We start from the raw sequence: 95,644 nt of genomic DNA on the forward strand, positions 1-95,644 counted from the left end.
ATCATTAAGAGAATTGAAGAACAACTTGTGTGGATTTTTACTGATTGATTAATCGAAATAATTTTCATTGATTGATTGGTTTAAATTACTCGAAGTTTATTTGAGCGAAATTTAAGTCAGTAATTGATGAGCCAGAATTGGCACCTTGTCTATAAATAAGGTGCAAAATGATTTTAACTGAAGAGTTTGATCATGGCTCAGATTGAACGCTGGCGGCAGGCTTAACACATGCAAGTCGAGCGGGGGAAGGTAGCTTGCTACCGGACCTAGCGGCGGACGGGTGAGTAATGCTTAGGAATCTGCCTATTAGTGGGGGACAACATCTCGAAAGGGATGCTAATACCGCATACGTCCTACGGGAGAAAGCAGGGGATCTTCGGACCTTGCGCTAATAGATGAGCCTAAGTCGGATTAGCTAGTTGGTGGGGTAAAGGCCTACCAAGGCGACGATCTGTAGCGGGTCTGAGAGGATGATCCGCCACACTGGGACTGAGACACGGCCCAGACTCCTACGGGAGGCAGCAGTGGGGAATATTGGACAATGGGCGCAAGCCTGATCCAGCCATGCCGCGTGTGTGAAGAAGGCCTTATGGTTGTAAAGCACTTTAAGCGAGGAGGAGGCTACTTTAGATAATACCTAGAGATAGTGGACGTTACTCGCAGAATAAGCACCGGCTAACTCTGTGCCAGCAGCCGCGGTAATACAGAGGGTGCAAGCGTTAATCGGATTTACTGGGCGTAAAGCGCGCGTAGGCGGCTAATTAAGTCAAATGTGAAATCCCCGAGCTTAACTTGGGAATTGCATTCGATACTGGTTAGCTAGAGTGTGGGAGAGGATGGTAGAATTCCAGGTGTAGCGGTGAAATGCGTAGAGATCTGGAGGAATACCGATGGCGAAGGCAGCCATCTGGCCTAACACTGACGCTGAGGTGCGAAAGCATGGGGAGCAAACAGGATTAGATACCCTGGTAGTCCATGCCGTAAACGATGTCTACTAGCCGTTGGGGCCTTTGAGGCTTTAGTGGCGCAGCTAACGCGATAAGTAGACCGCCTGGGGAGTACGGTCGCAAGACTAAAACTCAAATGAATTGACGGGGGCCCGCACAAGCGGTGGAGCATGTGGTTTAATTCGATGCAACGCGAAGAACCTTACCTGGCCTTGACATAGTAAGAACTTTCCAGAGATGGATTGGTGCCTTCGGGAACTTACATACAGGTGCTGCATGGCTGTCGTCAGCTCGTGTCGTGAGATGTTGGGTTAAGTCCCGCAACGAGCGCAACCCTTTTCCTTATTTGCCAGCGAGTAATGTCGGGAACTTTAAGGATACTGCCAGTGACAAACTGGAGGAAGGCGGGGACGACGTCAAGTCATCATGGCCCTTACGGCCAGGGCTACACACGTGCTACAATGGTCGGTACAAAGGGTTGCTACACAGCGATGTGATGCTAATCTCAAAAAGCCGATCGTAGTCCGGATTGGAGTCTGCAACTCGACTCCATGAAGTCGGAATCGCTAGTAATCGCGGATCAGAATGCCGCGGTGAATACGTTCCCGGGCCTTGTACACACCGCCCGTCACACCATGGGAGTTTGTTGCACCAGAAGTAGCTAGCCTAACTGCAAAGAGGGCGGTTACCACGGTGTGGCCGATGACTGGGGTGAAGTCGTAACAAGGTAGCCGTAGGGGAACCTGCGGCTGGATCACCTCCTTAACGAAAGATTGACGATTGGTAAGAATCCACAACAAGTTGTTCTTCATAGATGTATCTGAGGGTCTGTAGCTCAGTTGGTTAGAGCACACGCTTGATAAGCGTGGGGTCACAAGTTCAAGTCTTGTCAGACCCACCATGACTTTGACTGGTTAAAGTTATAGATAAAAGATACATGACTGATGATGTAAGCTGGGGACTTAGCTTAGTTGGTAGAGCGCCTGCTTTGCACGCAGGAGGTCAGGAGTTCGACTCTCCTAGTCTCCACCAGAACTTAAGATAAGTTCGGATTACAGAAATTAGTAAATAGAGATTTCGGTCTTGGTTTATTAACTTCTGTGATTTAAGTATCACGGTATTAAGCATGACCTGACGAAGGCATGTTTATTCATTAACAGATTGGCAAAATTGAGTCTGAAATAAATTGTTCACTCAAGAGTTTAGATTAAGCAATTAATCTGAATGAATTGAGAACTAGCAAATTAACTGAATCAAGCGTTTTGGTATATGAATTTAGATTGAAGCTGTACAGTGTTTAAATACACAGTACTCTAAACTGAAATGTTGAAGTTACTAACTTGTAGGTAACGTCGACTGTTTGGGGTTGTATAGTCAAGTAATTAAGTGCATGTGGTGGATGCCTTGGCAGTCAGAGGCGATGAAAGACGTGATAGCCTGCGAAAAGCTCCGGGGAGGCGGCAAATATCCTTTGATCCGGAGATGTCTGAATGGGGGAACCCACCTACTTTAAGGTAGGTATTGCAACATGAATACATAGTGTTGCAAGGCGAACGAGGGGAAGTGAAACATCTCAGTACCCTTAGGAAAAGAAATCAATTGAGATTCCCTCAGTAGCGGCGAGCGAACGGGGATCAGCCCATTAAGTTATGTGTGTTTTAGTGGAACGCTCTGGGAAGTGCGAACGTAGAGGGTGATATTCCCGTACACGAAAGGGCACACATAATGATGACGAGTAGGGCGAGGCACGTGAAACCTTGTCTGAATATGGGGGGACCATCCTCCAAGGCTAAATACTCCTGACTGACCGATAGTGAACCAGTACCGTGAGGGAAAGGCGAAAAGAACCCCTGTGAGGGGAGTGAAATAGATCCTGAAACCGCATGCATACAAGCAGTGGGAGCACCTTCGTGGTGTGACTGCGTACCTTTTGTATAATGGGTCAGCGACTTATATTCAGTAGCGAGGTTAACCGTATAGGGGAGCCGTAGAGAAATCGAGTCTTAATAGGGCGTTTAGTTGCTGGGTATAGACCCGAAACCAGGCGATCTATCCATGAGCAGGTTGAAGGTTGGGTAACACTAACTGGAGGACCGAACCCACTGTCGTTGAAAAGCCAGGGGATGACTTGTGGATAGGGGTGAAAGGCTAATCAAGCCTGGTGATAGCTGGTTCTCCCCGAAAGCTATTTAGGTAGCGCCTCGGACGAATACCATAGGGGGTAGAGCACTGTTTCGGCTAGGGGGTCATCCCGACTTACCAAACCGATGCAAACTCCGAATACCTATGAGTACTATCCGGGAGACAGACTGCGGGTGCTAACGTCCGTAGTCAAGAGGAAAACAATCCAGACCGCCAGCTAAGGCCCCAAAATCATAGTTAAGTGGGAAACGATGTGGGAAGGCATAGACAGCTAGGAGGTTGGCTTAGAAGCAGCCACCCTTTAAAGAAAGCGTAATAGCTCACTAGTCGAGTCGGCCTGCGCGGAAGATGTAACGGGGCTAAAACTATGTGCCGAAGCTGCGGATTTGACATTAGTCAAGTGGTAGGGGAGCGTTCTGTAAGCCGATGAAGGTGTATTGAGAAGTATGCTGGAGGTATCAGAAGTGCGAATGCTGACGTGAGTAACGACAAAACGGGTGAAAAACCCGTTCGCCGAAAGACCAAGGGTTCCAGTCCAACGTTAATCGGGGCTGGGTGAGTCGACCCCTAAGGCGAGGCCGAAAGGCGTAGTCGATGGGAAATTGGTTAATATTCCAATACTTCTGTGTAATGCGATGAGAGGACGGAGAAGGTTAAGTCAGCCTGGCGTTGGTTGTCCAGGTGGAAGGATGTAGGTATGTATCTTAGGCAAATCCGGGGTACTCTATACTGAGATCCGATAGCAAGCTGTACTTGTACAGCGAAGTGGCTGATACCATGCTTCCAGGAAAAGTCTCTAAGCTTCAGTTACACAGGAATCGTACCCGAAACCGACACAGGTGGTCAGGTCGAGTAGACCAAGGCGCTTGAGAGAACTCTGCTGAAGGAACTAGGCAAAATGGTACCGTAACTTCGGGAGAAGGTACGCTGTTGTTGGTGATGGAACTTGCTTCCTGAGCTGATGACAGCCGCAGAAACCAGGCCGCTGCAACTGTTTATTAAAAACATAGCACTCTGCAAACACGAAAGTGGACGTATAGGGTGTGATGCCTGCCCGGTGCTGGAAGGTTAATTGATGGGGTTAGCGTAAGCGAAGCTCTTGATCGAAGCCCCAGTAAACGGCGGCCGTAACTATAACGGTCCTAAGGTAGCGAAATTCCTTGTCGGGTAAGTTCCGACCTGCACGAATGGCATAATGATGGCGGCGCTGTCTCCAGCAGAGGCTCAGTGAAATCGAAATCGCTGTGAAGATGCAGTGTACCCGCGGCTAGACGGAAAGACCCCGTGAACCTTTACTGCAGCTTGACACTGAACTTTGACCTTACTTGTGTAGGATAGGTGGGAGGCTTTGAAGTTGGAACGCTAGTTCCAATGGAGCCGTCCTTGAAATACCACCCTGGTAATGTTGAGGTTCTAACTCTGTCCCGTTATCCGGGACGAGGACCGTGTCTGGTGGGTAGTTTGACTGGGGCGGTCTCCTCCTAAAGAGTAACGGAGGAGTACGAAGGTGCGCTCAGCGTGGTCGGAAATCACGCGTAGAGTATAAAGGCAAAAGCGCGCTTAACTGCGAGACCCACAAGTCGAGCAGGTACGAAAGTAGGTCTTAGTGATCCGGTGGTTCTGTATGGAAGGGCCATCGCTCAACGGATAAAAGGTACTCTGGGGATAACAGGCTGATACCGCCCAAGAGTTCATATCGACGGCGGTGTTTGGCACCTCGATGTCGGCTCATCTCATCCTGGGGCTGAAGCAGGTCCCAAGGGTATGGCTGTTCGCCATTTAAAGAGGTACGCGAGCTGGGTTTAGAACGTCGTGAGACAGTTCGGTCCCTATCTACCGTGGGCGCTGGAAATTTGAGAGGATCTGCTCCTAGTACGAGAGGACCAGAGTGGACGAACCTCTGGTGTACCGGTTGTGACGCCAGTCGCATCGCCGGGTAGCTATGTTCGGAAGGGATAACCGCTGAAAGCATCTAAGCGGGAAGCCTACCTCAAGATAAGATTTCCCTAGGAATTTATTCCTCTAAAGAGCCGTTCGAGACTAGGACGTTGATAGGTTGGATGTGGAAGCATAGTGATATGTGAAGCTGACCAATACTAATTGCTCGTGAGGCTTGACTATACAACACCCAAGCAGTTGTATATAAAGCATCAATCGATTCATAAATCTACAAAGCAACTTGATTTAGTTATTCCACTAGATAAAATGAACACAATCAGATTCAATCAGCCCAGTCTGTAAAGATTTGGAAAACGCTTCGGCAGTCAATAAGACCAAAGCAAGTATCCATAAACAGTTGTGCTGGCGACCATAGCAAGAGTGAACCACCTGATCCCTTCCCGAACTCAGAAGTGAAACCTCTTAGCGCTGATGGTAGTGTGGGGTTACCCATGTGAGAGTAAGTCATCGCCAGCTCATTATTCTAAACACCCCAATCTCAAAAGAGGTCGGGGTGTTTTTTTATGGGCGAAGAAATAAAGTGAAAACACATAACTAAAAATCAGATTTATACAGTTACTCTATTTTAGAGATATAGGGTCTTAGTTCAATGTAATAAAAAAACGTTTCATAATATTCCAATCTTTGCTTAATCTATAAATAGTTAAATTTGAGTTTTCATCTATGCTGTTCAAAATTATCGCAGCCCAAGATCTAGATAAAAATCAACGCCATCAAATTGCTGAATTATGTTTTGCTGCTTTTGATGAAGATCCTTGGAGCCAATATGCTTTCATGCAAAAAGCATTTCATGTCGTGGGTATATTAGATGATCAAATTGTTTCACATGCCTTATGGACGGATAGAGTTTTTACTATAAATGGTAGCTCCAATGTAAAAACTGCTTATGTAGAGTATGTGACTACTGATTACACGATGAGAGGTAAGGGGCTTGCATCACAATTACTAAAATATTTAGTTGAAGCATTAACTGATTTGGAATATGAACTTGCTGCATTACAACCAGAAGATGAAGCGTTTTATAAAAAATTAGGTTGGACTACTTGGTGGGGAGATTTGTACATCAAACAAGATACATCTACTTATCTGACTGATGACTATGAAATTATGCTATATCCTTTGAGTATCTCTATGAAAGATCTACTATTGCATCGCTCACAGGGCGATAGTATTTGCGCAGAATGGCGAGAGGGTGAGGTTTGGTAGTTAGAATGGTCTAATAATTTTATTATTTTTTTCTAAGTCTAATTTAGATGTAGCTGTCATTTTTTTATATTACTTAACTTTTTCTACTTTTCTGTTTATTAGACAAGCCTATAATGATTCAGAATCATTCCAAATCTAATAAGGATATAACATGTCTACCGACCAGCAATTTCCAACTCCCAACAATTTAGGTATCGCGGTATATTCCAATAATGCCGAAGCTATTGGTAATACACCTTTAGTACGTATTAACCGTTTGATTAAACCGGGCGCAACCGTATTAGCAAAAGTGGAAAGCCGTAACCCTGCATTTTCTGTGAAATGCCGCATCGGAGCGGCACTTATTGCAGATGCAGAGAAACGTGGTGTATTAAAAGAAGGTATGCACATTGTTGAGCCAACCAGTGGTAATACTGGTATTGCATTGGCGTTTGTTGCTGCGGCAAAAGGATATCCAATAACTTTAACTATGCCTGCAAGTATGAGCCTTGAGCGTAGAAAAGTATTAAAAGCTTTAGGTGCTAATTTGGTATTAACTGAACCCGCAAAAGGAATGAAAGGTGCAGTTGATGAGGCTATACGATTAGCAACTGAACAGCCAGATCTTTATTTCTTGCCACAACAATTTGAAAACCCAGCGAATCCACAAATTCATGTAGACACAACTGGTCCTGAAATTTGGCAAGCTACAGGTGGGCAGGTCGATATTTTAGTTGCGGGCGTTGGTACTGGCGGTACGATTACAGGTATTTCTCGTTACTTTGAACAGGTTCAAAATAAACCTTTGTATTCAGTAGCAGTTGAACCTGCTGAGTCTCCAATTATTACTCAAACCAAAAATGGTGAAAACATTACACCTGCACCACATAAAATTCAGGGAATTGGTGCGAACTTTATTCCAAAGAATCTTGATTTGGACCTTGTGGATGAAGTCTTACCAGTGAGTAGCGAAGAAGCAATTCAATGGGCGAGAAACTGTGCAACCCAAGAAGGTATTTTAGTGGGTATTTCAAGTGGCGCTGCCCTGGCTGCTGCTGCAAAAATTGCAGAACGTCCTGAAAATGCTGGTAAAACTATTGTTGTTATTCTGCCAGACAGTGGGGAGCGTTATTTGTCTTCTGTCTTATTTGAAGGTTTATTTGACGAATAAAATTAATCGCATAAAAAAGCCCATCCATTGATGGGCTTTTATTTAAGCTTATTTATAAGGCACTTTTTAAGTTTTTTTGATGGTGCTTAATAGATCGAGCATATTTTTTCGCTTTGTGGCGGGTCCAGAAGCTTCGCTCATATCCTGTTGGCCCAACATTATAATAGGCCGTGGCTTTGAACCAGCTATCTGCGGTTTGATAGTAATGATTTAAAATATAAGCACCACATTGGATATTTGTAGATTCATCATATAAATTACCAGCACAAGTTTGTTGCCAATAGCTTGGAATAATTTGAGTTAAACCAACAGCCCCAGTCGGAGAGCGGGCATTACTATTATAGTTCGACTCTTGTCTGATAACTGCCGCGAGTAAAAGAGGAGGAACATTATATTTGTCAGCACTTTGAATAATCATTGGAGATAATCGATTGGCTGTACTCGGCGGAACGGAATAAGCTTTTTGTAAGCCTGACGATAACTTATTAGAACGCCAAGAAAATGAGCCACTATTGGGGCCTAAGCTTGTACATCCTGTCATTATGATCATCAAGAAAATTATGAAAAATTTGAGACTAAGGATGTGTAATTGTGATGGTTCAAAACGATTTTGGGTTAAAGATGGGGTAAGCAAAATACAAAACCAATAATGAAGTTTCAAATAAAGTGATGGTATTTAGCCGTACTTATCGGATCAATATTAGTTCTGTTGCTCAGCACATCTAAAAAGTAAGAATTTTGTATAATTGAAATGAAAAAACCCCGACATCCTGTCGAGGTTCCTTCGTATTCAGCTTTATGTAGCTAACTCCTGTCAACTACCGCTTCCTGCGTTCTTATTCTTCTTCAATGAGACATCCTATCTCTCTATGATTCATATATTATGAAATAATACTAAAGCTGAATATCCGCAAATCACCGCAAGTTTTGTAAGTTTTAACTTACAGACGTACTTTTTTAACTTTCTTAAATACAAGGTCAACGAGTTTCTGGGCTACAGGAGCACAAATCAATACACTCGGAAAAGCCAGTATCCATGCAATAATCCAAGCTGATATCCACAATGAAACGAAGTAATGATTTAGTCCTACTACTTTAAAAGTTGAAATACCTGAAACGATAAAAGACATCATTCCCGATAAAATTAAGAGGAATAAAAGTTTCTGTGCTTTCATGGGTTTATAGTCCTTGATAAGCATTCAAGGTTAATGCAAAATTTTCTCCAAATTGTTGAGCAGTTTTAATATCTCCTTCATCAAACCTATCGGCATTACTGCCGTGTTCAGCCTGAGCCATTAAGCCTGACCATGAACCGAGACGGTTAGCTGCTAGAGCATAAGGAATACCTTGATGTTGCTCGGGCATAATTGGGTTGCCGACCCAGAGCATGCCGTGTTGCATACAAAAGGTAAAAAGTGAAATTAGTGTCGATTGTTTATCACCCGCGGGAAGAGAAGAAACGGTAAATCCAGCTGCTAATTTTCCTTTAAAATTCTGCTTTTTCCATAATGGCCCCGTTGCATCCATGAGTTGTTTTAATTTGGAAGATACGCCACCTAAATAAGTAGGAGATCCCCAAATTAAGCCATCATATTGGTTAAGAATTTCTGGGTTCTCGATAAGATCTTCGGCATTGAGTAAATCTACTTCAATATCTTGATGGCTTAAAATACCAGTTTGAATTTGCTGAGCGATAAATTGGGTATGTCCTTGGCGACTATAGTAAATAATAGCAACAGTTTTCATGGATAATTTCCTTTTTATTTAAATTTGAAATAGTTTTGCGGTGAGATATAAACCACAGCCAAAAAAGCTATGATTCAGTAAACTTTTTAGACAGTTCAGAAAAGGGTGCGGGGTTTTTGACGAAGCAAAACCACTACCCATGGCCGGTTGCATAATAAAAAAGGGAATTAGAACAGTGACTACACCAAATATTAGTGCTGAGTAAAACTGAGGATGAATGAGCCAATCTGAGCCGACAATGACAAGAAAGCTCAATGCAAAGATAATCCCAACACTATAATGAGTAATCCAGCCCAATAAATATTCACCCTGAATTTGAGGGCTTTGAGCGATAGATTGATGGATGAGTTTTCCTTGAAATATCCAACCTACCCAGCGTCCGAGAAAGGAAAAATTTAAAGTCGGGATCTTAAATATTTTTAGTATTAACAGCCATATATCCATAATAACTGTTGCACCAACACCAAGACATAAAGCTTGAAAGAATAATGTGGAGGTATTCATTTTTACACCTTGCTTTTATACGTATGAAACGTGATAAATTTATTGTGCAAGTTCAAGTTCACTTTAAGTCAAGAGGATGTTATGGATATTGGTGAAGTTTCTAAGAAGGCAAAAGTCACAACAGCTACGCTACGTTTTTATGAAGAGAAGGGGTTAATTAAGTCAATTGGGAGGCAAGGTTTACGTCGGCAGTATGGTAAGCAGGTACTTGATCAACTGGCACTTATTGCTTTAGGACGTGCTGCGGGATTTTCTTTAAATGAGATCGCTACTATGTTTGGACAAGATGGTAAGCCTGATCTTGATCGTCAGAAACTAAAAAATAAAGCTGAACAACTAGAGCAAATGGCAAAGCGATTACATTTTATTAGTCAAGGATTACAACATGCAGCTGTCTGTCCAGCCGAAAATCATATGGAATGCCCAACCTTTCAGAACTTTTTGAAAGCAGCAATTGCTGGAGAATATCAGCCAACAAAACTTTAATTCGTTATAGTGAAGACATTTAATTTATGTTTGTATTGAGCAGTGGGCTTGTCATATTTTCGCCATAAAGATTTCATCTTTTTGAAGCAAAAACTTCATATAAGCTTGATTAAATTTGCTTAATTTTTTACCAAATGTATAAAATCATGAGCAAAAAAACTTTAGTCGCATTATTATGCTGTGCCAGTTTAGGATTGACGGCATGTAATGATGATAACGATCAAGAACAAACTTCACCTGCAGAAAACGTTACCGAACCAACTTTAATTTCTTTTGCCAAATTGCCTGTAGAAACCTATGCTGCTGGCCCAGACTCTGGTGCATATGTAAAAGGTGCAAATGGAATTTATCCGCCATTTAAAGGCCAGCCTGTACAAGGTTTTTCGGCTGCATTAAAAAATGAAGATGGTAGCTATATGGCAATGGCTGATAATGGTTTTGGTACCCAAGATAATTCTTCTGACTTTTTGCTTCGTATTTATAAATTAAAACCTGATTTTAAAACTAAAGCCAAAGGTACAGGGCAAGTTACTGTACAAAGCTTTATTCAATTGCGTGATCCAAACAAGTTAATTCCTTTTAATATCGTAAATGGTAACACGCCTGAGCGTTTATTAACGGGTGCTGATTTTGACCCAGAGTCAATGCAACGGACTAGCGATGGTACTTACTGGATTGGGGATGAGTTTGGCCCTTATTTACTTCATTTTTCAGCGGATGGTGTGTTATTAGATGCCCCAATTCCTTTACCAAATCCGTTAAATCCGACTCAAGAATTACGTTCACCACAAAATCAGTTTAATAAAGCACAAATTAATTTTGTAGAGCCTTTGGTTCAGCAAAGTGGTGGTTTTGAAGGAATGGCAATTTCACCAGATGGACAGTATCTTTACCCGCTTATAGAAAAGCCAATTAAATCAATTCGGGAAACGGAAAGACAATTACTGATTTCTCAATTCGATATTAAGAAAAAAGCCTATACAGGAAAATATTATTGGTTCCAGCTAGATAGTAAGGCAACCAACATTGGAGATTTCCAACTCTTTAATGATAAAGAAGGCATTATTATTGAGCGTGATGCAACTCAGAATAATTTAGGCGGATATAAAAAATTAATTCGTATTAAATTGAATGAGTCAGGCCAGCTAGTAAGCCGTGAAGATTTAGTCGATTTAATTAAAATTGCTAACCCGAATATGTTGTATGGCACAGCAAGAGCAGGGGATATTGGTACGGGACAAGTTTTTGCTTTCCCGTTTGAAACCATTGAAGATGTGATTATTGAAAATGGCACAACGCTTACAGTACTAAATGACAATAACTTCCCAGGGTCGACTGGGCGTAACGCAAAACTGGCTGATGATAATGAGATTATTCAAATTCGTTTGCCAAAAGCTTTGTTCTAATGCCTATAAATAAATTGTGTTAAGACTACGGCGGATTTTATTCCGCCGTATTTATTCCGAGAATAAAATATTGGATAAACTTTAATCAAATTAATTTCTATATTATTGTTTTCGTATGTTTTATAAACAAGGAAAATGAATGAAATTCATGTTAAAATGATCGGCTTTCATCTTTAGATGTCTCTCCTTCATCTGCTAGCCGAGATTCGCAAGCCATGTCTACCGCTTATACCATGCAAACTGCGCCAAAAGCGCTGTTTGATTACGACAAATATTGGGCGTCGTGTTTTGAACCAGCGCCATTTTTGCCGATGTCACGAGAAGAAATGGACCAACTCGGCTGGGATGCGTGTGACTTTATTTTAGTCTGTGGTGATGCTTATATTGACCACCCATCATTTGTGTCGGGTGTGATTGGGCGTGTACTTGAAGCACAAGGTTTCCGCGTCGGAATTATTGCGCAGCCCGACTGGACCAACGTTGAAAGCTTCCGCGTTTTAGGTAAGCCAACGATTGCTTGGGGTGTAACCGCAGGTAATATGGATTCGATGATTAACCGTTATACGGCAGATCGTAAAATCCGTTCGGATGATGCCTATTCCCCAAATAATGAACCGAACAAACGTCCTGACCGTGCTGCAACAGTATATTGCCAACGTTGTCGTGAAGCTTTCCCAGAGGTACCAGTATTATTAGGTGGGATTGAGGGCAGTTTACGTCGTATCGCGCACTATGATTATTGGTCAGATAAAGTGCGTCGTTCAATTTTAATGGACTCAAAAGCCGATATGCTGATGTATGGTAATGGTGAGCGTGCCATTATTGACGTAATGCACCGTTTGGCTAAAGGCGAAAAAATCCACGAGATTACTGATGTTCGTGGGACAGCATTTATTATTAATAAAAATAACAGAGCATCTAAAGCAAAATTTGTTGAAATTGCCAGTAATGACGTAGATACGATTGGGCGTGTTGATCCAATTATTAACCCTTATGTCATGACTGAAGATATTGATGGCTGTGAGGTTGAGAAAGAAAAAGGTAACTCTTTAGCTCAATATCAAAATTTCCAAAAAGAGATTGTTGCAAATCCGATTGTACGTGAAGGCGATAAACTAGATGACGACACTCAAATTGTTCAACTAAAGCCTGCGCAATCAAAAGCAATTAAACACAAATTACCACCACGAGAGTTAGCGGTCATTCGTTTACCTTCTTTTGAAGAAGTGGCAAATGATCAAGTGCTTTACGCGCATGCAAACCGTATTTTGCACCTTGAAACTAATCCCGGTAATGCCCGTGCATTGGTGCAACGCCATGGTGAACGTGATGTATGGATTAACCCACCTCCAATTCCTCTAACGACTGAGGAAATGGATTATGTGTTTGATTTACCTTATGCACGGTTGCCACATCCTACTTATGGTGATGCTCGTTTTCCTGCATTTGATATGATTAAATTCTCGGTCAACATTATGCGTGGCTGTTTTGGTGGTTGTACGTTCTGTTCAATTACAGAACATGAAGGTCGTATTATTCAAAATCGTTCGGAAGATTCAATCTTACGTGAGATTGAAAAAATCCGTGATACGGCACCAAATTTCACCGGCATTATTTCAGACTTAGGTGGTCCAACAGCAAACATGTACCGTTTGCACTGTAAAGACCCAGAAATTGAGAAGAACTGTCGTAAACCTTCTTGTGTTTATCCGGGCGTTTGTCAAAACTTGCATACCGATCATGCACCATTAGTGCAGCTTTACCGTAAAGCGCGCGCAATTAAAGGTGTGAAGAAGATTCTGATTGGTTCAGGTTTACGTTATGACCTTGCAGTATTGAACCCTGAATATGTCAAAGAGCTGGTGCAACACCACGTGGGTGGTTATTTAAAAATTGCTCCTGAACATACTGAGCAAGGCCCGCTATCTAAGATGATGAAACCGGGTATTGGTACGTATGATCGTTTTAAGCAAATGTTTGACCGTTTCAGTAAAGAAGCAGGAAAAGAGCAATATCTAATTCCTTACTTTATTGCTGCGCATCCGGGTACTTCAGACTATGACATGATGCACCTTGCTATTTGGTTGAAAAAGAATGGTTTCCGTGCCGATCAGGTACAGACTTTCTATCCTTCACCAATGGCAACTGCAACAACGATGTATTATTCGGGTAAAAACCCGCTTGCTAAAGTCGCTCGCTATACTGAAAAAGTTGATATTGTAAAAGGTGAAAAACGTCGTCGTTTGCATAAAGCATTCTTACGTTACCATGATCCAAATAACTGGCCATTACTTCGTGAAGCCTTAAAAGAAATGGGCCGTGCCGATTTAATTGGTAATTCAAAGCAGCATTTAATTCCGACTTATCAGCCAAAAGGTACTGAAGGGGAATATAAATCTGCCCGTAAGAAAAATTCGTCTACAGCAGGTGACTCAGTTAAACGAAATAACCAGCAAACGAATAATCATTCAAATCACAAGCGTCCACAAAAAGGTCAGGTACTTACTCAACATACGGGTTTACCTCCTCGTGAAACAGGTGAGAAGAGACCATTTGGTGGCAAAAGTAAACCAAAATCCAAAGCTCGTGGATAATGATAAAAAAGGCTCTTAAACAGAGCCTTTTTTATTTTTGAAGAGGGGATTTAAATCGTATAGTGAGATTTTTGAGAATTTTTAACCTAAAAAATGTAATCAAAAATGATAAATTCTGAAAATCTGACGAACTGCACTTGATTGTTGCTGACTCTATGATTATAAATAATGTGAGGGTGGCTAAATTTAAGCCAAGCTTGATAACTACAAGTGAAATTACTAAGTGAACCTTTTAAAAAACGGCTATGTCGTTATCAATTAAAACAAAGCGTGATCTAGCAAAATCATTATAAAAAACTTAAAGGATTGGACCCATGTACTATTTAATTACGATCTTATTACTCTTTTTGACTGTCGTGATGGCAGTGAAAAGTCTCTCAAGAAAGCACCAGCAAGACAGTGCTTTAAAGCGTCGCGCTGTGTTAAGTAGTCATGAACAAATGACACTAACCCGCTTACAAACAGTATTGCCTAAATTTACTGTATTAGCTCATGTTTCATTTGATGCCTTATTAACGACTAAATATGCTCATACTCGCCGCAAATATCAGAATATGACGGCTGACTTTGTTGTACTTGATCAAAATTATCAGGTTTTTGTGGTGGTTATGCTTGAGGAAAATGGGCTACGTCGAGCACATCAGCAATATGAGCGCCGTTTATTACAACTTGCAGGGTATCGTGTACTTCGTTATAGCAGTGTGCCTGATTATCATGACTTAAGAAGAGATTTATTAACTCCTGAATCGGAGATGGCAACTTTACCTGCCACACCTCAGTTAGAGAGAATTTCAAATGCTTTCGTGAAGTCTTAAAAGTTATAACTAGATGTTATAGCAATTTAATTTTAGGGCTCATTAAAGAAGATTTGAATAAAATGCTGAAATTAAAATTTCTAAAAACATAAAAAACTGAGCACTATCTTAATCAATATTGCTCAGTTTTTTTATTAATTAAAATCAAAGAGAATTAAGGAAGTACTGCAACGACAGTCATTTCTACCAGTACATCAGGTGCATAAAGTTTAGACTCCACACAAGTACGAGCAGGCGGATGCTCTTTGCTAATCCATGCATCCCATACAGCATTCATAGCCGCATAATCCGTTTCAATATCTTTTAGAAAAATCATGACAGAAAGAATATGACTCTTGTCCGTACCAGCTTCAGCAAGTAATCGATCAATATTGTCTAAAGTTTGTTGCGTCTGCGCCGTAATGTCCACGCTGGTATCATCAGCGAGCTGTCCTGCTAAATGAACCAAATTACCCGAAATCGCCACTTCACAATATCTTGAAGTCACGTGTAAGCGTTTTACCGTCATAAAAATGCTCTAAAGTTTCTTTATGGAATAGTTCGATTTTATGAAGAGTTAGTAGGCAGGTGCAAGCAAGTGCAAAAGAATTTGGGTAGATTATTGTTGTGATTTATAAGAATGGGCAAGCTCCATGTACTTTAAGTGCCCTGTAATATTCGGATTTGGTCGTCGCGCCAATCACAGGACGATATGCCAAAAATAAAGGTTGTTTTTGACATGTTGCAAATACATGGGTAATGAATATGCGCTGATTAGATTACTTCAAACTTTGAGCAAAAGGGAATAGATTTTGTTTAAAAGTTGTTCTTTTGTATAAAAAAACAACACTTACCATAATGACAACTGAAAGTCGTCAGCTTTGGTCTGTAATTGATAAACTCCAATACCAATCAGCCGAAATTGGAAGTTTTCGGGAATATGCATCTCATTTAAAAGTAAGAATAAAACTTGAATCAGGTCTTGTTGAGAATGAATTGGGTTCTTAAAACTTTTACTGTGTTGCAAAGTCTGGAAATTCTTAAGTTTGAGCTTAATATTTACACCACGAGCATTAAGTTGCTTTTTCTCTAAACTTTGCCAGACTTTTTCGGCTAGGCCATGCCAGTAGGGTTGGCACTGGGCTAAAGTAAAGTCACTATCAAATGTGGTTTCTTTTGAAATTTGCTGACGAGCACGTTCAGCTTGAACAGGGCGGTTGTCGATGCCTTGGGCATATAAATAAAGCTGTTGCCCATATTTACCAAAGTGGTGAACCAAAACAGCTTCTTCAATTTTTTGTAAGTCACCCAGCGTATGTAACTCAAGCTGTTGGAGTTTTTCTTGGGTAACTTTACCGACCCCCGGAATTTTCTTTAAGGGCAAGTCCTGAATAAAACTGGCTACTTGAGACGGTTTTATAACAAACAGGCCATTCGGTTTATTCCAGTCGGACGCAACTTTTGCCAAGAATTTATTAGGCGCTACACCAGCCGAAGCTGTTAGTCCTGTTAGCCTGAAAATATCTTCTCGTATATGCATGGCCACTTCGGTCGCACTCGCGATTTGTTTTAAATTTTCAGTAACATCGAGGTAGGCTTCATCTAAAGATAAAGGTTCAATAAGAGTGGTGTATTGTTGAAAGATACTATGAATTTGAGCCGAGATAGCACGATATTTTTCAAAATTAGGTTCAATAATAACAACTTGAGGACATAGTTTTCTTGCTTGGCTCATAGACATAGCAGAGCGTAAACCGAACTCACGAGCAGGGTAAGAAGCTGCCGCAATAACAGCGCGCGGATGATGTGAAGATATAACGACGGGCAGATGCTTTAGATCAGGACGTTCTCGCAATTCGACCGATGCATAAAAGGCATCCATATCGATATGAATGATTTTGCGCATATTATTGTGCTTTCACGATGCCTTGCTGCTGTAAAAATTGGTGCCATTCTTTGACTGAACCCTCATAAACATTTAAGTCTACTGGCTTGGTCATACCTTCAATTTTACCTTGATTACTATGTTGCCAAAAGAGCCATTTTCTTTTGTCTTTAAGCTCAGGTTTTCCTTCGTAATCTCTGACCCACAGAGGTGTATTAGGGAAACTACCTATTAATACAATGTGGTAAAAAGTTTTGGAAATATAAAAGATAGGCTGTTTACCATAATGCTGTTTTAAGCGGTCATGCATGATGCCTATTTCTTTAAGTAGTTGTTCTTTGGTGTGCGCATTAATACAGTTGCCATCATATTCCAAATCAATAACAGGGGGAAGGGCATCGGTCTTGTTGGGCACAGTGGCAATAAAATTTTCAGCTTGTGTTTTACCATCACGGCATAAACGATAAAAATGATAAGCCCCGACATGAAATCCATGTTCGCGTGCTTTTAGCCAGTTTTCTTGAAATTTTGGGTCTTTATAATCACCACCTTCAGTTGCTTTTAAATAAACAAATTGGAATTTTTTTGGGGATATTTTTTTCCAGTTGATATCGTCTTGATGATGAGAAATATCAAAGCCTTGAACAGGGTAATCTTGAGCGATTGCTTTTTGTTGGTAGAACAGACCGAAGTAAGTCAGAACCCCCATAACACAAGCTAAAACAATCCCAATTAGGGTATTGTAGCGTGGTGCAGAAAAGGTTTTTGCCAGCTTGGTCATGCAAAACTCAGTATTGATATGAAGCCCACATCATAGCGTGATTTAAGAAATATAAACCATGCTAAAAATGCAACTGCTTACACAGGTGTATTTTTTGGAATTTGCCAAAAGATAAGCGCAGTAATGACATTAATACACCCTAAACAAATAAGAGTGACATGGAACGCTGTTGTTACATGGGCTGTACCATAGTAATTGGTAAATACATTGATGAGTGTACCTGCTAGCGCAACACCAATACTCATTGAAAGCATCATAATCATTGATAAGAAACTATTCCCACTACTCGCATCTTGCTGAGGCAAATCTTTTAAGGTGAGCGTATTCATTCCTACGAATTGTAATGAGTTTAATGTACCAAATAAGAAGAAGTGTAAAGCTCTAAACCAAGTTGGGGTATCGACAGTCATAATGGCAAAAGACGCAATACATAGTCCCACTAAAGTTGTGTTAATTAACAGAAAGCGACGATAACCCAGTTTCTGAATGATCGGTCTAACAATCGGCTTGGAGAAAAGCGAGCCTAACACTAGCGGAATCATCATTAATCCCGCAATGAATGGCTCAAAACCAAAAGCGACCTGTAGCATGAGTGGTAAAACAAAAGGTAGGGCATTACCACCAAAGCGGGCGAAGAAATTGCCTAAAATACCAATCGCATAAATTTTATTTCTAAAGAGACGGCTACGGAATAATGCATTTTGATGTGTATGTGAATGATAGGCATACCAAAGCGTTGCGATTACTCCCACCACTAACAGTGAAATACTGAACCATTTGGAGTATTCAGGCGAGGCAATATGTTCAATACCTAAAGACCAGCCAATCATTGCAACGACTAAGAGCACAAAACCAATAAGATCAAAGGATTTTACCGTAGGTTCTTTTACATTTGGCATGACTTTTAATGTCATTAATATACCGAGTATACCCATTGGAATATTAATAAGAAAAATCCAGTGCCATGTTGCAACTTCAACGAGCCAGCCCCCGAGTGTGGGACCAGCCAAAGGACCAAGTAAACCTGCCAGACTCATAAGACTCATGGCAGCTAGGAACTGAGTTCGGGGAATAATTTTTAAAAGTGATAAACGACCAACGGGGAGTAATAATGCGCCCCCTACGCCCTGAATGACACGGAAAAATAAAAGTTCATTAAGGCTTTGAGAAAGACCACAACCTAAAGATGCAAGCGTAAAAATAACAATTGCTGATAAAAACGTATTTCTAACACCAAAGCGGTCTGCCAACCATCCACTTAAAGGAATACAGGCCGCCACAGATAAAACATAAGCTACCACCACGCTATGCATACGTAATGGATCTTCATTTAAATGATGTGCCATTGCAGGAATGGCTGTATTTACAATTGTTGTATCTAATGCCTGCATAAAAAAGCCAATGGAAACCAAAAGAACCAATAGGCGATATTCAGGTTGCAAAGCTTGATGAGTCGGCGTGGCATTCATAACATTTGAAAATTAACGTTTTCGCTTAGTGTAAAACAAATTGAAAGTAAAAAGAGTAAGGCAATGTTGAGTACCCCTTTACTAAATCTAATTGCTTTTGAAGACAACGGTGAAAATAGTTAAAACAAAAAAAGCGGAAGAACCGCTTTTTTATTGAGATAAGAGAGTTTACACAACAAATCTTTTTGGCATTTTTAAATTTTTAATGACGTTATAAATTTGATCGATTTCTTCACATACAATTAATTTAGCTCGATGCTGAAGAGGGAGGAAGCCTTCTTGTACAGCATGGTCTAACTGAGCAATTAATGCATTATAAAAACCATTTACGTTATATAAAATCATAGGTTTTTGATGCTGATTGAGTTGACCCCACGTCGCAATTTCCAAAATTTCTTCGAATGTTCCCAAACCACCAGGTAGTGCGATAAAAGCACTCGCACGTTCTGCCATCATGGCTTTACGTTCATGCATGGTTTCGACCACATGCAGTTCGGTCAATCCAGCATGAGCCACTTCATAATCAAGCATAAATTCAGGAATGACACCTACAGCTTCTCCACCATGCGCAAGTACGCTTTCTGCAACTTGTCCCATTAGACCAATGCTGGCACCGCCGTAGACCAAACCAAAACCTTGTTCAGCAATTCCGCTGGCTAATTCAATTGCCTTTTCGCGATAAATCGGGTTATTTCCTACTCGTGAGCCACAATATAATGCAATAAGAGGTTGTGTTGTTTTTACAGATGTTATTGGTGAATCATTTACTGCCATTGTTAATACGCTATTCATTGCTTTATTTTCACCTTATCACGTTCATATTTCTTGTCTACACTAAGCAAAAAATATGACAACTTTATAAGCAGTTTTATAGGAAAGATTCATGTTTTGTATGGGTTTGGTGAATACATATAATGATCAAATAAAAATGATGAATTTATGTTAAATCTTGCCTATACTGAAAATTCGTTTAACAACATATGAACAAATATGGGTAGTGGTTGTAGTCGCTCCGTTTTAATTTCTTGTCCTAAAAAAACATTATTCCCCCTTTGTCTAGGCACGCCTGTTGCGTTGCCCAATAAAGATAAAATCCACCCAGCACAGGAGCAGGATCAATGATCTTTGAATGGATGTCTGATCCGTCTGCTTGGGTAGGCTTAGCTACATTAATTGTTCTTGAAATCGTACTAGGGATCGATAACCTCGTCTTTATTGCTATTTTGGCTGAAAAGTTACCGCCAGAACAACGTACTAAGGCACGTATAGTGGGTTTAATACTCGCTTTGGGAATGCGTCTTATTCTGTTAGCTTCAATTGCTTGGGTTGTGACACTCACCCAACCACTTTTCCATATTTTTGACCATCCATTCTCTGGCCGTGATTTGATCTTGTTATTCGGTGGTGTGTTCTTGTTATTTAAAGGCACCATGGAATTGCATGAGCGCATGGAAGGTAAACAGCTCCATAAAGAAGATAATCCAGTTCATGCTGCGTTCTGGATGGTGATTGTCCAGATTGTAGTGCTTGATGCCGTATTCTCACTAGACAGCGTAATTACTGCTGTAGGTATGGTCAAAGAGCTTTCAATCATGATGGTTGCTGTTGTGATTGCTGTGGGTATTATGCTGTGGGCTTCAAGACCACTCATGGACTTTGTAAATAAGCACCCAACAGTCGTTATTCTGTGTCTTGGCTTCTTAATGATGATTGGTTTCTCGTTGGTGGTGGAAGGTTTTGGTTTCCATATTCCGAAGGGTTACTTATATGCTGCGATTGGTTTCTCGATTTTAGTCGAAATGATCAACCAAACCATGCGTCGCAATCAAGAAAAGCTAGTGACGACTACAGATTTACGTTATCGCACAGCTTCTGCGGTTTTACGTATGTTAGGCAGTAAAAATAGCGGTTCTACTTCAGACGCTCAAACGGCTGATAAAGAAGATGTATTGGCTACTCAAGCTTTTGCCGATGAAGTCTTTGATGAAGAAAATGGTGCTTACCATAGTGTGCTTGTACAAGGCGTACTTGGGTTATCTGAACGTCCAGTAAAGTCGGTGATGACTCCACGACCTGAGCTTGAATGGATTGACTTAGATGATGAACCAGAAGTTTTGAAAGAACGTTTAATGTCGATGACACATTCACGTTTAATTGTTGCTCGTGGTGAACTTGATAATATTGAAGGTATCGCGCTTACGCATAAAGTTCTAAATGGCTTCATTGAAACAGGCGTTGTTGATTTTCAAAAGTACTTACGTGAGCCAGTCATTGTGCATGAAAATGCTCAAGTGCTTATGGTGATGGAACAATTACGTCAGGCTCCTTTGCAAATGGCGATTGTTCTAAATGAATATGGTTCAATTGAAGGTATTGCGACACCAATTGATATTTTAGAAGCAATTGCGGGTGAGTTCCCTGATGAAGATGAACTAGATGCAGCAGCTGAAAGCTTAGAAGATGGTTCGTTAATACTTGAAGGTTCAACCGATATTCGCCATGTATCGCTTTTACTCGGTCGTGATTTGGTAGATGAAAGTGAACAGTACTCTACTTTATCGGGTTATTTGTTATTCCATTTAGGTCGCTTACCTGAAAATGGTGAGACTGTTGAAGCGGATGGTTATCGCTTTGAAGTTGTAACCATGGAAGGCCACAAGATCGAGAAAGTTCATATTGTTTCTATCGAACAAGATGAAACGAAAGATTAAATTGCGTTCCAAATTTAGAAACATCATAAAATAGCTCAACTTTGAGCTATTTTTTATTTGAGAAGTATCGAATGACCCAACAATCTTGTCCATGTGGAAAAGGTAGCTATTCAGAATGTTGTGAGCCTTTACATTTAGGCACAGCAAAAGCACTTACCGCAGAGCAGCTTATGCGTTCACGCTATAGCGCTTTTGCATTGCAACAAATCGATTATATTGTGCAAACGACGGCTTTAGGTCAGCAAGCTGTTCTTGATAAAGAGGGGATTGCCGAATGGAGTAAACAAAATCAATGGCTCGGTTTAGAAGTCATACAGGCCAAAGAAAAATTAGACAAAACTCATGCACAGGTCGAGTTTAAGGCTCATTATCACGATGGAAAAAGTGCTCAAATCCATCATGAAGTTTCACATTTTGTATATCACCAGCAGCAATGGTTTTTCCTTGATCCAACGGTCGATATGCAGGTCACCATGAAACAACCGTGTATCTGTGGTTCAGGAAAAAAATTTAAGCAATGCTGTGCACAATTCCTATAACTTTATCTTAAAATACGCCCACCGTTTGGCCTGAAGGAAAGGGCAATGTTACTCACCGTTATTTATATTATTGCGATTACTGCCGAAGCCATGACTGGTGCATTGTCTGCTGGACGACGGAGTATGGACTGGTTCGGTGTTGTACTGATTGCCTGTGTGACGGCCTTGGGTGGTGGTTCTGTACGTGATGTACTCCTTGGACACTATCCTTTAACGTGGGTAAAACATCCTGAGTATTTAGTTTTAACGTGTTGTGCTGCATTTGTTACTATCGTTATTGCCAAATGGATGCGCCATTTACATAACATTTTCTTGGTACTCGATGCTTTAGGTTTGATTGGATTTACCATTATTGGTTGCCAGATTGCCTTACAAATGGGACATGGCTTTGTCGTGTCGGCTGTAGCAGGCGTTTTAACGGGAGTTTCAGGTGGTATTTTACGTGACATCTTATGTAACGATGTCCCGTTTGTTTTCCGCCGTGAGCTCTATGCAAGTATTTCTTTTGTTGCCGTTATTTGCTATTGGGTCTGTCTAGACTTAGGTTTAAGTCTAGAACTTACTGTTATTTCAACCTTGGTATTTGGTTTTACGCTTCGTTTAATTGCCATTTATTTTGGTTTGGAAATGCCTAAATTTATTTATAAAGATGATGATGCAGAGTCGGCTTCTTCAACCGACGAACATTAATCATGCAGAACTTCATGTGGGCATGATATAACAATTCTATATATGGTCTTGTCCACTTATTCTTTCCAGTAGAGTTGTTCCTATGGATCTGGTTTCACGTATACAAAATCTTCCAATTGGCAAATTTCACTACACGCTTTTATGGGTAGTGGGCTTAGGTTGGATGTTTGATGCGATGGATACCGGTATTATCGCTTTTATTATGACGACCCTTGTTAAAGACTGGTCATTAACGCCAGTTGAAAGTGGCTGGATTGTCAGTATTGGCTTTGTGGGAATGGCCATAGGTGCAGTTTGTTCTGGTGCCTTGGCAGATCGTTTTGGCCGAAAAACTGTATTTGCGATGACTATGGCCATCTATAGTATTGCGACTGCCTTATGTGCTTTTGCTCCAGATCTGAAGTGGCTATTAATTTTTCGTTTCATTGTGGGACTAGGGCTAGGTGGACAGTTACCTGTAGCAGTTACATTGGTCAGTGAATATGTTCCTGCTCATGTTCGTGGACGGTTTATTGTTCTGCTTGAAAGCTTTTGGGGATTAGGCTGGCTAGTCGCAGCACTTATTTCTTATTTTATTATTCCTAAATTTGGCTGGCATATTGCCTTTCTTGTGGGCGGTCTTCCACTTATTTATATTTTAGTGATTTGGAAAAAAGTCCCTGAGTCGATACCGTATTTGATTAACCGTGGTCGTATTGAAGAAGCGCATGCACTTGTACAAAAACTAGAAGCTAAAGCAGGTGTGCAAATTGTTCACCATATTGAAGTCGTGCCTGTGGCGATGCGACAAAAAGTTTCATTTAAACAGCTCTGGAGTGGCCAATTTGCTCGCAGAAGTCTAATGCTCTGGCTGATCTGGTTTGGTATTGTTTATTCCTATTACGGTATCTTCACGTGGTTACCGAGTTTATTGGTGAAACAAGGTTACGACATTGTCAAATCATTTGAATATGTATTGCTTATGATTTTGGCGCAGTTACCGGGCTACTTGGCGGCCGCGTGGTTTGTCGAGCGTTTAGGTCGAAAAATCACACTTGCGGCATTTATCGGTTTTTGTGCTTTGTCGGCATATTTCTTTGGACAAGCCGACACTGTAAATAGCATTATGTTTTGGGGCTGTCTCATGTCATTCTTTAATTTGGGTGCATGGGGAGTGTTATATACCTACACACCAGAACAATATCCAGCCAACATTCGGGCCTTTGGTTCGGGGTGGGCATCGGCAATGGGGCGTATTGGTGGCATTGTCGCGCCAATGGTCGTGACACATATGATGGTCGCCAAAAACGGGTTTAATCACGTTTTTATGATGTTTACTGTTGTTTTACTTGCTGTGGCCTTAGTTATTTTGGTATTAGGTGAAGAGACTCAAGGTAAAAGGTTAGAGTCGATCGGGCTATAGTTTTTGCCTAACTTTATAGCAAGTAACTAAAAATATAGAGAGATAAGACACAATTTGACGCTCAGGTGACAGAGTCCCTCTTGTGTCTGTAACATAGCCCACTTAGCATAATACACACTTAAAATAACGACTGATTTGGAAGATAAGCTGACTATGACCAGCCTTGCGCATCATGCGACAGAAAACCGCTCTGTAGCCGAATTTACTGAACAGGCTTACTTGAATTATGCCATGTACGTCATTATGGACCGTGCATTGCCGCATATCAGTGATGGCTTAAAGCCTGTACAGCGCCGTATTGTCTATGCTATGAGCGAACTAGGCTTAAAAAATAGTGGTAAGCCTAAAAAATCAGCGCGTACAGTGGGTGATGTACTGGGTAAATACCATCCACATGGTGACTCGGCTTGTTATGAAGCCATGGTCTTAATGGCCCAGCCATTTAGCTATCGCTATCCTTTAATTGAAGGTCAGGGGAACTGGGGTTCACCAGATGATCCTAAGTCTTTTGCTGCGATGCGTTATACTGAAGCCAAACTCTCAGCCTATAGTGAATTGTTGCTGAGCGAATTAGGTCAGGGCACCAGCGAATGGCAAGATAACTTTGATGGTTCGTTAAAAGAACCGATCACTTTACCTGCACGTGTACCTAATATTCTTCTCAATGGTACAACTGGTATTGCTGTGGGTATGGCCACCGATATTCCACCGCATAATTTGCGTGAAGTGGTAAAAGGAACGATTGCCTTAATCCGTAATCCACAAACCTCAGATGAAAAATTAGCTGAATATATTCCGGCTCCAGACTTACCAACCAAAGCTGAAATTATTACTCCGCCAGAAGAGTTACTTAAAATCCAGACGACTGGTCGTGGTAGCTACCGCATGAGAGCGGTTTATTCTGTTGAAAAACATGAAATTGTGATTACTGAGCTGCCATATCAAGTATCTGGTTCTAAGGTGATTACTCAAATTGCTGACCAGATGCAGGCTAAAAAGCTGCCATTGGTCGTTGATGTGCGTGATGAGTCGGATCATGAAAACCCGACACGACTCGTGATTGTGCTGCGTTCTAACCGTATTGATGCGGAAGCAGTGATGAGTCACTTATTTGCGACCACCGATTTAGAATCAAGCTATCGTGTCAATTTAAATATGATTGGCGAAGATGGCCGACCTCAAGTTAAATCGATTCGCCGTATTTTACTGGAATGGATTGAGATCCGTAAAAAAACGGTAACTCGTCGTTTGCAGTATCATTTAAACCGTATTGAAAAGCGCCTACATATTTTGGCAGGTCTTTTAATTGCTTATCTCGATATTGATACAGTCATTCGTATTATTCGTGAAGAAGATCAGCCTAAACCAGTGTTGATGGAACACTTCAATATTGATGAGATACAGGCCGAAGCAATTTTAGAGCTTAAATTACGTCATTTGGCAAAACTTGAAGAGATGGAAATCCGTCATGAACAAGATGAGCTTTCGGCGAAAGCTGCCATTATTCGTGAACAACTCGAAAATCCTGAATCTCTAAAAAATCTGATTATTGGTGAACTAAAAGAAGATGCGAAAAAGTTCGGTGATGAGCGCCGTTCTCCAATTGTCGCACGTGCTGAAGCGGTTCAAATTAAAGAACAGGATTTAATGCCAGCCGAAACGGTAACAGTTGTGTTGTCTGAAGCTGGCTGGGTCCGTGCGGCAAAAGGTGCAGATGTTGATGCTGAAAATCTGAACTACCGCGCAGGGGACCAATATTTAAGTCATGCTGTCGGTAAAACCAATCAGCGAGTTTATTTCCTTGATGAAACAGGGCGTAGTTATGCCTTACCGATTAGCAATTTACCTTCAGCCAGAGGCTTGGGGGATCCATTAAGTTCTAAGCTTTCTCCAGCAAGTGGTGTGTCGTTTATTCAGGTTTATTTAGATGATGATGAGTCTGAGTTGATTGCTGCAAGTTCCGCAGGTTACGGTTTTAAAACTCAAACTAAGCAATTAGATACCACTGCGAAAGCCGGTAAGACATTTTTAACGGTACCAGAGAAGTCAAAAGCTCTACCACTCATTTCTGCCCAAAACATGACGCATTTAGCTGTACTGAGCTCGGCAGGGCGTTTGTTAATTTTAGATTTGGCCGAGCTGCCAAATTTAAATAAAGGTAAAGGTAATAAGTTGATACAACTTGAAGCCAAAGAGCAAATTTTATCCATGACAACCCTGAACTTAGATGAAATAATTCAGGTGGTTGCAGGTCAACAACATCTCAAATTAAAAGGTGATGATCTACAAAAATACATGGGTAAACGTGCTTCGAAAGGTCAGCTCTTACCACGTGGATATCAAAAAGCAAATAAACTGTTGATTCAGAGATAAAGCTAGCGTCTGGCAACATAAATACGCTATATATGGCAACAAGTTCAAGCAGTGAACTGAACTTGTTGGTATGGAATAATGATTAAAAGGGCAGCAATTTGGAGTACATAATTTGTACTCCATGCAAAAAATTTGGCAGGGTCAAATTGTCAAAACTTCTGTCTCATAATCTTGTTCGAAAGTGTCATGAATGTGCCAATAAGTTTTAAATATGTTCTGGCACCAAGAAGCTAAAGAATAGCTGGGGCATTGAATAACAGTTATTACTAAGGATTACGAATCGGAGATAATGGCATTATGGAAAAGATTTGGTTTGCAGAATACCAAAAGACAGGGATTCCAGAAACAGTAGCATTGCCTGCAGAAAATACCTCACTTGTTGATATTTTTGAGCGTAATTTCCAAAAATTTGGTTCTCGTGATGCCTTTATCTTTATGGATAAAGCCATGTCATTTAACGAGTTGGAACTTGCAAGCCGTAAGTTCGCGACCTATTTGCAAAACTTGGGGTTAGCAAAAGGTACGCGTGTTGCAGTAATGATGCCAAACGTATTGCAGTACCCGGTAGTGGCATTGGCAGTCTTCCGTGCTGGCTTGATTTTAGTGAATGTTAACCCGCTATACACAGCACGTGAGCTTGAACATCAGTTAAATGACTCAGGTGCTGAAGTTCTCGTCATTATTGAAAACTTTGCGAGTGTTTATCAAAGTATTTTAGGTAAAACTCCAGTCAAGCATGTTGTAGTTGCTTCTGTTGGAGACATGTTAGGTACACTAAAAGGTACTTTAGTGAACTTTGTTTTACGTAAAGTGCGTAAACAAATTCCAGCTTGGAATATTCCTGGCCATGTTAAATTTAATAGCGCATTAAATAAAGAAAACCCAAGCAATTATAAACGCCCGACTTTAACTTTAAGTGATACTGCTGTGCTTCAATATACGGGTGGTACAACAGGCGTTTCAAAAGGTGCTGAGCTGACGCATCGTAATTTGGTTGCTAACCTTTTACAGTGTGACGGTATTTTCCAAAGTAAATTTGGTGCAAATGATGGTGCTAAAGGCGATCGTATCGTTTGTGCATTACCGCTTTACCATATTTTTGCATTCATGGTTTGTGCGATGTACGGCATGTACAAAGGACAGGCAAATATCCTGATTCCGAACCCGCGTGATTTACCAGCCGTGATTAAGGAATTACGTAAATACCAACCTTCTTTCTTCCCAGCAGTAAATACATTGTTTAATGCCTTGGTAAATAATGAAGAGTTCAAACAACTTGACCATAGCAATTTAAAAATGGCAATGGGCGGTGGTATGGCAGTTTTACCTTCTACAGCAGAAGCTTGGAAGAAAATTACTGGCACTACCATTATTGAAGGTTACGGTTTATCAGAAACTTCTCCGGTAGCGACTGCAAACCCTCCAGCTTCTACTGAATTTAGCGGCACGATTGGTATTCCATTACCTTTAACAGAAGTTGCTATTTTAGATGATGACGGTAAAGAATTACCTTTAGGTGAACAAGGTGAAATCTCCATCCGTGGTCCTCAAGTGATGAAAGGCTATTGGAACCGTCCAGATGAGACCGCTAAAGTGATGACACCTGACGGCTTCTTCCGTACTGGTGACATTGGTGTAATGGACAGCCGTGGATATACAAAAATTGTAGACCGTAAAAAAGATATGATTTTGGTTTCAGGCTTTAACGTTTATCCAAGTGAAATTGAAGAAGTTATTGCTAAACATCCAAAAGTGTTGGAAGTTGCTGCAATTGGTGTTCCAGATGAAAAATCAGGTGAAGTACCAAAACTCTTTATTGTGAAAAAAGATCCAAGCTTGACCACAGAAGAAATTTTGAACTTTGCTAAAGAAAACTTAACAGGTTATAAACGTCCTCGTTATGTTGAGTTTATGGATGAATTACCAAAATCAAATGTAGGTAAAATTTTACGTAAAGATCTACGTAAACCTGCTTAATCGTTAGTGATTAAAAAAAGCGCCGTAGGGCGCTTTTTTATTTAGTGGCTTTTCATAAACCAGCGGTCTACATAAGGACGGCCGATTCCAACCATACCCACAAAAACAATCATTGTGCCGAGTTGTAGGCGTAAGTGAGACAAGTCAAGTTGGCCATAACTAAGGTAATTATCTATCAGACAATACACGATAATTACAATGAGCCAATGCCATAAAGGAAGTCTTTTGACACCCACTGCAATAAAAGTGATTGTCAAAATGACAAAGGTACCCAGTGTCGATTGCCAATTGAAATTCGCGCAAATCACACTCAGTAAAAAAGCGACAATGGGTAATACAATTTTGAAGATAAGATCTACCTGAAGCTGGTTCTTCTTTTGCTTTTCTAAGACCTCGAGCAATTCTTTTTGATCAGGTTGTTGCATACATAGCCCTATAAATCAGTGATGACATGCGATTGCATAAAATTTCAGGTAAAAACGATGAGTTATGATAGCATGATCAACAGTATTTTCAGTGATGGATGGCACTATGCACGGCATCAGCAGCATTATCTATATTATTTTAGTGGCATGTTTGCTGCCATACGCATTTACCGTAATTGCAAAATTTAAGGGTGGTTTTCAGCCCTCTGATAATCAGAACCCAAGAGATTTTCTTGCTAATACAAAGGGGATCGCTGCTCGGGCAAATGCAGTACAACAAAACAGTTTTGAAAGTTTACCTTTATTTTTAACAGCTATTCTGATGGCTGAATATATGGTGGTGCCTGAGTACTTTATTTTGAGACTGGGCTGGGCATATATTATTTTGCGCGTGATTTATGGCATTTGTTACTTGAGTAATTGGGCAACTTTACGCTCGATTGTCTGGTTTTTATCATTGTTATGCCCAATATTCTTGTTGATCGTGACAATTAAGTTGACTTGAGTGTCATTCTGTCACCATTCATATCAACTTTCGCGTGTGCGCATTGTATAATCGGCATCATTTTGATGATATCCACGTTATAATCGAGTGGATTTTACATCTGACTTCATAACGAAAGAGTATTGATATGAGTTACAGCAATATCCCAGCAGGTAAAGATGCACCAAATGACATCTATGTCATCATTGAAATTCCTGCAAATGCAGCGCCAATTAAATATGAAATTGACAAAGATTCTGATGCATTGTTTGTAGACCGTTTCATGGGCACAGCAATGTTCTATCCAGCAAACTATGGTTATGTACCAAATACTTTGTCTGAAGATGGCGACCCATTAGACGTACTTGTTGTAACTCCACATCCTGTTGCTGCTGGCTCTGTAATTCGTTGCCGTCCAGTGGGTAAATTAAACATGGAAGATGACGGTGGTATCGACGCGAAATTAATCGCGGTTCCACATGAGAAATTATCTCCACTTTACAAAGACGTGAAGGAATATACAGATCTTCCTCCATTGTTGATTAGCCAAGTTGAGCATTTCTTCAGCCACTATAAAGATTTAGAACCAGGCAAATGGGTAAAAATCAGCGGTTGGGAAGGTGCGGACGTTGCTAAAGCTGAAGTATTGAAAGCAATCGAAGCTGCAAAAAAATAAGTTCTGATTTTATGAGTCTAGTGTGTCTCAATTGATATTCTAGACTCAATAAAAAACCTACCTGTGTTACCAGAGGTAGGTTTTTTTATGCTTGATAGATCTATGAATTAGAATAATTTCACAGGGATATCAAGGAAGATACGCCATTCGTTTGTATCACCGATGTACGCATTAGATTGGTAAGCATCGCTCGCACGGTAGTAAGAGTTACGAATACGAAGGCTTGCATCTTTAGCAAAACCACTTTGAACTGTGTATTTCACTTGGTTAAAGAATTCACGCTCTTGAGCATCGTCAGTTACATTACGAACTTTGATGTCCCAGCCGTATACAAATGCAGTTGTCCAGTTCAAGCCAGGTAATACACCTAATTTACCGAAATCAACGTTGTATTGAATTTGTGCAGATTTCTCGTGGTTACCGATGAAATCAGACATATAAGAGTTTGGTAAATAAATACTTTGGAAACCATCAGCATTTTGACCATAGTCATAACCAACATTACCAGTATTTTGTTGGTAAGCAAGCATCACACTATGTGGACCAGTAGCATAAGTTCCTGAAATTGCCCAAATGTTGTTGGTCTTTTCTTCACCAGCTACACCAGTGTTACCATAATTTGGTGCTACAGCTCCAGTCGCTGAATAAGTATGTGCATTTGCATCAAACTTAGTATGGTAGCCACTAAAGTCATAAGTTAATGAGCTGTCATTTGTTAAAGGCTGTTTAAAGTTCACATTAGCGTAATGACGTTCAAGTGCATTTTTGCTGTCTAAGCCATAGTAAGATGCATTTAAGTTGTCATTAAACTTATATTTACCGCCCCAAACGATTGCACGATCAAGACCTCTGCCAGACGCATCGGCATCGGTATTAATTTGATCAGACATTTGGTCTTTAGTGAATTTACCAGCTACTAATTCAAGGTTCTTGATTTCATGGCTTGTTAATAAAGTACCTGTAAAATATTCAGGAACCATACGGCCAGTGTTACTTGCTAAAACTGGTAAATCGAGTACTTGAGTACCATAACGTACAGTCGTATTTGAGAAACGAGCTTTAACGCTACCGCCACCACGGCCCCAATGATCGTAAGCTGAACCATCATTGTGCTTAGGAATCATTTGGTTACCGGCATTATTATTTTCACCGATTTTAAATGAACCGTCACCAACAACGCCTACACCGAAACCAACAATACCAGGGGTAAAGCCAGATTCAAGATTTACAATTGCCGATTGAGCAAATGAACTAGTATCTTTCGCGCCTTGTTTTTTGTCGCGAGTTAGATAACCTGTACGGAAGAGAATAGAACCGTTCGCATCTTCAACAAATCCTTTTGCCTCACTTTGCTCGCTTGCCTGAGCTGAGGAAATTATTGCCGCAGAAATGAGAACTGCTAATGTAAGTTTTTGTGCATTTAGCATATTTAAAGAACCTCATAAAAACGATAAATCCTGTGCCTTGTTATAGTTCAGGGCCTAGGATTTCCATCAATTGTATAAGTAATCTATAAAAAAGATATATTTTTGTTGATTTTATTTTATATATGCTATGCAGAAATTGATTAATGTGCTACCGGTTATTTAGTAAATTTACTCATAGCCTTTTATACTTAATGTATTGTTTAAAATAAAAAAAGTAATTTATTTTTTAGTTGATTTTTACCATTTATTTTATAGTCAAACTTCAAAAAATACGTGATTCTTGTGTTCATTTTTTATCCTTTTTTGCTGGATATGTTTACTTTTTAACCTTGCTTTGAGTTGATTTTTTCAACGATTTATTTTAAGCCTACTTATAAAGTGTTACTGTATAACATTATTTTTAGAAGTACTGTATATGAACCGATTGTTATAATAAGCCAATAGAATTTAATTGAACTGATCAAATCTAGTGCGATATTTTGCATAAATTCTGTGCAGTACTTTTTTTATTTATATGGGTGCCTAAAAAAGACCCAAAATAGTTCATCGACTTTAACTCAGAAATAAATACAGAAATGAAGTAAGCAAAAATGCTCAATCACAGATCATTTCATCTACCGCCTTCAATAATTTACATACTTTTTATATCTCAACTTTAGATCTAAATAGAAAATTTACGCGTATCAAAGGAATACTTCTTACCTCGGTTACTAATTTCCGATAAGGGGTTTTTCTATGTTGAGTATTTTTAGATTTGTAATAAATCTATTCTATATATTTGTTTTTTATAAATATATTTCTATGAGCGTTAGGCAATATTTTCATTTTAAAAAGAATTTGATTTCAAAACTTATGCAGCCCAGCGATACCAAATATGGACTTGGCACAGCAATTGCTAAAGCTTAAGTAACAAAATTTGTTTAATTCAATTAAATCGTGCGTTCATTGTGGGGGAGATCAAAATGATGAAATTTGCACTTAAAGCAGTAGCAGTCGGCGTACTCACAGCAGGTTCAACCATGGTTATGGCTGAAAGTGCTCCATCTTTCTATGGAATCACGACAACAGGTAGCGTAGCAGCAACCACAGATTATCGTTTCCGTGGTGTTACACAATCTTCAAATAACCCTGCCATTCAAGGTGGTTTTACTTTTTCTCATAAATCAGGTGCTTATTTATCGCTTTGGGGTTCAAGTGTTGATTTTGGTGTAACAGGTAACTCAACTGAAACAGATATCGCTTTGGGTTATACCAATACGTTAAAGTTATCCGATAAGCTTGCGCCAACTTATGATGTAGGTGTGATCCATTATGGTTATATTGGTTCGGGGCATAGTTTTGACCGTAACGGTATTGGTTACGATGGCAAAAATGGATTAGATTTTAATGAAGTTTACGGTAAGTTAACGTTTGCCGATTCTTTATTTAAAGGCGATGCGCTCAGTGTGGGCGTTAACTATTCAAATGACTACTGGGCGAACTCTAAACAGTTCTGGTATTTTAACGTAGGTTATTCGGCACCAATTGCAAACACTGGATTTACTGGACTTGCATCAGTTGGTTATAACAAATTCAAAAATAAAGAGGCTTTAGCCGTAGTTGCGGGCGGCCCTGGTACAGACGACAGCTATATTGATTATAAAGTTGGTGTAAACCGTAACATTTTAGGTATTTTGGCTGAATTAGACGTAGTGGGTACCGATGTGAGTACTTCTGGTATGACTGATGCTCAGAAAAAGCCTTATGACGCTGGCCTAGTATTTAGTTTAACTAAAACTTTCTAAGTTTATGTTGTAAAAAAGCGGGAAAATCAACCCGCTTTTTTATTAGTTTTCTATTTCAGAAAGTAGTTGTTTTAACTGATTAAGCTCAATATTCGTGGCTTTAGACAAAGGCTGACGTGGTGACCCCGCAGAAATACCTTTTAACTGTAAACCTGCTTTAATTGTTTTAGGCAAACCACCAGTTACAATAAAACGTAGGACAGGAAGTTGTTGGTAAAATGACTTCTGAGCTTGCTCTAATTCACCATTTTTGACGTGTTGAATAAGCTGTTGAGGTTGTTGACCTAGCAAGTTTGGTGCTGCTGTACACCAACCGCTTGCTCCCGCACATAAGGCCTCTAAAGCTAGAGGATTACAACCGTTATAAAACGGAAGTTCACCTTTTGATAGTTCATAAATTTTATGCATGCGCTGAATATCGCCGCTGCTTTCTTTTACCATCGTGATATTTGCGATGTTGTTAAACATACGCACAATTAACTCTGGAGACATATCAACGCCACTGGTTGCAGGGTTGTTATACACCATAATCGGTAAACTCGTGGCCTGAGCAATCGCTTGATAATATTCAAAAATCTCTTGATCAGTTAGTTTCCAATAAGATACAGGAATCACCATAAGTGCATCTGCACCATAGCTTTGCGCGATCTGGGCTTTTTTGATGGCTTGATCATTGGTGAGTTCTGAAATTCCAATAATGACAGGCACGCGCTTATTAATGCTTTCAATTGAAGTTTTTGCGACTAAGCACCATTCATCCCATTCAAGATAAGCGCTTTCGCCTGTACTGCCTAAAGGTGCAATTGCATCGCAACCATTTTCAATAAGCAAATTCAGCATTTGTTTTAGAACAGGAAGATTAATGGTGTTGTCATCAGAAAATGGAGTAACAGGGTAGCCAATAATGCCGTTTAGTTTCATGGTCGAAGTCTCTTTTTAAATACAGTCAGAATGGTTTTTCAAAGCTTTACGTGCGTAGTAAGCAAAGTTCACTTTGTTGCGTTTATCGGTAGATACCCAGTCATGTGCTTCTGTTGCTAGACTGTGAGGGATAGGCTGAATTTGCCCGGCAGACATTGCCAGTAGTTGCAGTTGGGCTGCGCGTTCAATTAAAAGAGCCAAGTTACATGCTTCTTCAATGGTTTTTCCTGTGACCAGTTGGCCGTGGTGAGACAACAAAACAGCGCGGTTTTTACCCAGAGCAGAGGAAATCAAAATGCCTTCTTCATTACCCACAGGAACACCTGGCCAATGACCTACAAATGAGCAGTCCTCGTAAAGTGCACAGACGTCCATTTGAGAAATCATGAGTGGAATCTGTAGCATAGATAAAGCAGCTACATGGGTGGGATGTGTGTGAATAATGCAATTCACCTCTGGATGTTCTTTATAAATCCAAGTGTGAAAACGGTTGGCTGAGTTTGCCATTCCTTCTTGATTGATGGGTTCTAGATCTTGATTTACTTCAAGTAAGTTTGAAGCAGTAATTTCATCAAAACCTAATCCGAAACGCTGAGTAATAAAAGTTTCTTTATTTTCACTACGGCAAGTAATTTGTCCCGCTAAACCAGCATCATGACCATGATCAAATAAAATACGACAAGTAAGTGCAAGCTTTTGCCGATCAGTTAAATTTGAGTCGCTAATCCACTTTTGCATGTCTTGCTGTGCATGTTGCATCAGCTCTTGTTTGTTTACAGAAGCAGTCTTCATCTCTTCTCCAGTCCAGTTGACCAAATTAAGTAGGTGAAGGCAGAATAGAAAATAACTGGATGAATCAATACATCCAGTTTCTATAAGTTATATGGTCCAGATGGGGCGAATATGTTAAGACCTTGGCAAGTACATTTTCGTATCGATGAGAGAGAAGAAAAAACAGTTTTTTTAAAGCTTACTAACTTGATTAGCCAAGAAATTTTAAATGGGCGTTTAGTACAGGGAACTATGCTACCGGGGTCTCGTAGCTTGTCAAAAGAACTAGGAATTAATCGGAAAACGGTACAAGCGGCATATGAGGAATTAGAGGCACAAGGATGGCTAGTGACTCGCCCTCGAAAAGGCACATTTGTGGCAGATGTTTTGCCAGAAAAACAGCTTCAAATAGAGTCAGTATCTGAGCTAAAAGTTAATGAGAAGCCAATTATTCAAGAAGTGATTCAACGTCCACATAATGATGGTGTGCCAGATCCGAGGCTTATTCCATACGAATTATTTTCGAGGGCCTATCGGCATGCACTCATTAAAATTACGCAAAATCAGTACATGGGATATGGTGACCCAAGAGGAATGATTGAGTTAAGACAAGCCTTGCAACAAATGCTATCGATGGAACGTTTTATGAATGTTGCCGAAGATGAGATCTGTGTTGTACGTGGAAGCCAGATGGGAATTTTTCTTGCATCGCGCGCGTTACCAAACCGCCAAGGCGTCATTGTCGTTGAAGAGCTGTATTACCCATCTGCTTTTAAGGCATTTCAGTCAAATGGTTTTCAGGTTGTTACTGTCAAATTAGATGGGCAAGGTATTGTTATTGAAGATTTGGAACGGATTTTACAAGAACATTCTGTTGCTGCCATTTATACAACGCCACATCATCAGTACCCTACAACCGTTACCATGCCAATGAGTCGTCGTCTTCAACTCTTAGAGCTTTCAAAAAAATGGGGGTTTTACATTATTGAAGATGACTATGACCATGAATTCCACTATGACAGTCGGCCTATGCCACCCTTAGCGAGCTTACCTCACTCTGAGTTAGTCATTCATGTGGGCTCATTGTCTAAAGTTTTTGCACCTGGTATTCGGTTAGGCTACATCGTGGCAGCTCCACCCATCATTCACTCCATTACTGAAGATGTTTTATTGATTGACCGGCAGGGCAATAATATTACGGAACTCGCTTTAGCGGATTTAATGCAGAGAGGAGAGATCAAACGACACATACGTAAAATGAAAAAGATTTATCAGTTACGTCGCGATCATGCCTTAGCTGAGTTTCAACGAGTTTTTGCTCAAAGTATTCAAATACAACCACCTGCAGGTGGAATGGCTTTGTGGGTGAAATTTCAGAAAACATTTACCCAAGAACAGCTCATAAAGTTAAAAGAACTCAACATTGATACAGAACATAAGTTTAAACAGGAAGAACACCCTAATCGTAGTATTCGCTTTGGTTTTGCAGCTTTATCAGAGAAAGAAATTACGACTTTAATTGAAAACTTAAACAATATTTTTAATAGAAATAAATGAATAGCGGACACATAATCCGCTGTTTTATTTTAAGAATGATTGCCTCGATAGGAGAGAGCTTCTGTAAGGTGAGGACTTTGAATCATCTCACTTTGAGACAAATCGGCAATGGTACGAGCAACCCGTAAAACACGATGATAAGCACGAGCTGATAGATTTAAACGTTGCTGTGCCATTTCAATCATTCGCTGTGAAGTGTCATCTAGGACAGCGAATTGTTCTAATTGTTTTGGTGAAAGCGCTTGATTTAAACAATTCTGCCTTTTTATTTGTTGTTCATAAGCATAAATCACACGTTGTCGCACAGTTGTCGAATCCTCAGCAGGTGTTGGGTCTTGTAGTTCCTGAGCTTTTAATGGCGGTACATCGATATGTAAATCGATGCGGTCAAGTAATGGTCCCGATATACGATTTTGATAGCGCTTAATACTTTCGGGTGAACACTGACAACGACTGTCTTGATTAAATGCGTAACCACATGGGCAGGGGTTCATTGCTGCTATAAGCTGAAAGTTGGCAGGATAGGTAATTTGCCGGGCTGCCCGTGAAATGATAATTTCTTTTGACTCAAGCGGCTGGCGTAAGACTTCTAATACTTTGCGATCAAACTCGGGTAATTCATCTAAAAAGAGAACCCCTAAGTGAGATAAGGTAATTTCACCCGGTTTAGGATGCGAGCCGCCCCCAACTAGTGCAATTGCTGAGGCTGTATGGTGGGGTGCACGAAAAGGGCGCTGTCCAAAAATATGCGGTGTATTTGAAATCGAATAAATACTCGCAACTTCAAGCGTTTCTTGAGTAGAAAGTGGTGGTAAAATTGAAGGAAGACGTGAGGCGAGTAAAGTCTTACCTGTACCCGGTGGTCCTTTAAAGAGCAGGGAGTGCCCTCCAGCAGCTGCAATTTCCAGTGCACGACGTGGACGTAGCTGACCTTTTACATCAGCAAGGTCAAATTTATACGGTATGTCATTTGAGCGGGAAGATGATTGCACCTGAGATAGCTTGGTATTTCCTAAAAAGTGTTCACAAACTTCTTTTAAATGACTAACCGGATAACACTCAAGATTTGGTAAATGACTAATATCTTGACTATTATCTTGGGGTAAAACAATTTTATGCTGGGCTTGTTGGCAGGCCATTGCCAAAGTTAAAGCACCTGAAATAGGTCTTACATGACCATCTAGTGCTAACTCTCCAATAAATTCAAAGTCTTCAGTGCAGTTCTCTGGAAGCTGACCTGAGGCAATTAATATCCCTAATGCAATCGGTAAATCTAAACGTGAACCATCTTTGGGCAAATCTGCGGGAGCAAGATTAATAGTCAGCCGTTTAGTCGGAAACTGAAATCCACTATTAATAATGGCTGAGCGAACCCTGTCCTTACTCTCCCTGACTGCTGCTTCAGCAAGCCCTACGATCGTTAGAGAAGGTAAGCCTTGACTCACATGTACCTCTACTTCAATGAGAGGCGCATGTAAGCCTAAAAGTCCCCGAGTATAAATTTTAGAAAAAGACATCTTCTTGTTCCATTGTGGTGCTTAATTTTTAATCGTTGTAAAGTATAAGTGCGCTACATTGGTGCTTATTTTTTATTCTTTAAAGTTTCTTCTAATAGACTTACTTGTTTTTGTAGCTCTTCTAAACGTTGGTTGGCTAAATGAAGTGCAGTTTTTTGTCTTTCGATTTCTTGTTTAGACACGAGGTCTAATTTCTCGACAGTTTCATTTAATAATGCACGTAAGTTTTTTTCTAAATCTTTTTTAGGCTCGTCAATTTGTTCCAAAATAGCCTGTAATAGAGTTTCTAGCATGAGATATCCAAACTGTTGTATTACCTTATGCTTGCCAGTTTAACACTGCTTGAACCTCGTATATAGGCTTCTTGGCTTTTCCATATTGGATAACGATAAAATGAAATAAAAACAGGACTGCAAATTCATTTTATTTTTAGTAGCTCATCTACATCTTGATAACTAAATAGGTTATAAAGAAAGCTCATGCAAAAGATTCATCTCCTCCAACCTTTGAAATATTGGCATGAAAATTGAACATAAAACCTTACTGGTGAAAAGAAGCCGAAGGAAACAAACATGAAGCTTGTAACTGCAATTGTAAAACCGTTTAAATTAGATGATGTGCGTGAAGCACTCTCTGACATTGGTGTACAAGGGATTACCGTAACTGAAGTTAAAGGTTTTGGTCGTCAAAAAGGGCATACAGAACTTTACCGCGGCGCGGAGTATGTGGTTGATTTCTTACCTAAAGTAAAAATCGAAATTGCGATTAGCGATGAAATGGTCGACGCAGTAATTGAGTCAATTACTCGTGTGGCAAGCACTGGGAAAATCGGCGACGGTAAGATTTTTGTGACTAACCTGGAACAAGTCATCCGTATCCGTACGGGTGAAACAGGACCAGATGCTGTCTAAATTGGCACAAAGCTTGCTGAGCAATAAATAGCTCGCAAATGAGGTTGGGGGACACGAATGAAAAAAATGCTTATGGCGCTGAGTCTAACAGGCGCACTTTTGGGTGGTACTGCCGCTTGGGCAGAAGAGACTGTAACAACACCGACATCTGAGGTTACAGCAACATCAACGTCTGCAGCACCTGCAACAACTGCAGCAACACCAGCAGCCGCAACTCCGGCAGCTCCAGCACCGACACCAAAACTCGATACAGGCGATACATCTTGGATTTTAGTTTCAACAGCTTTAGTACTGTTGATGACGATTCCTGGTTTGGCATTGTTCTACGGCGGTATGGTCCGTAAGAAAAACGTATTAAGTACCATGATGTTCAGCCTTTCTGCTGCAATTTTGGTAAGTTTGCTTTGGGTGATTGCTGGTTATTCACTCGCGTTCTCTGGCACAGGTGCATACTTTGGTGACTTGTCTAAAGCTATGCTCAATGGCGTAGGTTTTAACGCACTAAGTGGAACAATTCCTGAAAGCTTATTTGTTATTTTCCAAATGACTTTTGCCATCATTACTGTCGCAATTTTGAGTGGTTCGATTGCTGACCGTATGAAATATTCAGCTTTCATGGCCTTTATTACAATTTGGGTACTTGTGGTTTATGCGCCAATTACTCACTGGGTCTGGGCAACAGATGGTTGGTTATTTAAAGCAGGCGCATTAGATTTTGCTGGTGGTACAGTTGTACATATCAACTCTGGTGTTGCTGGTTTAGTCGCAGCTTACATGCTTGGTAAACGTATTGGCCTTGGCCGTGAATCTATGGCACCGCATAACTTAACTTTAACTGTAATCGGTGCAAGCTTACTTTGGGTTGGTTGGTTCGGCTTCAATGGTGGTAGTGCCTTAGGCGCTGGTGCTCGTGCAAGTATGGCAATTTTAGTGACTCAAGTTGCTGCCGCTGCTGCTGCCTTCTCTTGGTTAGTTGTAGAACGTATGATTCGTGGTAAAGCTTCTGTATTAGGTGGTGCATCTGGTGCTGTGGCTGGTTTGGTTGTGATTACACCAGCAGCAGGTTTCGTCGGCGTAGGCGGAGCTCTAGTGATGGGCTTAATCGGTGGTGTAGTCTGCTTCTGGGGTATTACAGCACTTAAACGTTTACTCAAAGCGGATGATGCATTAGATGCCTTTGGTTTACATGCAGTAGGTGGTATTGTCGGCGCGATTTTAACTGGCGTGTTCTACAGTGATGAAATCATTAAAGCAGCTAGTGTGACTTTAGCACCAACATTTGCAGGTCAATTGTGGGTACAAGTTGAAGGTGTACTTGCAACTATGGTTTACAGCGGTATTGCAACCTTCATTATTCTTAAAGTAATTGATGTGGTGATTGGTCTGCGTGTTAATGCCGATGATGAACGTATGGGTCTGGATTTAAGCCAACATGGCGAACGTATTGAATAATTCATAATATATTTGCTGTACTAAAAACAGTCTTGGGCTGTGATCAAAGCGATGCTTTGATCTGGCTCAGGGCTGTTTTTTTGTCTCATAGAATGCTGGTTCAGTAAGCGTAGAAATTTTGCTACACTAGGTCAAAGTAATTGACCCTATTAAGTCCGCTATGCATTGTCCATTTTGCAACGCCGCAGATAGTAAAGTCATCGATTCTCGGCTAGCCGCAGAAGGCTGTCAGATTCGTCGACGTCGTGAGTGTGTAGTTTGCGGTGAACGTTTTACCACTTTTGAAAGCTATGAAGTGGTGATGCCCCGTGTGATCAAATCGAATGGAAAGAATGAACCGTTCGATGAAGCCAAGCTACGTCGTTCACTTATGCATGCTTTACAAAAGCGTCCAGTGACACAAGAGCAGATCGAAACGGTTCTGAGTGATATTCAATTGCAGATTCGCCGTTTAGGTGAACGTGATGTTAAGTCTAGAACTATTGGTGAAATTGTCATGCAATCTTTATTTGCACTTGATCATGTTGCCTATGTTCGTTTTGCTTCGGTTTATCAAGACTTTCAGGATGTTGAAGCGTTTCGCCGTCAAATTGAGCAAATGCAACAACGTGAACATTAATCATTTGAGATTTATATGTCTGAGTTGAAACAAGATCAGTACTGGATGCAGCAAGCCATTGAACTTGCCAAACGAGGACTCTATTCGACAAAACCAAATCCAAATGTCGGTTGTGTTATTGTCAAAGACAATCAAGTGATTGGTGAAGGTTTTCATCCGAAAGCTGGTCAACCTCATGCTGAAGTTTTTGCGCTGCGTCAGGCGGGTGAACAAGCACAAGGCGCAACTGCTTATGTGACGCTTGAGCCGTGTGCTCATTATGGACGAACCCCGCCGTGTGCTGAAGCATTGGTTAAAGCACAGGTTAAAAAAGTGGTGGTAGCGTGTCCCGATCCCAATCCGCTTGTTGCAGGTAAAGGTGTTCAGATCTTAAAAAATGCCGGTATTGAAGTAGAAATCGGGATTTGTGAAGATTTGGCAGCTCAACTTAATCAAGGCTTTTTAAAAGCGATGTCTACGGGCATGCCATATGTGCGTTTAAAAGTTGCTTCTAGTTTAGATGGGCGTACTGCAATGGCATCGGGTGAGTCGAAGTGGATTACTGGTTCTGCTGCTCGTCAAGATGTCCAACATTGGCGTGCGATTTCAGGTGCCGTGATTACAGGTATTGATACTGTGATTGCTGATGACTGTCAGCTTAATGTACGGTCACTCCATAATCTTGATATCGAAACAGTTGCGCAGCCAAAACGGGTAATTCTAGATCGAAGAGGGCGTTTACCGCTCACTGCTAAAATTTTAGAAAATCCTGAAACTGTCATGGTGATGGGGCCATATCGTCAGGAACTTGCTGACTTAGGCGTGATACAATTAGAAATTCAGCCTTTAAAAACACTATTACAGGCCTTATCTAAGCAATACCAAATTTATGATGTGCTGGTTGAAGCTGGCGCAACATTGTCTACCGTCTTTTTGCAAGAAGGTTTGGTAGATGAAATGATCAGTTATGTTGCCCCGACTTTATTGGGGCAAAGTGCAAGAGCCATGTTCAACGCAGATTTTGAATATATGGCACAGCAACTTCGTTTTAAACTTCTTGATGTAATACAACTTGATCAAGATATACGCTTAAGGTTAATCCCTACGCAAGAGAAAGTATGAATTCAGAGCCTTCGGTTTACCACAAACGTCGTCATGCAGCCCGCACGACAGACGAATATCTTTTTCATCAGCTTGTACCATACTTGGGTAACAAGCGCCGATTGCTCCACTTGATTTTAGAAGCTCTGGAAATTACAGGGACGCTGAACAGCAAGAAAAAGAATCCTCCGATTTTTGCCGACTTCTTCGCAGGTAGTGGTGTGGTGTCTCGCTTGGCACGTCAAAACGGTTACCGAGTCATTGCAAATGACTGGGAACCTTATAGCCATGCTTTAAATCATGCGATTTTAGCTTGTGTCGATGCACCCGCGTTTAAAGAGCTTGGTGGCTACCAGAAAGCGATTGATTATTTAAACCGTTTACCTGAGGTTAAAGGTTGGGTAACGCATAACCTTTGCCCTCGTAATGATGATGTCTATGATCCATCTCGTGACCGTTTGTTCTTTAAGCGTCGTAATGGTATGCGCATTGATGCGATTCGCCAGCAGATTGCAACATGGCAGGCACAAGGCGCAATTAATGATGTAGAAATGAGTGCCTTGCTTGCGCCATTACTCTATTCGGCAAGTTTTGTGAGTAATACCAGTGGTGTATTTAAAAGCTTCCACCAAGGGTGGGGCGGACGTACACAAACGGCCTTAGAACGAATTGAATCATTGCTGTGGCTCACACCGAGCCGTTTTTGTGAGATTGGTGACCGTAAACGCCCTGCTGCTGAAATGTGGTGTGTAGATGCTCAGCATTTAGCAAACCAGATGAGCGGTTTTGAAGTAGATGTAGCCTATCTTGATCCACCTTATAACCAGCATGCTTATAGTAGTAACTACCATGTTCTAAATGCATTGACGTTATGGGATCAAGTCGATTTACCACCGCCAGATACGAAAGGCTATAAGAGTGGTATTGACCGTGCATGGCGTAAAGAACGTCCAAGTCCTTATAACTCTTCTAAACATGCAAAAGATGCGTATGAAAAATTACTTTCAACCATCAATGCACGTTATATTCTGACCAGTTATTCGACCGATGGTAATATTGAGCCAAAAGACTTACTGATGGCCAATCTGGAGCGTGGAAAAGTCACTTTATTGACTCAAGATGTTCCACGTTATCGCGTAAGTAAACAACGTCAGTCAGAGCGCGCACGTGTGCTTGAGTTTATTGTGATTACAGATACTCATGCCAAACCAGGGCCGCCGTTACGTCAATTGTTAGGCCAGCTTTACCACTTTGCCGAGCTAGGTGGTGTAGATACTTCAGGTAACAGTACGCAGCTCGCACTTTGGTAAGCGCTGCAATTTAAGCAGTGTAAAAGATTTGGAGATTGAGCCATGTTTACAGGCATTATTGAAAGTTTAGGTAAAGTAGAAAGCCTGCAAAGTGTAGGTGGCGATGTGCGTTTACGTATTCAAACCGATTTGGATATGTCGGATGTACATTTAGGTGACTCAATTGCAACCAATGGGATCTGTCTCACCGTTATTGAGTGGGGAGACAACTGGTACGCAGCTGATGTTTCTCGCGAAAGTTTAAACCGTACCACTTTAAGTAACTGGAAAGTGGGTCAACGTGTCAATGTGGAAAAGGCGATGCTGCCAACAACCCGTTTTGGTGGACACATTGTAAGTGGTCATGTTGATGGTGTAGGTGAAATTACCGTAGTCCGTGAAGATGCTCGCTCAATTTATTATGAAGTGACAGCACCTGTAGAACTTGCTAAATACTTAGCAGAGAAAGGTTCTGTGACAGTAGATGGTATTAGTTTAACCATTAATCATTTACGCGGTAATATTTTAAGTTTGAACTTAATTCCGCACACAGCAGAACGTACCAATATTGGAACCTGGCAAGTCGGTAGCAAAGTTAACCTAGAAGTCGATGTATTAGCACGTTATATTGAGCGTTTATTACTGGGTGATAAAGCTGCTGAACAAAAAACCGAGTCAAATATTAGTATGGCTTTCTTAGCTGAAAATGGCTTTTTAAAATAAAGTTTTAAATCGCTAAAATAAAAAACCGGACATATGTTCCGGTTTTTTATTTTTGAAATTAATGTTTGGTCAGAGTAACCGAGTGTGTGCCAACCCATGGTTTATTATGCTGGGTGCGTGTAATTGAAAACTCACCTTTTTCTGACGCTCGTGTGAGTAAAATTGAAAGTGAATTAAAGTCGTTATGACTCATATAAAGTTCTTGTGCTGAAAATGTCCATTGCTCACCCTGATTAAGCTGCTCAAGTTGCATTGAAATCTGATGTGGAATGTCCATTTTTACCCTCATTAATTTTCATAAATACATATGCATTATTCTAATAATTATTTGAACTAAAAGAATATTATGCATGACTATTTTGTGACAATTAAATGTCATTTTTATGACAAGGAACGTTGTATAAACTTTACTTTTCTATTTTTTCATCAGAAAACTTAGAATTTTTTAAAATATATTCAATTTCTTCTTGAGCTGCCGAATTTAGCTTAGCTCGGAAAGCCGTAACAGACTGTTCAATTAAGCTCTCAGCTTCAAGCTCTAAACGAATACGTAAACTTTCAAGCTCAGATAAGATTTGATCATCGGTAATGCTAAGTTTTACGCCAGAAGAGTAGTTCACTGCTGGTGTTTCAGGATTTTTCTGATAACGCGCAGTGTGTTCAGCAACTTCTTGTTCTAAATGACTGCGGAAAGCTTGTAGAGCTTGAGTTTGTTCACTAAATTTACGAACTTCGTCTGCTTGTAATTCAGCAGCATAGGCTGCTTCCATTGCGCGCTTATCTGCAAGAGACTTTTCTAAAGCAAGCTGACGACGAATACGTGCCTGTTCGATTAACTCTGCTTTTAAGTCAGCATAAGCTTGTTCAATGTTTTGCTGTGATTCTAGCTGTGCCTTCTCATCATTGAGTACCCAAAGTTGAATAGGCGTCTGAGGCTCTAATAAATCACAAATACGTGCCAAATCCTGTTGATAGGCATGACGGACAGCTTCAGGCGCATTTAACCATCTTTTTTTAAAATCTTGCCCGACATTTAATGCCACCACAGTTCTCCTTTGCTCAACAGTATCTACATTTTAGCGCGTTATAATTTAAAGGTTCGAGGTTCTATACCTAAACGACGATACATTTTAAATTTTTCTCGGCCAATTTGCTTGGCTGCTTCATTATTTTCAACAATTTCTATAATGTGGCTAAAATGATTCACTTGTTCAAGTGCATGATTGTTAAAATTAAATACCAACCAGCCTTGTTCAGAAGGTTGTTTAGCCGAAATACATACTGCTGCGTCTGCCTGATCAATCCCATGTGCAATGAAACTGGTCGGATCAAAGCTCCACAATTTTTCATCAAGTGTTTGTTGTAACTGTACATCTGGGCAATACCACCAGATATTTGAATGTTTCAGCAAGATCTTTCGACATAAACGGCAAGCACTATCGACTTGCCGTTCTTCACTGGTTTCAAACAGATAAAAGCTAACTTTAGCCATTCGTATTTACACGGTTAGCCAAGAATTGCATAAGTAGTGGTACTGGACGGCCAGTTGCACCTTTTGCTGTACCTGATAACCAAGCTGTTCCTGCTACATCTAGATGAGCCCAACGATAGTCACGAGTAAAACGCTCAAGGAAGCAGGCCGCTGTAATTGCACCACCGTGTGGTCCACCAATGTTAGCGATATCTGCAAAAGGTGAGTCCAAGAGTTCTTGATAATCATCAATCACTGGCATGCGCCATACACGGTCGAATGACTGCTCACCAGCTTGTTGTAGCTCAGTTGCTAAAGCATCGTCAGGAGAGAATAAACCGCTTAACACTTTACCTAATGCCACTACACAAGCACCAGTTAATGTTGCGATATCAATCACAACTGCCGGATTGAAACGTTTGATATACGTTAACGTATCGCAAAGAACTAAACGGCCTTCAGCGTCAGTATTTAAAATTTCAACAGTTTGGCCGCTCATGGTCGTTACGATATCGCCTGGGCGGGTCGCTTTACCCGAAGGCATATTTTCTGCTGCTGCAATCGCACCTACCACATGAATTGGAAGGCGTGCTTCACATAGTGCGCGAATCGTACCAAGTACAGAGGCTGCACCACACATATCGAACTTCATTTCATCCATGCCAAGGCCTGGTTTTAAAGAAATACCGCCTGTATCAAAAGTAACGCCTTTGCCGACAAGTACGACAGGGGCTTGTTCAAGCTGTGCTTGGTATTCAAGAGTGACAATACGGCCCGGACGCTCAGATCCTTTACTCACAGCAAGGAAAGCATACATGCCTAAGTCAGCCATTTGCTGCTCATTTAAGACAGTCACTTTGAGTAAATCAGGGAATTCTGCTGCCAAAGCTAAAGCCTGTTCAGCCAAATATTCAGGGAAACAGATATTACCTGGACGGTTACCTAAGTCACGCGCAAAAGATTGACCAGATTGTACGGCATGTACTAAAGCAAGTTGATTTTCATCAAGGCTTGTGTGTGGACTAATTAAATCAACTTGTTGTAACACAAATTCATTTTTTTTCGATTTAAACTCATCATAACCATAAGCTGCTTGAGTTAAGCTTAATGCAAATAAATAATGGTATTCGACAGGTAATGCAGCAATATCAACTGCGATATGCTTAAATTTATTTTGTGTCGATTTGATAATGGTTTGTGCCAATTTAGCTAACTTAACTGCTTGAAGTTCAGCTGCTTTTCCTAAACCAAGTAGTTGGCTGTGAGGTTGAGTGCTAAGCTGACCAAATAATGGCAGTGTCTCATTGAAGTTAGCTTTATATTGAGTCGCCGTAAGAATACTTTCTAGGTTATTGATTTGATATGTATTGAGGTTGCTTTGTAGCTGTTCTGAATCAACTAAAACCCACAAAGATTCATTAGATGTTTGTTCAGGAAAAGTTGTATAAGTTGTAAATTTCATGGCTGCCGTGATTGCCTATAGAAAGTTATGTTGGATTAAAACATTGAAACACTTTCAAGCATAGCGTTGCAATGTGCGGTTTTATATTTTTAACATTCGGGTAAACTAGCGTTCGTCCCGTTTAGCCTTTTGGAAGTATTAATTTGATTATTCGGCGTTATCTCGTCAAGCAAGTTGTCTCTACCTCATTGGTGGTCATCGCATTATTGACCCTAATCATGATGGGTGGTCGTCTGATCAAATACTTTGGTGTGGCGGCACAGGGGCGTTTAGATGCAAGTATTTTATTTAGCATCATTGGATACCGTTTACCTGAATTTTTAACCCTCATTTTACCACTGGGATTTTTTATTGGTTTAATGTTGGTGTTTGGTCGTTTATATGTTGACCATGAAATGGCTGTCTTGAATGGTAGCGGGGTAAGCCGTCATCAATTGGCACGCTTACTCATTCCAATGACACTGGTTTATATGGTTTGTCAGTCTGTGCTTATGCTGTGGATGACGCCGTGGGGACTACGTGAATTTGAAAAATTAACAACGACCCAAGCTGTACGGACAGGCTTTGACTTGGTTCGACCAAGAGAGTTTATTTCTTCAGGACCTTATACGATTTATGCAGGTTCACTGTCGGAAGACCGTAAAAACCTCAAAGATATTTTCTTTTACCAGCGGGCTGCCAAAGAAGGCAAACCAGATGTCATGATTTTGGCCAAAGAGGCAACACGTGTTGAGGTTGCCAATGATACTGCCAATGTCGTCGATCTGGTTCAAGGGCGCCGTTATGAAATATATCCGGGACAACCTAAATATACGCAAGCAGAGTTTCAGTCTTATCGTTTAAGACTTGAGAACGATAAAGACGTCAAGTTTGAGAGTAGTGACGTAGAAGCACTTCCAACCTCTAAACTATTGGCTAAAACAAATGATCCAGTCATTAGAAGTGAATTAGGTTGGCGTTTATTCGGTCCGTTTACCATTATTGTTGCTCTTATGATGTCGGTTGCGTTGTCTGAGGTGAGTCCTCGACAAGGTCGTTATTATCGTCTCATTCCATCTATTTTTATTTTTGCGAGCTTGATTGTACTTATGATTGCGATTAAGACTCGTATTAGTAAAGGTGAGCTCGATATTTGGGCGTATCCAGCGGCTTTATTGGTTTATGCAATTGCAGCTGCCTTATTTTCTCGTAAACAGAAATTAGGGCCGAAAATCAAGAAACAGATCAAGCGAGTGAAATTATAATGTTAGCACGTCGAATAGTCGCCAAATATGTGACGAAAACCACTGCGCTTGCAATGTTTGGTACCACCATTGTCTTATCTGTTTTGCAAGTCTTGTTTACCTATTTAGGTGAACTGGGTGAGTTAAAGCCTGACTATAATGCATGGCAAGCTTTTATCTATGTGTTATGGGGTGCTCCTCGTTATCTATATGAAATTTTGCCTATTTCAGCCTTAATTGGTGCGGTAATTGGATTGGGCGCTTTAGCATCCAACAGTGAACTCATCGTGATGCGCTCGGTTGGGATCAGTTTATGGCGTATTGTGGGCTGGGTAATGCGTTCAGCTTTGCTACTGATTGTTTTATCTTTTGCGTTAAGTGAATGGGTTGTTCCCTATACCAATGAGAAAGCACAAAGTATCAAAAGTCATCGTTCAGTTGCTGCTCTAGGCGAAGTAAAAGGCTATTGGTCAAGAGAAGGGCAACGCTTTATTTATATTGACTATGCGAACTCGCAAGGAAACTTAAGAGATATTCAGGTTGTCGACTTTGATAAAGAATATCACTTGCAGTCTGTAATTAATGCAGAGCAAGGAAAGTTTATTAAAGACGGTCAATGGTCTTTACAAAAAGCCAGTCAGACAGACATTCTTACAGATGGTAATTCGATACTAAATAATCATGATCAGCAGTCTTTAGGATTGGCTCTACAACCTAAATATGTACATATGGTGACTTTAGACCCTGAAGACTTATCTCCAAGTCAGCTCATTAGTTTTATGCGCTATATGGATGAATATAGCCAAGTTCCTAAAACTTACCAATTGGCTTTCTGGCAAAAAGTTGCTTCTCCATTTTCATTGATTACGCTTGTATTAGTGGCTTGTTCTTTTATTTTTGGTCCACTGCGTCAACAGTCAATGGGCTTTCGTTTGGTGATCGCACTCTTTATCGGTTTAGGCTTTTATTACTTACAAGATTTCTTGGGTTACGCAAGTTTGGTATACGCGCCTTCACCAGCGTGGTTTGTACTTGTACCTATTATTTTAATGTTTGGTGCCGGTAGTTACTTACTTTACCGTGCTCGCTAATTCGAAAGAATATAAATGGCTTTCTCAATGAGATGCATTGGTGAAAGCCATAGGAAAAAATAGAGTCTTCACCGAAAATTCGGTAAGATATTGCGATGAAATTGTAGACAAAAGAGAAATTGATTATGACGGATGCAACTGCTGGCAAGATCCCTCACGTTCTGGTCATTATGGATGGTGTTGGACACCGTGAAGCGATTGAAGATAATGCTTTTCTTGCAGCAAAAACCCCGAATTTAACTGCAATGAAAGCAAAGCATCCGAATAGTCTTATTTCTGGTTCTGGTGAAGATGTAGGTTTACCTGATGGACAAATGGGTAATTCTGAAGTTGGCCATATGAATCTTGGCGCTGGACGTGTGTTGTATCAAGATTTTACCCGTATTACTAAAGACATCCGTACTGGTGACTTTTTCAAACATGAAGTATTAATTGATGCTGTTGAAAAAGCCAAAGCTGCTGGTGGTGCAGTTCATATTATGGGCTTGCTCTCAGAAGGTGGCGTTCACTCGCATGAAGACCACATTGTGGCGATGTGTGAACTCGCATTAAAACGTGGTGCAAAAGTTTATCTTCATGCATTCCTTGATGGTCGTGATACTCCTCCACGTAGTGCACAATCTTCACTAGAAAAATTAGACGCTCTATTTGCTCAATATGAAGGCAAGGGCCGTATTGCAACTATGATTGGCCGCTATTTTGCAATGGATCGCGATAATCGTTGGGACCGTGTAGAACAGGCTTACCGCCTATTGACCGAAGGTGAAGCAGTTCGTACAGCAAATACTGCTGTTGAAGGTTTAGAACTTGCATATGCAGCCAATGAAAATGATGAGTTTGTAAAAGCAACTCGTATTGGTGATGTGGCTAAAGTTCAAGATGGCGATAGCGTTGTTTTCATGAACTTCCGTGCTGACCGTGCTCGTGAAATTACACGTGCGTTTGTTGAAAAGGACTTCGCAGGTTTTGAGCGTAAAGTTGTACCGAACCTTTCTAAATTTGTCATGTTGACACGTTATCAGGCCAGCATTGATGCACCTGTGGCATATATGCCTGAAGAGTTGAAAAACTCACTTGGTGAATATTTATCTTCTCTTGGCAAAACGCAATTACGTATTGCTGAAACAGAAAAATATGCGCATGTGACTTTCTTCTTTAGTGGTGGTCGAGAAGATGAATACCCTGGTGAGAAGCGTATTCTAATTCCATCACCAAACGTTGCGACATATGATCTAAAGCCTGAAATGAGTGCTTATGAAGTAACTGATGAACTCGTTAAGGCAATTAACTCGGGTGAGTACGATTTACTTGTTGTGAATTATGCCAATGGTGATATGGTCGGCCATACAGGCGTATTTGATGCCGCGGTTAAGGCGGTTGAAGCAGTTGATACATGTTTAGGTCGTGTATACGAAGCTGTGATGGCCAAGAAAGGTCATATGCTTATTACTGCTGACCATGGTAATGTTGAGCAAATGCAGGACTACGAAAGTGGCCAAGTTCATACTCAACATACAACAGAGCTTGTACCATTTATTTATGTTGGTCCAACACAAGCGACTATCGCAGAAGGTGGTGTACTTGCAGATGTTGCACCGACTATCCTTCATCTAATGCAGATTCCTGTACCTGCGGAAATGCAAGGTCGTAATCTGATTACATTCTCTGCATAAGCGATAGGTGACTAAATGCTGCAACACAATATATATAAAGCTTTTTTGGGTAGTGTATTGATGTGTTGCAGCCAGTTTGCTCTTGCTGCTCCTGTTGTAAAAGAAAAATTATCGCCTCAGCATGCTGATTCACCAGAATCAGAAGAAAGTTATGCAGAAGTCCCTATTGAGTCGATTCAGCAGTTTGTACAAATTTACGGGATTGTTCGCGATAACTATGTCGATGAAAAATCGGACGATGCTTTATTTTTACAAGCAATTAAAGGTCTTGTTAGTGGTCTAGACCGTTACTCACGCTATTTGTCAGCTGAAGAATACCGTCAACTCATTCAATACACCGAAGGTGATCTTGCTTCGGTTGATTTTGCATTAAGCCCAGAAGCACATGTCCATAAATGGATGATTCGTGACCTGAAGGCAGGTTCTGATTCATATAAACTAGGCTTGAGAAATGGACAGACCATTTTAAAGATAGATAATCAGGAACTTAAAAATCTAACCCAAGATCAGGTGCTTGGTTTGTTGTATGGTTCAATAGGCTCAACGCTGCAAGTACAGACAGAAGAGTCAAATACCCCAATCAGTTTAGTCCGTAATAAAAAGATTGAAACTGATATCGAACCTGTCATGTTACATAATCAGGTATTGGTACTAAAAATTAGAGTATTCCAGCAAGATACCGCCAATGAGATTAAACGTTTAATTGAAGAAAATAGTTCTTCGCGTTTAAAAGCTGTATTAATTGATTTAAGAAATAACCCAGGCGGGCTGCTATCTGCTGCTGTTGAGTCAGCCGATTTATTTTTAAATCATGGCATTATTGTTTCTACAAAAAGTCGTTCAGAAGGTAATCAGCAATTTCAGGCCTTACCTGGAAATGATTTTCAAAATATAAAAGTTGGTATTTTAATTAATCACCGATCTGCCTCGGCAGCAGAAGTTTTTACTGCTGCAATGAAAGAGCATCAACGTGCTTGGGTCATGGGTGAAAAAAGTTATGGAAAGGGCGTTGTACAGAAACTTTTCCCTTTGCCAAGTGGGGCAGCCTTGCAAATGACGGTCTCACATTACTACACGCCAAATGGTAATATGATCGAAGGTCAAGGTATTCAGCCTAACCAGACCTATCCCTTGCCTCCAGAAATGAAAGACGAAGTTTATTTAGAGCGTGTTGCCGACCTACTTCTAAAAAGGAAGTAAGCTTTATACTTCCTGTTCAGTTTCAGTATCTAACCCAAATTTCTTCAAACGGTAGCGTAAAGAACGGAAAGTCATTCCTAATTTTTTAGCTGCTAAGGTTCGATTCCAATGGGTCATATTGAGTGCATTGAGCAGAATATCTTTTTCAATACTCTCTAAATAACGCTCTAGACCCTCACTTGGTAATTTTTTTACAATCTGTGGCGTAGCTACAGGATTCTGAAAGCTTTGAGATACCGTTGCGATTGAATTAGAAATATTTGCTCTTAAAGGGGCAGGGTGCAAATGTGGTACATCAATATTGGCATCGTCACTTAAAGTAATTGCTCGCTCAATCATATTTCTTAATTCGCGAACATTGCCGGGAAAGTGTTGTTGTAGCAGATAAGTTTCAGCGCCCTCGGTTAATTGTTTAAGTGGGGTTTCCCACTCCATACAAATTTTCTGAATAAAGTGATTCGCAAGTAACAAGACATCTTCACCACGTTCGCGTAAAGGCGGTAACATGAGATCCATAACATGGATACGGAAGAATAAATCCTGACGAAATTTGCCTTGTCGAACCAACAAATCTAAGTCTTGATGACTCGCGCTAATCACCCGAAAATCAACATCAATTTCCTGATCAGAACCGACAGGACGAATCTTTTTTTCTTGTACTGCGCGTAGTAATTTAACCTGCATACTAAGTGGTAATTCGGCAATTTCATCTAAAAATAAACTGCCACCATGAGCAGATAAAATGAGGCCCTGTTTGTCTTGCGTTGCCCCTGTAAAACTGCCTTTTTTATGTCCGAACAGCTCGCTTTCCATCAGTTCAGTTGGAATAGCGCCACAGTTAATCGCAATAAAAGGCCCTTCACTACGGTTACTCAGCCGATGAACTAGGTTGGCAACCACTTCTTTACCTGTTCCAGACTCGCCAGTAACAAATACAGGTGCTTGTGAGCGCGCAATTTTTTTAATTGCGATGCGTAGTTGTTGAATAGGCTGAGAGCGGCCGATTAATAATTTGTTTTCTAGAGCACTCTCTGCAAAATCATGCTCTATTTTTTGCCGATTTAAGGCTTTCTGTAATAATTGATCTAGATGTACTTGGTTGACCGGTTTGCTTACAAAATCAAAAGCGCCTGCTTTTAATGCTGCAATTGCAATATCCATATTGCCGTAAGCAGTTAAAACCGCAATGGGAGTGTTGGTATAATTTTGAGAGACATGTTTGACTAAGTCTAATCCACTCCCATCGGGTAAGTTTAGATCGGTTAAACATGCATCGTAATGAAACTGTGTGAAGAGTTGTTTGGCCTGTTCAACCCGATAAGCAAGATGTGTTTTAATCCCCATTCGTGCAAGTGTCATTTGCATTAAAAGGCACAAATCTTCCTCATCGTCTACAAGCAAAACGAGTGGTTGCTGTTCTGCCATTTCCCCAAAAACCTAATAAAAAATCAATATATTATTGGGCATTCTATTCTGAAGCATGCCCCTTGTTTTTGCTCTACATAGGTGAGCTTTGCATGGTTTGCCTCACAAAAACTATGAGACAAGTATAATCCTAAACCAGTTCCATTAATTTCGGTACTAAAAAATGGTTTAAATAATTGAGATATATCACGTTTTGAAACACCTTCACCGTAATCGATCACATCAATATAAATTTTATTTGTTTGTGAATGAATGTTGATCATGACATTCGGTGAGTCGGGTGCATTATGTCGTAAAGCATTTCGCACTAAATTGATCATGACTTGTCTTAGTTGTTTTTCGTCAAATAAAAATTTTAAAGAACGATCAGAAATTTTGAGTTGAATTGAGTGCTTAACGTCAGATAAATCTTCATCGAGTAGCGTATTTATAAAATTGTTTAAGTCAATCTGAATAGGGTGTGTTCTTTCGCTACGAGCAAGTCCTAAGGTGTCCTGAACAATACTATCAATGCGTTTAGTTTGCTTGCCAATCATATGGCGTAAAGTATTTTGTTGTTCGAGATCACTATCTTTAAGTAACTCATTTGCTTGAACAATTGCAGCCAGAGGATTGCGGATTTCATGTGCAATACTTGCCGAGAGTTGCCCTAAAGCGGCAAGTTTGAGTTGCTGTGCTTGCTGATTAATTTGTTGGGCATCTTGTAAAATGAGTAGTGTCAGAGCTTGTTGCGGCACTAAAAGATGCTGCACTTTAATATTAATGGAATAAGCTGATAGCCGAGACTCAAAAATAAATCGGTCATTTTCTTTTAAGTCGCCAAACTTCAATATTTCAAATAAATCGGGATGCCATTTAGCCAAAGGATATTTTTCATTGGCAAACTGGGGAGGAATACCAAGCAATGAACAAGCAGCGGGATTGCTAACAACAATGTCGTAATTTTCGTCTAAAACTAAATAGCCTTGTTCAATTTGCTCTAAAATATAACGGTTAATATTTTGAAGCTGGTAAAGCTCGATTGACTGGTGAAAGGTGAGTGCTTCAAGTAATTTAAAGCGCTGCACTGCAATTTGTCCAATCCCGTGAACAACGAAAAATAAAAAAGCTAATAAAGCGCTATTACCGATTGTGTTTAGATTGTTGTAGTCAAATAAACTACCCACGAAGCGTTGGTAAATAACCGCAATAACCGCAAGTAAGGTAATAACTAAAGACACTCTTGCACTGAGCAAAATCGCCGAAGTAAAGATTGCAATCACATACAGCAAACTAATTTGTAAATTAGGCTCCCCAGCAGAAAATGAAAGGAGGCTTAAACAAATAATGTCGACAATAAAAAATAAAATAAGCTGCCGAGTAGTTTGGATAGCAATAAATTTAAAGCATAACAATTGCACAAGACTTACAATTGAATAGCTTAGTAAAGTGTAAAAATATAAAGAGGGTTGCTGCAAACTATTGTCGGTTTGAGCATTGGTTAAAACCAAAATAATATTCAGGCTAACCGCAATAATAAGACGGTATAAACCATACCAAGTGCCCAAACGAAAAATCGTATGGGACAGGGATGAATTTAAAGGAGAGTGCATGTAAGTCTGATTATGGTTTGATCAGACCGTAACGAATCGCAAGATGTGTGAGTTTTACATCACTATCAATTCCTAACTTTTCAAAAATACGGTAACGGTAAGTATTTACAGTTTTCACACTTACAAAAAGTTTATCGGCAATTTCTTGCGCGCTAATACAGTTAACGACCATCATCGCAACTTGCATTTCCCGCTCCGATAACGAATCAAAAGGAGATTGTTGAGTATCAGATAAATAAGAGCTTGCCAGTTGCTCGGCAATATCGGCACTAAAATATTTACCACCCTGCATGACCTTATTAATTGCACGAACCATCTCGGCAATTGGGGCTCCTTTGGTGATATAGCCTTTTGCACCGGCTTTTAATAATAAAGATGGGTAAGGCTCTTCGGCGAGGCCACTTACAGCAATGACTTTCGTCTCTGGAGCTGTTTGTAATAAACGACGAGTTGTTTCTACACCACCGATGCCTGGCATGTTGACATCAAGTAGTACGACTTGCGGATGTTGCTGGCGAACGATAGCAATAGCTTCTTCCCCAGATTCGGCTTGTCCAATTACCTCAACATCTGCATGATCTTCTAACATACGGCAAATACCCGTACGTACCAGTTCATGGTCATCGACAACTAAAACTGTAATCAAGAAGACCTCCTTTCTTTCAAAAAACAAGTTTTTTGTTACATAAAGCAAAATAAGCTTGCAATGGAATGACAAAATTAGCAATCCTATTCTTCTATAGTGAGCGAATAGTTGTGCACAATTGTGTCGGTAAAGCTTTATACCTTATATCTCAAATGTAAGGCATAATGATAGTAAGCGCAAATGTGTGTCACCCTGAGTCGAGTATTGTGCCGTGAAAAATTCTAAAAAGTCTTTAATGCATGTGCTAAGCATGTCTATTTTGCTTAGTTTGAGTTCAACAAGCTTTGCAGAACTCGTCAATAACCCGTCCTCAGGGAGTACTGGTACTGCAAGTTTAAATTGGTCTGCAGCGGATGCTAGTCAACTTTTAAATGATGAAGATGATGAGCCGACTCCGCAAGGTTCAACGTCTGTTACTACAACTTTACGTGGCAGTAATGCACCGAAAGTTATTAGCTCTACACCTAGAGTTGCTCCAATCCGTGATACCGTGGGCTATAATGCCCAGCCGAGTGTTAGTGCACGTGCTGCACTTGTAATGGATGCGCAAACGGGTGAGGTCCTTTATAGTAAAAACACCAACGCGTCAGTACCGATTGCGTCTATTACCAAATTAATGACAGCAGTTGTAACCGCAGATGCGCGTTTAAACATGTCAGAAGAAATTACACTTGAGCAAATCGATTTTGCCGGTGCAAATGGTAAGAACTCAAGCTCTACCTTACGTGTGGGCGACAAGATGAACCGTGCAGAAGTTCTTCTGTTTGCTTTAATGAAGTCAGAAAACCCAGCGGCAGCAGCTTTAGCGCGTACTTATCCGGGCGGTCGTCCTGCATTCGTAGCAGCGATGAATGCTAAAGCACGTTCTTTGGGTATGAATGCCACTCATTATTACGAATCAACCGGTTTAGATCCACGTAATGTCTCTTCGGCGCGTGACTTGGGAATTTTGGCGAGTACAGCGTCTCAGTATGGTTTGATCCGTCAATTCTCAACAACACCAACTTACGACTTTAATTTAGGTTACCGTGTACTCAAGTCAAACAATACCAATGCTTTAGTGCGTAATGGTGGTTGGAATATCAACTTATCTAAGACCGGCTATATTAATGAAGCAGGCCGTTGTGTTGTTATGCATACTACTGTGAACTCACGTCCAGCAGTCATTGTATTGCTTGGTGAACCAAGTACACAGGCGCGTAATAACGATGCAACTAACTTGTTAGGTTGGTTGAGTAATTTGCCAAAACGTATTTAAGTTAAATATTTTAAAAACGCTTCTATTAAGAAGCCTTTTTTTATGCCATTTTAAATAGCATAAAAAAACGGCTGTTTAATACAGCCGTTTTTTATAAAAATTCAGATTTTACATATTAGATAAAATCGAATCTTTTACTTGATCCATTGTTGCATCAATTGACAACATCACTGCATCAGCACATTGTTTGATTGCAGTATCAGGGTCTTTCAAGCCATTACCAGTTACTGTACATACGATGACAGAACCTTCAGCAATTTTACCCGCTTTAATGTCACGGATCGCACCACCGATAGAAGCAGCAGACGCTGGCTCAACAAATACACCTTCATACATAGAAAGTAAGCGTTGAGCTTCTAAAATTTCGCTGTCTTGGAGTTCATCAAACCAGCCTTTAGAGTCACGTACTACAGCTTTTGCATGGTTCCAGCTTTGTGGGTTACCAATACGGATTGCAGTTGCAACTGTTTCAGGGCTTTCAACTGGAGCACCACGTAAGAATGGAGCTGCACCAGAAGCTTGGTAACCTACCATTGTTGGTAAGCCTTCTGGTTTAGGACCGGTAAATTGATCGGTCGCAGCATCATAAATCACTTGTTCGAACTGATCAGCAGGTTGGTTTGCTACAGCTTCTGTATAACCCATCCAGTGAGCTGTAATGTTACCTGCGTTACCTACTGGCAAGCAGTGATAGTCAGGTGCACGGCCTAAAGCTTCAACGATTTCATAAGCAATCGTCTTTTGACCTTGCAAACGGTAAGGGTTGATTGAGTTTACAATCGTTACAGGAGCTTGATCAGCCACTTCTTTTACTAGACGCATACCATCATCGAAGTTACCACGGATTTGCATAGTGATCGCACCATACATCATGGCTTGAGCCATTTTACCCATCGCGATTTTGCCTTCTGGAATCAAAACAAATGCTTTGATACCAGCACGCGCAGCGTATGCGGCAGCGGCAGCAGAAGTGTTACCTGTAGATGCACAGATAATTGCTTTAGAACCTTCTTCAACCGCTTTGGTTACAGCCATGGTCATACCACGGTCTTTAAATGAACCAGTCGGGTTTAAGCCCTCATATTTCACATAAATTTCAACATCTTTGCCAATAATACGTGGAATATTCTCAAGTTTAATGAGAGGGGTGTTGCCTTCACCCAAAGAGATAGCACGAGTAGTTGCCGAAACTGGCAAACGGTCACGATAACGATCTACAAGACCAGTATAACGATTGGCATTAGACATGATGGTGTTCCAATTATGAGGTGAAGCGGGAGAGGGAATCTTTCCCTCAACCTGATTAACTATCGAGCGATTCTAAACGAATTCTTACGATTTCGCCACGAATTGCAGGTAATGCTTGAATTTGCGCAAGAGCGTCATCCATTTTTGATTCAACGATTGGATCGGTCAAAATTACGATTGGAATGAGGTCTTTTAAGCGTGATTGTTGCATGATGGCATCAATACTGATTCCAGCACGGCTTAAGATGGTTGTTACATCTGCAAGTACACCAGTTTGATCTTCAGCATTTAAGCGGATGTAATAACCTGTAGTCATTTGTTCACGGCTTAAAATTGGCATATTTGTTAATGCTTCGAAAGCCAGTTGAGGAATTGTACCTGCACCATCTTCTGTATAAGAGATGTCACGAACAATATCAATCACATCGGCAACGACCGCAGAAGCTGTTGGACCAGCACCAGCACCAGCGCCGTAGTACAGCGTTGGGCCAACGGCATTGGCTTGAACTAAGACAGCATTTTTAACGCCGTTTACGTTGGCAATAAGCTGCTCATCTGGAATAAGCGTTGGGTGAACACGTAACTCAATACCATGTTCAGCACGACGTGCAATACCTAAATGTTTAATGCGGAAACCAAGTTCTTCGGCATATTTCACATCTTGCGCAGTGATTTTGCTGATACCTTCGGTATAGACTTTATCGAACTGCAGAGGAATACCGAACGCACAAGACGCTAAAATTGTAAGTTTATGCGCAGCATCAACACCTTCAACGTCAAAAGTTGGGTCTGCTTCTGCATAACCGAGTTCTTGGGCTTCTTTTAATACATCATCAAATGCACGACCTTTCTCACGCATTTCAGTCAGAATGAAGTTGCCAGTACCATTAATGATGCCTGCTAGCCATTCAATATGGTTTGCAGCAAGGCCTTCACGAATCACTTTAATAATTGGAATGCCGCCAGCAACTGCTGCTTCATAAGCAATTTGGACAGCGTTGTCTTCTGCTGCTTTAAATAGTTCATTGCCATGTTCAGCGAGTAAAGCTTTGTTTGCAGTAACAACTTGTTTGCCGTGTTTGATCGCTTCCATAATGACTTCATAAGCAGGGTGAATACCACCCATCACTTCTACAACCACATCTACATCGGGTTGACGAACGATATCAAGTAAGTCTGCGCTTTGTTTAATCCCTTCCAATTCGAGATCTGGACGAGGGCGACGTGTTCCAACGTGGGTAATTTGAATTTCTCGACCGGTGCGACGTTTAATTTCAGCGGCATTTTCTTGTAGTAGTTTAAGGGCTCCTCCACCTACGGTACCTAGACCGAGTATTGCCAGGCGAACTGGTTTCACGTCACACTCCATATCATCATTGAATCATTTAATTGAAGCTAGATCATAGCTAAAAAAAACGCCAGACTCTAGCGCTTTTCGTGCCTGTTCAATCAATTAGAGTGCGATGTTCGGAAAAGCAGAGTAGATCAGTCTTTAAACACTGGCATGTAAAGAACTATTTGTTGAAAAAACAAAGCGCTGCAATAAGAGCAGCGCTTTGTGTACAAGATAACTGGTGAACTATTCATCAAAATTGAGAATATTATTTATCCAGACGTTTAACTAACTCATCTGGTGTTAAGTAGCCACCGAGATATTGTCCATCGACGTTGTAGATGGCTGGAGTACCATTCACACCCATGTTTAAACCAAGTTGATATTGTTCGCGAACAGGATTTTTACATTGAGCAGGTGGAATATTAATGCCTTGTACAGCTTGATTAAATGCAGCTTTACGGTCTGCACTACACCAAACGGCTTCCATCGTTGGCATAAATTGTTCGCCGCGTGGCCACGCAATGTAACGAACCTCAATGCCTTTCTCATTAATCTCGGCTAAATGCTCATGTAATTTGTGGCAATAAGGACAACTTGCATCGGTAAACACATAAATTACATGTTTAGCTTTACCACCTTTAGCTGGGTAAACAATCAAATCTTCATTTTTTAAAGCAGCAAGGTGCTTTTTGTTTTCTGATGCTTGAAGGTTGTCGCCAATATTATGCAGTTCTTTACCGCCTAAACGGATGACATCACCTTGAATAAGGTACTTACCATCACTTGTCGTATAAACAGAAGTCATACCTTCAAGGTTTACCCAATATAAATTAGGTACTTCAGTCGGTTTGATATCTAAAATTTTGACGTTGATGTTTGCATTCTTAAATTGTTTTTGCAAAGTTTCGATTAAACGCTGTTTAGCATTGCGTTCAATGATGGTTGAAGCTTCCCCAGTAGCAGGTGCGGTCGCTGTGAGCGCATCTTCTTTTTGTGGTTTGTTTTCTTTAGAACAAGCACTGAACAACAAGCTAGAAGCCAAAGCACAGGCAAGAAAAATTTGAGATCGGGTAAAGGACATAGATAACCCTTATTTCATCAGTATTTATAGTCAGAAGCTGCTAAGCATAACAAAAAATCTAGTGTGTATTGTTAAAACTTTCTTAACCTTTGTGAACGAAATCAAATGATTGTTCGGTGTATTTCATATAATTCGTTTAAAAATTTTTAACCTCTAGGGTGATGTTTTTCATGTAATTGTTGCATTCTTACTTGTGCTACATGGGTATAGATTTGGGTGGTAGATAAGTCACTATGGCCCAGTAACATTTGTACTACGCGCAAGTCAGCGCCGTGATTGAGCAAGTGTGTTGCAAAGGCATGACGTAAGGTATGAGGCGACAGCTCAGCCTGAATATTGGCTTGTAGTGCATATCGTTTAATTGCATACCAAAAATTCTGACGGCTCATGATTCCGCCATGTTGAGTTAAAAATAAATAGTCAGTGGAAGTTTTATAAAGTTGTGGACGTGCATCATTTAAGTAGCGTTCTACCCAGTCACAAGCATATTGGCCTAATGGTACTAAACGTTCTTTATTGCCTTTACCAGTAATACGTAAATAGCCTTGTTTTAAATTGATTAGCTCCAAGCGCAAGTTGATTAGCTCGGAAACACGTAAACCACATGCATAAAGAACTTCAAACATCGCTCGATCACGTAACCCCAAAGCTGTTGTAATGTCAGGCGCTTGAATCAGTGCTTCGACATCTTCTTCTGATAAATCTTTGGGTAAAGCTCGGCCAATTTTGGGTGAGTGATGTGTCGCTACCGGGTTATCGCTTCGTAATTTTTGTTCACGTAAAAATTTGTAAAACTGGCGTAGGGCAGATAAACAACGTGCAATTGAGCGTGGACTTTTTCCTATTTTAGTGAGTTCAATGAGAACATCAGAAATGTCATCACTCGACCATTTCGGCAAGCTATTTTTTTTATGAAGTTCAGCACATTGAATCAGGTCAGATAAATAAGCATTACGAGTATGTGGACTTACTGTTTGTGCAACTAAATAGTCGCGAAAACCTTGTAAAAAGCTCAAATGTTCAGGAATTTGAACAGGGCTTGGAATACGCGGTTTCTTATTTATCATAAACAATGTCCTCTAAACCACTGTACTTTAAAAGAAACTTTAAGATTTGTCGATTAAAGTAGGTGAGAATTGAAATTTAACCTTATTTGGTAATTATTCTCATTTATATGTATACTAGTAAAAAAGGTTTAGGATCGGATGCGGTGCGTTTATCAGCGTTGAAAGTGAAGCAAGCGGCTACCATCACCAAAGTAGATCGGATGACACAAACATCCGAGCAACAAGATTTGGTCGCAATTCGTTTGGAAAGCTTGGGCTTTGTACCAGGTACTCGAGTAGAGGTGATTACCAAAGGTATTTTTGGTGGTGATCCGATCTTAATCCAAATTGGCTTTACTCGTTTCGCTTTACGTAAGGCGGAAGCGGAAAAAATCGAGATTCAGTTAGAAGGAGTACCCGCATGAGTAATGCGCTACGTATTGCCCTTGTGGGAAATCCGAACTGCGGTAAAACTTCGCTGTTTAACCATTTAACTGGAACAAGACAAAAAGTTGCTAACTATGCGGGTGTAACTGTAGAGCGTAAAGTCGGTAACTTTCAATTACCTTCAGGCCGTGCAGTTCGTGTACTAGATTTACCGGGTACCTATAGTCTGCAGGCAACTAGCCCAGATGAAGAAATTACCCGTGATGTCTGCCAAGGCAAAATTGCCGAAGAAGGGCAGCAAGATGCTTTTTTATGTATTGTCGATGCGACGAACTTAAAACTGCATTTGGGTTTGGTGCTTGAAATTATTGAATTAGGGCGCCCAATTCTGGTTGTATTGAACATGATGGATGAAGCGCGTCGTCGCGGTATTCAAATCAATACACAGAAACTCTCTGAGCGTTTAGGTGTTCCTGTTGTTGAAACGGTTGCCGTACGTAATTCAGGTATTGAAAATTTATTGCATGCGCTCGATCAAGAAAAATATACCGTACCTCATACTGAACTGAGTGGTTTAAGTGGTGGGCATCATCAGAAAATCGAAACGATTTTTAAAGATGTGGTTAATTTTGTTGATCATGATGATAAGCGTACTGACTTTCTAGATCGAATTTTCTTACATCCTGTGTTGGGTTTACTCAGCTTGGCAGTAATGATGTTTATTGTCTTTCAGGCAGTATTTGCTTGGGCTGAACCTTTTAAAGCTGCAATTGAAGATGGGGTAATCCCATGGTTAGGTGAGTGGTTAAATGGAGCCATCCATCAACCTGTGCTACGCAGTTTAGTCGTAGACGGTGTTCTGGCAGGAGCGGGCACAGTACTGGCTTTCTTGCCACAAATTTTGATTCTCTTCTTCTTTATTTTGGTACTCGAAGAATCAGGTTATTTACCGCGTGCAGCGTTCTTGCTCGATAAATTAATGTTTAAAGCCGGCTTGAGTGGTCGCTCTTTCATTCCATTATTATCAAGTTTTGCCTGTGCGATTCCTGGCATTATGGCAACCCGAAGTATCAGTGATTCACGTGACCGTTTTACCACGATCATGGTTGCACCCCTCATGACATGTTCGGCACGTTTGCCTGTCTATGCCTTGTTAATTGGTGCATTTATTCCAAGTCAAACTGTTTTAGGCATCTTTAACTTACAAGGTTTGGTGCTGTTTGGTTTATACATGGCAGGTATTTTAAGTGCACTTTGTGTTGCCTTTGTGATGAAGTTTTTGCGTAAAGACAAATCACAGCATGCCTTGTTAATGGAATTACCAAGTTATCGTTTTCCTGATCCAAAAAGTATTGCTATTGGGTTGATGGAACGCGCAAAGATTTTCTTGCGTCGTGTTGGTGGGATTATTGTTGCATTGACCATTATTCTTTGGTTCTTGTGTACTTTCCCTCAACCACCCGAAGGCGCAACGCTACCAGCAATTGATTATAGTTTTGCGGGTATGGCAGGGCACTTTATTCAGCCTTTATTCGCACCGCTTGGCTTTAACTGGCAAATCGTGGTGGCTCTCATTCCCGCAATGGCTGCTCGTGAGGTTGTGGTTGCCGCATTAGGTACGGTATATGCGTTATCTGGTGCCGATGATAATGCTGTTGCACAGGGGCTTGCTCATTTGATTAGTGCAAACGGCACTGGTTGGTCATTGGCTACAGGGCTATCTTTATTGGTCTGGTTTATTTATGCACCACATTGTTTAGCAACCTTGGCAACGGTACGCCGTGAGACAGGTTCATGGAAACATGTGGCAGTCATGACGGCTTATCTATTTGGTTTGGCTTATCTCATGTCATTTTTAACCTACCAAATTGCATCACGCATTTGGGGTTAATAGGAGGCGCTTATGTTTGATTACCTTATTGTTGCTGTATTGGTGTTGTGGAGTGCCATTGTTGTCTTTAAAAAGGTATTTCCTCAAACGTCCGCTTCAGTATTTCTTGCATTATCAATCCAGTGTCAACGCTTGGGTTGGCAGCGTTTGGCGTCATGGTTGAAGCCTAAACAGGCTGCCGGTTGTGGTGGCAATTGTGGCTGTTCTACTGATGATGCACCTACTCAAAAGTCCGCTCCAGTACAAACGGTGAAGTGGCGTTAATTTTTCTGTATAAAAAGCCATCGAATGATGGCTTTTTTACGCACTGACACAAAAAAAGTAGAATAAAAGTCAAACTGAAAAAGTATTCAAAACAGCAAAGTGCTAACATTTTTGCCATTCTGTCGATTGATAAATTGTGGGGCAAAAATGTTAATACAACGTGGTGGGTTAAAAGTTGTAGCAGGCTTGGGTATATCAGGTGTTTCTGCTGTAAATTTCCTGCATGAACAAGGCTACCAAGTTGCAGTAACGGATTCCCGCCCCACACCTCCCGGACATGATCAAATTCCTGCAGACGTGAAGACCAGTTTTGGTAAACTCGATCAAGAATTATTACTACAAGCAGAAGAAATTATTTTAAGCCCAGGCCTTGCACCACAATTACCAGAAATTCAGGCTGCTATTGCTAAAGGTATTTCTGTAGTAGGTGATATTCAGCTACTTCGCCGTGCAACTGATGTACCGATTGTTGCGATTACAGGCTCTAACGCGAAGAGTAGTGTTACTACTTTAATGGGCTTAATGGCTAAAGATGCAGGTAAGAAAGTTGCCGTTGGTGGTAACCTTGGTCGCCCAGCTCTAGATTTACTTAAAGATCAACCAAAGTTATTGGTACTTGAGTTATCAAGCTTCCAGTTAGAAACCACATCTCACTTAAATGCTGAAGTAGCTGTGGTACTGAACATGAGTGAAGATCACTTAGATCGTCATGGCAATATGCTGGGGTATCACCAAGCAAAGCACCGTATTTTCCAAGGTGTCAAGAAAGTTGTATTTAACCGTGATGACGCTTTAAGCCGTCCTCTTGTACCTGATACAACGCCAATGCAAAGCTTTGGTCTAAATGCACCTGACTTAAACCAGTACGGCGTTTTAAGAGATGCTGACGGTACACTTTGGCTTGCTCGTGGCTTGCAGCGTTTAATTAAAAGCTCAGACTTATATATTCAAGGTATGCACAACGTAGCCAATGCTTTAGCGTGTTTAGCATTGGGTGAAGCAATTGGCTTACCTATGGAATCTATGCTTGAAACTTTAAAACACTTTAACGGTTTAGAGCACCGCTGTGAGTATGTAAAGACCGTACATGATGTACGTTATTACAATGACTCAAAAGGAACCAATGTTGGCGCTACACTTGCAGCAATTGATGGTTTAGGTGCTGCGATTGAAGTGAAAAAAGGTAAGGTTGCCCTAATTTTAGGTGGGCAGGGTAAAGGTCAAGACTTTACTCCTTTACGTTCTTCTATCGAAAAGTATGCCAAAGTTGTGGTATTGATTGGTGAAGATGCGCCTGTCATCGAGCAGGCCATTCAAGGTGCAACTAAAATTTTACATGCGGCAACACTTAAAGAAGCTGTCGAGCTATGTCAACGTGAAACACAAGCTGAAGATGTGGTATTGCTATCACCAGCATGTGCAAGTTTTGATATGTTTAAAAGTTATAATGACCGTGGTCAGCAGTTTGTTGCCTGCGTCAATTCGTTGGTTTAAAGAAAATATGATTAGGAATGTAGTATGGCAGGCTTAGCTCAGACCACAATCCAGAAAATCAATCATTGGTATGAACGGATATTGCCGAAATGGCCAGCGGAAGTGACGCCACGTAATGTCTTGATTTTCTGTGTCGTTGCATTGTTATGTATCGGTTCGGTGATGGTAGCATCTGCTTCGATGCCTTATGCAGAATATATGCATGAGAACCCGTTTCACTATGTCATCCGCCATGCGATATCTATTGCAGTTGCTGGGGTCGTGGCGTATTTGACCTACCGAATCTCACTCAATACATGGTTTAAAAATACGTTTCCGCTGTGGTTGTTAACCATGGTTCTGTTACTTGCTGCTTTGGCGGTAGGTTCGGAAGTCAATGGTTCTACACGTTGGATTAAAATCGGTGGCTTTACCTTACAGCCTACAGAGGTTGCCAAAGTCATGATGGCAATCTTTACGGCAGACTACGTGGTACGCCGTGCTAAAGAAGTTCGTACACACTGGAAAGGTTTACTGCGTTTAAGTGGTGTGATGGCGATTACGGTCGGTTTAATTATTGCCGAGCCTGACTTGGGTGCGACGATCGTTATTGTCATGATGATGGTCGGTGTGTTCTTTTTAGCTGGTGCGCCGCCAACACAGTTCTTAATTATGCTTGGTGCGATTGTCACCGGTATCGTGTTTTTGATCTTGTTTGAGCCTTACCGTTTCCAGCGTTTGATTTCGTTTACCGACCCATGGGCAGATCCATTAGGTGTGGGTTATCAGTTATCAAATGCACTCATGGCCTTTGGCCGTGGTGAATGGTTTGGAACAGGCTTAGGGCATAGTGTTCAAAAGCTATCTTATTTACCAGAAGCGCATACTGACTTTATGTTGGCCGTGTTAGGCGAAGAGTTTGGCTTCTTTGGTATTTCGATTGTCATTGGCTTATCTTTCTTGATGTTGGCTTGTTGTATCAAAATTGGACACCGTGCCTTGAAACATCATTATCTTCGCGCGGGCTATTTGGCTTACGGTATTAGTATTATTTTCTTACTCCAGATTTTGGTAAATGCGGGTATGAACATGGGCTTAATGCCAACCAAGGGTTTAACACTGCCATTTATTAGTTATGGTGGTACGTCTTTAATGATGTGTGCTGCGATGATTAGCTTGATCTTAAAGATTGATGCATCAACTCAAGAAGTAAACCCTGAAAGAGAAGAATCGAACTTCTAAACTATTTCAGTTGTTATGAAAAGCCCAATATCGAATCGGGCTTTTTTTATTTATAAATATATTCCGCCAAGCTCTTGTCCGTGAGGAATTAAATCCACATTCCACTGCGCTACAGCTTGCTTGAGCATCACTTCAGGGCGATCTAAATCAACCTTGGGTTGACCTAGGGCTTGTATGGCGTGTTGTAGTAATTGAGGAGCTTTAGTTAAATCGAGTGCTTGAGCAAGATTTTGTTTAGAAAGCTTTTGCCCCTGATCATTCATAGCCAGAGGAAGATGCATATAGCTTAGTTTAGGGTAACCGAGGAGCTGACCCAGCCAGATTTGGCGTTCAGTGTTATCTAAAAGGTCTGCACCACGAACAACGTGTGTAATACCTTGTAGATAATCATCCACGACAACAGCAAGTTGGTAGTTAATAATGCCATCACGGCGTTTAAGAACAAAGTCACCAAGGTCATGTTGTAGATTAGAACAATGAAGTCCTTGCAATCGATCATCGAAACAGATCTGCTGATCCTGAACTTTTACGCGAATCGCTTGATCTTGAAAATCGAGATGCAAATCACGGCAAGTACCTGCATAGATTGCATTTGAACCGAGCATTTTACGGGTACACTGACATGCGTAAACTAAACCTTCTTTTTTAAGTTGGTCTAATACGCTTTCATAAATATTTAGGCGGTCTTTTTGAAAGATGATCTCTGCATCAGGATCGAACTGAAAAGCTTCAATTGATGCGAGTATATGGTCTTCACTACCGGGATAGATGCGTGGAATGTCAGTATCTTCAACACGAACAAACCATCGCCCTTTGTGAGCTCTAGCATCACAGTAACTGGCAACAGCAGTAATCAGTGATCCGAAATGTAAAGGGCCGGTTGGCGAGGGCGCAAACCGGCCTGAGTATGAGCAGCGATTAAGTGGAACATTGTTCCGCGGCTGCGCAAGAGAAAAGCTATGCTTTTCTGGCAAGCGATTTAACTGCTGCGCAAAAGCCGAGTCGAACTCGGCTAGAGAATTCTTAACCGTCACAATTAACCGTTATTTTGCTTCTCTTTAATTTCTGCCAAGGTTTTGCAGTCAATACATAACGTTGCAGTTGGACGTGCTTCTAAACGACGTAAGCCGATTTCGATACCACAAGTTTCACAGAAACCGTAGTCTTCGTTTTTAATCGCTTCAAGAGATTGTTCGATTTTACGAATTAATTTACGTTCACGGTCACGTGTACGTAATTCAATTGCAAATTCTTCTTCTTGGGTAGCACGGTCATTTACGTCTGGCAATGCAGTTGATTCATCTTGCATCGTATTTAAAGTACGATCAACTTCAGACATTAATTCAGCTTTCCATGCTTGCAGAATTTGTCGGAAATGCTCGAGCTGTCCTTCAGACATGTACTCTTCATTTTTCTTAGGTTGATAAGGTGCAATACCAAATAAACTTGCAGTTGAGCCTACGTCAGAAGTTTTAGGTTTCACTTTACGTGCACGTTTTGCAGAAGCTTTATCACCTTCTACTACAACTTCTGTATGTTCATCCAAAACTTGGTTGTGGTTGTCATTCGCCATAATAGGGCATTCCTCATCATACACGTATTATCTATACGCAAAAAATATGGTGATATGCAAGTGTTTTTATAGAAAACCATCGATGGATTTTTCCATCGGGTCGTCATCATATAGATTTTTCCTGCAAGATGATAGTCATTCTATCCCGTAAATAATTTCAAAACGTGTTTGCCCTAGTCATAATTCCTCATAGAGGTATTCAATTTAGGACTAATATCCTGAAATATCAGTGTTTATATGGGTTTCGAAATTTTCAAGTCGAAACACTTTTGTTTCAAAAGTACCATCATTATTCAGACGAATGTAACGGTAACCTGGTGCATTTTGATCGAGTGCAAAATCGTTACTAAACGGTTTAAATTGTACGCTTGTGGAAGGTGTTGAGAAAAATTCGATACCTTGCCAAATGTTAAGAGAGTCTTGATGTACGTGTCCACAAACTAAAGCTTTTACATTTTTAAATGGGCTTAACGTATCCAGTAGTGCATTTGAGTTTTGTAGTTTGTGATGATCAATCCATTTTGATTTCATGGCAAATGGGTGATGATGGCAAGCTAGCAGAACTGGATGATCTGCAAATTGCTCAAGTAAGTTTTCTAAATTTTCTAATTGTTCCAATGACAAATGACCATCTACTTTTCCCTTTACGGCACTGTTGAGCATAATGATGCGCCAATTCCCTAAGCCGACCACCACAGGTTCCTGATGATTTTCGTTATGCAGTGGAAAGTGGTCCACATTGTCATGATTACCGAGCGTGTGGAAAAAAGGCAAACCCAAGGTTTGCATAAAGTTGATATAACGCTTGTAGGTAATAGGGGTTGGGGCTTGTGCGAGGTCTCCGGTATGAATAATCGCGTCCGCTTCTGGATGTTGTTTCAATATCTGCTGGATAATGGCATGGAAACTTTCTTCAGGATTCATCCCCACAAATTCTAGCTGTGGATACTCCAATAAATGTGTATCGGTAATTTGTATGATGACATGATTTTTTTGTGAAAGTGTTGAGACTTGGAAAGTCACCGTCCTACCTCTTCGGATTTATTATCGTTTTGCTGTGTTGAGCCAGCCATTGTAATGCCATAATAACAGGGGCATTTCTTAAACGTCCGCTGTCGAGTAGTGTTTGAATTTCGCTATAACTAAACAAATGCAGCTGAATATTTTCACCCTCATCATCTACTCCAAAAACACCGCCTACAGCGGGTAATTCGGTTTCGGCGACATATAGATGAAATAATTCTGAACAGGCGCCTGCTGATGGGTAAAAACTAAATAGATGCTCTAAATCCTGAACTTCACAACCTGATTCTTCAAGGCTTTCACGTCGAATGCAACTTTCTGGTGACTCATTGCCATCTAACACGCCTGCAATAATTTCGAGTTGCCACGGCGATTGAGAGTCATCTAAAGCACCAACACGAAACTGTTCAATTAGGGCAAACTGTTGTTTTTGGTCATTGTAGAGTAGAACGCCAGCCGCTTCAGGTCGATGCACAAGTTCGCGCTGCAATACAGGAGTATATTCAGATTGATTAAATAGACGATGTCGAAGGCTGACTTTTTCAACTTGAATAAAACCACTGAACAGAAGTTCACGTGATGTTACTTCGACATCTTTAGATGTATAACTTGGATGCTCGACAATACTCATGATTCGATCAGGACGAAATCTATTTATTTCATCCTAACCGAGAATCATGGCTAGGCAAGTGTTTTTTTTGAATATTTACACTTTATGATACAGTTTTTGTCCTTGCTCTTGGTAAACCTCTTTCATTGCTTTGAGGCCTTCTTCAACCTCTGAATCGCTATTGGTGAGATTGTTGGCATAGTCACGTACATTCTGGGTGATTTTCATCGAACAGAATTTTGGACCACACATTGAGCAAAAGTGAGCAGATTTATGCGCTTCTTTGGGTAAAGTCTCGTCATGCATGCTGCGTGCTGTATCTGGGTCTAGGCTTAGGTTGAACTGATCATCCCAACGGAATTCGAAACGTGCTTTAGACAAGGCATTATCACGAACCTGTGCACCCGGATGGCCTTTGGCAAGATCGGCTGCGTGTGCTGCGATTTTGTAGGTAATAATTCCGTCTTTTACATCTTTCTTGTTTGGCAAACCTAAATGTTCTTTAGGTGTCACATAGCAAAGCATTGCTGTGCCATACCAGCCAATCATAGCTGCGCCAATCGCAGAAGTAATGTGATCATAGCCCGGAGAGATGTCTGTAGTTAAAGGCCCAAGTGTATAGAATGGTGCTTCTTTACATACCTCTAACTGCAAGTCCATGTTCTCTTTAATCATGTGCATTGGTACGTGACCCGGGCCTTCAATCATGACCTGAACATCATGTTCCCATGCACGGTGTGTAAGCTCACCCAATGTTTTAAGTTCACTGAACTGCGCTTCGTCATTTGCATCTTGAATACAACCCGGACGTAAGCCATCACCTAAGCTAAATGACACGTCATAAGCTTTCATAATTTCACAAATTTCGTCGAAGTGTGTGTATAAGAAGTTCTCTTCATGATGAGCAAGACACCACTGCGCCATGATTGAACCACCACGAGACACAATACCCGTTAAACGGTTTGCTGTAAGTGGCACATAGCGAAGCAATACACCTGCGTGAATGGTGAAGTAGTCAACGCCTTGTTCAGCTTGTTCAATAAGTGTGTCTTTAAAGATTTCCCAAGTCAGGTTCTCAGCAACACCATCAACTTTTTCAAGGGCTTGATAAATTGGCACGGTACCGATTGGAACAGGTGAGTTACGAATAATCCATTCACGTGTTTCATGAATGTTTTTACCTGTAGACAAGTCCATAATGGTGTCAGCACCCCAACGGGTTGCCCATGTCATTTTCGCAACTTCTTCATCAATTGAAGAGCCAAGCGCAGAGTTACCAATATTGGCATTGATCTTAACCAAGAAATTACGGCCAATAATCATTGGCTCAAGTTCTGGGTGGTTAATGTTGGCAGGAATAATAGCGCGGCCTTCGGCAACTTCTTGGCGAACAAACTCAGGTGTAATTTCTTTTAAGTTTTTCGCACCAAAGTTTTGACCTGGGTGCTGGCGCATATCCACAGCTTCGCGTTGACGCTGATTTTCACGAATCGCAATATATTCCATTTCAGGCGTAATAATACCTTGCTTGGCATAGTGCATTTGAGTGACATTTTTGCCTGCTTTAGCGCGGCGTGGGTTTTGAATATGTGCAAAGCGAATATCTGCAGTACGAATATCTTTTAAACGCTCCTGACCAAACTTTGAAGTTAGGCCAGAAAGAACGTCAGTATCGTTACGCTCTTCAATCCATTTTTGGCGAACTGAAGGTAAACCTTTGTTTAAATCGATTTGAACAGTAGGGTCAGTATAAACACCTGAAGTGTCATAAACCATAACAGGAGGGTTATGTTCACCGCCAAGACCAGTAGGGGTATCGGTTAAAGAAATTTCTCGCATTGGAACCTGAATATCAGGGCGAGAGCCTTCAATATAAACTTTTTTAGAAGCGGGTAAGATGCGGGTTAAGTCTTTTGCATCTTGTTCATGTTGTGCTGAAATTTCAGCAGAAGAGAGATTCGTTAATTGGTTCATCACATGATCCTTATGAATAACATCAACGAATCAAGCACGACCAAAAACGATGGCGGATTTATCTTGAACTAGATAAATTGAGGGCTTTAAGTTTTCAGATGGCTTGATTCCTACGCAGGTCTTAACCTGATCAGGTTCAACGGTACTTGTGATCAAACTTGTGTTGCGATAACACGGAATTTACACAATCTCAGCGAGCTATTACTCGCGCTCCGTCAAGCGATTTAAAGACTAACATGTTTTAGGTTGGCTGGCATTGTCAATTTGTATCTATACAAACCGCATCCATGTGGCAGTCACGATAACTTTTGGTATTCCAGGGTGACTCTAATTCTAATAATTGCTCAAGCTGTTCATGCACAATCTGGTAAGTTGATTTTTTTTGCCCATTTTCATCAATTAAATCTGTCTTGAATTGTGTATTACGCTCATCCACAGGAGTGGCAATAAACTTCAGAAATTATTGAGCGGGTTTTGCTAAGCTGGATTGTTTTTGTGTAGATAAGAAACGAATTTGTTGTAGAGCATCTTTATCAATCCATGTGTTTGGAGCAAACTCATCGGATACAGGCGTATTATCTAGCCCAAAGAAAATAAAATATCGGTACTCATTAAATAATAATTTTGCATCACTAATAAAATAACTCTTTGGATATTTTTGAATAAATTTTTCCCAAAATAATGCACGCTCACTAAGATCTTTCCATGAGATAGCCAACGCACCATCGTCATAGAAAATATCTTTATTGTCTTTTGCCATGCGAGTTAAAAACTCTTTTTGGTCAGTGGGTAGGGCTTTAGCAAAAACATCAACTAAATAGTTCGGCTGACGGCGATAAGTAAACATGCCCTCACCTTGATAGAGTAGTTCAATATAGGCTTGGCCCTCGTGTTGAATCAGGTATTGATCACGAGTACCAAGCTGATCGAATAACTTTTTCTTGGTTTTCATTGTTTTTTTAGCATCTAATGGTTCTTGTTCTAAAATGGCATATCCAAAAGCTTCAAACGCTTTTGCTGTTTTTTCATTATGTTCTTGTTTTAGAAAATGCTGATACATAGCGGTTGAAGCATTAATCAGCTTCAGTTGCTCATTATTTTTTAAAGAGGGAACACAGGTTTTAAGTTTTTCATTAATTTGATTTAGGTCTTCTATTTTACTGTTTTGATTAATTTTCTGCATAGCAGCCATAATTTGTAAGCAGCTACTGTCTCGCTGTTCGGTGGACTTTTGTGCAGTTGATTTTTGCTCTTTAGATACAGCCTGATCTTGCTCTGATGTTTTACTACATCCAGCTAAAAGTAGTGCACTGCACATACTCATCATTAGAATTTTTTTCATCTTTATATTTTTATCAAAATTAATATTGCTCAAATTATAACGCTTAAAAAGATTGCATCACTGTTAGAAATCTTTATTATTAGGTAGATCGGTCTACTTAATTTAATACCATGAATGATAAAACAGCAAGACAGAAAATTCTCGATGCAGCGGCAACACTATTTTATAACGATGGCATTACTGCAACTGGCATTAACTCGGTTACGGCTAAAGCAGATGTAGCCAAGATGTCGCTTTACAATAATTTTTCTTCAAAAGGAGATCTTGTTGATGCCTACATTGCTGCACGACATCAAGAGTGGTTAGACCTTTATCAAAACCGTTTAGAAAAAACAAAAACAGCTAAAGAAGCTATTTTGGCCGTATTTGATGCCTATCAAGATCATGCCGAGTTTGCTTATGAAAAGGGTTTTAGGGGATGTGGACTTTTAAATGCTGCTGCTGAGTTTCCTGCAAATAGTGCAGGACGAAATGCTGTAAGGCAGCATAAAGAACAAGTTGAGGCTATTGTTGCTGAGCATTTAAAAAAATTAATACCAGACTCACAGCGTATTAGCTATATCGCCTCACAACTTTCTTTTCTTTTAGAAGGTTCTATGGCAAGAGCTGGTCTAGAAGGTAGTAGCCGTCAACTTCAATTAGCGAGGCAAATGGCAGAAGATATTTTAGATCGAGAATGCCAACATGATTAGCCTTATTAAAAATAGTAGTTATGGTGGCATAATTGCAATTTTAGTTGCCTCTGTTTTGTGGGGGACAACAGGAACTGCGGCAGCATTTGCCCCAACACTTGGACCACTGGCAATTGGTGCTGTAGCGATGGGCGGTGGAGGCCTTTTACAAGCTCTGGTTGCATCACGAGCTATACGGGAAAACCGGCAATTTATTAGGCGTAATATTCCTATTACTCTTTTGGGCATTGCAGCAGTTGGGATATATCCCTTAGCTTTTTATTCTTCTATGCATTATGCCGGAATTACGATTGGTACTGTGGTTTCAATTGGTTCAGCTCCACTCATTGCAGCAGTTTTAGAGCGATTCTTTGACCGTAAAGTTTTATCTAAAACATGGTTCCTGAGTTTTGTGTTTGGTGTTGTGGGAGTAAGTTTATTATCTATGGGTGAAAGCCACACAGCACAAGATATTACAAATGAATGGGATAAGTTCTTCGGTATTTTTCTGGGGCTTGTTGCTGCTACAACTTATTCGCTTTATTCATGGGCTGCAAAAAGATTAATAGACCGAGGTATTGCTGCTAAAGCTGCAATGGGCATGATTATGGGTGGCGGAGCAGTTATTTTACTTCCTACTTTGTTGCTTACAGGGGGCGGTTTATTAGAGAGCTCAACAAATTTACTTGTGGCTGGCTATATGATGCTAATTCCTATGTTCCTCGGTTATTTACTTTTCGGCTTTGGGCTAAAGACTGTAAATGCGAGCAAAGCGACTACGTTAACTTTATCTGAGCCTTTAGTTGCTGCGATTTTTGCGATTGTGTTGGTGGGTGAACATGTATCATGGGTGGGCTGGCTAGGCATGTTTTTGATTTTCATTTGTATTTTGATGTTATCAAAGCCTGAAAATACATAAAAATGAAAACTTTTACTGGCTTGAGTTTAAATCAAATTTTTCTTAGTCTTAAAGCCAAGTTTTATCGTTGATTTAGACAATGAAAATAAAATTAATGCTTGTGGCGAGTTTATGGAGTTTTGCATCGCCGAGTTTTGCTTTAGATTTAGTTGAAACTTATGAGCGCGCAAAGCAAAATGATCCGACATGGCAAGCGAATCAACAACAATTTGAAGCAGATCAGCTCAATTTAGGGTTAGCAACTGGTGCTTTATTACCTACAGTCACATTATCTGGAAAGATTAATCGTAATAGCCAAACCGTAAAGCGTTCAAATTTTCCCGGTGTTGATCAAGAAGGACTGTCCGATGCTTTGGTCAGTAATACATCAACAACCAAACAAGCAACTTTATCTGCTCGTCAGCCTCTTTTTCGTATGGATGCATGGGAAGGTTATAAACAGGTTAAAACCTCGGTTGCTCTTAGTGAAATTACTTTACGCCTGCAAAAACAAGATCATGTTTTAAATGTGGCAGAAGCCTATTTTAATGTACTGCGTCAGCAGGCACTTACCGCTGCATATTTACAAGAGGAAAAGGCTTTACTTGAACAACTCAATATGATGAATGCCAAGCTTAAAGAAGGTTTGGTGGCACGTAGCGATGTAAGTGAGGCAAATGCCCAGTATCAAAATGCCAGAGCCAACCGTATTGCAACTAATGTTCAGCTTCTTTTAGCTCAAGAACAGCTCTCTGAATATATTGGCCCTTATCAAGATAAGCTTGCAGTACTGCGAAGTGATTTTACTTTTCAAAAGCCTTATCCAGCTCAACTTGATGACTGGATTGGCTTAGCCCAACAACAAAATCTAAAGATTCAGCAAGCCCGTTTACAAAAGCGATATGCTGAAGACCAACGCCGTGTGGAAAAAGCTGCACTTTATCCACAAATAGATGCTGTGGCGAGTTATGGCTATACCAAACAAACACCAGAAACACTGATTTCGACTGATGGAAAGTTTGATCAGGTTGGCGTAGAGATGAACTGGAATTTATTTAATGGAGGACAGACCCGAACCTCTATTAAAAAAGCCACTATAGAGTTAAATAAAGCGCAATCCCAGCTCGATGCGGCCATTCGCCGTGCCAATGTTGATGTGAAAAGCGCTTTTATGCAGGTGGATACCGACCGTGCAAAACTTGAAGCAAGAAAGGCGGCAATGGACTCTTCTTCACTTGTCTCTCAAGCCTCAAAAGCAAGTTATAACGAGGGCTTAAAAAGTATGGTTGATGTTTTATTAGCACAGCGTAATGCTTTTTCAGCAAAACAGGATTATCTTAATGCTCAATATGACTATTTATTAAATGTATTACGTTTAAAAGCGGCTGTAGGTCAGCTAGGAGAAAAAGATCTGGTCGAATTAAACAGCTGGTTAACGTATCAGTAATAAAAAATGCTTTTATCTGAAATTTAATTTTGTCATAAAAATTTAATGATTGATGTGTTTTAATGCTCAATCATTTTATCCCTGCGCCATCATGTTGGAGGCTTCCCTTGAGTCCGAGTAATCCGGTGTTAAGCCATCATATTTCTTCTCAATTTAATGAAGATTTGCAAGATGTGAACACAAAGTTTATGACCATGGGTGGCTTGGTCGAACAACAGGTTGCCAATGCAATTCATTCTTTGCTTGATACAGATGCGAATTTAGCAATTGATGTTCAATTTAAAGATAATGCAGTCAATCAATATGAGCGTGATATTGATGAAGGCCTGACACTGATTCTGGCGCGTCGCCATCCAGCAGCGATTGACTTGCGTATGGTGATTGCGATGAGCAAAGCCAATACTGACCTTGAGCGTATTGGTGATGAAGCTGCAAAAATTGCCCGTATTGCGCAAAATCTATGTGAAGAGGGTGGATCACCTCGTGGTTACATGGAAACCCGCCATATTGGTAATCAAGTACGTGTCATGATTCACGATGCCCTAGATGCTTTTGCGCGTTTAGATGCTGATCAAGCATTACGTGTACTTTTAGCCGATGCCGACATTGACCGTGAATATCAGTCAGCAACACGTACTTTAATGACTTATATGATTGAAGACCCGCGTCATATTGCACGTGTAATTAACGTGATGTGGGTTTTACGTTCTTTAGAGCGTATTGGTGACCATGCTCGTAACATTGCTGAACAAGTGATTTACATGGCAAAAGGTTTTGATGCTCGCCATACTAAAATTGAAGAAATTGAAGCAAAAGTTCACGAAAAGTAATACTTGAGTTGAAGTATCGAAAGGCCTTGTTTGAAACAAGGCTTTTTTTATTTTTTAGAAATAATAGATAAAAAAATGTCCCGAACTTTGGGGGGAAGTTCAGGACAGAAAATCAAGTGCATTAAGAGAAAACACGACAGGGATCGTGTCTTACTTGCTATGAATTGATATTAAAGTCTCAGCTATTTCATGTCATGTAGAGTCCTGTGCGCTCTATGTAAGGCTTTATATGTTTGTGTAAGTTTCACGTAAAAAAAGGCAGGTCTATGTATATAAACCCGCCTTTTTAATGATGATGAGCTTAGAAAAAACGAATTATTCTGGCTTCCAACCTTCTGCTTTTTCAACGCTTTCATCATTATTGAAGAACTTCTCACGTTGTTCTTCAAGGAATTTTTTCGCTTCTGGATCAAACACGTTTAAACGCTTTTCATTAATCAGCGTAGTTTGGTGTTGTAGCCATTCTTGCCATGCTTGCTTAGAAACATTTTCAAAAAATTCTTGGCCTTTGGCACCAGGAAACGGAGCGAAGTCTAATCCTTCCATTTCCTTTTGGTATTTACGGCAAAATACTTGTCGACTCATTTTGTATCCTTAAGCGTATAACTGTTCTAGACGTTTATGGGCACGGGCAATCGCAGCTTCAACCTGTTTTGGTGAAGTTCCGCCAATATGATCACGTGCATTTACCGAAGCTTCTAGTGTCAAAGCTTTATCAAATACATCTGCTGTAATTAGGTCAGAGAATTGTTGTAATTGCTCAAGTGTTAACTCAGATAGATCTTTTTCTTCAGCCACACCTAATGCAACAGCTTTACCTACAATTTCATGCGCATCACGGAACGCAACGCCTTTTTTCACTAAGTAGTCAGCAAGGTCAGTTGCTGTAGAGAATCCGCGAAGAGCAGCTTCACGCATGATTTCAACATTTGGAACCAATGCAGGGATCATGTCAGCAAATGCCATGAGTGAACCACGGACGGTATCAATGGCATCAAATAAAGGTTCTTTATCTTCTTGGTTGTCTTTGTTGTACGCCAGTGGTTGACCTTTCATAAGTATAAGTAAGCTAATTAAGTCACCAAATACACGGCCAGATTTACCACGGATGAGTTCTGGAACATCTGGGTTTTTCTTCTGCGGCATGATTGATGAGCCTGTACAGAAGCGGTCAGGAATATTCACAAATTTAAACTGTGCAGAAGTCCAAAGAATAAGTTCTTCAGACATACGCGATAAATGCATCATGATTAAAGATGCTGCTGCATTAAATTCGATAGCAAAATCACGGTCAGATACAGCATCAAGAGAGTTTTCAGATACAGCTTCAAAGCCTAGTAACTCTGCTGTATAAGCACGATCAATCGGGTAAGTTGTACCAGCGAGAGCCGCAGACCCAAGTGGCATACGGTTAACACGCTTACGGCAGTCTTGAAGACGTTCAGTATCACGAACTAACATTTCAAACCATGCCAACAAGTGATGGCCGAAAGTTACCGGTTGAGCTGTTTGTAAGTGTGTAAAGCCAGGCATGATAGTATTTACATTTTTGGCAGCTAAGCCCAACAAACCTTTTTGTAAACGCTCTAATAAGCCTAAAATGTCGTCAATTTCGTCGCGGAGATAAAGACGGATATCAGTTGCAACTTGGTCGTTACGGCTACGGCCAGTGTGAAGTTTTTTACCTGTAATGCCGATACGTTGAGTCAAACGTGATTCAATGTTCATGTGAACATCTTCAAGATCGATACGCCATTCAAAGTTTCCAGCTTCAATTTCTGCGCGAATGGTGCTTAAACCTTCAATAATGTCGTCTCGTTCTGCTTCTGTCAGTACGCCAACTTTCGCAAGCATGGTAGCATGCGCAATAGAACCAGCGATGTCTTGTTTATAAAAACGTTGGTCAAACTGAACAGAGGCAGTAAATTCTGCTACAAAAGCGTCTGTCGCTTCAGAAAAACGACCACCCCACATACCTGAGGTTTGGTTTGGGGCTGCTGAATTAGGGGGATTTGAAGATGTGGTCATGGTGGCTCAGTAAAATAAAAAAGAGTATATCACTTGCCGAAGCTCAACAAACAAAGTTGTTTTCTACAGCATATCGAAATCAAAATTCCTCCTATTTTTTTACGAAAATTGATCGTTGGCAACACTTATTAGAATTAATTATTGCAAGTAATGTTTTGGCATTGGTTCTAGCCTTGGCGGAAGCGCAGTCTTGGCACGCATTAAGTGGGACACGCCTTTTACAATATATGATTTTTATTAACTGGGTGATTTTGTCTTTTTTTGCTTTAGTTGAATATTTTCAAAATTTTTTTAGTCAGCTTCAGCAAAAATATGCTTTGGTCATTGGTTTTGTCTTGTTGCAAGCGATTGTGGTGGCGACCACCATCATAACTAATTTTTTTCAATTCGGAATTTTGAAAAGGATGACTGCTACAGCACAGGACTGGAGTATTTATTTTACTCATGTCCCATTATATTTAAGTTATGGAATATTACTTGGCGCATTTTGTTTGCGCTATTTATATGTTCGGGAACAATGGTTGCATCAACAATATGCAGAATTAAATGCTCGTATTCAGGCTATGCAAGCACGCATTCATCCTCATTTTTTATTTAATAGTTTAAATAATGTGGTGAGTTTAATTACGATAGACCCAGATAAAGCAGAAAGTATGCTGATTAGTCTGTCACGTTTATTTAGAGCGAGTTTTCAAGAATTAAAATTGGTAAGCTTGTATGAAGAAATTGAGCTTAGTAAACAATATTTAATAATTGAACAAATACGTTTAGGTGAGCGTTTACAAGTTGACTGGAAAATGGAAATTGAACCTTTGCAATTAAAGCAGGTCACGATTCCTTTATTGACATTACAACCTTTGTTAGAGAATAGTATTTTTCATGGGGTCGAACCAATGATAGGTAAAGCAACCATTGGGGTATTGGTTGAAATATTGCAAAATCAGGTCAGTATAGTCATTACCAACCCTTATACAGACGATACAATAAAATCACGGAAAGGGCATGGAATCGCTCTTGAAAATGTTAAGCAGCGCTTGAAGGCGTATTATGGGAACTCTGTTAGGTTCCAGGTGTATAAGGGTGAAACTTTATATACCACTATTATGAGCTATCACTACCAATCAAAATAATAAGTCAGTCAGAGTTAACCATAAAAAAATGGACCAAGTTAACGGTGACAAGGAGGATGAATGAAGGTGCTAATTTGTGATGACGAGCCACTTGCAGTGGAACGACTATCACGTTTAGTTTCAAAGATGGGACATGATGTTGTCGCAACAGCTCATCATGGCCAAGATGCCTTGGAACAGGCACGGCTTCATCAACCGGATGTGATTTTACTTGATATCCAAATGCCGGGTATGAATGGTCTCGTCTGTGCGGAGCAATTAAGTCAGCTTAATCCTCGACCTGCTATCGTATTTTGCACAGCCTATGATCAACATGCTCTAGAAGCATTTAAATCACAGGCACAAGCTTATCTTCTTAAACCGATTGACCCTCAAGAACTTGAGCAGGTTTTTAAGCAATTAACTCAACTTACTCAAGCGCAGCTCAGTGCCTTACCTAATCCTACGCTTTTGCAGGATTTAAAAACCCAAAGACATCAAATTGCTGCTAAAACCTATCGCGGTGTTGAGTTAATTCCTGTTGAAAATATCTATTATTTTTTGGCAGATCAGAAATATGTCACGGTACGACATAAAAATGGCAGTGTCTTGATTGATGAAACGCTAAAAGAACTTGAAACTGAATTTGCAGATCAGTTTATCCGTATTCATCGAAATGCTTTGGTCTCATTTGCTTATTTAGATGGTTTAGAGCTTGTGAGTTCAGGTCAGTATCAGGTTCGATTACGTGGCTTGGATGAAAGACTTTCTGTAAGCCGCCGTCATTTATCTACTCTTAGAGAGCGAATACACCAACTTTAATGAGTCAGCATCCTATTTTGTCAGTGAGATTTTACTTGCAATTTTAAGGGATCAAGTTAAGTTTAGGGTGTATTGTTTGACCAGCCCATGCTTGAATTTATGAAAACCTTGAAAATTGCTACACGACAAAGCCCACTTGCTCTTTGGCAGGCAGAACATATTCGTGCCCGTTTACAGGAGCTTCACCCAGATTTAACGGTGGAGTTGGTTAAGTTTGTCACGCAGGGCGATAAAATTTTAGATACACCTTTAGCAAAAATTGGTGGTAAAGGGTTGTTCGTTAAAGAGTTGGAAGCAGCACTTTTAGATGGTCGTGCGGACCTTGCTGTGCATTCAATGAAAGATGTTCCAATGGCATTACCAGAAGGTTTAACTTTAGCCGTCATTTGCGAACGTGAAGATCCATTAGATGCTTTCGTTTCAAATCATTTTGAAAATTTTGCTGACTTGCCGCAAGGAGCAAAAGTTGGTACATCAAGCTTACGTCGTAAATCACAAATTTTAAAACAACGCCCAGATCTACAAATTATTGATTTACGTGGAAATGTTGGAACTCGCCTAAGTAAGTTAGATGATGGTCAATACGATGCGATTATTTTGGCGAGCGCTGGTTTAAAACGTTTAGGGTTAGAAGAACGCATTCGTCACTGTATCGAGCCAAGTGTAAGTTTGCCTGCGGTTGGGCAGGGCGCTCTTGGTTTGGAATGTCGTGCAGATGACCAAGAAGTATTGGCTTTAATTCAACCTCTTTTACATACAGAGACTGATGTTTGTGTGCGTGCTGAGCGTGCATTTAATGCCTATCTTGAAGGTGGTTGTCAGGTACCGATTGCGGGCTATGCAACCTTACAAGACGGCAAAATTCATATTGAAGGTCGCGTCGGAAGTCCTGATGGGCAAACATTACTGCGTGCTGAACTCACAGATGAAGCACACAATGCTCAGCAATTAGGTGAAAACCTTGCTCGAAACTTACTTGAACAAGGCGCTGGCGATTTATTAAAGGCCCTTTACTAACGTTATGCTGTTTATTAATACTCGACCTGATTCACGTGCGGCTGAATTAACTCAAGCTTTGCAAAATAAGGGGTTTCAGGTCGAGTCTTTACCTCTTTTAGAGCTGGTTGCTCAACCTTTTTCAGAATCACTCGCTCAACTCTATCAGCAGTTATCTGGCGCACAAGCGATTGTAGTTGTGAGCCCCACTGCTGTTGATGTGGGGATGCAATATTTAAAGCAAAGTGGTTTAAAGCTAGACGACTTAAAACATATTCAGTGGATTGCGGTTGGACAGGCTACGGCACATCGTCTTTATGAATATGGAGTTGAAGCACATGTTCCAGAGGTTGAAACGTCTGAAGGCATGCTCAATCTTCCTATTCTTCATAATATGCGACAGACGGGTAGTGTGGCTTTTTGGAGAGGTGAAGGTGGCCGTCAATTTATGATGGAAACTTTGCAGCAGCAAGGCATTCAGATTTTGAATTTTGTCTTATATTATCGACAGTGCCCAGAAGTTTCATATTCAAAGTTCAAACATCTGACACAAAATTCAAATTATAATTTAGAAAAATGGCTTGTCTTAATTACCAGTGAGGCAAGCTGGAAATATTGGTTAGAGCTTTGTTTAAAAAATAATGTACAACCTGATTGTGTATATTTGGTTTTAGGGCCACGTCTTTTTCAACTTGTAAAAAAATATCGCGATCAACAACAGGCCTATTTTCACATTATTCAACTTGAAAATTTATCGCCTTCGGGGATGATTCATCACATTCAGGCATTATAAGGATTCGTATGAGAAAACTTGTTTCTATCATCATTTTGCTGAGCATCGCTTGGTTGGCTAAGCTCAGTTACGATATGTGGCAAATTTCTCGTACTGTTCCTGAGCTTCAGCAGAGCTTACTGCAATCGGAGCAGCAGTATGCTAATTTAAATGATCAATTGGTGGCATTAAAAAGACAAACACAGACTCAGTCGAGTAGTGACGTTCAAACAGCACCTTTAACAAATCATGAAATCATTCATACTGGTATTACGCCAACGGTAGTCATTAAACAAAAATTAGATTTAATTCAGTTTGCGATAGATCAACAACAGTTTATTTTTGCGGTAGATCATTTAACTCAGCTACAACAATCCTTACCACAATATGAAATTGCCCCGGCATTACAACACAGTTTAAATCAGGCGATTGAACAGGATAAACAGGCAATACAGCAATACGTAATTGCTCAAAATCAGCGTCATCAATTGATTGATGACTTACTGCAAACTATTGATAAGAATATTCAACAAGCATTAGCTCAACCTAAACTTGAAATGGATCAATCCGAGGCAGTGTCTTGGTGGAAAAAATGGTTCCGTATTGAAAAAGTAGAAACGCGGTCTATTAATTTAATGAATCGAAGTGTTGTATTTAAGGAAGTGCAATTAAGACTCTTAATTGCTGAGCAGGCACTAAATCAAGGAAAGATGGCAGAGTATCAAAATGAGCTGCAATCAGTAATGCAAAAACTAAATGAACTGCCAGACGCCACCAGTCAACAATTGAAAAACCGTATTGCTAAAGTGGCTCACTTATCTATCGTGCCTGTGCCTAAATTATCAACTCTTGGTCTATTAGGCTCATAAGGAGGACATATGAAACATCTCCTATGGGTTTACCTGCTCATTAGCTTAGTACTTTTTGCGGCTTTAGCTTTATTGAGTTATGGCTACGGTATGGGTTACGTCTATATCTACTGGCGTCAATTGCAACTGCAAACAAATGTGTGGGGCTTAGTCCTTACCTTTGTTGTGATGAGTTTTATTGCTCAGTTAATATGGCTTTGGATTAAACGTTATTCCTCGCGTGAACAGAGGAAAAGAGAAAATATTTTTCAATTTAAAAACCTTCATCCTTATGAGCAATTAGGTATTGTCTGGCTATTAGAAGCTGCCGAAGACCAACGCGTATTTATCGAACGCGTTTTTAATCAGTCGGGCCTTTTAAAAAATATTATTGATGCCAAGTTTTTGGTTTTAAGTGGAGATTATCAAAAAGCATTAGATGCTTTAGATCAATCCCCACCAATGGCTTTTGAATTAGCCGAGTTACAGCGTATTGAAATATTTCTAGCTCAAAATGAAGCTGAACGTGCATTAACTCATCTTGAGTTTCTATATCAACATCAATTATCACCTTGGCTTGAAGAGATCGAGACTGCATATCAACAACGATTAACCGCGTTATGGGGGCAGCTTGCTTTACAGCAACCATGGGTATATTTGCGTTCAATGAAGTATGGATTATTGGATGCTGAGCATCGTGATTTATGGTTGCAACAGCTTCTTCAACAATTCGATCAAGCTTCGGTAGACGATTTACATGCACTGCAACAGCGCTATCTAGATTTAGAGTCTGAAATTCAAACGAGACCTTATAGTAGTAAATTGCTATGGCTAAAACTTTTGGCACGTATGCCAGAAATGAGTATTCAGCATGAAGCATTAACCTTGCATTTACTCAAAGAGCAATTTGATCCAGACGTATTTTACTTATGGTTTCAGCAACAATTGCTTAAGCAGGTTCCTGACTATGCAGATGTTGAGGAAAAGATTAATCAATTCGAATCTCAATATATGAATTTGCCGGTTTTAACATTTGCAAAATGGCATGTTTACATGGCAACGGAGCGTCAAGCTGAAGCGGAAATATTATTAAGTTTATACCCAGATAATATTTTAATGAGCTATTTACGTATTAAATCAACCTTAAAAGAAGATGATGAGTTAATCAAACAGTTAAACCTAATCTTTGAAAATGATGCGAATTTTTTAAAATTTAAAATATGAGGTAAAAATGAAAGAACTGTCTGTCTACCCTGTAATATACGACCAGAAAGTAGCATGGGGAGATATGGATGCTTTTGGTCATGTCAATAATGTACAATATTATAGATATATTGAAAGCTCACGTATTTTATATATGGAAAATGTAAATATATTGACCCCAAATATATATACTGTTGTTGCTTCAAGTCAGTGCAAATATTTAAAACCTGTGTTTTATCCAGATGTATTGAAAGTAGGGGTTCGTGTAGAAGAGATGCGCAATAGCGCATTCCGTATGGCTTATATATTATGGAGTGAAACGCAGCAGCAAATCGTTGCTACAGCTGAAGCAGTAATGGTTTGTGTAGATAAATCTACGGGTTTAAAATGTGAAATACCAAATGAAGTAAAAAGTAAAATTATTGAATTAGAAAAATCAGTAGGGCATGACTTAATACATTTAGCTTAAATAAATATTAAGAAAATATATTTCAATTATAATTATTAATGTAATTAAAAAGTAAATTTATAGCATTATTCTGACGAACTCGTCTTTCAAACTATTGCTTATTGAATAGATTATAAATACTATTGGTTATGATTTAATGTTTTTAAATTTTGTCTGTATTATTTGAATTGTCTGTAAGACTGGAGTATTTATTAATGAAACCGGATATTAGTGAATTATCTGTTGAAGAGTTAAAACGCTTACAAGAAGAAGCAGAAGCTTTAATTGCAAGCAAAAAAGATCAAGCAATTGAAGATGCATATAATCAAATTATCGAGATTGCTGAAAATGTAGGTTTTAGTGTTGAACAACTTCTTGAGTTTGGTGCTCAAAAACGTAAGAAAACAACACGTAAATCTGTAGAACCACGCTACCGTAACAAAAACAACTCTGAAGAGACTTGGACTGGTCGCGGTAAACAACCACGCTGGTTAGTTGCTGAAATCGAAAAGGGTGCAAAACTTGAAGATTTCTTAATCTAATTGTATTGCTTCTTAAAAAGCCAAGCGATTTAGCTTGGCTTTTTTATTTTAAAAAGAATTAAAACTTTTATTTAAAAAATAAAGTATTCAATAAAGTGTTTAAATTCCTGAATAAATACATTGTTGAGACTAAATTTGCATTTAGTGAGATCAATCGTCAATTTTCATGATTTTGTCATACGTACAACTTATAGTCTTTAAGAAGACGCCAAGCCTGATTGCTTGGTTTTTTTATATGAAGTGAATTGGCGATGTTGAAAAAGTATGCATAATGTCAGACTAGAGAGGAACTCTCATATAAGGACGATAATTTGCATGTTGGTAAGGCTGAATGAAGAAAAAGTCTAAGCAATGGAAGTGGTGGTTTTTTGCCCTCATTGCATTTTTAATTTTTATTATTTTACAGATTCCGGCGACTTGGCTTATCTCTAAATTTTCAAAAAATAATCAAACTGTCCATAATGTAAGTGGCAACATCTGGCAGGGGCAAGCAGACTGGCATCGTGGTGCTTTACGGGGAACCATTCACTGGAAAACGAGACCTCTAGATTTACTTTTATTACGCTTTGCTGCAGATGTTGATATTCATAGCGGTAATACACAATTAGCGGGAATCATGGCATATGGTTTTGGCAAAAAAGTAATTGTACGAAATATGAATGGTCAAGTTGCTCCAGAAACACTGAAGCAGATTGTGAACTGGCAATGGCCTGTAAATAGTATTCAACTTAAAGATATCCAATTTAATTATAAAAAAGAGCAAGGCTTTGCAGCGGTTGATGGTCAGTTACATTGGGGTGGTGGAGCGCTGGTTTATAATATTGGTGATCGTCAAGATCGTATGAACATGCCTTCTTTAACTGGGCAGTTGGCTGACCACAATGGACAGCTACAAGTTGACATCCGTGATCAGCGAAATCAAAAAATGGCGAATCTTTTACTTGATGCCAATATGATGCTTGATGTTCAACTCACGCAGCGTTTATTGCTTAACGTTCCTTCTTATGACGGAAAAGCTGGTTTAGACACTTTTGTCATTAGTTCTCGCCAACCATTACTACAAGGTGGTAACTAATGAAAGCATGGCTTGATAAATTACAGCAATTACAATGGCAAAAATTAGATCGACTCAGTGTAGTCGTCTTAGCCATTTTAATTTTATGGTTGTGTTGGAAATTGGCTTCATTTTTTTGGTTGGTGATTGCTCCTCCACAAATGATGCAGTTTGATCGGGTAGAGCTCGGTTCTCAGCAGCCACAAATACCAAACATTAGTACTTTTTCACTTTTTAATGAACCTTCTGCCAATGCGGCTCAGGAAAGTGTGAATCTAGAATTACAAGGCGTAATGGTGGGTTATCCAAACCGCTTCTCTTCGGCTGTTATTAAAGTTGATAATATTGCTGAGCGTTATCGGGTTGGTGAAACCATTGGTTCTACTTCTTACCAACTGGCAGAAGTTTATTGGGATCATGTGGTGTTACGTCAAGGAAATGGCAGTACCCGAGAACTTGAGTTTAAAGGTTTGCCAAATGGGTTATATCAACCGATGACGCCAGATGCTTCACAACAACAACCTACTACACCTTCTCAACCTGCGGCACCTGTAAATACGACTCAACAAGCCCTAGGGCAAGCGATTCAGCAGATGCAAGGTAACCGAGAGCAGTACCTCAAAGATATGGGGGTCAGTGGCAACTCAAGTGAAGGTTATGAAGTTACAGAACGTACACCGACTGCGCTTAGAAATAAGTTAGGTTTAAGGCCTGGCGATCGAATTGTCTCTTTGAATGGTCAAACGGTTGGGCAAGGGCAAACGGATGTGCAATTACTTGAACAAGCTCGTCGAGCAGGACAAGTAAAAATAGAAATAAAACGTGGTGATCAAGTGATGACCATACAACAAAATTTTTAGTGATAACACGTCACCATAAGAGTTAGGAAATATCGCGAGTTATGGCTTTATTGAATCATCAACGTCCACTTTGGGCATTACTTGCAGCAGCCCCATTGATTGCGACAGTGAGTAGCAGTGCCTATGCCCAAACATGGAAGATCAATTTACGTGATGCTGACTTAACTGCCTTTATTAATGAAGTTGCAGACATTACAGGAAAGAACTTCGCTGTAGATCCAAGAGTACGTGGTAATGTCACGGTCATTTCTAATAAGCCATTAAATAAAGATGAAGTTTATGACCTATTTCTTGGGGTTTTAAATGTAAATGGGGTTGTTGCAATTCCTTCTGGTAATACGATTAAGCTTGTGCCGGATAGCAACGTTAAAAACTCAGGAATTCCTTATGATGCTAGAAATAGGGTTCGTGGAGATCAAATCGTTACACGAGTGATTTGGCTTGAAAATACTAATCCAAATGACTTAATTCCAGCACTTCGCCCTTTAATGCCCCAGTTTGCGCATATGGCTGCGATTGCAGGGACCAATGCACTGATTGTTTCGGACCGTGCCGCAAATATCTATCAGCTTGAAAATATTATTCGTAACTTAGACGGGACTGGGCAAAACGATATTGAAGCGATCAATCTTCAGTCGAGCCAAGCAGAAGAAATCATCACACAACTTGAAGCAATGAGCGCAACAGGTGCATCTAAAGATTTTAGCGGTGCTCGTATTCGTATTATTGCAGACAACCGAACAAACCGTATTTTAGTAAAAGGTGATCCAGAAACACGTAAGCGCATTCGTCATATGATTGAAATGCTGGATGTGCCTTCTGCTGATCGTTTGGGTGGCTTAAAAGTTTTTAGACTAAAATATGCGAGTGCTAAAAATTTATCAGAAATTTTACAAGGACTAGTCACTGGTCAAGCAGTATCTTCTTCTGGCAACAATAAGAACTCATCTAATTCATCAAATTCGATTAATGGTTTGATTGGGAATAACCAAAATTCTAGTTCAAACACGTCGGGTTCAAATGGTAGTTCAATATCTACCCCATCAATCAACCTAAATGGTAATTCAAACAATAGTAATCAGAACAATATCTCTAGCTTTAGTCAAAATGGTGTAAGTATCATTGCAGATAATGCTCAGAACTCATTGGTGGTTAAAGCTGATCCCCAATTAATGCGTGAAATTGAATCTGCAATTCAACAACTAGACGTCCGTCGTCAACAAGTGCTTATCGAGGCCGCAATTATTGAAGTCTCTGGAGATGATGCAGATCAACTTGGAATTCAATGGGCACTCGGCGATTTATCTAGTGGAATTGGTTTACTTAGCTTTAGTAATGTAGGGGCGAGTTTATCTTCTATTGCTGCTGGTTATTTATCGGGTGGTACGGCTGGAGCTGCATCTGCTATCGCTAATGGAGCTAATAAAGGTAATGGTGCAACTTTAGGATTGGGTAATTTTGATAACTCTCGTAAGGCGTATGGTGCATTAATTCAAGCTCTCAAAACCAATACAAAATCAAACTTACTTTCAACGCCATCCATTGTGACGATGGATAATGAAGAAGCTTATATTGTTGTAGGTCAAAACGTTCCATTTGTCACAGGATCAGTCACTACCAATAGTACGGGTATTAATCCATATACTACTGTGGAACGCAAAGATGTCGGTGTAACATTAAAAGTTATTCCACATATTGGTGAAGGCGGTACGGTGCGTCTGGAAGTAGAGCAAGAGGTCTCTGCTGTTCAGGATAGTCGTGGGCAAGCTGCTGACTTGGTGACAAGTAAACGTGCTATTAAAACAGCTGTTTTGGCGGAACATGGGCAGACTGTAGTGCTGGGTGGTTTGGTATCAGATGACACATCACTTTCAAGACAAGGTATACCTGGATTGAGTAGTATCCCTTATGTTGGGCGATTATTCCGATCGGATAATAGAAGTAATGTAAAACGTAATCTACTTGTCTTTATTCATCCAACAATTGTAGGCGATGCGAATGATGTTCGCCGTTTATCTCAGCAGCGCTATAATCAGCTTTATAGTTTGCAATTGGCTATGGATAAAAATGGTAATTTCGCAAAATTACCTGAGCAGGTTGATGATGTTTACAATCAAAAAATGACACCTCCAAGTATTGGAACTCAATCCAAAAATTATCAACAGGTTCCATCAGGTGGAAAAAGCACGACCATAACCACACCTGTGGCGGTAGAGCCTGCTGTTCAGAAACAGACCTTGCAGTTACCTGATCCGGAAGTGAATCGAACTAAAAATACAGTAACAACAACGACACTGCGTCCAAGCACGGCACCGTAGTAGCATGTTATGATTGATAAAAAATGAATAGGACATAGGCATGACTTGGAAACTGCAAGCAATTACTGGTGAATTTACTGGTCAAGAAATTAGTATTGATCGTGATATGTTGGTGGGACGTCATCAAGATGCTGATTTGCTATTACAGGCCGCTGAAATTTCGCGTCGCCATGCGGCATTGCTTTTAAAGGACCAATTGTTATGGGTGCAAGACCTTAATTCATCAAATGGTACATTTGTAAACGATATTCGTATTGAGCAAGAAAAGCAGCTGCATGATGGCGATATTGTTCAATTTGCAAGTTTTAAATTTTCAGTACTAGCGCCTGCTCAAGAAAATAATGATTTACCTGAAATTGAAGCAGAGCCAGTACAAGCTGCACCAACACAAGATTTAAGTGATCAAGGCATGCCAAGCCTTGCAGAGCGTGCTGCAGAGGTGGAAGTTCGCCACGATGGTATGCCGCAGAATATTTCTATTCCAAAACCTGCACCGATTCCTGAAGGAGTGAATATTCATGCTCAGCCTGAGCAAACTCCGGTTGCTATTGAAGAGCCTATTTCTCGTGTAGCTGAAGAAAAAGAGCAGCAAAAGAATGCATCTATTGGTTTAATTACTATTATTATTTTAGTGATTTTGGCTGTATTGGCATGGTTATTCTTTAAATAATTCGTTGGTGCTTTTACAATCAAGGCATGCTAAACGCATGCCTTTTTAATTTTGAGTAGAAGAAAATGTCTGTTGCACAACTAAGTAAGCGCGATTTAATTTTATTTGATCTGGATGGAACCTTGGTTGATTCTGCTGCCGATTTATATCGGTCTATGAACTTAAGTCTGCAATCACTCAGTTGGCCATTAGTAACAGAAGCACAAATACGGGAATGGGTAGGCAAAGGGGCTTCAAAACTTTGTGAAAGTGTTCTGCTTCATATATTTGGAAAATTGGATGCTGAACAACATCAGGTTTTATTGCAAAAGTTTATAGACATATATGGTGCAGAGCTGTGTGTAAATACTCAAATTTACCCAGGCGTACCTGAATTTTTGAAACATTGCCAAACTTTGAATATAAAAATGGCATGTGTTACCAATAAGCCCGTCAAGCTTGCTCAGGGACTGTTGGATGCCTTAGAGCTTTCTCCTTATTTTCAAGTTGTGCTTGGAGGAGATAGTTTACCTGAAAGAAAGCCGCATCCACTACCATTATTACATTGCATGGAAAGCCTAAAAACATCTGCTTCACAGTCTTTAATGATTGGTGACTCAAGTAATGATATTGAAGCTGCCCGCCGTGCCGGAATTGATTGTATTGTGGTTAGCTATGGCTATAATCATGGAGAAAATATCTATGATTGCCAACCTCAGCAAGTTGTTGATAGTCTTGCTGAGTTAATTGTCTAATGAAGAAAATGGAGATAAGAATGAATAAGCGTATGGTTTTTCGATGGCGTGTCTAACTCGAATCTAGAAAAACACACTTTTAAATCGAAACCATATTAGAGAAGATTCATGACAACATTAGCGCAATTTGAGCAACTTAAAACTGCTGGTTACAATACTATCCCAGTCTATCGTCAACGATTAGCAGATACTGAAACTCCATTATCGGTTTTTGCCCGCTTTAAAGATCAAACACAAGCTTACTTGTTTGAATCAGTTGAAGGTGGAGAGAACTGGGCTCGCTATTCTATGATTGGATTGGGTGAATCAACAGTTTTTTCCTGCAATGCTGGTGTTTTATCTATACAGCATGCTGATGGATCAATCACACAACAAGATTGTCTAGATCCATTTCAATACATTCGTGAATTCCAAAAACAATTTAAAGTACCCCCAGCCGATCTATTACCAGATTTACCAAGCTTTACAGGCGGATTAGTAGGTTATTTGGGCTATGACGCAGTCCGTTATATCGAGCCACGTTTAAAGAATGTTCCTACAGCCGATCCAATTACGCTTCCAGATTTATGGTTGATGCTTTCAAAGACGGTTATTGTTTTTGACAATCTTAAAGATACGTTATTTTTAATTGTTCATGCGGATGCAGAGCAGAGTAACGCCTATAATGATGCTCAACAAAAATTAGATCAATTAGAACAACTGTTGGCAACACCAGTTAGTTTGCAAGCGAAGCCGCATACACCTCCACATTTTGAATCGATCACTGGTAAAGCAAAATTTTTAGAGACAGTAGAAAAAGTTAAAGAATACATTCGTGCTGGCGATGTGATGCAGGTTGTTCCAGGGCAACGCATGGTTTCCGAATTTGATGGAGAAGCTTTACAGGTTTACCGTGCATTACGTCATCTAAATCCTTCACCTTATCTATTTTTAGTTCAAGGCCAAACGATTACTGATAAAAAACCATTTCATATAGTAGGTTCTTCGCCAGAAATTTTATCTCGTTTAGAAAATGGTATTGCTACGGTTCGGCCGTTAGCGGGAACCAGACCACGCGGTAAAACTAAAGAAGAAGATATTGCACTAGAAAAAGATTTGCTTTCTGACGAAAAAGAGATTGCTGAACATTTGATGCTGATTGACCTTGGTCGAAATGATGTAGGGCGTGTATCAAAAATTGGTAAGGTCCAAGTAACGGATCAAATGGTAATTGAGCGCTATTCACATGTCATGCATATTGTTTCAAATGTGCAAGGTGAAGTGCGTGATGATATCGATGCACTTGATGTATTTAAGGCAACCTTCCCGGCAGGAACCTTATCCGGTGCCCCAAAAATACGCGCAATGGAAATTATTGATGAAGTAGAGCCCGTAAAACGAGGTGTCTTTGGTGGAGCAGTGGGATATTTAGGTTGGCATGGTGAAATGGATATGTCGATTGCAATCCGTACTTGTGTTATCCGTGATAAAAAAGTGTATGTGCAAGCTGGAGCAGGGCTTGTTGCTGACTCAAATCCAGAATCTGAGTGGAATGAAACCCAAATAAAAGCTCGCGCAGTGATCAAAGCGGTTGAATTATCATCAAACGGATTGATTTTATGAGTTTTTAGCGGTTTTTTTAAAAAAACCGCTTGCATCGTTTGGAAGTTTTGCTAAACTGCACACCGTTCCGATACGAAACGTACGAAACACTAAGAAACGCCGGCATAGCTCAGTTGGTAGAGCAACTGACTTGTAATCAGTAGGTCCACAGTTCGAATCCGTGTGCCGGCACCATTTTAAAGTGTTAAGTTGAATGAGTAAAGAACAGCACTGTAGATAAGTGCGATATTGGTGAGATTCCCGAGCGGCCAAAGGGGGCAGACTGTAACTCTGTTGCGAAAGCTTCGAAGGTTCGAATCCTTCTCTCACCACCATCCTAAACTTCGAATGAAGTGGTTATTACCAACGTTGCGGGAGTAGCTCAGTTGGTAGAGCGGCAGCCTTCCAAGCTGCATGTCGCGAGTTCGATCCTCGTCTCCCGCTCCATCGAAGGATAGTCGCTCTTATAGCTCAGTGGTAGAGCACTCCCTTGGTAAGGGAGAGGTCTCGAGTTCAAATCTCGATAAGAGCTCCAGATATTAAAGTTTGAGTGGATTTCCACAAAGTTTTCAGAAAGCAGGCTATATAGTCTGCTTTTCAAGTATTGGGTGTCTGTTTTTTAGGCGATATGTCGATAAGCTGAGTTAGTTCAGCGCCATTTGTAGTTGGTTCGACGTAAACGAGGAAGATCATCATGGCTAAAGCCAAGTTTGAACGTAATAAACCACACGTAAACGTGGGTACAATCGGTCACGTTGACCATGGTAAAACAACTTTAACTGCTGCGATTGCAACTATTTGTGCAAAAACTTACGGCGGTGAAGCGAAAGATTACTCGCAAATCGACTCAGCACCTGAAGAAAAAGCACGTGGTATTACAATTAATACTTCACACGTAGAATACGATTCTCCAATTCGTCACTACGCACACGTTGACTGCCCGGGCCACGCCGATTACGTTAAAAACATGATCACTGGTGCTGCTCAGATGGACGGCGCGATCCTTGTATGTGCTGCGACTGACGGTCCAATGCCACAAACTCGTGAACACATCCTTCTTTCTCGTCAGGTTGGTGTACCTTACATCATCGTATTCTTAAACAAATGCGACCTTGTTGACGACGAAGAATTACTTGAATTAGTAGAAATGGAAGTTCGTGAACTTCTTTCTACTTACGACTTCCCAGGTGATGACACTCCAGTAATCCGTGGTTCAGCTCTTGCTGCTCTTAACGGTGAAGCAGGTCCTTACGGTGAAGAATCAGTTCTTGCTCTTGTAGCAGCTCTTGACTCTTACATCCCAGAACCAGAACGTGCTATCGACAAAGCATTCTTAATGCCAATCGAAGACGTATTCTCAATTTCTGGTCGTGGTACAGTAGTAACAGGCCGTGTAGAATCTGGTATCGTTAAAGTTGGTGAAGAAGTAGAGATCGTTGGTATTAAAGATACAGTTAAAACAACTGTAACTGGCGTAGAAATGTTCCGTAAACTTCTTGACGAAGGCCGTGCAGGCGAGAACTGTGGTGTATTACTTCGTGGTACTAAGCGTGAAGACGTACAACGTGGTCAAGTACTTGCTAAACCAGGTACAATCAAGCCGCACACTAAATTCGACGCAGAAGTATACGTACTTTCTAAAGAAGAAGGTGGTCGTCACACTCCATTCTTAAATGGTTACCGTCCACAGTTCTACTTCCGTACAACTGACGTAACTGGTGCGATCCAGTTGAAAGAAGGCGTTGAAATGGTAATGCCAGGTGACAACGTTGAAATGTCAGTAGAATTAATCCACCCAATCGCAATGGACCCAGGTCTACGTTTTGCGATCCGTGAAGGTGGTCGTACTGTAGGTGCTGGTGTTGTTGCGAAAGTAACTGCATAA

General features: G+C 40.4%; 84 protein-coding genes, 6 tRNA genes, 3 rRNA genes, 1 pseudogene and 1 riboswitch. Of the genes and pseudogenes, 60 read left to right on the top strand and 34 right to left on the bottom strand.

The features are described 5' to 3' along the window. The first annotated feature begins 174 nt into the window (after positions 1-174). From MKL35_RS17120 to cysK, 7 genes are all read left to right on the top strand, one after another. Positions 175-1,712, top strand: a 16S ribosomal RNA gene (locus MKL35_RS17120). Positions 1,713-1,771: 59 nt separating this feature from the next. Then, positions 1,772-1,848, top strand: a tRNA-Ile gene (locus MKL35_RS17125). A 55-nt stretch (positions 1,849-1,903) separates the two neighbouring features. Further along, positions 1,904-1,979: transfer RNA gene (locus tag MKL35_RS17130), tRNA-Ala, on the top strand. A gap of 340 nt (positions 1,980-2,319) precedes the next feature. Further along, a 23S ribosomal RNA gene (locus MKL35_RS17135) occupies positions 2,320-5,210 on the top strand. A gap of 179 nt (positions 5,211-5,389) precedes the next feature. Then, positions 5,390-5,504 (top strand): 5S ribosomal RNA (gene rrf / locus MKL35_RS17140). The 16S, 23S and 5S rRNA genes sit together here with 2 tRNA genes alongside, the layout of an rRNA operon. 207 nt (positions 5,505-5,711) lie before the next feature. After that, positions 5,712-6,254, top strand: coding sequence for a GNAT family N-acetyltransferase (locus MKL35_RS17145; RefSeq protein WP_032011661.1), 543 nt, complete (start codon positions 5,712-5,714; stop codon positions 6,252-6,254). A gap of 151 nt (positions 6,255-6,405) precedes the next feature. Beyond that, positions 6,406-7,404 (top strand): cysteine synthase A, encoded by a 999-nt coding sequence (cysK, locus tag MKL35_RS17150; protein ID WP_022575117.1) that lies wholly within the window; start codon positions 6,406-6,408, stop codon positions 7,402-7,404. Positions 7,405-7,456: 52 nt separating this feature from the next. On the opposite strand, the gene MKL35_RS17155 is transcribed toward cysK, so the two are convergent. The 4 genes from MKL35_RS17155 to MKL35_RS17170 all read right to left on the bottom strand — a co-directional run bounded on the left by MKL35_RS17155 (position 7,457) and on the right by MKL35_RS17170 (position 9,654). Then, complete coding sequence (locus tag MKL35_RS17155; RefSeq protein ID WP_079744838.1) at positions 7,457-8,065, bottom strand: lytic transglycosylase domain-containing protein; 609 nt, start codon at positions 8,063-8,065, stop codon at positions 7,457-7,459. A gap of 280 nt (positions 8,066-8,345) precedes the next feature. Continuing rightward, positions 8,346-8,579, bottom strand: a complete 234-nt coding sequence (locus tag MKL35_RS17160) for a DUF2798 domain-containing protein (RefSeq protein WP_032011660.1) — start codon at positions 8,577-8,579, stop codon at positions 8,346-8,348. Positions 8,580-8,583: 4 nt separating this feature from the next. Continuing rightward, positions 8,584-9,150 carry a flavodoxin family protein gene (locus MKL35_RS17165; RefSeq protein ID WP_032011659.1) on the bottom strand — a complete coding sequence of 189 codons (567 nt, stop codon included), beginning with the start codon at positions 9,148-9,150 and terminating at the stop codon, positions 8,584-8,586. An 18-nt stretch (positions 9,151-9,168) separates the two neighbouring features. Continuing rightward, positions 9,169-9,654 (bottom strand): DUF2938 domain-containing protein, encoded by a 486-nt coding sequence (locus MKL35_RS17170; RefSeq protein WP_009505553.1) that lies wholly within the window; start codon positions 9,652-9,654, stop codon positions 9,169-9,171. An 81-nt stretch (positions 9,655-9,735) separates the two neighbouring features. Between MKL35_RS17170 and MKL35_RS17175 the strand changes: the two genes are divergently transcribed. From MKL35_RS17175 to MKL35_RS17190, 4 genes are all read left to right on the top strand, one after another. Continuing rightward, entirely contained in the window at positions 9,736-10,140 is a 405-nt protein-coding gene (locus MKL35_RS17175) for a helix-turn-helix domain-containing protein (protein WP_002048943.1), read from the top strand. A gap of 146 nt (positions 10,141-10,286) precedes the next feature. Next, on the top strand, positions 10,287-11,546 hold the full coding sequence (locus MKL35_RS17180) for an esterase-like activity of phytase family protein (protein ID WP_009505540.1): 1,260 nt from the start codon (positions 10,287-10,289) through the stop codon (positions 11,544-11,546). Between the two features lie 215 nt (positions 11,547-11,761). Further along, positions 11,762-14,140: a YgiQ family radical SAM protein gene (locus MKL35_RS17185; protein ID WP_031952150.1), complete on the top strand. Its 2,379-nt coding sequence runs from the start codon at positions 11,762-11,764 to the stop codon at positions 14,138-14,140. A 314-nt stretch (positions 14,141-14,454) separates the two neighbouring features. Next, positions 14,455-14,955: a DUF2726 domain-containing protein gene (locus MKL35_RS17190; protein WP_002048972.1), complete on the top strand. Its 501-nt coding sequence runs from the start codon at positions 14,455-14,457 to the stop codon at positions 14,953-14,955. 154 nt (positions 14,956-15,109) lie between these two features. Here MKL35_RS17190 and MKL35_RS17195 read toward each other — a convergent pair whose 3' ends face one another. From MKL35_RS17195 to MKL35_RS17215, 5 genes are all read right to left on the bottom strand, one after another. Further along, positions 15,110-15,463 carry a RidA family protein gene (locus tag MKL35_RS17195; protein WP_004711002.1) on the bottom strand — a complete coding sequence of 118 codons (354 nt, stop codon included), beginning with the start codon at positions 15,461-15,463 and terminating at the stop codon, positions 15,110-15,112. Between the two features lie 321 nt (positions 15,464-15,784). Beyond that, the gene (dinB, locus tag MKL35_RS17200) at positions 15,785-16,840 is read right to left on the bottom strand and encodes a DNA polymerase IV (protein WP_032011658.1); all 1,056 of its coding nucleotides are present in this window, start codon (positions 16,838-16,840) and stop codon (positions 15,785-15,787) included. 1 nt (position 16,841) lies between these two features. After that, on the bottom strand, positions 16,842-17,600 hold the full coding sequence (locus tag MKL35_RS17205; RefSeq protein ID WP_032011657.1) for a glycoside hydrolase family 25 protein: 759 nt from the start codon (positions 17,598-17,600) through the stop codon (positions 16,842-16,844). A 77-nt stretch (positions 17,601-17,677) separates the two neighbouring features. Further along, the gene (gene mdtD, locus MKL35_RS17210) at positions 17,678-19,069 is read right to left on the bottom strand and encodes a multidrug transporter subunit MdtD (protein WP_006581192.1); all 1,392 of its coding nucleotides are present in this window, start codon (positions 19,067-19,069) and stop codon (positions 17,678-17,680) included. Between the two features lie 168 nt (positions 19,070-19,237). Further along, positions 19,238-19,861 carry a TIGR00730 family Rossman fold protein gene (locus MKL35_RS17215; protein WP_032011656.1) on the bottom strand — a complete coding sequence of 208 codons (624 nt, stop codon included), beginning with the start codon at positions 19,859-19,861 and terminating at the stop codon, positions 19,238-19,240. A 326-nt stretch (positions 19,862-20,187) separates the two neighbouring features. Here MKL35_RS17215 and MKL35_RS17220 point away from each other — a divergent pair, with 326 nt between their 5' ends. The 6 genes from MKL35_RS17220 (at position 20,188) to MKL35_RS17245 (ending at position 28,761) form a co-directional block, all read left to right on the top strand. Further along, positions 20,188-21,780, top strand: coding sequence for a TerC family protein (locus tag MKL35_RS17220; RefSeq protein ID WP_031956152.1), 1,593 nt, complete (start codon positions 20,188-20,190; stop codon positions 21,778-21,780). A 71-nt stretch (positions 21,781-21,851) separates the two neighbouring features. Then, complete coding sequence (locus tag MKL35_RS17225; protein ID WP_032011655.1) at positions 21,852-22,319, top strand: YchJ family protein; 468 nt, start codon at positions 21,852-21,854, stop codon at positions 22,317-22,319. A gap of 45 nt (positions 22,320-22,364) precedes the next feature. Further along, entirely contained in the window at positions 22,365-23,009 is a 645-nt protein-coding gene (locus MKL35_RS17230) for a trimeric intracellular cation channel family protein (protein ID WP_000927792.1), read from the top strand. Positions 23,010-23,091: 82 nt separating this feature from the next. Beyond that, positions 23,092-24,411, top strand: a complete 1,320-nt coding sequence (gene niaP, locus MKL35_RS17235) for a niacin transporter NiaP (protein ID WP_032011654.1) — start codon at positions 23,092-23,094, stop codon at positions 24,409-24,411. Positions 24,412-24,564: 153 nt separating this feature from the next. Next, the gene (gene parC, locus MKL35_RS17240; protein WP_033854509.1) at positions 24,565-26,784 is read left to right on the top strand and encodes a DNA topoisomerase IV subunit A; all 2,220 of its coding nucleotides are present in this window, start codon (positions 24,565-24,567) and stop codon (positions 26,782-26,784) included. 297 nt (positions 26,785-27,081) lie between these two features. Beyond that, complete coding sequence (locus MKL35_RS17245; RefSeq protein WP_031956157.1) at positions 27,082-28,761, top strand: long-chain-fatty-acid--CoA ligase; 1,680 nt, start codon at positions 27,082-27,084, stop codon at positions 28,759-28,761. Positions 28,762-28,802: 41 nt separating this feature from the next. On the opposite strand, the gene MKL35_RS17250 is transcribed toward MKL35_RS17245, so the two are convergent. Further along, positions 28,803-29,186 carry a hypothetical protein gene (locus tag MKL35_RS17250; RefSeq protein ID WP_032011652.1) on the bottom strand — a complete coding sequence of 128 codons (384 nt, stop codon included), beginning with the start codon at positions 29,184-29,186 and terminating at the stop codon, positions 28,803-28,805. Positions 29,187-29,292: 106 nt separating this feature from the next. On the opposite strand from MKL35_RS17250, the gene MKL35_RS17255 reads away from it, so the two are divergent. Together MKL35_RS17255 and ppa are read left to right on the top strand one after the other, a co-directional pair. After that, entirely contained in the window at positions 29,293-29,691 is a 399-nt protein-coding gene (locus MKL35_RS17255) for an MAPEG family protein (protein ID WP_002048944.1), read from the top strand. Positions 29,692-29,818: 127 nt separating this feature from the next. Next, positions 29,819-30,346 carry an inorganic diphosphatase gene (gene ppa, locus MKL35_RS17260; RefSeq protein WP_002048945.1) on the top strand — a complete coding sequence of 176 codons (528 nt, stop codon included), beginning with the start codon at positions 29,819-29,821 and terminating at the stop codon, positions 30,344-30,346. 107 nt (positions 30,347-30,453) lie between these two features. Here the strand turns inward: ppa and MKL35_RS17265 are convergent, their stop codons facing one another. Next, positions 30,454-31,773 carry an OprD family outer membrane porin gene (locus MKL35_RS17265; protein WP_016803666.1) on the bottom strand — a complete coding sequence of 440 codons (1,320 nt, stop codon included), beginning with the start codon at positions 31,771-31,773 and terminating at the stop codon, positions 30,454-30,456. A gap of 962 nt (positions 31,774-32,735) precedes the next feature. On the opposite strand from MKL35_RS17265, the gene MKL35_RS17270 reads away from it, so the two are divergent. Next, the gene (locus MKL35_RS17270) at positions 32,736-33,557 is read left to right on the top strand and encodes a TorF family putative porin (protein ID WP_032011650.1); all 822 of its coding nucleotides are present in this window, start codon (positions 32,736-32,738) and stop codon (positions 33,555-33,557) included. Between the two features lie 42 nt (positions 33,558-33,599). Here the strand turns inward: MKL35_RS17270 and MKL35_RS17275 are convergent, their stop codons facing one another. After that, on the bottom strand, positions 33,600-34,478 hold the full coding sequence (locus MKL35_RS17275) for a dihydrodipicolinate synthase family protein (RefSeq protein WP_270914283.1): 879 nt from the start codon (positions 34,476-34,478) through the stop codon (positions 33,600-33,602). Positions 34,479-34,493: 15 nt separating this feature from the next. After that, the gene (locus MKL35_RS17280) at positions 34,494-35,270 is read right to left on the bottom strand and encodes an aldolase (RefSeq protein ID WP_032011648.1); all 777 of its coding nucleotides are present in this window, start codon (positions 35,268-35,270) and stop codon (positions 34,494-34,496) included. Between the two features lie 111 nt (positions 35,271-35,381). On the opposite strand from MKL35_RS17280, the gene pdxR reads away from it, so the two are divergent. After that, positions 35,382-36,806, top strand: a complete 1,425-nt coding sequence (gene pdxR / locus MKL35_RS17285) for a MocR-like pyridoxine biosynthesis transcription factor PdxR (protein ID WP_032011647.1) — start codon at positions 35,382-35,384, stop codon at positions 36,804-36,806. 29 nt (positions 36,807-36,835) lie between these two features. Here the strand turns inward: pdxR and MKL35_RS17290 are convergent, their stop codons facing one another. Both MKL35_RS17290 and MKL35_RS17295 read right to left on the bottom strand, forming a co-directional pair. After that, a complete protein-coding gene (locus MKL35_RS17290) occupies positions 36,836-38,323 on the bottom strand; it encodes a YifB family Mg chelatase-like AAA ATPase (protein ID WP_032011646.1) in 1,488 nt (495 codons plus the stop codon). A 65-nt stretch (positions 38,324-38,388) separates the two neighbouring features. After that, entirely contained in the window at positions 38,389-38,616 is a 228-nt protein-coding gene (locus tag MKL35_RS17295) for an accessory factor UbiK family protein (protein WP_002048939.1), read from the bottom strand. Positions 38,617-38,895: 279 nt separating this feature from the next. On the opposite strand from MKL35_RS17295, the gene glnK reads away from it, so the two are divergent. From glnK to MKL35_RS17325, 6 genes are all read left to right on the top strand, one after another. Next, complete coding sequence (glnK, locus tag MKL35_RS17300) at positions 38,896-39,234, top strand: P-II family nitrogen regulator (protein ID WP_000780326.1); 339 nt, start codon at positions 38,896-38,898, stop codon at positions 39,232-39,234. 57 nt (positions 39,235-39,291) lie between these two features. Then, a complete protein-coding gene (locus MKL35_RS17305; protein ID WP_032011645.1) occupies positions 39,292-40,686 on the top strand; it encodes an ammonium transporter in 1,395 nt (464 codons plus the stop codon). Positions 40,687-40,846: 160 nt separating this feature from the next. Continuing rightward, positions 40,847-41,305, top strand: coding sequence for a transcriptional regulator NrdR (nrdR, locus tag MKL35_RS17310; RefSeq protein ID WP_004710970.1), 459 nt, complete (start codon positions 40,847-40,849; stop codon positions 41,303-41,305). A 15-nt stretch (positions 41,306-41,320) separates the two neighbouring features. Beyond that, positions 41,321-42,406: a bifunctional diaminohydroxyphosphoribosylaminopyrimidine deaminase/5-amino-6-(5-phosphoribosylamino)uracil reductase RibD gene (ribD, locus tag MKL35_RS17315; RefSeq protein ID WP_032011644.1), complete on the top strand. Its 1,086-nt coding sequence runs from the start codon at positions 41,321-41,323 to the stop codon at positions 42,404-42,406. Beyond that, positions 42,403-43,695, top strand: coding sequence for a DNA adenine methylase (locus tag MKL35_RS17320; protein ID WP_001083669.1), 1,293 nt, complete (start codon positions 42,403-42,405; stop codon positions 43,693-43,695). Before ribD ends, MKL35_RS17320 begins: the two co-directional genes overlap by 4 nt. Before the next feature lie 42 nt (positions 43,696-43,737). After that, positions 43,738-44,397 carry a riboflavin synthase gene (locus MKL35_RS17325; protein WP_002048938.1) on the top strand — a complete coding sequence of 220 codons (660 nt, stop codon included), beginning with the start codon at positions 43,738-43,740 and terminating at the stop codon, positions 44,395-44,397. 58 nt (positions 44,398-44,455) lie between these two features. On the opposite strand, the gene MKL35_RS17330 is transcribed toward MKL35_RS17325, so the two are convergent. The 4 genes from MKL35_RS17330 to MKL35_RS17345 form a co-directional block, all read right to left on the bottom strand. Further along, positions 44,456-44,674 carry a hypothetical protein gene (locus tag MKL35_RS17330; RefSeq protein WP_002048916.1) on the bottom strand — a complete coding sequence of 73 codons (219 nt, stop codon included), beginning with the start codon at positions 44,672-44,674 and terminating at the stop codon, positions 44,456-44,458. 130 nt (positions 44,675-44,804) lie between these two features. Continuing rightward, positions 44,805-45,443, bottom strand: a complete 639-nt coding sequence (gene blhA / locus MKL35_RS17335; RefSeq protein WP_080631573.1) for a cell division protein BlhA — start codon at positions 45,441-45,443, stop codon at positions 44,805-44,807. A gap of 38 nt (positions 45,444-45,481) precedes the next feature. Then, positions 45,482-45,889, bottom strand: a complete 408-nt coding sequence (locus MKL35_RS17340; RefSeq protein ID WP_006581179.1) for a DNA polymerase III subunit chi — start codon at positions 45,887-45,889, stop codon at positions 45,482-45,484. After that, positions 45,882-47,330, bottom strand: a complete 1,449-nt coding sequence (locus MKL35_RS17345) for a leucyl aminopeptidase (protein ID WP_032011643.1) — start codon at positions 47,328-47,330, stop codon at positions 45,882-45,884. Before MKL35_RS17345 ends, MKL35_RS17340 begins: the two co-directional genes overlap by 8 nt. A gap of 143 nt (positions 47,331-47,473) precedes the next feature. Here MKL35_RS17345 and lptF point away from each other — a divergent pair, with 143 nt between their 5' ends. The 4 genes from lptF (at position 47,474) to MKL35_RS17365 (ending at position 52,517) form a co-directional block, all read left to right on the top strand. Continuing rightward, positions 47,474-48,574, top strand: coding sequence for an LPS export ABC transporter permease LptF (lptF, locus tag MKL35_RS17350; protein ID WP_002048889.1), 1,101 nt, complete (start codon positions 47,474-47,476; stop codon positions 48,572-48,574). Continuing rightward, on the top strand, positions 48,574-49,644 hold the full coding sequence (lptG, locus tag MKL35_RS17355) for an LPS export ABC transporter permease LptG (protein WP_002048976.1): 1,071 nt from the start codon (positions 48,574-48,576) through the stop codon (positions 49,642-49,644). The genes lptF and lptG overlap by 1 nt, the downstream gene beginning before the upstream one ends. Positions 49,645-49,769: 125 nt before the next feature. Beyond that, on the top strand, positions 49,770-51,317 hold the full coding sequence (gene gpmI / locus MKL35_RS17360) for a 2,3-bisphosphoglycerate-independent phosphoglycerate mutase (RefSeq protein ID WP_106479713.1): 1,548 nt from the start codon (positions 49,770-49,772) through the stop codon (positions 51,315-51,317). A gap of 15 nt (positions 51,318-51,332) precedes the next feature. Further along, complete coding sequence (locus MKL35_RS17365) at positions 51,333-52,517, top strand: S41 family peptidase (protein WP_004883636.1); 1,185 nt, start codon at positions 51,333-51,335, stop codon at positions 52,515-52,517. A gap of 3 nt (positions 52,518-52,520) precedes the next feature. Here MKL35_RS17365 and MKL35_RS17370 read toward each other — a convergent pair whose 3' ends face one another. Genes MKL35_RS17370 through gacA form a run of 3 tightly spaced genes read right to left on the bottom strand, consistent with a single transcriptional unit; the run spans position 52,521 to position 56,180 of the window. After that, positions 52,521-53,942 carry a sigma-54-dependent transcriptional regulator gene (locus MKL35_RS17370; protein ID WP_032011637.1) on the bottom strand — a complete coding sequence of 474 codons (1,422 nt, stop codon included), beginning with the start codon at positions 53,940-53,942 and terminating at the stop codon, positions 52,521-52,523. 23 nt (positions 53,943-53,965) lie between these two features. Further along, complete coding sequence (locus MKL35_RS17375; RefSeq protein WP_031956174.1) at positions 53,966-55,534, bottom strand: sensor histidine kinase; 1,569 nt, start codon at positions 55,532-55,534, stop codon at positions 53,966-53,968. A 10-nt stretch (positions 55,535-55,544) separates the two neighbouring features. Beyond that, positions 55,545-56,180 carry a response regulator transcription factor GacA gene (gene gacA / locus MKL35_RS17380; RefSeq protein ID WP_000633799.1) on the bottom strand — a complete coding sequence of 212 codons (636 nt, stop codon included), beginning with the start codon at positions 56,178-56,180 and terminating at the stop codon, positions 55,545-55,547. A 211-nt stretch (positions 56,181-56,391) separates the two neighbouring features. Here gacA and pbpG point away from each other — a divergent pair, with 211 nt between their 5' ends. Then, positions 56,392-57,438 carry a D-alanyl-D-alanine endopeptidase PBP7/8 gene (pbpG, locus tag MKL35_RS17385; RefSeq protein ID WP_004710943.1) on the top strand — a complete coding sequence of 349 codons (1,047 nt, stop codon included), beginning with the start codon at positions 56,392-56,394 and terminating at the stop codon, positions 57,436-57,438. Positions 57,439-57,546: 108 nt separating this feature from the next. Here the strand turns inward: pbpG and thrC are convergent, their stop codons facing one another. The 4 genes from thrC to xerD all read right to left on the bottom strand — a co-directional run bounded on the left by thrC (position 57,547) and on the right by xerD (position 62,170). Further along, positions 57,547-58,686, bottom strand: coding sequence for a threonine synthase (thrC, locus tag MKL35_RS17390; protein WP_002048893.1), 1,140 nt, complete (start codon positions 58,684-58,686; stop codon positions 57,547-57,549). Positions 58,687-58,741: 55 nt separating this feature from the next. After that, complete coding sequence (locus MKL35_RS17395) at positions 58,742-60,043, bottom strand: homoserine dehydrogenase (protein ID WP_270914296.1); 1,302 nt, start codon at positions 60,041-60,043, stop codon at positions 58,742-58,744. Positions 60,044-60,287: 244 nt separating this feature from the next. Further along, positions 60,288-61,103, bottom strand: coding sequence for a DsbC family protein (locus tag MKL35_RS17400; RefSeq protein ID WP_022575142.1), 816 nt, complete (start codon positions 61,101-61,103; stop codon positions 60,288-60,290). A 146-nt stretch (positions 61,104-61,249) separates the two neighbouring features. After that, on the bottom strand, positions 61,250-62,170 hold the full coding sequence (gene xerD / locus MKL35_RS17405; protein ID WP_002053149.1) for a site-specific tyrosine recombinase XerD: 921 nt from the start codon (positions 62,168-62,170) through the stop codon (positions 61,250-61,252). Positions 62,171-62,313: 143 nt separating this feature from the next. On the opposite strand from xerD, the gene MKL35_RS17410 reads away from it, so the two are divergent. The 5 genes from MKL35_RS17410 (at position 62,314) to ftsW (ending at position 67,406) form a co-directional block, all read left to right on the top strand. Continuing rightward, complete coding sequence (locus tag MKL35_RS17410) at positions 62,314-62,574, top strand: FeoA family protein (protein WP_002053176.1); 261 nt, start codon at positions 62,314-62,316, stop codon at positions 62,572-62,574. Beyond that, positions 62,571-64,427 (top strand): ferrous iron transporter B, encoded by a 1,857-nt coding sequence (gene feoB, locus MKL35_RS17415; protein ID WP_004710937.1) that lies wholly within the window; start codon positions 62,571-62,573, stop codon positions 64,425-64,427. Before MKL35_RS17410 ends, feoB begins: the two co-directional genes overlap by 4 nt. Positions 64,428-64,439: 12 nt before the next feature. Next, the gene (locus MKL35_RS17420; RefSeq protein WP_002053159.1) at positions 64,440-64,691 is read left to right on the top strand and encodes a DUF6587 family protein; all 252 of its coding nucleotides are present in this window, start codon (positions 64,440-64,442) and stop codon (positions 64,689-64,691) included. Positions 64,692-64,838: 147 nt separating this feature from the next. After that, complete coding sequence (murD, locus tag MKL35_RS17425; RefSeq protein WP_270914300.1) at positions 64,839-66,185, top strand: UDP-N-acetylmuramoyl-L-alanine--D-glutamate ligase; 1,347 nt, start codon at positions 64,839-64,841, stop codon at positions 66,183-66,185. Between the two features lie 24 nt (positions 66,186-66,209). After that, positions 66,210-67,406, top strand: a complete 1,197-nt coding sequence (ftsW, locus tag MKL35_RS17430) for a putative lipid II flippase FtsW (protein WP_004710933.1) — start codon at positions 66,210-66,212, stop codon at positions 67,404-67,406. Between the two features lie 50 nt (positions 67,407-67,456). Here the strand turns inward: ftsW and gluQRS are convergent, their stop codons facing one another. From gluQRS to MKL35_RS17460, 6 genes and pseudogenes are all read right to left on the bottom strand, one after another. Further along, positions 67,457-68,440 (bottom strand): tRNA glutamyl-Q(34) synthetase GluQRS, encoded by a 984-nt coding sequence (gene gluQRS / locus MKL35_RS17435; RefSeq protein WP_032011635.1) that lies wholly within the window; start codon positions 68,438-68,440, stop codon positions 67,457-67,459. 2 nt (positions 68,441-68,442) lie between these two features. Next, a complete protein-coding gene (dksA, locus tag MKL35_RS17440) occupies positions 68,443-68,979 on the bottom strand; it encodes an RNA polymerase-binding protein DksA (protein WP_001262524.1) in 537 nt (178 codons plus the stop codon). Between the two features lie 210 nt (positions 68,980-69,189). Then, positions 69,190-70,002, bottom strand: a complete 813-nt coding sequence (gene cpdA / locus MKL35_RS17445; protein WP_002053135.1) for a 3',5'-cyclic-AMP phosphodiesterase — start codon at positions 70,000-70,002, stop codon at positions 69,190-69,192. Between the two features lie 4 nt (positions 70,003-70,006). Then, on the bottom strand, positions 70,007-70,633 hold the full coding sequence (locus tag MKL35_RS17450) for an NUDIX domain-containing protein (RefSeq protein WP_004710927.1): 627 nt from the start codon (positions 70,631-70,633) through the stop codon (positions 70,007-70,009). Positions 70,634-70,708: 75 nt separating this feature from the next. After that, complete coding sequence (gene thiC / locus MKL35_RS17455) at positions 70,709-72,586, bottom strand: phosphomethylpyrimidine synthase ThiC (protein WP_032011634.1); 1,878 nt, start codon at positions 72,584-72,586, stop codon at positions 70,709-70,711. A 90-nt stretch (positions 72,587-72,676) separates the two neighbouring features. Beyond that, positions 72,677-72,811, bottom strand: a riboswitch (TPP riboswitch). A gap of 34 nt (positions 72,812-72,845) precedes the next feature. Then, positions 72,846-73,928, bottom strand: a pseudogene (locus MKL35_RS17460) (hypothetical protein). Positions 73,929-74,038: 110 nt separating this feature from the next. Here MKL35_RS17460 and MKL35_RS17465 point away from each other — a divergent pair. The 4 genes from MKL35_RS17465 to phoU all read left to right on the top strand — a co-directional run bounded on the left by MKL35_RS17465 (position 74,039) and on the right by phoU (position 77,774). After that, positions 74,039-74,620, top strand: coding sequence for a TetR/AcrR family transcriptional regulator (locus tag MKL35_RS17465; RefSeq protein WP_004710920.1), 582 nt, complete (start codon positions 74,039-74,041; stop codon positions 74,618-74,620). Beyond that, on the top strand, positions 74,613-75,518 hold the full coding sequence (locus MKL35_RS17470; protein WP_032011633.1) for a DMT family transporter: 906 nt from the start codon (positions 74,613-74,615) through the stop codon (positions 75,516-75,518). The genes MKL35_RS17465 and MKL35_RS17470 overlap by 8 nt, the downstream gene beginning before the upstream one ends. Before the next feature lie 94 nt (positions 75,519-75,612). Beyond that, a complete protein-coding gene (locus MKL35_RS17475) occupies positions 75,613-76,944 on the top strand; it encodes a TolC family outer membrane protein (RefSeq protein ID WP_016803687.1) in 1,332 nt (443 codons plus the stop codon). A 107-nt stretch (positions 76,945-77,051) separates the two neighbouring features. Further along, on the top strand, positions 77,052-77,774 hold the full coding sequence (phoU, locus tag MKL35_RS17480; RefSeq protein ID WP_000075183.1) for a phosphate signaling complex protein PhoU: 723 nt from the start codon (positions 77,052-77,054) through the stop codon (positions 77,772-77,774). 315 nt (positions 77,775-78,089) lie between these two features. On the opposite strand, the gene MKL35_RS17485 is transcribed toward phoU, so the two are convergent. Continuing rightward, positions 78,090-78,359 (bottom strand): oxidative damage protection protein, encoded by a 270-nt coding sequence (locus MKL35_RS17485; RefSeq protein ID WP_002053140.1) that lies wholly within the window; start codon positions 78,357-78,359, stop codon positions 78,090-78,092. Between the two features lie 9 nt (positions 78,360-78,368). Further along, on the bottom strand, positions 78,369-79,802 hold the full coding sequence (gene argH, locus MKL35_RS17490) for an argininosuccinate lyase (protein ID WP_209796462.1): 1,434 nt from the start codon (positions 79,800-79,802) through the stop codon (positions 78,369-78,371). Between argH and MKL35_RS17495 the strand changes: the two genes are divergently transcribed. The 19 genes from MKL35_RS17495 to tuf all read left to right on the top strand — a co-directional run bounded on the left by MKL35_RS17495 (position 79,793) and on the right by tuf (position 95,644). Further along, complete coding sequence (locus MKL35_RS17495; protein WP_031956184.1) at positions 79,793-80,932, top strand: sensor histidine kinase; 1,140 nt, start codon at positions 79,793-79,795, stop codon at positions 80,930-80,932. The two genes, argH and MKL35_RS17495, sit on opposite strands and share 10 nt — an antisense overlap. A 60-nt stretch (positions 80,933-80,992) precedes the next feature. Beyond that, a complete protein-coding gene (locus tag MKL35_RS17500) occupies positions 80,993-81,733 on the top strand; it encodes a LytR/AlgR family response regulator transcription factor (RefSeq protein WP_032011631.1) in 741 nt (246 codons plus the stop codon). A gap of 99 nt (positions 81,734-81,832) precedes the next feature. Continuing rightward, positions 81,833-82,750, top strand: coding sequence for a hydroxymethylbilane synthase (hemC, locus tag MKL35_RS17505; RefSeq protein WP_199983357.1), 918 nt, complete (start codon positions 81,833-81,835; stop codon positions 82,748-82,750). A gap of 4 nt (positions 82,751-82,754) precedes the next feature. Next, the gene (locus MKL35_RS17510) at positions 82,755-83,522 is read left to right on the top strand and encodes a uroporphyrinogen-III synthase (RefSeq protein WP_032011630.1); all 768 of its coding nucleotides are present in this window, start codon (positions 82,755-82,757) and stop codon (positions 83,520-83,522) included. Between the two features lie 8 nt (positions 83,523-83,530). Then, positions 83,531-84,370: a hypothetical protein gene (locus MKL35_RS17515; protein ID WP_209796463.1), complete on the top strand. Its 840-nt coding sequence runs from the start codon at positions 83,531-83,533 to the stop codon at positions 84,368-84,370. A gap of 9 nt (positions 84,371-84,379) precedes the next feature. Further along, positions 84,380-85,573 carry a hypothetical protein gene (locus MKL35_RS17520; protein ID WP_004710901.1) on the top strand — a complete coding sequence of 398 codons (1,194 nt, stop codon included), beginning with the start codon at positions 84,380-84,382 and terminating at the stop codon, positions 85,571-85,573. 7 nt (positions 85,574-85,580) lie between these two features. Then, entirely contained in the window at positions 85,581-86,021 is a 441-nt protein-coding gene (locus MKL35_RS17525; protein WP_004710900.1) for an acyl-CoA thioesterase, read from the top strand. 194 nt (positions 86,022-86,215) lie between these two features. Continuing rightward, positions 86,216-86,542: an H-NS histone family protein gene (locus MKL35_RS17530; RefSeq protein ID WP_002053185.1), complete on the top strand. Its 327-nt coding sequence runs from the start codon at positions 86,216-86,218 to the stop codon at positions 86,540-86,542. A 331-nt stretch (positions 86,543-86,873) separates the two neighbouring features. After that, the gene (gene gspN / locus MKL35_RS17535; RefSeq protein WP_032011628.1) at positions 86,874-87,617 is read left to right on the top strand and encodes a type II secretion system protein N; all 744 of its coding nucleotides are present in this window, start codon (positions 86,874-86,876) and stop codon (positions 87,615-87,617) included. Continuing rightward, positions 87,617-88,456, top strand: a complete 840-nt coding sequence (locus MKL35_RS17540) for a type II secretion system protein N (protein WP_004710893.1) — start codon at positions 87,617-87,619, stop codon at positions 88,454-88,456. Before gspN ends, MKL35_RS17540 begins: the two co-directional genes overlap by 1 nt. Before the next feature lie 41 nt (positions 88,457-88,497). Then, a complete protein-coding gene (gene gspD, locus MKL35_RS17545) occupies positions 88,498-90,774 on the top strand; it encodes a type II secretion system secretin GspD (protein ID WP_004710891.1) in 2,277 nt (758 codons plus the stop codon). A 40-nt stretch (positions 90,775-90,814) separates the two neighbouring features. Then, positions 90,815-91,444, top strand: coding sequence for an FHA domain-containing protein (locus MKL35_RS17550; RefSeq protein WP_032011627.1), 630 nt, complete (start codon positions 90,815-90,817; stop codon positions 91,442-91,444). A gap of 65 nt (positions 91,445-91,509) precedes the next feature. Then, positions 91,510-92,178: a phosphoglycolate phosphatase gene (locus MKL35_RS17555; RefSeq protein ID WP_004883601.1), complete on the top strand. Its 669-nt coding sequence runs from the start codon at positions 91,510-91,512 to the stop codon at positions 92,176-92,178. Between the two features lie 108 nt (positions 92,179-92,286). Then, the gene (gene trpE, locus MKL35_RS17560; RefSeq protein WP_002053173.1) at positions 92,287-93,780 is read left to right on the top strand and encodes an anthranilate synthase component I; all 1,494 of its coding nucleotides are present in this window, start codon (positions 92,287-92,289) and stop codon (positions 93,778-93,780) included. Between the two features lie 98 nt (positions 93,781-93,878). Next, positions 93,879-93,954, top strand: a tRNA-Thr gene (locus MKL35_RS17565). A 56-nt stretch (positions 93,955-94,010) separates the two neighbouring features. Further along, positions 94,011-94,094 (top strand) — tRNA-Tyr (locus tag MKL35_RS17570). A 36-nt stretch (positions 94,095-94,130) separates the two neighbouring features. Next, positions 94,131-94,206: transfer RNA gene (locus tag MKL35_RS17575), tRNA-Gly, on the top strand. A gap of 13 nt (positions 94,207-94,219) precedes the next feature. After that, positions 94,220-94,294, top strand: a tRNA-Thr gene (locus MKL35_RS17580). Positions 94,295-94,453: 159 nt separating this feature from the next. Then, on the top strand, positions 94,454-95,644 hold the full coding sequence (tuf, locus tag MKL35_RS17585) for an elongation factor Tu (RefSeq protein ID WP_002157016.1): 1,191 nt from the start codon (positions 94,454-94,456) through the stop codon (positions 95,642-95,644).

The sequence above is a fragment of the Acinetobacter sp. AOR41_HL genome (genome assembly GCF_027854645.1).
GTDB lineage: Bacteria > Pseudomonadota > Gammaproteobacteria > Pseudomonadales > Moraxellaceae > Acinetobacter > Acinetobacter nosocomialis.

What these genes read in the sequence shown, in the direction of transcription:
- MKL35_RS17160 (WP_032011660.1), bottom strand. Translation starts at nt 8,579, where the DNA reads ATGAAAGCACAGAAACTTTTATTCCTCTTAATTTTATCGGGAATGATG.
- MKL35_RS17170 (WP_009505553.1), bottom strand. Translation starts at nt 9,654, where the DNA reads ATGAATACCTCCACATTATTCTTTCAAGCTTTATGTCTTGGTGTTGGT.
- MKL35_RS17475 (WP_016803687.1), top strand. Translation starts at nt 75,613, where the DNA reads ATGCTTGTGGCGAGTTTATGGAGTTTTGCATCGCCGAGTTTTGCTTTA.
- MKL35_RS17555 (WP_004883601.1), top strand. Translation starts at nt 91,510, where the DNA reads ATGTCTGTTGCACAACTAAGTAAGCGCGATTTAATTTTATTTGATCTG.
- MKL35_RS17540 (WP_004710893.1), top strand. Translation starts at nt 87,617, where the DNA reads ATGAAAGCATGGCTTGATAAATTACAGCAATTACAATGGCAAAAATTA.
- MKL35_RS17375 (WP_031956174.1), bottom strand. Translation starts at nt 55,534, where the DNA reads ATGCACTCTCCTTTAAATTCATCCCTGTCCCATACGATTTTTCGTTTG.
- gspD (WP_004710891.1), top strand. Translation starts at nt 88,498, where the DNA reads ATGGCTTTATTGAATCATCAACGTCCACTTTGGGCATTACTTGCAGCA.
- MKL35_RS17245 (WP_031956157.1), top strand. Translation starts at nt 27,082, where the DNA reads ATGGAAAAGATTTGGTTTGCAGAATACCAAAAGACAGGGATTCCAGAA.
- lptG (WP_002048976.1), top strand. Translation starts at nt 48,574, where the DNA reads ATGTTAGCACGTCGAATAGTCGCCAAATATGTGACGAAAACCACTGCG.
- gspN (WP_032011628.1), top strand. Translation starts at nt 86,874, where the DNA reads ATGAAGAAAAAGTCTAAGCAATGGAAGTGGTGGTTTTTTGCCCTCATT.
- nrdR (WP_004710970.1), top strand. Translation starts at nt 40,847, where the DNA reads ATGCATTGTCCATTTTGCAACGCCGCAGATAGTAAAGTCATCGATTCT.
- MKL35_RS17205 (WP_032011657.1), bottom strand. Translation starts at nt 17,600, where the DNA reads ATGACCAAGCTGGCAAAAACCTTTTCTGCACCACGCTACAATACCCTA.
- MKL35_RS17520 (WP_004710901.1), top strand. Translation starts at nt 84,380, where the DNA reads ATGAAACATCTCCTATGGGTTTACCTGCTCATTAGCTTAGTACTTTTT.
- MKL35_RS17470 (WP_032011633.1), top strand. Translation starts at nt 74,613, where the DNA reads ATGATTAGCCTTATTAAAAATAGTAGTTATGGTGGCATAATTGCAATT.
- MKL35_RS17465 (WP_004710920.1), top strand. Translation starts at nt 74,039, where the DNA reads ATGAATGATAAAACAGCAAGACAGAAAATTCTCGATGCAGCGGCAACA.
- MKL35_RS17275 (WP_270914283.1), bottom strand. Translation starts at nt 34,478, where the DNA reads ATGAAACTAAACGGCATTATTGGCTACCCTGTTACTCCATTTTCTGAT.
- MKL35_RS17550 (WP_032011627.1), top strand. Translation starts at nt 90,815, where the DNA reads ATGACTTGGAAACTGCAAGCAATTACTGGTGAATTTACTGGTCAAGAA.
- MKL35_RS17530 (WP_002053185.1), top strand. Translation starts at nt 86,216, where the DNA reads ATGAAACCGGATATTAGTGAATTATCTGTTGAAGAGTTAAAACGCTTA.
- MKL35_RS17175 (WP_002048943.1), top strand. Translation starts at nt 9,736, where the DNA reads ATGGATATTGGTGAAGTTTCTAAGAAGGCAAAAGTCACAACAGCTACG.
- MKL35_RS17485 (WP_002053140.1), bottom strand. Translation starts at nt 78,359, where the DNA reads ATGAGTCGACAAGTATTTTGCCGTAAATACCAAAAGGAAATGGAAGGA.
- MKL35_RS17450 (WP_004710927.1), bottom strand. Translation starts at nt 70,633, where the DNA reads ATGAGTATTGTCGAGCATCCAAGTTATACATCTAAAGATGTCGAAGTA.
- murD (WP_270914300.1), top strand. Translation starts at nt 64,839, where the DNA reads ATGTTAATACAACGTGGTGGGTTAAAAGTTGTAGCAGGCTTGGGTATA.
- MKL35_RS17510 (WP_032011630.1), top strand. Translation starts at nt 82,755, where the DNA reads ATGCTGTTTATTAATACTCGACCTGATTCACGTGCGGCTGAATTAACT.
- niaP (WP_032011654.1), top strand. Translation starts at nt 23,092, where the DNA reads ATGGATCTGGTTTCACGTATACAAAATCTTCCAATTGGCAAATTTCAC.
- MKL35_RS17225 (WP_032011655.1), top strand. Translation starts at nt 21,852, where the DNA reads ATGACCCAACAATCTTGTCCATGTGGAAAAGGTAGCTATTCAGAATGT.
- MKL35_RS17500 (WP_032011631.1), top strand. Translation starts at nt 80,993, where the DNA reads ATGAAGGTGCTAATTTGTGATGACGAGCCACTTGCAGTGGAACGACTA.
- MKL35_RS17515 (WP_209796463.1), top strand. Translation starts at nt 83,531, where the DNA reads ATGAGAAAACTTGTTTCTATCATCATTTTGCTGAGCATCGCTTGGTTG.
- MKL35_RS17370 (WP_032011637.1), bottom strand. Translation starts at nt 53,942, where the DNA reads ATGGCAGAACAGCAACCACTCGTTTTGCTTGTAGACGATGAGGAAGAT.
- dinB (WP_032011658.1), bottom strand. Translation starts at nt 16,840, where the DNA reads ATGCGCAAAATCATTCATATCGATATGGATGCCTTTTATGCATCGGTC.
- MKL35_RS17220 (WP_031956152.1), top strand. Translation starts at nt 20,188, where the DNA reads ATGATCTTTGAATGGATGTCTGATCCGTCTGCTTGGGTAGGCTTAGCT.
- MKL35_RS17365 (WP_004883636.1), top strand. Translation starts at nt 51,333, where the DNA reads ATGCTGCAACACAATATATATAAAGCTTTTTTGGGTAGTGTATTGATG.
- MKL35_RS17185 (WP_031952150.1), top strand. Translation starts at nt 11,762, where the DNA reads ATGTCTACCGCTTATACCATGCAAACTGCGCCAAAAGCGCTGTTTGAT.
- pdxR (WP_032011647.1), top strand. Translation starts at nt 35,382, where the DNA reads ATGTTAAGACCTTGGCAAGTACATTTTCGTATCGATGAGAGAGAAGAA.
- MKL35_RS17495 (WP_031956184.1), top strand. Translation starts at nt 79,793, where the DNA reads ATGTGGTCATGGTGGCTCAGTAAAATAAAAAAGAGTATATCACTTGCC.
- MKL35_RS17340 (WP_006581179.1), bottom strand. Translation starts at nt 45,889, where the DNA reads ATGGCTAAAGTTAGCTTTTATCTGTTTGAAACCAGTGAAGAACGGCAA.
- MKL35_RS17255 (WP_002048944.1), top strand. Translation starts at nt 29,293, where the DNA reads ATGCACGGCATCAGCAGCATTATCTATATTATTTTAGTGGCATGTTTG.
- MKL35_RS17295 (WP_002048939.1), bottom strand. Translation starts at nt 38,616, where the DNA reads ATGCTAGAAACTCTATTACAGGCTATTTTGGAACAAATTGACGAGCCT.
- MKL35_RS17305 (WP_032011645.1), top strand. Translation starts at nt 39,292, where the DNA reads ATGAAAAAAATGCTTATGGCGCTGAGTCTAACAGGCGCACTTTTGGGT.
- MKL35_RS17320 (WP_001083669.1), top strand. Translation starts at nt 42,403, where the DNA reads ATGAATTCAGAGCCTTCGGTTTACCACAAACGTCGTCATGCAGCCCGC.
- ftsW (WP_004710933.1), top strand. Translation starts at nt 66,210, where the DNA reads ATGGCAGGCTTAGCTCAGACCACAATCCAGAAAATCAATCATTGGTAT.
- MKL35_RS17400 (WP_022575142.1), bottom strand. Translation starts at nt 61,103, where the DNA reads ATGTCCTTTACCCGATCTCAAATTTTTCTTGCCTGTGCTTTGGCTTCT.
- MKL35_RS17345 (WP_032011643.1), bottom strand. Translation starts at nt 47,330, where the DNA reads ATGAAATTTACAACTTATACAACTTTTCCTGAACAAACATCTAATGAA.
- MKL35_RS17525 (WP_004710900.1), top strand. Translation starts at nt 85,581, where the DNA reads ATGAAAGAACTGTCTGTCTACCCTGTAATATACGACCAGAAAGTAGCA.
- MKL35_RS17420 (WP_002053159.1), top strand. Translation starts at nt 64,440, where the DNA reads ATGTTTGATTACCTTATTGTTGCTGTATTGGTGTTGTGGAGTGCCATT.
- MKL35_RS17250 (WP_032011652.1), bottom strand. Translation starts at nt 29,186, where the DNA reads ATGCAACAACCTGATCAAAAAGAATTGCTCGAGGTCTTAGAAAAGCAA.
- dksA (WP_001262524.1), bottom strand. Translation starts at nt 68,979, where the DNA reads ATGGCGAATGACAACCACAACCAAGTTTTGGATGAACATACAGAAGTT.
- thrC (WP_002048893.1), bottom strand. Translation starts at nt 58,686, where the DNA reads ATGTCTAATGCCAATCGTTATACTGGTCTTGTAGATCGTTATCGTGAC.
- MKL35_RS17290 (WP_032011646.1), bottom strand. Translation starts at nt 38,323, where the DNA reads ATGTCTTTTTCTAAAATTTATACTCGGGGACTTTTAGGCTTACATGCG.
- feoB (WP_004710937.1), top strand. Translation starts at nt 62,571, where the DNA reads ATGAGTAATGCGCTACGTATTGCCCTTGTGGGAAATCCGAACTGCGGT.
- MKL35_RS17280 (WP_032011648.1), bottom strand. Translation starts at nt 35,270, where the DNA reads ATGAAGACTGCTTCTGTAAACAAACAAGAGCTGATGCAACATGCACAG.
- ribD (WP_032011644.1), top strand. Translation starts at nt 41,321, where the DNA reads ATGTCTGAGTTGAAACAAGATCAGTACTGGATGCAGCAAGCCATTGAA.
- MKL35_RS17215 (WP_032011656.1), bottom strand. Translation starts at nt 19,861, where the DNA reads ATGAATAGCGTATTAACAATGGCAGTAAATGATTCACCAATAACATCT.
- MKL35_RS17165 (WP_032011659.1), bottom strand. Translation starts at nt 9,150, where the DNA reads ATGAAAACTGTTGCTATTATTTACTATAGTCGCCAAGGACATACCCAA.
- MKL35_RS17265 (WP_016803666.1), bottom strand. Translation starts at nt 31,773, where the DNA reads ATGCTAAATGCACAAAAACTTACATTAGCAGTTCTCATTTCTGCGGCA.
- mdtD (WP_006581192.1), bottom strand. Translation starts at nt 19,069, where the DNA reads ATGAATGCCACGCCGACTCATCAAGCTTTGCAACCTGAATATCGCCTA.
- MKL35_RS17230 (WP_000927792.1), top strand. Translation starts at nt 22,365, where the DNA reads ATGTTACTCACCGTTATTTATATTATTGCGATTACTGCCGAAGCCATG.
- MKL35_RS17330 (WP_002048916.1), bottom strand. Translation starts at nt 44,674, where the DNA reads ATGGACATTCCACATCAGATTTCAATGCAACTTGAGCAGCTTAATCAG.
- parC (WP_033854509.1), top strand. Translation starts at nt 24,565, where the DNA reads ATGACCAGCCTTGCGCATCATGCGACAGAAAACCGCTCTGTAGCCGAA.
- MKL35_RS17180 (WP_009505540.1), top strand. Translation starts at nt 10,287, where the DNA reads ATGAGCAAAAAAACTTTAGTCGCATTATTATGCTGTGCCAGTTTAGGA.
- cysK (WP_022575117.1), top strand. Translation starts at nt 6,406, where the DNA reads ATGTCTACCGACCAGCAATTTCCAACTCCCAACAATTTAGGTATCGCG.
- ppa (WP_002048945.1), top strand. Translation starts at nt 29,819, where the DNA reads ATGAGTTACAGCAATATCCCAGCAGGTAAAGATGCACCAAATGACATC.
- hemC (WP_199983357.1), top strand. Translation starts at nt 81,833, where the DNA reads ATGAAAACCTTGAAAATTGCTACACGACAAAGCCCACTTGCTCTTTGG.
- gpmI (WP_106479713.1), top strand. Translation starts at nt 49,770, where the DNA reads ATGACGGATGCAACTGCTGGCAAGATCCCTCACGTTCTGGTCATTATG.
- thiC (WP_032011634.1), bottom strand. Translation starts at nt 72,586, where the DNA reads ATGAACCAATTAACGAATCTCTCTTCTGCTGAAATTTCAGCACAACAT.
- xerD (WP_002053149.1), bottom strand. Translation starts at nt 62,170, where the DNA reads ATGATAAATAAGAAACCGCGTATTCCAAGCCCTGTTCAAATTCCTGAA.
- MKL35_RS17145 (WP_032011661.1), top strand. Translation starts at nt 5,712, where the DNA reads ATGCTGTTCAAAATTATCGCAGCCCAAGATCTAGATAAAAATCAACGC.
- argH (WP_209796462.1), bottom strand. Translation starts at nt 79,802, where the DNA reads ATGACCACATCTTCAAATCCCCCTAATTCAGCAGCCCCAAACCAAACC.
- MKL35_RS17325 (WP_002048938.1), top strand. Translation starts at nt 43,738, where the DNA reads ATGTTTACAGGCATTATTGAAAGTTTAGGTAAAGTAGAAAGCCTGCAA.
- tuf (WP_002157016.1), top strand. Translation starts at nt 94,454, where the DNA reads ATGGCTAAAGCCAAGTTTGAACGTAATAAACCACACGTAAACGTGGGT.
- MKL35_RS17195 (WP_004711002.1), bottom strand. Translation starts at nt 15,463, where the DNA reads ATGACGGTAAAACGCTTACACGTGACTTCAAGATATTGTGAAGTGGCG.
- trpE (WP_002053173.1), top strand. Translation starts at nt 92,287, where the DNA reads ATGACAACATTAGCGCAATTTGAGCAACTTAAAACTGCTGGTTACAAT.
- MKL35_RS17190 (WP_002048972.1), top strand. Translation starts at nt 14,455, where the DNA reads ATGTACTATTTAATTACGATCTTATTACTCTTTTTGACTGTCGTGATG.
- MKL35_RS17270 (WP_032011650.1), top strand. Translation starts at nt 32,736, where the DNA reads ATGATGAAATTTGCACTTAAAGCAGTAGCAGTCGGCGTACTCACAGCA.
- glnK (WP_000780326.1), top strand. Translation starts at nt 38,896, where the DNA reads ATGAAGCTTGTAACTGCAATTGTAAAACCGTTTAAATTAGATGATGTG.